102 protein-coding genes, 1 tRNA gene and 2 riboswitches (1 of these 105 running past the window's edge) are annotated in these 115,343 nt (G+C 47.3%); of the genes, 79 read left to right on the top strand and 24 right to left on the bottom strand.

What is annotated here, in order from left to right; genetic code table 11:
• The 24 genes from lplA to WF803_RS02910 form a co-directional block, all read left to right on the top strand.
• Window positions 1-687 carry the 3' portion of a lipoate--protein ligase gene (gene lplA / locus WF803_RS03025; RefSeq protein WP_489611644.1) on the top strand. 330 nt of this gene lie to the left of the window's left edge, so only the last 687 of its 1,017 coding nucleotides appear in the window; its start codon lies beyond the left edge, outside the window; the stop codon is at window positions 685-687.
• A gap of 10 nt (window positions 688-697) precedes the next feature.
• Window positions 698-1,912 (top strand): NADH-dependent flavin oxidoreductase, encoded by a 1,215-nt coding sequence (locus tag WF803_RS03020; RefSeq protein ID WP_489611643.1) that lies wholly within the window; start codon window positions 698-700, stop codon window positions 1,910-1,912.
• Complete coding sequence (locus WF803_RS03015) at window positions 1,905-2,927, top strand: LLM class flavin-dependent oxidoreductase (protein WP_489611642.1); 1,023 nt, start codon at window positions 1,905-1,907, stop codon at window positions 2,925-2,927. Before WF803_RS03020 ends, WF803_RS03015 begins: the two co-directional genes overlap by 8 nt.
• Window positions 2,928-3,431: 504 nt before the next feature.
• Complete coding sequence (locus WF803_RS03010; RefSeq protein ID WP_489611641.1) at window positions 3,432-4,505, top strand: uroporphyrinogen decarboxylase family protein; 1,074 nt, start codon at window positions 3,432-3,434, stop codon at window positions 4,503-4,505.
• The gene (locus WF803_RS03005) at window positions 4,480-5,379 is read left to right on the top strand and encodes an ROK family protein (RefSeq protein WP_489611640.1); all 900 of its coding nucleotides are present in this window, start codon (window positions 4,480-4,482) and stop codon (window positions 5,377-5,379) included. The genes WF803_RS03010 and WF803_RS03005 overlap by 26 nt, the downstream gene beginning before the upstream one ends.
• Window positions 5,376-6,038 (top strand): HAD family hydrolase, encoded by a 663-nt coding sequence (locus tag WF803_RS03000; protein WP_489611639.1) that lies wholly within the window; start codon window positions 5,376-5,378, stop codon window positions 6,036-6,038. The genes WF803_RS03005 and WF803_RS03000 overlap by 4 nt, the downstream gene beginning before the upstream one ends.
• 4 nt (window positions 6,039-6,042) lie before the next feature.
• The gene (locus WF803_RS02995) at window positions 6,043-7,731 is read left to right on the top strand and encodes a DUF4091 domain-containing protein (RefSeq protein ID WP_489611638.1); all 1,689 of its coding nucleotides are present in this window, start codon (window positions 6,043-6,045) and stop codon (window positions 7,729-7,731) included.
• A 98-nt stretch (window positions 7,732-7,829) separates the two neighbouring features.
• The gene (locus tag WF803_RS02990; protein ID WP_489611637.1) at window positions 7,830-9,113 is read left to right on the top strand and encodes a sugar ABC transporter substrate-binding protein; all 1,284 of its coding nucleotides are present in this window, start codon (window positions 7,830-7,832) and stop codon (window positions 9,111-9,113) included.
• A gap of 58 nt (window positions 9,114-9,171) precedes the next feature.
• Window positions 9,172-10,032: a carbohydrate ABC transporter permease gene (locus WF803_RS02985; protein WP_489611636.1), complete on the top strand. Its 861-nt coding sequence runs from the start codon at window positions 9,172-9,174 to the stop codon at window positions 10,030-10,032.
• A 9-nt stretch (window positions 10,033-10,041) separates the two neighbouring features.
• The gene (locus WF803_RS02980; RefSeq protein WP_489611635.1) at window positions 10,042-10,884 is read left to right on the top strand and encodes a carbohydrate ABC transporter permease; all 843 of its coding nucleotides are present in this window, start codon (window positions 10,042-10,044) and stop codon (window positions 10,882-10,884) included.
• A gap of 80 nt (window positions 10,885-10,964) precedes the next feature.
• Window positions 10,965-11,795 carry an acyltransferase domain-containing protein gene (locus WF803_RS02975; protein ID WP_489611634.1) on the top strand — a complete coding sequence of 277 codons (831 nt, stop codon included), beginning with the start codon at window positions 10,965-10,967 and terminating at the stop codon, window positions 11,793-11,795.
• The gene (locus tag WF803_RS02970) at window positions 11,783-12,868 is read left to right on the top strand and encodes an ABC transporter ATP-binding protein (protein ID WP_489611633.1); all 1,086 of its coding nucleotides are present in this window, start codon (window positions 11,783-11,785) and stop codon (window positions 12,866-12,868) included. Before WF803_RS02975 ends, WF803_RS02970 begins: the two co-directional genes overlap by 13 nt.
• A 118-nt stretch (window positions 12,869-12,986) precedes the next feature.
• Window positions 12,987-14,249, top strand: coding sequence for an ABC transporter substrate-binding protein (locus tag WF803_RS02965; protein WP_489611632.1), 1,263 nt, complete (start codon window positions 12,987-12,989; stop codon window positions 14,247-14,249).
• Complete coding sequence (locus WF803_RS02960; protein ID WP_489611631.1) at window positions 14,249-15,121, top strand: carbohydrate ABC transporter permease; 873 nt, start codon at window positions 14,249-14,251, stop codon at window positions 15,119-15,121. The genes WF803_RS02965 and WF803_RS02960 overlap by 1 nt, the downstream gene beginning before the upstream one ends.
• Window positions 15,108-15,929 carry a carbohydrate ABC transporter permease gene (locus tag WF803_RS02955; RefSeq protein ID WP_489611630.1) on the top strand — a complete coding sequence of 274 codons (822 nt, stop codon included), beginning with the start codon at window positions 15,108-15,110 and terminating at the stop codon, window positions 15,927-15,929. Before WF803_RS02960 ends, WF803_RS02955 begins: the two co-directional genes overlap by 14 nt.
• A 12-nt stretch (window positions 15,930-15,941) precedes the next feature.
• The gene (locus WF803_RS02950) at window positions 15,942-16,997 is read left to right on the top strand and encodes an ABC transporter ATP-binding protein (RefSeq protein ID WP_489611629.1); all 1,056 of its coding nucleotides are present in this window, start codon (window positions 15,942-15,944) and stop codon (window positions 16,995-16,997) included.
• 130 nt (window positions 16,998-17,127) lie between these two features.
• Window positions 17,128-18,702 carry an ABC transporter substrate-binding protein gene (locus tag WF803_RS02945; RefSeq protein ID WP_489611628.1) on the top strand — a complete coding sequence of 525 codons (1,575 nt, stop codon included), beginning with the start codon at window positions 17,128-17,130 and terminating at the stop codon, window positions 18,700-18,702.
• Between the two features lie 24 nt (window positions 18,703-18,726).
• Complete coding sequence (locus tag WF803_RS02940; RefSeq protein ID WP_489611627.1) at window positions 18,727-19,680, top strand: ABC transporter permease; 954 nt, start codon at window positions 18,727-18,729, stop codon at window positions 19,678-19,680.
• 1 nt (window position 19,681) lies between these two features.
• Window positions 19,682-20,509, top strand: a complete 828-nt coding sequence (locus tag WF803_RS02935) for an ABC transporter permease (RefSeq protein ID WP_489611626.1) — start codon at window positions 19,682-19,684, stop codon at window positions 20,507-20,509.
• Complete coding sequence (locus tag WF803_RS02930; RefSeq protein ID WP_489611625.1) at window positions 20,510-21,385, top strand: ABC transporter ATP-binding protein; 876 nt, start codon at window positions 20,510-20,512, stop codon at window positions 21,383-21,385. It begins immediately after the preceding gene.
• 1 nt (window position 21,386) lies between these two features.
• Window positions 21,387-22,166 (top strand): ATP-binding cassette domain-containing protein, encoded by a 780-nt coding sequence (locus WF803_RS02925; protein WP_489611624.1) that lies wholly within the window; start codon window positions 21,387-21,389, stop codon window positions 22,164-22,166.
• A gap of 277 nt (window positions 22,167-22,443) precedes the next feature.
• Window positions 22,444-23,046, top strand: a complete 603-nt coding sequence (locus tag WF803_RS02920) for a UPF0236 family transposase-like protein (RefSeq protein ID WP_489611883.1) — start codon at window positions 22,444-22,446, stop codon at window positions 23,044-23,046.
• Window positions 22,973-23,758, top strand: coding sequence for a UPF0236 family transposase-like protein (locus tag WF803_RS02915; protein WP_489611623.1), 786 nt, complete (start codon window positions 22,973-22,975; stop codon window positions 23,756-23,758). Before WF803_RS02920 ends, WF803_RS02915 begins: the two co-directional genes overlap by 74 nt.
• A 329-nt stretch (window positions 23,759-24,087) precedes the next feature.
• A riboswitch (Fluoride riboswitch) is annotated at window positions 24,088-24,146 on the top strand.
• 50 nt (window positions 24,147-24,196) lie between these two features.
• Window positions 24,197-25,393, top strand: a complete 1,197-nt coding sequence (locus tag WF803_RS02910) for a cation:proton antiporter (protein WP_489611622.1) — start codon at window positions 24,197-24,199, stop codon at window positions 25,391-25,393.
• Between the two features lie 31 nt (window positions 25,394-25,424).
• Here WF803_RS02910 and WF803_RS02905 read toward each other — a convergent pair whose 3' ends face one another.
• A complete protein-coding gene (locus WF803_RS02905) occupies window positions 25,425-26,300 on the bottom strand; it encodes a D-alanyl-D-alanine carboxypeptidase family protein (protein WP_489611621.1) in 876 nt (291 codons plus the stop codon).
• Window positions 26,301-26,505: 205 nt separating this feature from the next.
• The gene (locus tag WF803_RS02900) at window positions 26,506-27,105 is read right to left on the bottom strand and encodes an SOS response-associated peptidase (RefSeq protein ID WP_489611620.1); all 600 of its coding nucleotides are present in this window, start codon (window positions 27,103-27,105) and stop codon (window positions 26,506-26,508) included.
• 170 nt (window positions 27,106-27,275) lie between these two features.
• On the opposite strand from WF803_RS02900, the gene WF803_RS02895 reads away from it, so the two are divergent.
• The 4 genes from WF803_RS02895 (at window position 27,276) to WF803_RS02880 (ending at window position 33,449) form a co-directional block, all read left to right on the top strand.
• Complete coding sequence (locus tag WF803_RS02895) at window positions 27,276-28,706, top strand: YkvI family membrane protein (protein WP_489611619.1); 1,431 nt, start codon at window positions 27,276-27,278, stop codon at window positions 28,704-28,706.
• Window positions 28,707-29,092: 386 nt separating this feature from the next.
• Window positions 29,093-29,938: a MetQ/NlpA family ABC transporter substrate-binding protein gene (locus WF803_RS02890; protein ID WP_489611618.1), complete on the top strand. Its 846-nt coding sequence runs from the start codon at window positions 29,093-29,095 to the stop codon at window positions 29,936-29,938.
• 28 nt (window positions 29,939-29,966) lie between these two features.
• A complete protein-coding gene (locus tag WF803_RS02885) occupies window positions 29,967-31,175 on the top strand; it encodes an amidohydrolase (protein WP_489611617.1) in 1,209 nt (402 codons plus the stop codon).
• Window positions 31,176-32,747: 1,572 nt separating this feature from the next.
• Window positions 32,748-33,449 (top strand): ABC transporter ATP-binding protein, encoded by a 702-nt coding sequence (locus WF803_RS02880; protein WP_489611616.1) that lies wholly within the window; start codon window positions 32,748-32,750, stop codon window positions 33,447-33,449.
• Window positions 33,450-33,517: 68 nt separating this feature from the next.
• On the opposite strand, the gene WF803_RS02875 is transcribed toward WF803_RS02880, so the two are convergent.
• Window positions 33,518-34,030 carry a hypothetical protein gene (locus WF803_RS02875; RefSeq protein WP_489611615.1) on the bottom strand — a complete coding sequence of 171 codons (513 nt, stop codon included), beginning with the start codon at window positions 34,028-34,030 and terminating at the stop codon, window positions 33,518-33,520.
• Between the two features lie 396 nt (window positions 34,031-34,426).
• Between WF803_RS02875 and WF803_RS02870 the strand changes: the two genes are divergently transcribed.
• A complete protein-coding gene (locus tag WF803_RS02870) occupies window positions 34,427-36,160 on the top strand; it encodes an IS1634 family transposase (protein WP_489610327.1) in 1,734 nt (577 codons plus the stop codon).
• Window positions 36,161-36,299: 139 nt separating this feature from the next.
• Here WF803_RS02870 and thiT read toward each other — a convergent pair whose 3' ends face one another.
• On the bottom strand, window positions 36,300-36,869 hold the full coding sequence (gene thiT / locus WF803_RS02865) for an energy-coupled thiamine transporter ThiT (RefSeq protein WP_489611614.1): 570 nt from the start codon (window positions 36,867-36,869) through the stop codon (window positions 36,300-36,302).
• A 50-nt stretch (window positions 36,870-36,919) separates the two neighbouring features.
• Window positions 36,920-37,010: riboswitch (TPP riboswitch) on the bottom strand.
• Between the two features lie 179 nt (window positions 37,011-37,189).
• Here thiT and WF803_RS02860 point away from each other — a divergent pair.
• Together WF803_RS02860 and gdhA are read left to right on the top strand one after the other, a co-directional pair.
• On the top strand, window positions 37,190-37,804 hold the full coding sequence (locus WF803_RS02860) for a nitroreductase family protein (protein WP_489611613.1): 615 nt from the start codon (window positions 37,190-37,192) through the stop codon (window positions 37,802-37,804).
• Between the two features lie 197 nt (window positions 37,805-38,001).
• The gene (gdhA, locus tag WF803_RS02855; protein WP_489611612.1) at window positions 38,002-39,354 is read left to right on the top strand and encodes an NADP-specific glutamate dehydrogenase; all 1,353 of its coding nucleotides are present in this window, start codon (window positions 38,002-38,004) and stop codon (window positions 39,352-39,354) included.
• Between the two features lie 44 nt (window positions 39,355-39,398).
• On the opposite strand, the gene WF803_RS02850 is transcribed toward gdhA, so the two are convergent.
• Entirely contained in the window at window positions 39,399-40,121 is a 723-nt protein-coding gene (locus tag WF803_RS02850; RefSeq protein WP_489611611.1) for an RluA family pseudouridine synthase, read from the bottom strand.
• Window positions 40,122-40,588: 467 nt separating this feature from the next.
• On the opposite strand from WF803_RS02850, the gene metG reads away from it, so the two are divergent.
• The 8 genes from metG (at window position 40,589) to purR (ending at window position 48,093) form a co-directional block, all read left to right on the top strand.
• Window positions 40,589-42,583: a methionine--tRNA ligase gene (gene metG, locus WF803_RS02845; RefSeq protein ID WP_489611610.1), complete on the top strand. Its 1,995-nt coding sequence runs from the start codon at window positions 40,589-40,591 to the stop codon at window positions 42,581-42,583.
• A 17-nt stretch (window positions 42,584-42,600) separates the two neighbouring features.
• A complete protein-coding gene (locus WF803_RS02840; protein ID WP_489611609.1) occupies window positions 42,601-43,407 on the top strand; it encodes a TatD family hydrolase in 807 nt (268 codons plus the stop codon).
• Complete coding sequence (gene rnmV, locus WF803_RS02835; RefSeq protein WP_489611608.1) at window positions 43,400-44,020, top strand: ribonuclease M5; 621 nt, start codon at window positions 43,400-43,402, stop codon at window positions 44,018-44,020. Before WF803_RS02840 ends, rnmV begins: the two co-directional genes overlap by 8 nt.
• The gene (gene rsmA, locus WF803_RS02830; protein WP_489611607.1) at window positions 43,977-44,867 is read left to right on the top strand and encodes a 16S rRNA (adenine(1518)-N(6)/adenine(1519)-N(6))-dimethyltransferase RsmA; all 891 of its coding nucleotides are present in this window, start codon (window positions 43,977-43,979) and stop codon (window positions 44,865-44,867) included. The genes rnmV and rsmA overlap by 44 nt, the downstream gene beginning before the upstream one ends.
• 126 nt (window positions 44,868-44,993) lie before the next feature.
• Window positions 44,994-45,227: a Veg family protein gene (locus WF803_RS02825; protein WP_489611606.1), complete on the top strand. Its 234-nt coding sequence runs from the start codon at window positions 44,994-44,996 to the stop codon at window positions 45,225-45,227.
• 445 nt (window positions 45,228-45,672) lie between these two features.
• Window positions 45,673-46,377 carry a metal ABC transporter ATP-binding protein gene (locus WF803_RS02820; RefSeq protein WP_489611605.1) on the top strand — a complete coding sequence of 235 codons (705 nt, stop codon included), beginning with the start codon at window positions 45,673-45,675 and terminating at the stop codon, window positions 46,375-46,377.
• On the top strand, window positions 46,326-47,129 hold the full coding sequence (locus WF803_RS02815; protein WP_489611604.1) for a metal ABC transporter permease: 804 nt from the start codon (window positions 46,326-46,328) through the stop codon (window positions 47,127-47,129). Before WF803_RS02820 ends, WF803_RS02815 begins: the two co-directional genes overlap by 52 nt.
• Window positions 47,130-47,259: 130 nt before the next feature.
• Window positions 47,260-48,093, top strand: a complete 834-nt coding sequence (gene purR / locus WF803_RS02810) for a pur operon repressor (RefSeq protein ID WP_489611603.1) — start codon at window positions 47,260-47,262, stop codon at window positions 48,091-48,093.
• Window positions 48,094-48,114: 21 nt separating this feature from the next.
• Here purR and WF803_RS02805 read toward each other — a convergent pair whose 3' ends face one another.
• A complete protein-coding gene (locus WF803_RS02805) occupies window positions 48,115-49,248 on the bottom strand; it encodes a glycosyltransferase family 4 protein (RefSeq protein ID WP_489611602.1) in 1,134 nt (377 codons plus the stop codon).
• 122 nt (window positions 49,249-49,370) lie between these two features.
• On the opposite strand from WF803_RS02805, the gene WF803_RS02800 reads away from it, so the two are divergent.
• The 10 genes from WF803_RS02800 to WF803_RS02755 all read left to right on the top strand — a co-directional run bounded on the left by WF803_RS02800 (window position 49,371) and on the right by WF803_RS02755 (window position 61,175).
• Window positions 49,371-50,801: a hypothetical protein gene (locus WF803_RS02800; RefSeq protein WP_489611601.1), complete on the top strand. Its 1,431-nt coding sequence runs from the start codon at window positions 49,371-49,373 to the stop codon at window positions 50,799-50,801.
• Window positions 50,802-50,895: 94 nt separating this feature from the next.
• Window positions 50,896-52,062 carry a nucleotide sugar dehydrogenase gene (locus WF803_RS02795; protein WP_489611600.1) on the top strand — a complete coding sequence of 389 codons (1,167 nt, stop codon included), beginning with the start codon at window positions 50,896-50,898 and terminating at the stop codon, window positions 52,060-52,062.
• 163 nt (window positions 52,063-52,225) lie between these two features.
• The gene (locus tag WF803_RS02790; RefSeq protein WP_489611599.1) at window positions 52,226-53,383 is read left to right on the top strand and encodes a glycosyltransferase; all 1,158 of its coding nucleotides are present in this window, start codon (window positions 52,226-52,228) and stop codon (window positions 53,381-53,383) included.
• A gap of 16 nt (window positions 53,384-53,399) precedes the next feature.
• Window positions 53,400-54,728 carry an O-antigen ligase family protein gene (locus WF803_RS02785; protein ID WP_489611598.1) on the top strand — a complete coding sequence of 443 codons (1,329 nt, stop codon included), beginning with the start codon at window positions 53,400-53,402 and terminating at the stop codon, window positions 54,726-54,728.
• Window positions 54,703-55,770, top strand: a complete 1,068-nt coding sequence (locus WF803_RS02780) for a hypothetical protein (RefSeq protein WP_489611597.1) — start codon at window positions 54,703-54,705, stop codon at window positions 55,768-55,770. Before WF803_RS02785 ends, WF803_RS02780 begins: the two co-directional genes overlap by 26 nt.
• An 11-nt stretch (window positions 55,771-55,781) precedes the next feature.
• Window positions 55,782-56,546 (top strand): glycosyltransferase family 2 protein, encoded by a 765-nt coding sequence (locus WF803_RS02775; RefSeq protein ID WP_489611596.1) that lies wholly within the window; start codon window positions 55,782-55,784, stop codon window positions 56,544-56,546.
• 9 nt (window positions 56,547-56,555) lie between these two features.
• A tRNA-Arg gene (locus WF803_RS02770) sits at window positions 56,556-56,628 on the top strand.
• A 61-nt stretch (window positions 56,629-56,689) separates the two neighbouring features.
• Complete coding sequence (locus WF803_RS02765) at window positions 56,690-58,294, top strand: hypothetical protein (protein WP_489611595.1); 1,605 nt, start codon at window positions 56,690-56,692, stop codon at window positions 58,292-58,294.
• A 31-nt stretch (window positions 58,295-58,325) separates the two neighbouring features.
• Window positions 58,326-59,684: a lipopolysaccharide biosynthesis protein gene (locus tag WF803_RS02760; RefSeq protein WP_489611594.1), complete on the top strand. Its 1,359-nt coding sequence runs from the start codon at window positions 58,326-58,328 to the stop codon at window positions 59,682-59,684.
• Between the two features lie 447 nt (window positions 59,685-60,131).
• Window positions 60,132-61,175 (top strand): 2,3-butanediol dehydrogenase, encoded by a 1,044-nt coding sequence (locus tag WF803_RS02755; RefSeq protein WP_489611593.1) that lies wholly within the window; start codon window positions 60,132-60,134, stop codon window positions 61,173-61,175.
• A gap of 102 nt (window positions 61,176-61,277) precedes the next feature.
• On the opposite strand, the gene WF803_RS02750 is transcribed toward WF803_RS02755, so the two are convergent.
• The 4 genes from WF803_RS02750 to WF803_RS02735 all read right to left on the bottom strand — a co-directional run bounded on the left by WF803_RS02750 (window position 61,278) and on the right by WF803_RS02735 (window position 64,820).
• On the bottom strand, window positions 61,278-61,613 hold the full coding sequence (locus tag WF803_RS02750) for a hypothetical protein (protein ID WP_489611592.1): 336 nt from the start codon (window positions 61,611-61,613) through the stop codon (window positions 61,278-61,280).
• Window positions 61,614-61,635: 22 nt separating this feature from the next.
• Window positions 61,636-62,886, bottom strand: a complete 1,251-nt coding sequence (locus tag WF803_RS02745) for an aminopeptidase (protein WP_489611591.1) — start codon at window positions 62,884-62,886, stop codon at window positions 61,636-61,638.
• 27 nt (window positions 62,887-62,913) lie between these two features.
• On the bottom strand, window positions 62,914-63,366 hold the full coding sequence (locus WF803_RS02740; RefSeq protein WP_489611590.1) for a flavodoxin: 453 nt from the start codon (window positions 63,364-63,366) through the stop codon (window positions 62,914-62,916).
• 749 nt (window positions 63,367-64,115) lie between these two features.
• Window positions 64,116-64,820: a GntR family transcriptional regulator gene (locus tag WF803_RS02735; RefSeq protein WP_489611589.1), complete on the bottom strand. Its 705-nt coding sequence runs from the start codon at window positions 64,818-64,820 to the stop codon at window positions 64,116-64,118.
• Between the two features lie 208 nt (window positions 64,821-65,028).
• Here WF803_RS02735 and map point away from each other — a divergent pair, with 208 nt between their 5' ends.
• The 6 genes from map to WF803_RS02705 are packed head-to-tail and all read left to right on the top strand — an operon-like array spanning window position 65,029 to window position 69,910.
• Window positions 65,029-65,847: a type I methionyl aminopeptidase gene (gene map / locus WF803_RS02730; RefSeq protein ID WP_489611882.1), complete on the top strand. Its 819-nt coding sequence runs from the start codon at window positions 65,029-65,031 to the stop codon at window positions 65,845-65,847.
• 58 nt (window positions 65,848-65,905) lie between these two features.
• Window positions 65,906-67,261 (top strand): LCP family protein, encoded by a 1,356-nt coding sequence (locus WF803_RS02725; RefSeq protein WP_489611588.1) that lies wholly within the window; start codon window positions 65,906-65,908, stop codon window positions 67,259-67,261.
• 21 nt (window positions 67,262-67,282) lie between these two features.
• Complete coding sequence (coaD, locus tag WF803_RS02720; RefSeq protein ID WP_489611587.1) at window positions 67,283-67,765, top strand: pantetheine-phosphate adenylyltransferase; 483 nt, start codon at window positions 67,283-67,285, stop codon at window positions 67,763-67,765.
• Between the two features lie 39 nt (window positions 67,766-67,804).
• Entirely contained in the window at window positions 67,805-68,407 is a 603-nt protein-coding gene (locus tag WF803_RS02715; RefSeq protein WP_489611586.1) for an NfeD family protein, read from the top strand.
• Window positions 68,400-69,383 carry a flotillin-like protein FloA gene (gene floA / locus WF803_RS02710; RefSeq protein WP_489611585.1) on the top strand — a complete coding sequence of 328 codons (984 nt, stop codon included), beginning with the start codon at window positions 68,400-68,402 and terminating at the stop codon, window positions 69,381-69,383. The genes WF803_RS02715 and floA overlap by 8 nt, the downstream gene beginning before the upstream one ends.
• Window positions 69,383-69,910, top strand: a complete 528-nt coding sequence (locus tag WF803_RS02705; RefSeq protein WP_489611584.1) for a hypothetical protein — start codon at window positions 69,383-69,385, stop codon at window positions 69,908-69,910. The genes floA and WF803_RS02705 overlap by 1 nt, the downstream gene beginning before the upstream one ends.
• Before the next feature lie 88 nt (window positions 69,911-69,998).
• Here the strand turns inward: WF803_RS02705 and ppk1 are convergent, their stop codons facing one another.
• Window positions 69,999-72,170, bottom strand: coding sequence for a polyphosphate kinase 1 (gene ppk1 / locus WF803_RS02700; protein ID WP_489611583.1), 2,172 nt, complete (start codon window positions 72,168-72,170; stop codon window positions 69,999-70,001).
• A complete protein-coding gene (locus tag WF803_RS02695; RefSeq protein ID WP_489611582.1) occupies window positions 72,160-73,065 on the bottom strand; it encodes a Ppx/GppA phosphatase family protein in 906 nt (301 codons plus the stop codon). Before WF803_RS02695 ends, ppk1 begins: the two co-directional genes overlap by 11 nt.
• A gap of 465 nt (window positions 73,066-73,530) precedes the next feature.
• Here WF803_RS02695 and WF803_RS02690 point away from each other — a divergent pair, with 465 nt between their 5' ends.
• The 10 genes from WF803_RS02690 to WF803_RS02645 all read left to right on the top strand — a co-directional run bounded on the left by WF803_RS02690 (window position 73,531) and on the right by WF803_RS02645 (window position 82,598).
• Entirely contained in the window at window positions 73,531-74,499 is a 969-nt protein-coding gene (locus tag WF803_RS02690; protein ID WP_489611881.1) for a GMP reductase, read from the top strand.
• A 171-nt stretch (window positions 74,500-74,670) separates the two neighbouring features.
• Window positions 74,671-75,567 (top strand): DegV family protein, encoded by an 897-nt coding sequence (locus tag WF803_RS02685; protein WP_489611581.1) that lies wholly within the window; start codon window positions 74,671-74,673, stop codon window positions 75,565-75,567.
• A complete protein-coding gene (locus tag WF803_RS02680) occupies window positions 75,554-76,036 on the top strand; it encodes an NUDIX hydrolase (RefSeq protein WP_489611580.1) in 483 nt (160 codons plus the stop codon). Before WF803_RS02685 ends, WF803_RS02680 begins: the two co-directional genes overlap by 14 nt.
• 12 nt (window positions 76,037-76,048) lie before the next feature.
• Window positions 76,049-76,825: a CpsB/CapC family capsule biosynthesis tyrosine phosphatase gene (locus WF803_RS02675; protein ID WP_489611579.1), complete on the top strand. Its 777-nt coding sequence runs from the start codon at window positions 76,049-76,051 to the stop codon at window positions 76,823-76,825.
• 12 nt (window positions 76,826-76,837) lie between these two features.
• The gene (locus WF803_RS02670; protein WP_489611578.1) at window positions 76,838-77,572 is read left to right on the top strand and encodes a YveK family protein; all 735 of its coding nucleotides are present in this window, start codon (window positions 76,838-76,840) and stop codon (window positions 77,570-77,572) included.
• Between the two features lie 11 nt (window positions 77,573-77,583).
• On the top strand, window positions 77,584-78,330 hold the full coding sequence (locus tag WF803_RS02665) for a CpsD/CapB family tyrosine-protein kinase (protein ID WP_489611577.1): 747 nt from the start codon (window positions 77,584-77,586) through the stop codon (window positions 78,328-78,330).
• 102 nt (window positions 78,331-78,432) lie between these two features.
• Complete coding sequence (locus tag WF803_RS02660; protein ID WP_489611576.1) at window positions 78,433-79,908, top strand: aldehyde dehydrogenase family protein; 1,476 nt, start codon at window positions 78,433-78,435, stop codon at window positions 79,906-79,908.
• 186 nt (window positions 79,909-80,094) lie between these two features.
• The gene (locus WF803_RS02655; RefSeq protein WP_489611575.1) at window positions 80,095-80,562 is read left to right on the top strand and encodes a hypothetical protein; all 468 of its coding nucleotides are present in this window, start codon (window positions 80,095-80,097) and stop codon (window positions 80,560-80,562) included.
• A gap of 104 nt (window positions 80,563-80,666) precedes the next feature.
• Complete coding sequence (locus tag WF803_RS02650; RefSeq protein WP_489611574.1) at window positions 80,667-81,479, top strand: M15 family metallopeptidase; 813 nt, start codon at window positions 80,667-80,669, stop codon at window positions 81,477-81,479.
• Between the two features lie 66 nt (window positions 81,480-81,545).
• Complete coding sequence (locus tag WF803_RS02645; protein ID WP_489611573.1) at window positions 81,546-82,598, top strand: hypothetical protein; 1,053 nt, start codon at window positions 81,546-81,548, stop codon at window positions 82,596-82,598.
• A 22-nt stretch (window positions 82,599-82,620) separates the two neighbouring features.
• Here WF803_RS02645 and WF803_RS02640 read toward each other — a convergent pair whose 3' ends face one another.
• The 5 genes from WF803_RS02640 to WF803_RS02620 all read right to left on the bottom strand — a co-directional run bounded on the left by WF803_RS02640 (window position 82,621) and on the right by WF803_RS02620 (window position 88,860).
• Entirely contained in the window at window positions 82,621-83,478 is an 858-nt protein-coding gene (locus tag WF803_RS02640) for a helix-turn-helix domain-containing protein (RefSeq protein ID WP_489611572.1), read from the bottom strand.
• The gene (gene alr, locus WF803_RS02635) at window positions 83,468-84,640 is read right to left on the bottom strand and encodes an alanine racemase (protein WP_489611571.1); all 1,173 of its coding nucleotides are present in this window, start codon (window positions 84,638-84,640) and stop codon (window positions 83,468-83,470) included. Before alr ends, WF803_RS02640 begins: the two co-directional genes overlap by 11 nt.
• Before the next feature lie 70 nt (window positions 84,641-84,710).
• Complete coding sequence (gene metK / locus WF803_RS02630; protein WP_489611570.1) at window positions 84,711-85,937, bottom strand: methionine adenosyltransferase; 1,227 nt, start codon at window positions 85,935-85,937, stop codon at window positions 84,711-84,713.
• Window positions 85,938-85,955: 18 nt separating this feature from the next.
• The gene (locus tag WF803_RS02625; RefSeq protein WP_489611569.1) at window positions 85,956-87,068 is read right to left on the bottom strand and encodes a M24 family metallopeptidase; all 1,113 of its coding nucleotides are present in this window, start codon (window positions 87,066-87,068) and stop codon (window positions 85,956-85,958) included.
• A gap of 361 nt (window positions 87,069-87,429) precedes the next feature.
• Window positions 87,430-88,860, bottom strand: a complete 1,431-nt coding sequence (locus WF803_RS02620) for an ISLre2 family transposase (protein WP_489610582.1) — start codon at window positions 88,858-88,860, stop codon at window positions 87,430-87,432.
• A 205-nt stretch (window positions 88,861-89,065) separates the two neighbouring features.
• On the opposite strand from WF803_RS02620, the gene WF803_RS02615 reads away from it, so the two are divergent.
• From WF803_RS02615 to rpiA, 4 genes are all read left to right on the top strand, one after another.
• On the top strand, window positions 89,066-89,827 hold the full coding sequence (locus WF803_RS02615; protein ID WP_489611568.1) for a TraX family protein: 762 nt from the start codon (window positions 89,066-89,068) through the stop codon (window positions 89,825-89,827).
• A 219-nt stretch (window positions 89,828-90,046) separates the two neighbouring features.
• The gene (locus tag WF803_RS02610; RefSeq protein WP_489611880.1) at window positions 90,047-90,457 is read left to right on the top strand and encodes a UPF0236 family transposase-like protein; all 411 of its coding nucleotides are present in this window, start codon (window positions 90,047-90,049) and stop codon (window positions 90,455-90,457) included.
• A 32-nt stretch (window positions 90,458-90,489) separates the two neighbouring features.
• Window positions 90,490-90,651, top strand: coding sequence for a hypothetical protein (locus tag WF803_RS02605; RefSeq protein WP_489611567.1), 162 nt, complete (start codon window positions 90,490-90,492; stop codon window positions 90,649-90,651).
• 359 nt (window positions 90,652-91,010) lie between these two features.
• Entirely contained in the window at window positions 91,011-91,685 is a 675-nt protein-coding gene (gene rpiA / locus WF803_RS02600; protein WP_489611566.1) for a ribose-5-phosphate isomerase RpiA, read from the top strand.
• Between the two features lie 38 nt (window positions 91,686-91,723).
• On the opposite strand, the gene WF803_RS02595 is transcribed toward rpiA, so the two are convergent.
• The gene (locus tag WF803_RS02595) at window positions 91,724-92,455 is read right to left on the bottom strand and encodes a hypothetical protein (protein ID WP_489611565.1); all 732 of its coding nucleotides are present in this window, start codon (window positions 92,453-92,455) and stop codon (window positions 91,724-91,726) included.
• Between the two features lie 104 nt (window positions 92,456-92,559).
• Between WF803_RS02595 and WF803_RS02590 the strand changes: the two genes are divergently transcribed.
• From WF803_RS02590 to gltX, 5 genes are all read left to right on the top strand, one after another.
• A complete protein-coding gene (locus WF803_RS02590; RefSeq protein WP_489611564.1) occupies window positions 92,560-93,096 on the top strand; it encodes a dCTP deaminase/dUTPase family protein in 537 nt (178 codons plus the stop codon).
• Between the two features lie 9 nt (window positions 93,097-93,105).
• Window positions 93,106-94,491, top strand: a complete 1,386-nt coding sequence (radA, locus tag WF803_RS02585; protein WP_489611563.1) for a DNA repair protein RadA — start codon at window positions 93,106-93,108, stop codon at window positions 94,489-94,491.
• Between the two features lie 88 nt (window positions 94,492-94,579).
• Window positions 94,580-95,692 (top strand): PIN/TRAM domain-containing protein, encoded by a 1,113-nt coding sequence (locus WF803_RS02580; RefSeq protein WP_489611562.1) that lies wholly within the window; start codon window positions 94,580-94,582, stop codon window positions 95,690-95,692.
• Between the two features lie 125 nt (window positions 95,693-95,817).
• Window positions 95,818-96,852, top strand: a complete 1,035-nt coding sequence (gene galE / locus WF803_RS02575) for a UDP-glucose 4-epimerase GalE (protein WP_489611561.1) — start codon at window positions 95,818-95,820, stop codon at window positions 96,850-96,852.
• Window positions 96,853-96,907: 55 nt separating this feature from the next.
• On the top strand, window positions 96,908-98,380 hold the full coding sequence (gene gltX / locus WF803_RS02570) for a glutamate--tRNA ligase (RefSeq protein WP_489611560.1): 1,473 nt from the start codon (window positions 96,908-96,910) through the stop codon (window positions 98,378-98,380).
• Window positions 98,381-98,438: 58 nt separating this feature from the next.
• Here the strand turns inward: gltX and WF803_RS02565 are convergent, their stop codons facing one another.
• From WF803_RS02565 to WF803_RS02545, 5 genes are all read right to left on the bottom strand, one after another.
• On the bottom strand, window positions 98,439-99,296 hold the full coding sequence (locus WF803_RS02565; RefSeq protein WP_489611559.1) for a prolyl oligopeptidase family serine peptidase: 858 nt from the start codon (window positions 99,294-99,296) through the stop codon (window positions 98,439-98,441).
• A 361-nt stretch (window positions 99,297-99,657) separates the two neighbouring features.
• On the bottom strand, window positions 99,658-101,088 hold the full coding sequence (locus tag WF803_RS02560) for an ISLre2 family transposase (protein WP_489610430.1): 1,431 nt from the start codon (window positions 101,086-101,088) through the stop codon (window positions 99,658-99,660).
• A gap of 129 nt (window positions 101,089-101,217) precedes the next feature.
• On the bottom strand, window positions 101,218-102,423 hold the full coding sequence (locus WF803_RS02555) for an NAD(P)H-dependent oxidoreductase (RefSeq protein ID WP_489611558.1): 1,206 nt from the start codon (window positions 102,421-102,423) through the stop codon (window positions 101,218-101,220).
• A 13-nt stretch (window positions 102,424-102,436) separates the two neighbouring features.
• Window positions 102,437-103,048 (bottom strand): NADPH-dependent FMN reductase, encoded by a 612-nt coding sequence (locus WF803_RS02550; protein WP_489611557.1) that lies wholly within the window; start codon window positions 103,046-103,048, stop codon window positions 102,437-102,439.
• A gap of 13 nt (window positions 103,049-103,061) precedes the next feature.
• On the bottom strand, window positions 103,062-103,988 hold the full coding sequence (locus tag WF803_RS02545) for an FAD:protein FMN transferase (RefSeq protein WP_489611556.1): 927 nt from the start codon (window positions 103,986-103,988) through the stop codon (window positions 103,062-103,064).
• 189 nt (window positions 103,989-104,177) lie between these two features.
• Here WF803_RS02545 and WF803_RS02540 point away from each other — a divergent pair, with 189 nt between their 5' ends.
• The 5 genes from WF803_RS02540 to WF803_RS02520 all read left to right on the top strand — a co-directional run bounded on the left by WF803_RS02540 (window position 104,178) and on the right by WF803_RS02520 (window position 110,488).
• Complete coding sequence (locus WF803_RS02540; protein WP_489611555.1) at window positions 104,178-104,963, top strand: inositol monophosphatase family protein; 786 nt, start codon at window positions 104,178-104,180, stop codon at window positions 104,961-104,963.
• Window positions 104,964-104,980: 17 nt separating this feature from the next.
• A complete protein-coding gene (locus WF803_RS02535; protein ID WP_489611554.1) occupies window positions 104,981-106,195 on the top strand; it encodes a glycosyltransferase family 4 protein in 1,215 nt (404 codons plus the stop codon).
• 195 nt (window positions 106,196-106,390) lie between these two features.
• Complete coding sequence (gene ppdK / locus WF803_RS02530; protein ID WP_489611553.1) at window positions 106,391-109,030, top strand: pyruvate, phosphate dikinase; 2,640 nt, start codon at window positions 106,391-106,393, stop codon at window positions 109,028-109,030.
• Between the two features lie 16 nt (window positions 109,031-109,046).
• A complete protein-coding gene (locus WF803_RS02525; protein WP_489611552.1) occupies window positions 109,047-109,676 on the top strand; it encodes a CBS domain-containing protein in 630 nt (209 codons plus the stop codon).
• Window positions 109,677-109,678: 2 nt separating this feature from the next.
• Window positions 109,679-110,488, top strand: a complete 810-nt coding sequence (locus tag WF803_RS02520; RefSeq protein ID WP_489611551.1) for a pyruvate, water dikinase regulatory protein — start codon at window positions 109,679-109,681, stop codon at window positions 110,486-110,488.
• Window positions 110,489-110,602: 114 nt separating this feature from the next.
• On the opposite strand, the gene WF803_RS02515 is transcribed toward WF803_RS02520, so the two are convergent.
• A complete protein-coding gene (locus WF803_RS02515) occupies window positions 110,603-114,718 on the bottom strand; it encodes a S8 family serine peptidase (RefSeq protein WP_489611550.1) in 4,116 nt (1,371 codons plus the stop codon).
• Window positions 114,719-115,343: the final 625 nt, after the last annotated feature.

The following is a 115,343-nucleotide window of genomic DNA, read 5'->3' as shown; positions in this document are numbered from 1 at the left end:
GACGTTTTGCATGATCTCGGGGTGAAAGGGGCCAAAATGTCCGGCCGCAATGACATTGAAGTTGATGGCCATAAAATTTCCGGCGCCGCTATGCGCAAGGTGGGGGATCGGGTGCACGCCGGTTACTCCCTCTTAATTGATGTGGACGCTGAAACCATGGGCCGGGTGCTTACCCCGCACGACAAGAAAATTACGTCTAAAGGGATCGACTCGATCCGGAGCCGGGTGCTTGGGGTCCGGCCTTACTTAGCGCCAGAATACCAAGACTTGACCAGCCAAGATATTACGAATTTAGTGGCCGAACGGATTATGGGCGTGGACCACTTATCCGAAGCCAAACGCTACGCCATGACTGAGGAAGAATGGGCCGCCATTGACAAGTCCTGCGAGGAGAAATACTTGAATTGGGACTGGAACTACGGCGCTGACCCGGACTTTGGGGAAGAACGTAGTGAGAAATTCCCCGGTGGCTTTGTGTCGGTAACAATGGAAGTGCACAAGGGCCGCATTGAAAAAATTAAAATCCAAGGGGACTTCTTCGGTGACCGGGCCATTAGCGATGTTGAAGAAAAACTAGTGGGCTGCCGGGTACGCCGGGAGGATTTAGAAGAAGCCTTGGCTGACATGGACTTGCGTCCTTACCTCGGCATGGTGAGCCAAGACGAACTGATTAGCTTATTAATCTAGGAGGAATACAATGGGAAAATATGATGCTTTATTCGAACCACTGACTTTGCCATGTGGAAAGACATTAAAAAACCGTTTTGTCCTCTCCCCGATGGTCATTAATGCCTCGACCCGGGAAGGCTATGTCACAGAAGAAGAACTCGCCTATGCCAGACGGCGGGCAGGCTCGGCAGGCATGCAAGTGACGGGAGCCTGCTATGTGGAACGCTACGGCCAGCTTTTTGAATACGGGATTGCGGCTTATGATGACCGGCAAATTCCAGGGCTGACCCGCCTAGCAGCTGCCATGAAGGCCGATGGGAATGTGGCAATTTTGCAGTTGACCCATGCGGGGATGTATGCGGATACAGCTCGCCGCGACTACGATGTCGTTTATGGGCCCACAAAAATGGAATTAAATACGCCTTTCCCCCACACCGTTTATGCCATGAGTCAGCGGAAAATTAAGCAAGTTGTCGAAGCTTATGCCGATGCCACGCGTCGGGCGATCCATGCTGGCTTTGATGGGGTGGAAGTTTCTGTCGCCCAACGCCTCTTGATTCAGCAGTTCTTCAGCCCCTTCAGTAACCAACGTGAGGATAAATACGGCACGCAAAACTTTGAAAATCGGAGCCGTATTGGGGTAGAAATTTTCAAGGCGGTGCGTCAAGTTATTGAAGAAGAACGGGCACCGAAAGACTTTATCCTCGGCTTCCGCGGCACTCCCGAAGAAGCACGCGGCAGTGAGATTGGCTACACGGTTGATGAATTCAATCAATTTGTCGATCTGCTTAATGATGAAGTGGATTTGGATTACTTTGCGACCGCTAGCTGGGGTAAGAATATCTATATACAAAAATTGCGCTCCAAAGACCACGAGGGTGAATTGATGAATGAGGTGGTCTACAAGCACTTCAAGGGTCGCTTGCCTATTATGGCGACCGGTGGGATTAATACGCCGGGCAAGGCCTTAAATAGTCTCGACTTCTCCGACTTCATCGGCATGTCTGCACCCTTTGTGACCGAGCCCGATTTCGTGAAGAAAATTGCCGCTGGCCGAGAAGAAGATATTGACCTCGGCTTGACGGAGGAAGAGCGGGAAGACTTGGCGATACCTGAGGCGGCCTTTAAGGATATTGTTTACATGATGGACTTAGGCGCTTCCCTGTCCGATAAGACCCGTGATAAGATGCGCGACCTCTCGGGCAATTACCACGATGGTGAGGATGAGGATGCCAATGCTTAAATTTAGTATTCTGGACTATGCGCCCTTAGACGAAGGCACAACGGGGCCAGAAGCCATTCAAAATACGGTACACTTAGCCAAGCGGGCGGAGGCTTTAGGCTTCCACCGCTTCTGGGTGGCCGAGCACCACGATGTACCAGCCTTTGCGAGCAGCAGCCCGGAAATGCTGATGATGCATTTGGCGGATCAAACCGATCATATTCGGATTGGTTCCGGTGGCGTTATGATTCCCCACTACAGTCCTTTAAAAATTGCCGAAAACATGCAAATGCTCAATGCCTGCCATCCGGGCCGCATTGATTTGGGCATGGGGAATACGACCGGCACGGAAGTGGTCAATGAGGCTTTAAACGAGCACAAAAAGCAAAAACCTAGCTATCAAAAGCATATTGAAGACATTAAGCACTACCTCTTGCCTGAGGAAGCGGAGGGTGAAGACTATCGTTTTGGGCAGTTGCGGGCTAATCCGCAGGCTGACACCGCTCCTGACTTCTGGCTCTTAAGTACGAGTGTCAGCAATGCCAAATTAGCAGCGAAGGAAGGCTTGGGTTATTGCTTTGGCCTCTTCCCTTGGGGGCGTGATGATAAATATGTCACGGGCCCAGAAGCCATTAAGACTTACCAGGAAAAATTCCAACCTCACACTGGCCAGCAAAAAGCAGGCACCATGGTCGCTGTGTTCGCGGTGGTGGCTGAGACGCCTGAGGAAGCTTCTGACCTTGGCCAAGCTGTTCATCTCTGGCTGCTCGGGCAAGACCAATTTAGCTATTTCAAGCACTTGCCCACGGTCGCTGAAGCCAAAGCTTACGACTATACCGACAAGGAAAAAGCACACATGAAAGCCAATGAAGATCGGGTCATTATCGCCCACCGCGGGAATGTGAAGGAGAAAATGCAAGCCCTCGCCGAACATTTTGGGACTGATGAAATCTTGCTTTGCCTGCTCTCCCCCGGCATTGATAAGCGCCAAGCCGGCCTAGAAATTCTCGCTGAGGAATTTGACCTGCAAGGCTAAAATCTAACCAGCAACCGTCAGGAATTTCCTGGCGGTTTTTGTTTTGGAGATTTTTGGTGGATTTGTATCCTGTCGTTGAACTCACCACCAGTTCCTACGCTTGCGTTAGTCAATGAGGAAGAACCTGGCTAAAGCCAGAACCATCTTCATCGACTCAACTCAGCGGGAACTTTGGTGGTTCGTATCCTGTCGTTGAACTCACCACCAGTTCCTACGCTTGCGTTAGTCAATGAGGAAGAACCTGGCTAAAGCCAGAACCATCTTCATCGACTTAACTCAGCGGGAACTTTGGTGGTTCGTATCCTGTCGTCTGGCTCAGGTGGGCGGTCTAGACATCCACTTCACTAAATAGAGAACCTGGTCACGAACCAGAACCTCTATTTAGTTACAGTGATTTTGATCGCTATTCCGTCTTCGCCTCCTCTTTCTTCTTCCTACTAAACTATGGTAAGATAGGGACAGATGAATATGAAAACTCTTTATTGTTGAAAGTGAGGTTTCGTGGTGCTTACTCCAATTGAACGGGATCGGGCCTTAGCTTTGGGGGAAGAGGTTGACCGGCTGCCTGTGGTTTTATTTGATAATTTGTTGGCGACGCGTTTGACCTCGATGACTTACCGCGAGTCCGAGGCTGATGCGACGCATTTAGCGGAAAAATTATTGGCTTCCTACCGGCGTTTTGGCCATGATGCGGTGACGATGATTTATAGTGCAAAGAATTTTGCACGCTTGCTGGGTTCTAGGGTCACCGAGCCTGAAGATGGGCCCGCGCGGATTGAGGAATATGCTCTAGGCCGCAAGGATCCGGTCGATACGTTAGACTTTCATCGGGTGAATCGGGATACGGATGCGGCCCAATCAAAAATTACGGGAGCGGTTCGTCTTTTTCAAGCGGAAACAGAGGGGCAGGCCTACTGCCGCATTCATTTGCCGGCGCCTTTTTCGGGGGCGGGGAATTTAATGGCTCCAGAAGATATGCTGCGAAATATGCGGAAGCGGCCGGAAGACTTACACTACTTACTGGAACAGGTGACGGGCATGCTGGCGGAAGTGGGGGCGACCTTTTCGAGTTTACCGAACACTTATTTTTCTATTGGCGATCCCTTGGCTTCGGGAAGCTTGCTGAGCCCTAAGGCCTACCAGGAATTTGCCTTGCCTTACACAAAAACTTTGGTGGAGGCCTTGCGGGCTTTGGCACCGAAAACCTTTATTGTTTTGCACATTTGTGGCAATACTGCGCCCTTGTTCCCCGCGATCAAAACGACAGGCGTTAATGCCTTTAGCCTCGACCAGGCGGTTTCCATTGCGGATGCGCGGGCAGCTTTAGGTGATTCCATGCACATTTGGGGGCATGTTGACCCCGTAAAAATTTTCCTCCAGGGCGACCGGCAGAGTATGGCGGCTGCGGTTCAGGAAGCTTACCTGGCTGGTGGCGGAGTGAGCGAGGGCTTTTGCTTGGCGCCCGGTTGTGATGTGCCCATGGATACACCTTTTGCACAGGTGGATGCTTATCTCGACAGTGCGACGAAATTTTACCAGGAGGCGATTCACCATGACCAAGTATCGTTTGGGTGCTGATTTAGGCGGGACGAAGCTAGCCTTGGCTCTTGTTAATGCGGCGGGGGAACTCGTTTGTGTTGAGCAAGTGCCGACGGAAAAGGAAAATGCGGAAGCCCTCTTCCAATTTTTAGTTCGCGAAATTCGCTCCTTTCTCAAAAAACACGAGGTGGAGCTGGCAGATTTAACCGGCTTAGGCCTCGGCCTCCCTGGTAAAGTGGATCGGGAGGCCGGCATTGCTGTTTTTCAAATGATGATTCCTTGGCCTAATTTTCCTATCGTCCGGCGGCTTCAGGCGGAATTTCCGGGCTTGCCCTTAGCGATTGACAACGATGTGGCGGTAGCTGTGCGGGCGGAATTTGCAGATTCAGGTTTGAAGCCGGAGGACATTTTTTCTTACTTAACCCTCTCCACGGGCATGTCCGTTCAGACCATGTGGCAAGGTAAAATTCTTCGTGGCGAAGGCTTTGCGGGCGAGGCCGCCCTTGTGCCGGCTTACTTTGATTCCGAGCGACCGCTCATTCAAGACCTCACTTCGGGGAATGGCATCGCGGAGCGGGGGCAAAAGGTTTTTCAAGATGAGAGCTTAACGACGGCCGATATTTTTGAAAAAGCCACTGCAGGCAACGAGCAGGCCCAAGAGCTTATTGAGGAAGGGGCCTTGGCCTTAGCTTTTAGTGTTTATCAGATTTTTGCCTTCTATGATCCGACTCTTTTGGTGTTAGGGGGCAGTCTAGCCCAGAAGCAACCCGCCTATATTGAAAAGATGAAGGGGCACCTGAAAAAACTCCTCTACCCGGGGCAGGAAACAGCGCTGGAGCGCATTAAAATTTCTGCCTTAGGGAGTGAAAATGGCGTTTTAGGAGCCGCATTGTTGCATGAGGTGAAAAATTGAAGTTTAACGAGAAGACGTTACTGTGTTTTGACATGGACGGACTCTTAGTGGACACGGAGTCCCTCTATTATAAGAGCCGGCAGGCGACTTTGCACCGGCACGGCTTTGCCCATGATATCAAAAGCCAGGCCGACTATGCGGGCAAGGGCTGGCGGAATACGCTGGCCAATCTGATTGCCTTGGCTCAGGATGAGCGCTTGGGTCGGCAGCTTTTTGATGAAGCTTTGGCGGCTTATGATGAAATGATTCTGGCTGGAGCTTTAGAGGTTAAACCAGGGGTAGAGGCTGTTTTAGACTACTGCCGAGCTAACAATTTGACTTGCGTGGTGACGTCCAGTGGCACGCCGCAAAATATTAGCCGCTACTTACAGCAGACGGGGCTCGGCCAGTATTTTGCCTTCACCATTTCCAGTGCTGATGTCAAGCAAACCAAGCCGGCACCAGATATCTATACCCTGGCTGCTGAACGTGGCGGTATCGAGGTAAGCGAGGCTTTGGCCTTTGAGGATTCAGAGGCAGGCCTTGCTTCAGCTAACGCAGCCGGCATGGCTACTGTTTTGGTGCCGGATATTGGGGAGCCCAGTGTGAAGATGCGAGAACAGGCCAGCCTGGTGTTAGATCGGATTGATCAAGTGATCCCATATTTAGCAAAGGAGTGAGAGGATGAACCTCAAAATTATTGACCCCACTTACCGGCAAGTCGGCCTGAGTACGCCTGCTGGGGCGGCTTTGACCGACTTATTTCTTCTCGAAGGTGAAATCGGGGGTGCCCAATTAGCCCTTACCGTACCAGAGACAGCTTGGGTGAATTTAAATGACGATAGCCACCTGCCTTGGGACGGCTTAAAGGGCAAGCTGTACCGCCTGCGTGCTTTTGGGGCGGGCTTGGCGGCGAGCTTAAGCTTTGAAGGTTTCGTGCAAGATGATGATGGGCTTTTGAAGCGAGACCGCTTGTTGCATAGCCAAAATCAAGAACTAAGAGTGGGAACGCACGTGCTGTGGCTGGATATTAAGGGCTTAGAAGCGGGCTCACACACGCTCACAGTGGCCTTATATGAAACGACGGGCTATGAGGAAGAGCGGAAAATAGCAGAAACCGAATTGGCTGTGGAGGTGGCAGACTATACTTTGCCCGAAAAAACCCCTTTTTTCCTTGATCTTTGGCAGCATGGGAGTGCCTTGAGCCGGTATTATGATGTGCCACTCTGGTCAAAGGAGCATTTTGCCTTGCTGGAAAACTTCCTAAAACCGCTGGCAGCCGCCGGGCAGAAGGTTTGTGACTTGATTTTAACGGACTATGCTTGGGCGGGGCAGGCTTGCTACCGCGTGCCTAAAAACCCCAGCGCCCTCTATGAATATAATATTGTGGGCGTCAAAAGACAGCAGGGGCAACTGGTTTTAGATTTTTCTGCCCTTGATTATTATGTGTCCCTCTGTGAAAAGCTTGGCATGGCCCAGGAAATTAACCTCTTTGGTCTTTTGGGCAACTGGGACTACCAATTATTTGGAACGCCCCTGAAAGATTACCGCGATCCCCTGCGTGTCCGCGTATATGATGTGGACACAGGAACTTATGGCTTTATCGAGGAAAAAGAAGAGTTAGCGGCCTACTTGACCCAGGTCTTTGCCCATCTGAAAGCCCAAGACTATTGGGAGCGCGTGAAGGTAATTTGTGATGAGCCGGATGAGCCAGAAATTTTTGCAGGCTATGAGGACTTCTTAAATTCCTGCGCCAAGGAAAGCCTAAGCTTTAAGCATGCCTGCCATCACAGTTACTTCCTCGAGGCTTATGAGGGAAATTTCGACAGTAATTCCGTCAATACGCAAATTATTTTGGATAAGCGAGGACAAGAGAAATCAAAAATTTGGCAGCGGCGTGCGGAAATGACCTGGTATTCTTGCTGGTTTCCACGGCATTTGAATCTGTTTGTCTATAGTCCCTTGATGGAGTCGCGGTTAATTGGGCCTTTGACTTACTTATTTAAGATGAAGGGCTTCTTACGCTGGAATTATTGCCTTTGGACAGCGGATCCTAATACGGATGTCCGCTATAAAACCGAGCGCTGGCCAGCGGGCGACATGTATTTGGTCTACCCAGGTGCATCAGGTCATCCCGAATTGAGTTTGCGTTTCAAGCACTTGGCCATGGGGATTCAAGACTATGAGCTCTTACGTTTGGCGGCAGAAAAAATTGGCACGGATATGGTAGATGCAGAGGTAGAAAAATTAACTGGAAAACTAAGTGATATGGCTGATGATCCCAAAACAGGAGACGTCATCATTCCCTACCACGATGATTTCGCACGTCTCCAAGCCCTAAGACGTTTCTGTGTTCAGGCCTTAATGGAGTAGAGTGAATAAATAGGTTTCTCTTGCTATTTAAGGCTAGCTATGTTACTTTTTATAAGTATAAAAAACCTTGGTGAGATTTAAGGGAAAGAGGAGACAAGATGAAGAATAAATGGAAGAAATTGCTTGCGGCCGTACTTGCCGGTGGGCTCTTGGCGGCTTGTGGCCAAGGAGGTGGGGAGGCAAAGCCGACAGCGGACAAGGGAAATGACGCCGCCGAAAAAGCGGACGGCGAAATCTCCGTCATGCTACCGGAATGGGGCTTGCCTTCTGATGAGATGCTCGACCAATTTGAGAAGGAGTCAGGCGTCAAAGTGAACCTGATGCCGACCGACTGGGACGATATCCGCGATAAAATCTCCACGGCCGCTGTTGGGAAAAAAGCTGCTGCTGACGTTTATGAAGTCGACTGGTCTTGGGTTGGTGAATTCAAGAGTGCAGGCTGGCTAGAGCCTTTGGACTTGGACGAAGAAACGGTGAAGGATATTCCGTCCTTAGACACCTTTAAGGTGGAAGACAAGTACTATGCCGTCCCTTATTCAAACGAATACCGCATGGGTTTCTACAACAAGAAGCAATTTGATGAAGCTGGTGTCAACGACGCCCCCAAAACTTGGGAGGACATGATCCAAGCGGGTCAGAGCTTAAAAGATAAGGGCGTGTCGGACTACCCAGTGGCCATGCCTATGGCAGCAGACGAAAACACGACGACCTTCTTTTTGGCCACCACCTATGCGATGACCGGTCAAGTCTTCAACGATGACAATACGCTGAACAAGGAAAACGCCTTGAAAACCTTGCAAGTAATGGACAAAATTAACCAAGATGGCCTAGTGGATCCCGCTTACCGGACGACTAATGAAGGAAAATTTGACCTCCTAACCAAAGGCGAAGCGGCGATGGCGGTAGCACCTTCCTTCTATGCCATTCGAACCGATGGCAAGGATTCGGCTGTGAATGGCGAAGTCAATGTGATGAACTTGCCGGGTGAAGATGGACCTTCCGATAAGACGGTTGCCTTCGTGGAAGCTGTGGGGATTTCCCCTTACTCCGAAAATCCAGCGGGGGCACGGGCCTTTGTGGACTGGTACACGTCTGAAGCCACGCAAAAGCAACTCTTCGATGTGGTTGAAATTTTGCCCACGCGAAACTCTGCCCTCCATAACGTTGTGGAAAATGGGGACATTCGCGAAGCTGAACCCATGCTTCAACTAGCCGAACAAGTCGGCTCGCCTTTCCCAAATGGCGTACCTAATTACTACACGGAAATGAGTACCGCCATGTTTAATACCATCAGTGAAATGGCGAACGGTAAATTAAGCCCGGAAGAAGCAGCCGAACAAATGGCCCAAAAAGTTGATGAATTAGCGAAGAATGCCGACTAAGCATTCAAGAGGAAGCGTGCTCTAGGGGGCACGTTTCTTTTCAATTGGAGGAGATGGAATGAAAAACAAGCTCAGGCCTTGGCTGTTGCTCAGCCCCATGCTTTTGATCATGGTGATTTTTGTTTTGTATCCGATTATTCGGACACTTTGGTATAGTTTCTACCGGCTGAAATTAACAGAACCGGGGCGGACGCATTTTGTTGGTCTTAGAAACTATCTTGAAATTATCCAGTCGAGTGCCTTCTATCAGGCGTTTTTAAATAGTGCCTTGGTATTAGTTTTTGTCATTATTTTAGGCTTAATTATTAGCCTAGTGACGGCTTTAATGCTCAACCGCCAAAGTAAGCTGAGTTCCTTTCTCACGGCGGTGGCGATTGTGCCTTGGGCCTTGCCGCCGATTGTGAATGGGATGCTTTGGCAATTTATTTTCTACCCGGGCTATGGTTTATTGAATAAATTATTGTTGCGCTGGCATGTCTTAGAGGCTCCTTTTGCGTGGACTTCTAACCGCTGGAGCTTGATGGTGGTGGCGGCTTTAGTTGTAACCTGGCGGGTGGTGCCTTTCTGTGCCATTTTACTTCTAGCCAATCTGCAAACTATTCCCCACGAGCTCTATGAGGCAGCGCGAGTGGATGGGAGCACCCCTTGGCAGGATTTCCGGTTGATCACTTTGCCGATGCTCCTCCCAAGTCTGGCCATTGTGATGATCCAGCTCACCATGGGGGGCTTAAATGTCTTCGATGAGATTGTGGCCCTGGCCGGCTTTCGTTATGAGAGCCAGACCTTATTGGTGTACAACTACATGAATACTTTTAGCTTTTTAAACTTTGGCTTTGGTTCAGCCATTACCTATATCATTACAATTCTCTCTGGGATCATTGGCTTTGCTTATATTAAGTCCATGGCCCAAGATATTTAGGAGGTTACTATGACGAGACGAACAAATCGCTGGCTTTATGGCCTAGTCGTCGTGATTTTCCTCATTTGGGTTTTGGGACCCTTGCTTTGGACGGTGTTGTTGAGCTTGACTCCAGAAACGGAGATGCTTGGCCGAACCACCGACCTCTTGCCCCACGCCTTATCCTTAGATAATTATAAGAATATTCTCTTGCCGGGCAGTCGGGCCCATGCGACGGTTTTTAATGGCCTCATGAATTCCCTCAAGATGGCCGGTATTACGGTGGCTATTGGTCTCCCCATTGCGACGATGACGGGCTATGCCTTTGCCCGTTTTCGTTTTCAGGGGCGGCGGCTGGTTTTATATTTCCTGCTTTTGACGATCGTGATTCCTGTGTTTACGACGATTATTCCGATTTATGCCATGTTTGCTGAGCGCGGCTGGTTGGATTCGCAGTTTTGGATGAGTATTATCTATATTTCAGCCTTCCTGCCCATGACCACTTGGATGGCGATGACTTATTTCCAAGCCATTCCCCAGGAACTTTGGGAGGCTGCCCGCACCGATGGCTGTAGCGAATGGCAAGCCTTTACCAAGGTCATTTTGCCTAATTCCTATCCGATTCTGGTGTCTTGCTTGTTGATGTTGTTTTTGATGAGCTGGAGCCAGTACCAGATTCCTATGATTTTAAGTGTCACGCAAGATACCAAAGTCGTCACCCTCGTCATGTCCGAATTTATGACACGGACCAGTGTTAATTACGGGGCGATTGCGACGACCGGCCTCCTAGCCATCCTGCCGCCAGCCTTACTGGCCTTGCTGTTTAAACGCTACTTATTGTCGGGGCTGATGAGTGGGGCGGTGAAGGGCTAATGGAGGATAAGTTTTTAAGGCAACTCTGGCGATGCTTTGAACCTGGGGCAAGGAATTTGTCCTCGCGCGTCCTTGAATGCTTGCCGAAGGCTTGGCAAGGAGAGGAGGACTTACGAGAGTTGCTTGCCCGTTTTCCCGCTGGCCTTGGGGCCTTGAATCGAGAAGTCTTGCTGAGTGGCTGGCCCGAGCCGCCGCAGGCTCACGAAACGTTGATCATGACTTTGTCTGCCCAGCTGCGCCTGCAGATTTGCCTAAGTTTACTCCCAGCTGTGGCGGAGGCCTATCGGCATTTTGGCTGGCCAGAGGATGTCTTGGCTCAGAGTTTAGAAGATTTATGGCTACGGATGCGGCTTTACCGCGACCAGAATGCACAGTGGGGCTTGACGGCTGAGGACGGGCAGTGGTTGTTGAGAATTTTTGCGGGCAAAATTTTTAAGTGTGGCGTCCTGCAGTTTGAACGTACGCACTGGCATTTTACTGAGCCCGAGTACCACCTGCATTTTACGGGCCCCACCTTACCTGAGGGCAGTCCCATCCTCGCTGTTCATGTGATGGCGGGGGAGAACCTGGCTCAAAAAAATGTGTTAGCGGCCTTTCAAGCTAGCCAGAATTTTTTCAAAGGAGCTTTTCCCAAGGAGCGCTACTTGGCCTATACCTGCTATTCTTGGCTTCTTTATCCACCGCTGTTGCGAGCCTTGCCAGCAGACAGTCGGATCCGGCACTTTGGGGAGAATTTTACGGTGGTGGCTGTAAGTTCTAAACAAGGGATGGCTCGCGAGCGCATTTTGACTGCCGCCCCAGCGGGTAAGCAGGGGTCAAGCTTGCAGCATTTGGTTCAAGACCAGCCGGAGTTAATGGGTGTGGGCCTGGGTTATCGGCCGATAAAGGAGGAAGAAGATTGGCAGAATTAATCTTAAAAAATTTAGAGAAAATCTATCCTAATGGGGTGGAGGCGGTGGAGGCCTTTGACTTAGCCATTAAGGACGGTGAATTTATTGTCTTAGTCGGGCCGTCAGGGTGTGGGAAATCAACCTTGCTTCGCATGCTTGCCGGCCTGGAAGATATTACGAGTGGGGACTTATTTATTGACGGTAAGCGGGTGAATGAGGTAGACCCTAAGGACCGTAATCTCGCCATGGTTTTCCAAAATTATGCTCTCTATCCTCATTTGGACGTTTACCATAATATGGCTTTTAGTTTAACACTTAGGAAGGAAAAAAAGGCGGTCATCGAAGAGCGAGTGCAGGCAGCCGCTAAAACGCTGGGGCTCACTGAGCTCTTAGACCGAAAGCCAAGCGAGTTATCGGGTGGCCAGCGGCAGCGGGTGGCTTTAGGTCGAGCGATCGTCAGGAAGCCCCAGGCTTTCCTGATGGACGAGCCTTTATCAAACTTGGATGCGAAGCTTCGGGTCAGTATGCGCTATGAAATTTCCCGCCTGCATCATGACCTGGGCACAACGATGGTTTATGTGACCCATGACCAAACGGAAGCCATGACGATGGGGGATCGGCTCGTGGTGATGAATGAAGGGCGGGTGCAGCAAATTGGCACGCCTGATGAAATTTACCATACGCCGGCCAATCGCTTTGTTGCTGAATTTTTAGGTTCCCCACGCATTAATCTGCTGCCAGGACATTTAAAGTCAGGCTGCCTCTATGTCTTTGGGGACCAACACCCGGGCTTTACAAGAGACTATGAAGGTGAAGTGCAGGTGGGAGTGCGGCCAGAGAATTTGGCGCTTGCTGCTGGTGCGGACTATCGGGTTATGGTGGTAGAAAATTTGGGCAGCGAGAAATTCCTCTACCTGGTTCAAGAGGACGAAGAATTGCGGATCAAAGTGCCCCATACGCAGTTTGCGGCTGTGGGCGATCAGGTGAGTGTTAAAATTCGTAATCCTAAAGTTCTCAACCTCTTCCGAAAGGATAATGATGAAGCTTTGCCCTGGCTAGGAGAAATTGAAGGCTCCAAGCGGCCTGACGCCTGATATTGGCTAATAAGCGAGCCACTTTGTATTTTAACTTACTATATTAGTGCTTTTGCTAGCTCTTTTTAAGAGCCTATGATAAGATGGCGATACAAAATAGGAACAAAGGAGTGGAAGTATGAAGAAAGTATTTCGTTACTTAGGCGTCTTCGCTTTAGCCCTACTCGTTTTAGTGGGCTGTGGCCAAGGTGGCCAGAAAAGTGAGAACGGTTCGGCTGAAAAAACAGCTCAGACGGATTCAGATAAAAAGGACAGTGGGGATAAAACGACCATTGAAATGCTGGTGCCGGGCTATGACTCGGGCTATTTAAAGGATGAGTTAGACGGGGCGGTCGCTAAATTTGAGAAGGAAAATCCCGACTTAACTGTTAAAATTATTCCGGCTGGCTGGGATGAATTGAACAGTAAAATTGTGCAACTCTACCAAGCAGGACAGTCGCCTGATATTTTGATGATGGGCTCGCGCTCGATTCGTCAATTCCAGGAGCAAGGGGTGTTAGAAGACCTCGACCCTTACTTAACAGACGACTTCCTTAAAGATCGGATTGAAAACGTCATGGATACGGCCAAAGTGGACGGCAAGCAATATGCGATTCCTTTGGCTTTAAGTTCACGGGCCCTCTACTACCGTTCAGACTTGCTTGACAAGGCGCCCGAAACCTGGGATGAATTACTAGCAACGGCCCAAAAGGTGCATGATGAGCATGACATTTATGGCTTTGCCATTCCTACTGATATTGGGCATGGAACTGATGAAATGCTTAACTTTATCTACCAAAATGGTGGGAAGATCATCGATGACAATGGCGAATTTGTTATTAATAGTCCAGAAAATATCGAAACTGCCGAATATCTGACAAAGTTCAAGGATGTTATTCCTAATCCTGTCGATACGGCCCGTGATGACCAACGCGAAATGTTTGCCAATGGTGACTTAGCGATGTTTATTGATGGCGGCTGGTCGAAGGAGCAAGTGGATGAAGGGGCTGACAAGTACCCTTATGAAGTTGCCGAATTACCGGCTGGAACAGAACGGGCGGTTACCTTAGTGACCGATTCCTATGCCTTATCTTCCATCTCGGAACATAAGGACGAAGCCTTTAAATTTATTGAATTCCTCGGCCAAGAAGATCAGCAACGGCCAATTAGTGAAGCTTATAACTGGTTGCCGGTGTTGAAGTCTGAGGAAGATGACGAACGTTTCCAAGATGACTTTATGAAACCTTTCCTCTCAATTTTAGATGCAGGTATTCCTGAGCCACAAGTGCCTAACTGGGATACCTTCAATAAAGCCTTCATGATTGCCTTCCAAGAAATTCTTTCTGGAAAGAAAACACCGGAAGAAGCTCTCAATGAAGCCCAACAGGAGGTTAGTAAATAATGGCAGGAAGGCGACTCACGCCTTACTTGTTGATTTTACCCAGTGTGGTACTTTTAGTATTGCTATACGGTTATCCGATTGCGTTAACCGTATGGCAATCTTTTCATGATATCAACATTTTCCAAGGCGCCATGACTTTTGTAGGTTTGGATAAATTTAAGTCCGTTTTGGGCGATGCTTTATTTAAGCAAACCCTAATGATTACATTGAAGTATACTTTTTTGACGGTAACGCTGAAGATGTTATTTGGTTTGGGTATTGGGTACTTATTGCATAGTAAAATCTACTTAAAGAAGGTGTTTGGCTTTCTCGTTTTGATCCCCTGGGCGATCCCCCAAGTCGCTGCAGGTACCGTTTGGCAGTGGCTGCTGAATGGCCAATACGGCTATCTGAATTACTATTTGACCAATTGGGGCCTCTTAGCCAAGCCGATTGCTTTTCTGGCGGAACCGCGGGCAGCCTTCATTAGTGCCAGCGTGGTTGACACCTGGATGGGGATTCCTATGTTGGCCATGATTTTCCTGGCGGGTTTTGACGCCATTCCTAAAAATCTCTATGAAGCTTGTGCCATGGATGGGGGCGGACTTTGGCAGGAGTTTCGGGACGTCACCTGGCCTGGGATAAAGCGCTTAACATTGACAACTTTAATTTTGGTGACCATTTGGACCTTTAATTCTTTCAATGTCATCTATGTCTTAACCCAAGGCGGTCCCATGCGGGCGACGGAAACCTTGATCATTCGCATCTACCAGGAAGCTTTCAGTCGCTTTGATTTGGGGGCGAGCTCGGCCCTAACTGTCGTGGCAGTTTTGCTTTTAACCGTGCTTAGCGCCTTGTACTTACTAGGAGGTCGGGAACGTGAAAAAAGGTAAACTCTTCCGCACGCTATTGCTGGCCCTCTTTGTAGCGGCCTCCCTATTTCCAGTACTCGTTCTAGTGAATTCGTCCTTGCAAACCTATGAGCAGATTATCAGCTGGCCCCCCGCCTGGTTTAAGAATTTACAATTTGTGAATTACTTCCGCGTTTTAGGTGGAGACCAGTCGATTTTGCCTGCTTTTAAGAACACATTGGTCATTTCGGTGGTTAGTGCACTATGCTGCCTAGGGATTGGTGTCTTGGCGGCTTATGCTCTGACGCGCTATCCCTTTAAAGGCCGCGGCGCTTTCTTAGCGGTTGTTGGGCTCACGCAAATGTTTTCCTCGGTAATTTTAGTCAATGCCATGTATGTCATTTTTAAGCAATTGGGCTTATTGGATACTCGCCTAGCTTTGATTATTGCGAATACGGCGAGTGGTTTGCCCTTGACGATTTTCCTGCTTTTTTCCTACTTCCAGCAGGTGCCAATCACTTACGAAGAGGCCGCCTGGATGGATGGTAGCAGTCGCTGGCAGGCGATCTGGCATATTGTCTTGCCCCTTTGCTTGCCGGGGATTATTACGGCCGGTCTTTTTGCCTTTATTTCGGCGTGGGGAGATTTGGTCTATGCCCAAACTTTTATTTTAAGTCCGGAATTACGCACCCTGCCCCAAGCCCTGACGGATTTTAGGGATCTTTACAAGACGACTTGGGAAACGCAGATGGCGGCCTCAGTAGTGACCACTTTTCCGCCTTTTATCGTTTTTTTACTGATTCAAAAGCATCTGATTCGCGGTATGAACCAGCAGGGCTTGAAGGCTTAGAATGGAGATTTTATGTCTGAAATTGAATTGAAGCATTTATCGAAGCAATATCCCGATCAGAAGGATAGTTTTGCGGTCAAAGATGTTAACTTAAGGATTCAAGATGGAGAATTTATCATTTTTGTGGGGCCTTCGGGTTGTGGAAAATCAACGACCCTGCGGATGATTGCGGGCTTAGAGGCTATTACCGAGGGGGAATTGTACATTAATGGCGAGCGGGCCAATGCCAGAAAACCTAAGGACCGGGGCTTGGCCATGGTGTTTCAGGATTATGCCCTCTACCCCCATATGGATGTGCATGATAATTTAGCCTATCCCCTAAAATTGGCGAAAGTTCCTAAAGACGAGCAGGAGAAAATGATTCAAGAAGTGAGTGAACTCCTTGGCTTAAAGCCTTTCTTGGCTCGCAAGCCTAAAAACTTATCAGGCGGACAGAAGCAACGAGTGGCTCTAGGCCGGGCCATTGTCCGTGAGCCCAATGCCTTTTTAATGGATGAGCCTTTGTCGAACTTGGATGCCAAGCTCCGTGTACAAATGCGTTATGAAATTTCCCGTCTGCACCGGCGCTTGGGGACGACCATCATTTATGTGACCCACGACCAGACGGAAGCCATGACGATGGGTGACCGCTTAGTCGTCATGAATGCAGGTGAAATCCAGCAAATCGGCAGTCCCCAGGAGGTCTACCAAAATCCGGCGAATCTTTTTGTGGCCGAATTTTTGGGCACTCCCAAAATTAACCTGCTGGCTCCCCAAGCTTTCGGGGAAGAGGGTCAGGCTTTTCAAGAGCAACATGCCCCAAAAGCGGACCGACTCCGCTTGGGTGTACGACCGGAAAATCTTACCATTTCCTCCGGCGATGACTATGAAATCAGCTTGCTGGAACATTTAGGGGGCGAGCAGTATTTGTACTTGGACGCTCCCAAAAATCGCTCAGCCGATGAAAAAATTATCGTGCGGGCCGAAGCCGAGGCAGACTTCCAAGAGGGCGAACATGTTCATATTGCCGTTCGGGACTGGTCAGCGGTGGTGGCCTTTGATCCGGACAGTGGCGAGCGTTTAATCTAAGCATAACCAGTAGCCTTGGCTGCTGGTTTTTTATTATTTCAGCTGGCAATGGCTTTTTCTTGAAGCATAAATGAAAATATTGTAATATGTAACAACATTACCCAAAGAAAGTAAAGAAATGAGGGAGATCATGAAGAAGAAAATATTCCTATTGCTGCTGTTGACCCTGGGGTTGACCGCTTGTGGGGGCGCCCAGCCCACCAGCACAGCCGGCGTGGACGTAGCGAAAACCAATCGCGCTGAGAGTTTTATTTACGCCATTGACGCGGATCCCATCTCCATCAATCCCATTACAGCGTCGGATCGCTATGGCCTAACGACGGTGAACATGGTCTTCCAGCCGCTGGCCCGTATCGGGGTGGATGGGGAAGTGGTTAATGAACTGGCGGACAATATTGAGTGGTCTGCTGATAGCCTCACCCTGACGGTGACCCTAAAGGATGATTTAAAATGGTCGGATGGGGAACCTTTAACCGCTGATGACGTGGTTTTTACCTATGAACACCGGGCGGACAAGGCCAATGGGAATAGCGATAACTTGTGGATTGAGGGCCAGCCGGTTAAGTTTGAGAAGGTGGACGAGAAAACCATTAATTTCCGCCTGCCTGCCGTGTCAACGTCTGCCCTAGAAGCTGTCTTGACAGAAAAGTATATTATGCCCAAGCACATTTACCAGGACTTAAAGGATTTCTCCGACCAGCGCTTGGAAGGACGGGAAGTGATTGGCAGTGGCCCTTATAAGCTGGTGGCATATAAGCCGGGCCAGTACTTGCACTTTACGCAAAATGAGAATTATAATGGAGAGCTCGCTAAAATTAAGGAAATGGTCTTCCAAATTATCGCAAATGCTGATACCAAAAAGGTCGCCCTGCAAAATGGGGACGTGGATGCGGCCGTAGTGAGACCGCAAGATCGGCAGGAATTTGACAAAGAGACTTTTAATATTCAGCCTTACAGTGAAAACCGAGTGGGCTATATCGGTTTTAATATGAAACGCCCTAGTCTTAAAAACCAGAAATTTCGCCAGGCTTTGATGTATGCTTTAAATCGGGAAGATTTAAACAAGGTGGCCTACCAAGACGAGAAGCTCTACACCAATGCCCCAACTTTCCTACATCCTAAGACCCCTTACTTCAGCCCAGAAGCTTTTCATTATGAGCATGATGAAAAGAAAGCTCGGGCCCTGCTTAAGGAAGCAAACCAGGGGGATTCGACGTTGGCCCTAGGTTTTGATGCGGATGACCCGGTGCAAAGGAATGTGACGGCCCTTATTCAACAGCAATTGCAGGATGTGGGCGTCAAGGTGAAATTGCAGCCGGCTGATCCGAGTGCCTTGAGTGCGGCGACCCAAGATCCGGACAAGTCACCTTACGACCTCTTCTTGAACGGCTATATCATGGGGATTCATCCCAATTTGTATCGGACACTCTTCACTAGTGATGGCTTCTCCAATTACTTCGGTTTTGAGGATCAGGAAATTGATAACCTCTTCGATGAAGGGGCTAAGGAGCCAGACGAAGCGAAGGGGAAGGCCATTTACAAGGAATTACAAGGCAAGCTCAATGAAAAAGCCGGTATTTACCCGATGGTAGACAATAAGAAAATTTTTGTTTCCCACAAGCGGGTGAGCGGCTTTAAGGAAGCAAAATTTGTGCCGATTTATACCCTAGAGCATTTTGACAAACTTGAGCTGCAAAAGCCCTAACGCGGTGACTATTAGGAGGTGCCTATGCTGCGCTATATTGGACGGCGGCTGTTAGCGATGCTGCCCTTACTCTTACTCATATCCTTTATTGTATTTACATTACTGTACCTGGCTCCCTATGATGCGGTGGATGCGATTAAAACGCCAGCCATGAGTGAAGCGACGGTGGAGGCCCTCCGCCACAAGCATGGCTTGGACCAGCCTTTTCTCCTGCAATTTACTTACTGGCTGAAAAATGTGGTGATGGGAGATTTCGGCCGTTCCATTATGACCAATCAGTTGATTAGTCAGGAGTTAATTTTACGCTTTAAAAACACGCTTTGGCTGATGGTGCCGGCCTATGTTTTGGCTTATGGCTTGGCCATTGTCTTAGGCTTAATTGCGGGGAATAACCGTGGGACTTGGTTGGATAAAGTTTTGGATACTTTGTTTTCCATGGGCCTGTCGACGCCGCCATTTTGGCTGGCCATGCTGGTGATTTATATTTTTGCCTTACGTTTGGGCTGGCTGCCCACTTTGGGGATGTATGATATTGGCCAGGCTAATTTCTTAAATCTCTTGAAGCATTTAATTTTACCGGTCTTTGTTTTAGTGGTGGCCATTTTCCCTGATGTGGCCCGCTATGTACGCGCGAGTGTGATCGGGCAATTGGACCAGCAGTATGTTTTGGTCCAGCGTTCCTTAGGGGCTAGCCGCTGGGAAATTTTAAGTCACCATATTGCGCGTAATGTCCTCTTGCCCGTGGTGACGCAAATTGGGACGAGTTTACCTGCCTTAGTGACAGGAGCGACGATTACGGAGACGATTTTCCAATGGCCAGGGGTGGGGTCCTACTTTCTAACCGCCACCCGCCAGCTGGACTATCCGGTCATTATGGCCGTCATGCTCTGCTCAGCTGTCCTGGTTGTTTTAGGGAATCTTCTCGCTGATATCCTTTATGCCGTGGTTGACCCACGAATTCGTCTGGGAGGTGAATAGGATGGCTCGGGAAAAATTTAAAATTTTACTCAAGGAAAAACCGACATACTTGGTGGCCCTCTGCCTCCTCATTTTACTGGTCGGCTTGGCTTTCATCGCGCCCCTTTTGCCCATGGATCCCACGCGTATTGATGTCTCCCAATTGCAAGAAGCCCCCTCTCTATCCCATTGGTTTGGGACGGACGAAGTCGGGCGGGATTATTTGATCCGCGTCTTGTATGGAGGCCGAGTGTCTTTGTTTGTGGGCTTTCTGGCTATGTTGGTATCGCTTGGTGTCGGCACGGTGATTGGCCTTTTATCCGGCTACTTCGGAGGCTGGGTCGATACGTTCTTCATGCGTCTAGTTGATGTCATCTCTGCCATTCCTTGGCTCGTTTTGGCGATTGTCTTTACGGTCTTCTTTAAGCCGGGCATGACCACGATCATTATGATCATTGGCTTTTTCTCTTGGATGCCCATTGCCCGTCTCGTGCGGGCCGAAACTTTGGCCGTTAGGGAGCGGCATTACGTGAAGTATGCCCAGTTTATTGGCGTCGGCCCCTTGCGGCTGATTGGCCGGCATATTCTAACGAGCATTGTGCCAACTATTATGGTGGCCTCCACGTCCAGTATTGCCGGTGCCATTATGACGGAATCAACCTTAAGTTTTTTGGGCTTGGGCATTCAACCGCCCCAAGCTTCCTGGGGAAATTTGCTGCAAACGGCGCAAAGTAATCTCCAAGCGGCCCCCCATATGGCTTTGATTCCAGGAGCTTTGATTATGTTAACCATTTTTGCCTTCAATGAAGTGGGCAATCTCATTCGCGATTTAACGCAAAGGGAGGTTTAAATGAGCGCCAATATTTTACAAGTCAAAGATCTCAACGTGACTGCCCATTCCGCTTTGACGGGCGAACGGACCATTATTCATCATCTCTCTACCGCCTTTCGGGCCCAGAAAATCACGGGACTCGTGGGTGAATCTGGCAGCGGGAAAAGTATGACCATGAAAGCCTTGATGGGGCTATTGCCTGCCCAGATCACAGCTGATATGGCGGCGCTCAATTTTGCCGGCCAAAACATTGAAAAACCGAGCCCGCAATTACCCATGAGTATGATTTTCCAAGATCCACTCTCGTCTTTAAATCCTTTGCGGACGGTCGCCTACCATTTGCGCGAAGTCATTGCCCGCTGGCATCAGCTGGACGCGGAGCAGACGGAGGACTTAATGCAAAATATTTTAAGGGACGTAGGCTTAAAGCCCGAGCAAGTGGAAAAGCAATTCCCTCACGAGCTATCGGGAGGCATGCAGCAGCGCATTATGATTGCCTTAGCCCTCTTGAAGTCGCCTAAATTACTGATCGCTGATGAGCCGACGACGGCCTTGGATGTCACGATTCAAAAGCAAATTCTAGACCTCATTCAACGCCAGCAGCAGGAGCGGGCCATGAGTGTCATTTTAGTGACACACGATTTCGCCGTGATTTCAGAAATTTGTGATGAGGTGAAGGTCATGTACCAAGGGGTGCTTTTGGAAGAAGGCCGGGTGGAGGAAATTTTTGAAAACCCCCAACACACCTACACCAAAAACTTGCTTAAGGCCATCCCCACCGGGAAGAACCGGGAGCGTCTCTTCCAAATGCCGAAATTAACGATTGCACCGCCCAAAGAAGACCGAGCGCTTAAAGCAATCAGTGCAACCCATTTTGTGCGGGAGGAGGATTAAGATGGCCGAAGCTTTTGTGACTTTAGAGCACGTCAGTAAAACATACACGAAGAAAAATCTACTCAAGCGCCAAAGCCAGGTGGTTGAGGCGGTAAAAAATGTCGATTTGACCATTGAAAAAGGTGAGACACTGGGTTTAGTAGGCGAATCGGGGAGTGGGAAAACCACCTTGGGGCGTTTATTATTGGGCTTGGAGCCGGTGGATAAGGGAGAAATTCATATCCCTGCTTTAGAGCGTTGTGAGCATTGCCGCAGTGATTTGCTGCAAATTGTCTACCAGGATTCCCTGTCGGCTTTTAATCCTAATTTGTCAGCCATTGATGCGGTGAGCGAGCCCTTATTGGACAAGCTTGGCCGGGAAAAAGCCCGCCAAGCCGCTGCTAAGATGTTAGAGCGGGTAGCGATTGAGGAAAAGCTTTATGAGCGGAGCGCTAGCCAGCTGAGTGGGGGCCAGCGCCAACGCTTGGGCATTGCTCGCGCCTTGGTGAACGAGCCGGACTTTGTCATGCTAGACGAGCCGGTTTCTGCCCTCGATGTCTCGGTGCAAGCTCAGATTTTAAATCTGCTCATGGATCTTCAGGATGCAGACGGTTTAACTTATCTCTTCATCACCCATGATTTGGCTGTCGTTAGAAGTATTGCCACTCGCATTGCCGTCATGTATTTGGGAGAAATTGTGGAGATTCAAAAAACCGAAGACCTCTTTGCCCACCCCAAGCATCCGTATACGAAAAAACTATTGGCGGCTATTCCGAAATTTAGGGAAAGAGTAAAAGCCTAAATTTCAATGTTCTGGGCACAAAAACGAAGTGCTTTTTAGAAAAATAGGACCAGGTAGGTTTTGATGATTGCCTGCGCAAAGCTTTGTGGTCCCTTGTTTTCTTCTTAGTGTAAAATTATGCTCGGTAAGACTTGAAAAATAAAAAAAGGACATCTATCTTTAAGTTGAACAATAAAAAGAAAGAAGATGTCCTCATGAATGATATTATCACAGATATTCTAAAAAAGACGGAAAATTGCTCATCTTTAGGTGACTTTGAAGGTCTTGCTTATCCGATATAAAGAATTTTTGCTGTGAATGTCTTGCAGCGGTTTTCACTCAACTTGATCAGCAATTAATTCAAAGATACCAAGCCGAAGGCTGGAAAATTGCTCGCTATGAACCACGAACACTATGTTTTATGTTTGGTGCCGTCACTTTTAGACGCTGTCGGATGAAAAAAGAAGGTCACTCTAGCTTTCTTCCCCTAGATTTGTGTTTAGGACTAGAAGCAAGAAGTCATCTTTCTTCTCAAGTCAAAGAAAAAATTGCCCAGCTTTGTACGAAGCAAACTTTTCGTGCGACTGCAGAAGCCTTCAATGCATTAATGCCTTTTAGTATTTCGCATCAGACCGCACATCATGTTGTCCAAGAAATTGGAAAGAAAATTTTAGACTTTGAGAATAAAAAAGCAGAAGAGGAGAAGTTGGGTTACTCCCAAAAGCGGTCCATTCCTTTTCTATACATTGAAGGGGATGGGGTGTTAATCACCAAAAAGAAAAAAGGGAACAGGACAAAACATCTTCAACTACACCGTGTGACTCTCTATGAAGGCGTCGATCGATCCACTTCGCGGCATCAACTTATTCAAGCTCATTATTTTTTCTTCTGTTCAATCTAGTGCAGCCCTTCGAGAAAAAGTTAGCCGATTTCTTAACTCCTACTATGATTTACATCAAACGATTGTGATTTCTAATTCGGATGGTGGCAGTGGTTATACGGAGGAAGATTTTAACGAGATGATTGGGGTATGCCTTCGGCATGAACATTTCTGCGATAAATTTCATGTCATTCAAAAAATCAGAACGCGCCTATTTTTTGATCATAAAATACGTCAATTGGTCATTAAAAAAGTGAAGGCTTATGATTTCGAAGGAGTTCAAGTTACTTTGGAGACCTGTGAAAGTCGCTGGCACCATCATCAGGAGTTTTTGGCTGAAATTGAAGCTCTAAGAGCTTATCTTCAAAGGAATTGGTTACTCATTAAACCAGCAGAGCAGCGAGGCTTACCAAACCATTTTTCCGGTGGCGTTTGTGAAGCAGGCCATCGGCTTTATACTTATCGCATGAAAAAGCAAGGACGAAATTGGACCCGTCAAGGCGCAGCAGCAATGGCTGCCATTATCACCGCTCAATCTAATCATTGTTTTGAAGAAGCTGTTCGATCAGATATTGAAGCTAATACAAGCCCATTTATACCCGAATATCCAGGGCTTGTTAGGGCAATACTATGTCACAGGCCGCAACAAAGTTCTTGTGGTGCCCATCAGGGCACGATTCCAAGTGAAGTGTCAAGCAGTATGGTCGGGAAATTATACCATACATTTTGTTAGCTACTTCGCCAAAAGACACGGAGTGCGTGCTAAAGACCTGCGTTAGCAGTGTTAGCAGGCCGTCCGTATATCTGGCTCTCGGAGTGCCGATAGGGTGAGCGTAGCGAGGCCTATCCAACGACATAGAGCCAGAATAGGACGGTCAGGCGTAAGCTTCTATGAAGCGTAAGCCGGTGCCACTGCTTTTCAACGCAGCGTCCTTTAGCACAAAAACGAAGTGACTTTTGAATAATTAGATACGAGATAGAGTTCTTTATGATTGACCGAGCATTGCTTGACACTAACTGTTTTCTTTTTTGCCTTGTTAAAAAAATCGTCCCATGCTAGACTAGAGAAAACGGGATGGTGCTCCCGGTGAATTGCGAGAGCTAATGGCGCCTGCTTGATTTTTGGCCTGCCCAGAATCGAGCAGGCGTTTTCTTATGCAAAGGAGGACTTATGTTATTTAGTATTGCTTTAATTGTTTTGCTGGGACTCTTGGTGCGCTGGCTGTGTGAGAAATTAACCATCCCCAGTCTCTTAGGCTACTTGGTTTTAGGTATTCTATTAGGGCCGGCCGTTTTTAATTTGCTGGACCAGGGGCTCTTAGCGGCTTCGGGGGATATTCGCCAGGTCATTTTAATTATTATCCTCACGCGGGCGGGCCTATCTCTTAACCTCAAGGAATTAAAACGTGTGGGTCGGCCAGCCTTTCTGTTGAGTTTTTTACCAGCGACTTTTGAAATTCTGGGCACGATGCTCCTAGCCCCCCTATTTTTTGACTTGACTTTACCCGAAGCGGCCTTATTGGGTGCGGTCTTAGGGGCGGTGTCGCCAGCAGTCGTGGTGCCAAGAATGATTCAACTGATTCGGGGTGGCTACGGGACGGAAGCTGGTATTCCGCAGATGCTTTTGGCAGGGTCGTCTTTAGATGATATTTATGCGCTCGTCTTATTCGCTTCCTTCCTATCCATTGTAGAACATGGGGGCAGCTTCCACTTAACCCAGCTTTTTGCTGTTCCCGCAGCCATTCTGGGTGGCTTGCTTGTAGGGGGCTTAGTGGGCATGGGCTTGAGTATTTTCTTCACCCGCTTTTTAAAGGACAGCCTCTGGCAAGTTTTGGTGATGCTGGCGATTTCCATGCTCTTTATGACCTTGGAGCAGGCGCTTGGGGACCTGCCTTTCTCAGGGATTTTAGCGGTCATGGCCATGGCCTTAGCCCTCTACCGCTATGTGCCCGAGGTGAGTGAGCCGATTAATCGGATCTATAATAAACTCTGGCTGCCGGGGGAAATTTTTCTCTTCGTTTTGGTCGGGGCTTCAGTGAATATTTCCTACGCGACCAAGGCAGGTTGGACGCCGATTTTCCTCATTCTTGGTGTCTTAGCCGTTCGCATGGTTGGCGTTTGGCTATCCGTTACCGGCACGCCCTTGACTTTGCGAGAACGGGCCTTTTGCCTCTTTGGCTACATGCCTAAAGCCACGGTCCAAGCCGCTATCGGTGGGGTGCCGCTTGCCATGGGGCTGCCAGTCGGGGATTTGATCTTGACCATTTCCGTCATTGCGATTTTAGTCACAGCTCCCCTCGGTGCTTTTGGCATTGATTTGACTTACCAGCATTGGCTAGAAAAAGACCCAGAAAAAAAGGCGTCCTAAGACGCCCTTGCCCCTTTCAATAGGGGCTTTTTTAGAGTTCTTGTAAAATTTTCAAAGTGTCTTGAATCTGTTCGTCACCTGGGGCGGTGATATCTTCCAGCGGGGCTCCCATGACAACGACAATATATTCCTCGCCATTTTTTTGGGCCAAAGTCGCCCAGCAGAGGCCAGCCTTATCGGTCGTGCCACTTTTCCCACCGAGAATTTGAAAGCCCGGCTGCATATCGGGCCGCAATTCCCGTAAGACGGTACTGCTCATCACTAAGCCTTGGGGATGGGCATTCGTCGCGGTACTCTGGTACAGAGGACTGGTAAAAATAGCACGGAAGTTGCCATCTTTTAGGCTAGTTGCTAGGAGGAGGGCGATATCCCGTGCAGTTGACGTTTGCCCAAATTCATCGAGGCCACTGGGGTTTTTGAAATGGGTGCGCTTTAATTTCAAAGCCTGGGCTTCCTGATTCATTTCTTCAGTGAAAGCCTCTAAACTACCCGCCAAATTGATCGCCAGTGAGTCCGCACATTCCCCACCTGAAGGGAGCATGGTGCCGTAGAGCAAGTCGCGGTAAGTGGTTTGCTCTCCCGGTTGAAAGCCAGCAAGGGAGGCATTTTCCTCGACTAGTTGACTGTAAGTTTCCGCATCCACTGGCGCTAGAGCATTCAAATTCTGAATTTTCTTCAAAGCTAAATGCACGGTCATCATTTTAACCAGGGAAGCGGGTGCCACTCGTTCGTTTTCGTTGTAGGCTAGCACTTCTTTTGCTTGGGTGAGGTTATAGACATAGATGTTGCGACTAGCGTAGCCCGGCAGAGTTCTGGATTCATGGCCTTTATGGATGAGGATTTTGCCGGCAAAAACTAGGACGAGGAGGGCCAGCACCAGGAGTAGCCCCTTGGTTAATTTGGACATAGAAAGCCTTCTCTCTAATTTTTGTATTAATACTACCATACAGTTGGCAGGGAAGCAAGAGGAGCTTGCTTATTTTGCTCCTTAAGAAGGGTTGGGGTGGTTTCTCGCGGGGAAACAAGGGGGGATTTTTGATTAAGCGCAGTCTGAGAAGGAAACTGGGAGTTCTTCTTCTGGCCAAGTGGGTGCTATTTTTATTCAACCCTCTCTAAACCAGCGGGCCAATGGTTAACGACTGGGTCTTCTTTGGGCCACCATCTTGTTCGGCGAAGAGTTCTAAGGTCGGGGAGGTGTAGGCTTGGGCAAAGTTCGGGTCCTTAAGCCATTGGCGTATGTTTTGGGCGGCTACAAAATAGGGCATGCGGTGGTGGATGGGTGCCACTACGGGTCCAGCCGCCTGTGTCATCAGCACAGCCTGGGCTTGGCCCTCTTTCATTTGATAGCAGCCGCCCACATAGAGCACGTCCTGGCCATTGAACAGATACCGAGTTTTATCCGTACTCCATTCGTAGAAGCGAGCCATGGGAAAAAGGCAGCGTCGGTGGAGGAAGGCGGTGCGAAAAGTAGGCTTTTCCGTAATCGATTCGGCCCGAGCATTAATTAAGAGTTGCCCCTTCTCAAAGCCGGGAAAGCCCCATTGCAAGGCCCGCGCCCGGACTTTGCCGTCGGAGTCTTGGCCGAGGACTAGCACCGGTTTTCCGGGGTAGACAATATCAGTTTGCACGATTTCTTGATCTTCGGGTGGCAGTTGCTCATAGAAGTGCCCGAGTAAAGCTTCATTTAAGGGATAGGTGTAACGTCCGCACATGCTGAGCCTCCTTTTTTATTTTATTATAGCAAAAGCCAAGCTTGGGACGAAGGAAAGCGGAAACGTCAAAATTGGTTAAACTTATTCGACACTGACAGCCGTAATTACTGGCAATTTCTTGATAAACCAGTATAATGATAAACCTAGGTGACAGATAGAAAGGAAGACTTATGACGAATAAAATACAAAATATGATTCGAATTGGCCTCGCTTATTTAGGGGTCTTAATTGGAGCCGGCTTTGCGAGTGGTAAGGAAATGCTTCAATATTACGTTAGCTTTGGCCGGCAGGGGATTTGGGGCCTGGTCGTGGCTTCCATCCTCTTCATTGCAGGAGGAATTGCCCTCCTAGAATTTGGGAGCTATTATAAGGCCCAAGAGCACAGTGAGGTGTTCAATAATATTTCCTCACCTTTTGTGTCGAAGATTATTGATTTCTGTATTAATCTCACCCTTTTCTCCATGGGCTTCATTATGATTGCCGGCGCCGGGACGAATCTGGCCCAGCAATTTGGCCTGCCGGTTTGGGTGGGTGCTGCGCTCATGTCTTTGTTGGTCATGGCTTGTGCCTTCTTAGATGTGGATAAAATTACTAATGTGATTGGGATGATTACTCCCTTTGTGATTGTCTTTATCGTTGGTGGGGGAATTTATTCCTTCTTCAACCAAGCCATCCCCTTTGACCAGGCCATGGTGATTGCGACGGAAAGTGTGCCGACAACCTTGCCTCACTGGTTGGTGAGCACGGTGAACTACGCCTGCCTATCCCTGATGATGGCTGTTTCTATGGCGGTGGTCATTGGGGGTGACCAATATAATCCGCGTGAAGCTGGTTATGGCGGGACGTTTGGTGGGGTCCTCGTTGCGATCCTTCTCTTCATGTCCTTCTTCACGATTTCCTTAAATATTGATATCACCAAAGACAGTGCCATGCCGCTCTTGGCCGTGTTTGATAGCCTACACCCGATTTTAGGGACGATTATGGCCTTTGTCGTGTTTGGTATGATTTTTAACACAGCAATTGGGATGTTCTACGCCCTCGGGAAGCGGGTGTCACGCAGTAAGCCTGAAAACTTCCGCCGCGATATGATTATCCTGACGCTGGTTGGTTTTGCGCTCTCCTTTGTCGGCTTTGAATCCCTGGTGGCTTATGTATTCCCAGTGATTGGCTACATTGGCTTTGGGGTTATTATGCTGATTATTATTCAATGGCTGATCAACTTCCGCCGCATTCACCATGAAATGAAGGTTCGGGACCGTATCCTGGATTATTCCGTGCGTAACGCGGATGAAGAACAAGAATTTGGCCGAAAAGAAGCGCGAGAAATGCGTGATCTGTTCGATCAATCTCAAGTTGATAGTAAGGAATTGATGGACCGGGCCAGCGAACTCAGTGAAGAAATTGTTGAAGACGATGATTACAGCTGGGAAGATTACTACCAAGAAAAAGCCCCGCTCAAGCCCCTCCAAGAAGCGGGTAAATTATCGGAAGAAGAGCGGGAGGCCTTGAAGGAAGAATTGAAGGCTGAAATCTTGGAAGAATTAAAGGCTGAGCAAGCGGAAAAATTAAAGAAGAACAAGTCGACGGATGATAAAAAATAATTTTTGCCTCTTTTTCCTTGCATTGGCTGAAGACGCATGCTAGAATACTTTTAACATTCAAACAAACGATTTTTCCTAGGAAAAGGAAAGTAAAATGACGGACAATGCCAAGAGAGCCCCTATGTTGGTGTGAAGGGGACATTGAAAGGCATTTGAAAATGGCCTTTGAGGAAAGCTGGTCGATAGGTAGGCCAACTCGGTGAGTTCAACCGCTAGCATGAACACCAATCTCAGCGTTATTGGCGCTGACGTTGGACTAAGAGGTTTATCCGAATTAAAGGTGGTACCGCGACTAACGCCCTTTACTGTATAGCAGTAGAGGGCTTTTTCTTTTGGACTAAGCTCTTCCGCCGCTGGAAAAATCAAAATTTAAGGAGGAATGGACAATGAAAAAAGCTTTAACTTGGACGGGTTTACTCGTCACACTATTCGCACTACTAAGCGCTTGCGGCAGAGGAACAGCCAGCATTGCGGAAGGTGGTGGTGAAGAGCAAATCGTAAAAATTGGCGTGGTGGGGGATGACTTGAGAGATTGGGAGCCGGCCATCGCCCGTCTGAAGAAGGAAAATATCACCTTGGATTTTGTGAAATTTAGTGATTACAATCAGCCTAATGAGGCTTTAGCGAATGGGGATGTGGACTTGAATAGCTTCCAGCACCAGGCCTACTTGGATAAATTTAACGAGCAGTTTAATAAAAATTTAGTCAGTATCGGCAACACGGTGATTGCTCCCTTGGCAATTTATTCTAAGCAAATTAAGAGTCTTGACGATATCAAAAAAGGTGATGAAGTCCTCATTCCTAATGATGTCACCAATGGCGGGCGCGCCCTTATTCTCCTGCAAGAAGCTGGCTTGCTCAAAGTGGATAAAAAAGCTGGGATCACCCCCACGGTGAAGGATATTTTAGCCAATCCGCTGGCCTTAAAAATCACGGAAGTAGATGCCTCACAAACAGCGCGGGGCTTAAATGATGCGACTTTTGCCGTCATTAATAGTGGTTTTGCGGTGGATGCGGGTTTGGATCCGGCTGAGGAGGCGATTTTCAGTGAACCTGTCAATGAGCGGTCGAAGCCTTATGTGAATATTATCGTTGCCCGTCCTGATGATGAGAGGACCGAGATCCTCCAAAAGGTCGTCGCTGCCTACCAGCAAGACGACACTGAGCAAGCCCTTCAAGAAAAATCAAAAGGCGCTAACGTCGCGGCCTGGAAAACATTTGGTCAGAAGTAGAAAATATTATCGAAAGGATCTGAGGGTCATGAGTCGAGAAAAATTAATCGCAAGCATTAAAGCAGTGGTGGAGGAGAAATTGCCGGTCTTTCAGGAACAGGCCTTGGACATTCATGCCCACCCCGAGACCAGTAATGAGGAATATTATTCGTCAAAGGTTTTAGCTGATCGTTTGGAGGAGGAAGGCTTTACCGTTGAGCGAGATGTGCTGGGCCATCCGACGGGCTTTATCGCCTCTTACCAGAGTCAAAAGCCTGGCCCCACCTTGGTATACCTGGCCGAGTTTGATGCCTTGGCCGGTTTAGGGCATGGTTGTGGGCACAATCTTTACGGGAATTATAGTTCGCTTGCCGCGGTGGCCTTGCGCTCTATTTTGGATGAGGTCGGCGGAGAGCTGCGCGTTTACGGTACGCCTGGCGAAGAAGGAGGCTGGAATGGCTCTGCTAAGGAGAGCTTTGTCCGAGAGGGCTGCTTTAAGGATGTCGATGCCGCGCTTTGTGCCCATCCTGGCGCCACTCACCGCTATGGCGGTCCTCTTTTAGCGGTTGACCCCATTGATATTGAGTTTTTTGGCACCTCAGCCCATGCCGCCGCCGCCCCTGAGAAAGGAAACAGTGCCCTTATCCCACTCATTCAAACCTTTGTTGCTATTGATGCCCTGCGCTACCACTTGCCCAAGGATGTCAATATCCATGGTGTCATTTTAGACGGGGGAGAGGCGCCTAATGTGATTCCAGACTATGCCCGCGCGCGCTACTACCTACGTGCTAAAAATCGGCGTACTTTAGATAAAGTGCGCAAGCGAGTCGAAAATATCGTCAAAGGCCAAGCCCTGGCCACGAGCACGGAGTATAAATTTGCCCTCTTCCAAAACAAGGTCGATGATATGATTTTAACGCCCAGCTTTGAGGACGTGTATTTTAGTCATTTTCCTGAAGTTGGCCTTAGTGAAAAGGATATTGACCGCCGGCCCAACCAAATTGGTGGCTCTAGCGATGTAGGGAACGTCAGCCAAGTCGTCCCCACCATTCAACCCTATGTTTCTATCTCAGACCAAGATATTGCCGGCCACACCCCAGAGTTTGTCGTCGCCGCAAAAAGTGAAAAAGGCCTCGACAGTATCCGCGTAGCCGCCATTTGCCTCGCCCTCACCGGCTTAGACCTTATCACCCAACCCAAATTACTCCAGAAAATTAAAGACGAACACCAAAAACAAAAGGAAGCGAAGGCGGAGTAGTGGTCAGAGTCACTGGAACTAAATAGAGGTTCTAGTCTATGACCAGGTTCTCTATTTAGTGAAGTGGATGTCTAGACTGCCCGCCTGAACTGGATTAAAAAGGAAGTGAAGCTCGACTAGCAGGCAGGACCACTGGAAAAAATAGGAGATGAATCCACCAAACCTCCGATCGAGTTGACTCTTTAGGGTGGTTCTGGCCTTCGCCAGGTTCACCCTAAAGAGTAAGGCAGGCGCAGGGGGAGGTGGTGAGTTCAACTCTAGGAAACGAAAGCCGAAAAGCTTCATCACTATTTTCTTAAATAAAAAAGCTAGCTCATCTGAACTAGCCCAAGAAAAAAACGGCGGTTGGAGGAGCGCCGTTTTTATTATTTATATATCGGTTGTTGTATATATAGGTTGTTTAATAGGTTGTATTTAGTCACTTAGCCTTGGAGGAGGCTGATGATTAATTTTTGCTGTTGGTGTTTTTCTTGATGCTGGTAAGAGTATCGGTGTATTGAGCGTCCCGAACGTTGAGCAAGTCGTTATACATGGTCATCATCCTTTCTGTATTATAATAATTTATTAACTGTATTAATTTACTTGGAAACTGTTACGCATCCTTGTGTTGAGTTTCTTTAGCGATTGCGGAAAGGGTTTGGGTGTATTCAGCGTCACGAACATTTAATAATTGGTTGTACATGTCATAACTTCCTTTCTTTTAAACTTGTAAGAGTACAATCTACTAATGATCTGGAACAATTTTTTGCTTTCGTCCCTCGAACATTGACCATATTAACACCTGTAAAAGGCTTTGTAAAGGACTTTTTTAAAGTTTTTTCTGTGAAAATGATTTCTTTTTCCAGAAAGTCTTTTTCTTGTGCAAGCCTGCTAGAAAATGAGAATTGTTCCATCATTTCCGACAAGCCCAACAAGGCTTGAAAAGTCTTTTACAGGGCATATGGGGGTTAAAAATTTTAGCTAGCGATTTATTAACTTTGAAAAACAGTTTTTATGAAAATGATTTCGTTGTTTTTCAATCGGGTTCAAAGAGAAACGGTTGCTGGGCAACCGTTGAATTTTAAACCTAAGCTTCTTTCGGATTGCTATCTTTAGCGATTGCCGAAAGGGTGGAGGTATATTGTGCATCTCTAACATTTAATAGTTCGTTATACATAAGAGAATACTTCCTTTCTTTATTAAACTTGATATAAACAATTCACTAAGCGGATAGTGGGGAGTTGACCGTTTGTCTCTCTCCCTCATCCATCCTTATCATAGCACCCTGAAAGCTTGCTATCAAGCCTTTTGTCATGGTTTTTTGCTGAAAGTGATTTCTTCTGCAATTAAAACGATATCAAGGTAAAAGAAGGTCAATAATGTACTCTTAATTGTATTTGCAATAACGACAATTCTCATAATCAGGATCAGGAATAAGCTTTGATTCACGTTTTCATTGATTTTAGGTATATATAATAAATGATAAAAACAAACAAAAACGACAAATGTAATCCAAAGAAACTTTTGCTTTCAGTGACTAGGAGTCGCTAGGAACTGATATTTCTTCTATAATAGAAGAAAGGAGGTCGTGGCATGGCATATATTGAGATGAAGCATGTCTATAAACGGTTCAAGATGGGGGAGAATGTCATCACGGCGAATGATGATATTAGTTTTCAGGTGAATGAGGGCGAGCTGGCTATTATTTTAGGCTCATCCGGAGCGGGGAAAACGACCGTCTTGAACCTCTTAGGGGGTATGGATATGTGTGATGAGGGCGATATTATGATTGCTGGACATAATGTTGCCACTTATAATAAGAAGGAACTGACCGCTTACCGGCGGGATGCGGTAGGTTTTGTTTTCCAGTTCTATAATTTAATTCCCAACCTCACGACGAAGGAGAATGTGGAATTAGCTTCGGAGATTGCCCATAACGCCCTTGATCCTACGCAGGTTTTGGATCAAGTGGGCTTAGGGGAACGTCTGGATAATTTTCCGGCGCAATTATCGGGTGGCGAGCAGCAGCGGGTAGCGATTGCGCGTGCCTTGGCGAAAAATCCCCGCCTCTTGCTGTGTGATGAGCCAACGGGGGCTTTAGACTATGAGACGGGTAAGCAAGTCTTAGGTATTATTCAGGAGCGGTCGCAAGAGGACAATATGACGGTCATTATTGTGACCCATAACGCTGCCTTAGCTCCGATCGCTGACCGTGTGATTCGCTTGCGTGATGGCCAAGTGGCTAGCATTGAAGAGAATAGTGAGCCCGCCCCGATTGAAAGTATTGAATGGTAGATATTTATTTTGGGGCAAAGAAAAATCCGAGGTGGCATGCCTCGGATTTTTTATTTTAAATGGTTAGCTTAGAAGTCAAGCTGTTCCCGTTTAACACGGCCTTTTTCATTGTAGAAGAATTTTGTTACTTTATCAGTGAATGGGGTAGCGCCGGCGCCGACACCATCTTTGCGCAAAGCAATTTCATGGAAGACTTTATCGGTTGGCCCACCATTCTTCTTGTTTTGACGTAAAATCTTTTGTAAGGAGATCGGTTGCTCTGGGTCTTTTACGGTGACAAAAGCGGCATCTGGTTTTTCAACAGCCTTAAGAACGAGTTCTCCCAGGTCAACTTTAGGATTCCCAGGGATAAGGTAGTATTTACCATCCTTCTCAAATGAGTCTTCACCGCGAACTTGAACAGCACTGCCAGATTCTAATTTAGCTGCTCCCGAGAGTGCTGCGAAGAGTGGGCGTATACCGGTGGAACGGTGGCCAGCTACGATGATGGATTCACCATTTTTGATGGCTTCTTCAATGTATTCCCCCACTTTTTCGGGTAAGAGGCCACTGTCAACGTTCTTTTGAATAAATTTATTCATGTAAGATATCCTCCTTGAATTCTTCTGATTCTCCCGGCAAAACGCCGAAGCCAGGTCGAATCAAAGTAACCATATCGTTAAGTTAGTTGGTCAGCTTAACCCACTAAGCTTACGTGACTCATTATAGCATAACTTTAAGGGAAGGTTAACTCTGAACTTTCTAAAAAGTTTTGCTTAAGAATTAAAGACGGGGCTTGAAGAGTTTGGGATAGAGACCAACGAGAATAGCGATGGCAATACAGCAAGTTAGGGTTTCTCGGGTCTTTGACAGTTACTAACTATAAAAAGCGCTAAAAATCCTATAATGGCTTTATTTCTTTTGTCAATTTTTATATTTTTATATTGCGTACAATATCGTACAATGATATAATAGAAACAAGAAATGAGGTGTCTAGGGTGCGAGTCAAAATAGCAAGATCCAAAAATTCAACCTCCTATTCAATTATCAAAGATGTTTACAATGAGAACGGCAAGCGGACCACCAAAGTGGTCGAAGCATTGGGTAATGAAGAAGAAATTTTAGAGAAACACCCTGGTGTTGAGCCCTACGCTTGGGCAAAACAGTATGCGAAAGAATTAGCTCAACAAGAAAAAAAGAAGAACGCTAAAATTATTGTTAAGTTAGATAAAAGTAAACAACTTCCCAAAGGGAAGCAACAAAGTTATCACCTAGGTTATCTTTTCCTAGAAGATATTTTTTATGATCTCAAGTTAGACCAAATCTGCCAAAAAATTCAAAAATCGAGTAAAGCGACCTTTGATTTAACGCAACTTTTTTCGCATATGATCTATTCTCGAATTCTATTCCCAGGTTCACAACGTCATACTTACAAACAGGCAAAAAAATATATAGAATCGCCCAAATATCATCTTTATGATGAGTATCGGGCACTCGATCTTTTAGCTAAGCATTCGGAATCTATTCAGAAATCTCTGTATGAGAATCGAAAAAATTTTATTTCTCCAGCTAGTTCGATTTTCTATTATGACTGCACCAATTATTATTTTGAAATTGAGGAGGCCGAAGGCTTAAAACAGTATGGATACTCGAAAGAACATCGTCCGAATCCTATTGTCCAAATGGGACTCTTCGTTGATCAATATGGATTCCCGCTAGGCTTCTCATTAACTCCAGGGAATCAAAATGAACAAACTACGTTAAAACCTCTCGAAAAAAGAATCCTCAATGATTTTAAATTATCGCAATTAGTAGTCTGTACCGATGCCGGTCTTTCTTCTACGGCAAATCGAAAATTTAACAGCCGATCGAATAAAGCTTTTATCACCACTCAATCCATCAAGAAATTAAAAAAACACCTTAAAAAATGGGCTCTTTCACCTATAGGCTGGCAATTAAAGGATAACGATGTCACTTATGATCTTAATGAGCTAGATCCAGAAGAATATTATAACCATGTCTTCTATAAAGATCGCTGGATTAACGAAAATGGTCTTGAACAACATTTAATTGTTACTTTCTCTTTTAAATATCAACATTATCAGCGACAAATTCGTCATCGACAAGTTGAAAGAGCAACAAAGAAACTCGAACAGCTTAGTAAGATTAAAAAGAAAAATTTCTCGGATCCTAGTCGTTTCATTACAGAAACTCACTTTACCCCTAATGGTGAAATTAGCCAGGATGTCAACTATACGTTGAATTTTGAACAGATTGAATCAGAAGAAATATATGATGGCTTCTATGGGGTTTGTACTGACTTAGAAGATGATGTACAAGCCATCGTGCAAATTAATCATTGCCGTTGGCAAATTGAAGATTGCTTTCGTGCAATGAAAACTAATTTCAAAGCTCGACCAGTCTTTCTACAACGCGAAAATCGCATTGAAGCTCATTTTCTGACCTGCTTCACGGCTTTATTGGTTTTTAAATTACTTGATTACCGCTTAGGTGGCCACTTTACACGAGAAGAAATTCTTCAAACCCTTCGTGAGATGAATGGAATAAGAATGCAGCATGAGGGGTATATCCCTACCTTTACTCGAACTGATTTGACAGATTTGCTTCATGAAGAATTTTCTTTCCGATTAGACACAGAAATTATTGAATCCAAACGACTAAAAAATATTTTAAAACAGGTAAAAAAACATAAGCGTTGTACGAAAAACTAAGCAAAAAGGAAAGCAGCCAAAACACTGATTTTTCAATGTTTTGGCTGCTTTTTCTACTTTCTAACTGTCAAAGATGAGATTATAGCATAACTTTAAGGGAAGGTTAACTCTGAACTTTCTAAAAAGTTTTGCTTAAGAATTAAAGACGGGGCTTGAAGAGTTTGGGATAGAGACCAACGAGAATAGCGATGGCAATACAGCAAGTTAGGGTTTCTGACAGGAAGGCCCCGCCGTTGACAATGAGGGAATAAAGGTAGGGGCTTTGGCCGGCAGGCGCATACTCTCCCCAGAACCAAACGCCGGCAATGTAATGCATGGCGTAGCGCATAAAGCTGCCTAAAATACAAGCGCCAATGGCGAGTAAGACTGCTTGGCTTTTCCCCTGGCGACTATTTTTCAGGGCTTTTTGAAAACCAGGGCGTAAGAGCCCGGCAAAACCGAGGAAGGCAAAGGCTAAGCCATATTCAATGATAAATTGAATGGCCGTTAAGATTTGGGCATCGCCAGCGAGTACTTGGAGCACGCCCCAGAGGAAGCCACCGGCCAGACCGGCCTTCACCCCGCGGCGCAAGGCAAGGATAAAGATGGGGAGCATTTTGACCGTGATTTTAAGGCCAGGGGACAGGGACGGGATAAATAAATCAATGAGCAACGCAATAGCTGCACAAAGCGCGACCTCCACGAGGGTTTGAATGTGGTGTTTGGACATGAAAAAACCTCCTTAAAAATTTGAACAAGGAGGTCCTAAAAATCACTCTTAAAATAGTGAAGAACAAATCTTGACGCAAGCATGACCTTGATCCAATTTTTGGGGTCTAATCTCAGCCTAGCGGCACCCCCTTGTTCCTGTTAAGTCTAGTATAGCGAAAGGGCCGGCAAAAGGAAAGCCCTTTAGCTTGTGGAATGGAGAGAAAAGTTGAAAATTCCATAAAGATGGCCCTAACTGAGCACAAAAGTTGAAATTGAAGGTACTTTTGCTATACTAATCATGTAGAATTTCAAAACTGAAATAAATAAGGAGGATATATTTTGAGTCAAGAATTTATTGAAGCTTTAAAGAAAAGAAGAACCTATTACCATTTAGGAAAGCACGTGGAGCAAAAAGATGCAGACTTAGTGCATTTAATTCGTGAAGCGATTAAGCACACCCCTTCCCCTTTCCACAATCAAAGTACCCGGGCGGTGGTTTTGTTTAATGAAGACCACGATAAATTATGGGAAATCGTTTGGAACCATGTTAAGGATGCGAATCCAAAAGCAACCGCAGAAGACGTTCAAAATACTCGGGATAAGGTGGACCGCTTTAAAGCTGCTTATGGGACCGTTCTTTTCTTCGAAGATCAAGCGAGCGTGCGCAAATTGGAGGAAGAATACCCTCTCTATGCGGAAAACTTCAAGCTTTGGTCAGAGCAGGTGAATGGCGGCTCGACAATGAATGTTTGGACAGCCCTCTGTAATGCAGGCCTCGGTGCTAACCTGCAACACTACAATCCCTTGATCGATGACGATGTGCGTAAAGCGTGGAACATTCCTGAAGATTGGGTCTTGCGAAGCGAAATGCCTTTTGGCTCGATCGAAGCCGAAACTTACGAGAAGGATTTCATCCCGATGGAAGAGCGTGTCCTTGTTTTTGGTGAAAAATAGATGTTTTCTAGGGGCTCGGTTCAGCCGGGCCTTTTTTATTTCAAAAAATAGGGGCAAAATAGTAAATATCGTCAAAAAAGCAAAATTTTTTTAAGCGTTATCAGCCCTTTATGCAAACGCTTATGTTATAATAAAATTGTTGAGTGTTAGGGCTGGGAGGGCAACCTCTCACCAGTTTTACCTATTGGAGGGATAATATGTCGGAGTATCTCGAGCGCGTTAAAAAATGGGTGGAAGACCGCAATGCCACCGAACCAGAATTTGTTCAGGCTGTGGATGAACTCTTGTCCAGTTTGGAGCCAGTGATTGACAAGCATCCCGAATATGAAAAACATGGTATTTTAGAGCGGATGGTGGAGCCGGACCGCTTGCTGGAATTCCGTGTGGCTTGGGTGGATGATGAAGGCAATACCCAGGTGAACCGGGGTTACCGGGTGCAATTTAACGGCGCATTAGGGCCTTATAAGGGGGGCTTGCGCTTGCATCCAAGCGTGACAGCTAGTGTGGTTAAATTCCTGGGCTTTGAGCAAACGTATAAAAATGCCTTGACCGGTTTAGCCATGGGCGGTGGTAAAGGGGGATCTGACTTTGATCCGCGGGGCCGCTCAGATAATGAAATTATGCGTTTCTGCCAAGCTTTCATGACGGAATTATACCGCTATATCGGTCCTTCCACCGACGTTCCGGCTGGGGACATTGGGGTTGGCGACCGGGAAATTGGCTATCTCTTTGGCCAATATAAACGCATTGTCGGTGCCTATGAAAATGGGGTTTTGACCGGTAAAAACCGTCTTTTCGGTGGGAGTGTTATTCGCCCAGAAGCAACAGGCTTTGGGGCCGGCTACTTTGTGCGTGAAATTTTCAACCATTTAGATGAAGAATTTGCCAACAAAACCTTTGCCGTCTCTGGTTTTGGGAACGTTGCTTGGGGAACCTGCCAAAAGATTACGGAACTTGGCGGTAAAGTTGTCACGCTCTCAGGTCCTGATGGCTATATTTATGACGAAGAAGGCGTGAATACCCGCGAGAAATTTGATTATATGCTGGAAATGCGTAACTCCGGTCGCGACAAAGTTAAGGATTATGCGGACAAATTTGACGTGCCTTTCTATGAAGGGAAGAAACCTTGGGAAGTGAAGGTCGATGTCTGCATGCCTTGTGCTACGCAAAATGAAGTGGACGTTGATGGCGTCAAGCAAATGCTCGATAATGGTGTAAAATACTATATTGAAGTCTCCAACATGCCGACAACAGCAGAAGCCATGGCCTACTTGCATGAACATGCGGGCGATTTGGTCATGGCACCTTCTAAGGCAGTTAACGCTGGTGGGGTGGCGGTATCGGGCTTAGAGATGGCCCAAAATAGCTCCAAGATTTCTTGGGAGCCCGAACGTGTGGATGCTGAATTAGATCGGATCATGGTCAATATCCACGCTGCAGCCCAAGAAGCGGCGGAAAAATATGATTTGGGCTATGACCTCATGGCCGGCGCGAACATTGCTGGTTTCAATAAAGTTGCCGAAGCGATGATTCGTGAAGGTGTCATGTAAGCTTAAGCAGATCAAAGAAAAGTGCTGGTTCGCCAGCGCTTTTTTTATGCTTTTGGATCGAGTTTGTGCCAGGGGATATGTTCTAAGGCTTGACTGGGAATTTTGGTCCACGGTTCTTTTTTAGGTAAGGGGGCCTGGCTTAATAAAGGTGTTTTTTTGGTGGGGTGCAAAATTTCTAATTCATAGGACCATAAAGCCAGCTGGCGCGTGCTTTTTTCAAGGGGGTTGAAGCCATATTTTTGATCGCCGACAATAGGACAGCCACTCGCCTGCAATTGGACACGAATTTGATGGGGGCGGCCGGTGTGCAAGCTCAGGGCCAGCAAGCTATGGGAACCATTTTGGTAGAGGTTAGCATATCGCAGGTAGGCTCGTTTTCCCTTGGGGTGCTTGGCATCGACCACAAAGGTTTGGTTTTGACGTCGATCTTTGTAGAGGTAATGCTCTAAATCACCACTGGCTGGTAAACGGGTGCCTTGAACCCAGGCTAAATAGTGGCGTTTGGGGCTTTGCCGGCGGAACTGCTCGCTCAAGCGGCTGGCTGCCTTAGAAGTTTTAGCAAAGGCGAGGGCGCCGCCAACCGGTCGGTCCAAGCGATGAACTAAACCTAAATAGGCATCACCAGGCTTGTTGTCGCGGTGAACCAGGAAGGCTTTGAAGTAATTTAAGAGATCCATATCGCCACTGGCATCGCCTTGAACAGGCATGTTGGGTGGCTTTTCTACGATGAGCAGGTGGTTGTCTTCATAGAGAATTGGAATGGTCATCGACTATCTCCTCCTAAATATTGTCTGGGCAAGTTAGTATTATATAGTAGTAACAGGTATGAGTGATCAAAAATATTATAGCATAAGTGCCTTTGGGCTGATTATTTTGGTGGAACTTGAGATGAGGGAAGTAGCTATTTTTGTGCCTGTATGATTTGGGGCTCTTAACTCTTGGTCGTTTGCCAGCTCCCACTGCTTGTGTTTGCTAAAGTTTTTTTATGTTTGGGTAGTGGCTGCCTTTAAATCTAGGTCAGGCGTAAACTTCTATGAAGCGTAAGCCGGTGCCACTGCTTTTGAACGCAGCGTCCTTTAGCACAGAAACGCAGTGACTTTCAGAAGGTTAGAGACTAGATAGAGTTCTTGACGTTTGACCGAGCATCGCTTGACACTAACCAGTGGTCCTGCTGTCTTTTCCACCTTTGCAGCCTATGATATAATTATGATAATACGTTGAAGGAGGAGTCTTTGTGGGAGAGCAGAAGAGCTACTATGTTACTACACCGATCTATTATCCGAGTGGTCGTTTGCATATTGGGAATACATACACGACGGTGGTGGCGGATACGTTAGCGCGTTATAAGCGTCACCAGGGTTTTGCGGTACGTTTTCTGACGGGTACGGACGAGCACGGTTTGAAGATTCAACAAAAAGCAGAGGAGTTAAACATTTCGCCGCAGGCTTATGTGGATCAGATGGCGAAGGATATTCAGCTCTTATGGAAGAGTTTGGATATTTCCAATGACCAATTTATTCGGACGACGGATCCGGACCATGTGGCAGCGGTGCAGAAAATTTTTGAGCAGCTGCTTGCCCAAGGGGACATCTACCTCGGCGAGTATGAAGGCTGGTATTCCGTTTCTGATGAGGAATATTTCACTGAGAGCCAGTTAGCGGAAGTTTACCGAGATGCTAATGGTAAAGTGATCGGCGGGAAGGCTCCTTCGGGTCACGAGGTCGAGCGGGTCAAGGAAGAATCCTATTTTTTCCGGATGAGTAAATACGCAGATCGCTTACTAAAGTATTACGAAGAGCACCCTGATTTTATCCAACCAGAAGCGCGGAAAAATGAAATGATTAATAACTTTATTAAGCCAGGTTTAGAAGACTTAGCGGTGACGCGGACGTCTTTCGACTGGGGAATTCCGGTGCCTTCTAATCCGAAGCATGTCATTTACGTGTGGATTGACGCCTTGGCGAATTACATTACGGCTTTAGGCTATAAAGGTGAGGACACGGCAGCTTTTGAGCAATTCTGGCCGGCTGATTTACATATTGTCGGGAAGGAAATTGTTCGTTTCCATACGATTTACTGGCCTATTATGTTGATGGCCTTGGACTTGCCTTTGCCCAAGCAAATTTTTGGCCACGGCTGGTTATTAATGCAGGACGGTAAAATGTCCAAGTCGAAAGGGAATGTCGTTTACCCCGAAATGCTGGTAGAACGCTATGGCTTGGATGCCTTGCGCTATTACTTGATGCGGGAAGTCCACTTTGGCTCGGACGGGGTCTTTACGCCGGAAAACTTTGTGAACCGGGTGAATTATGACCTGGCTAATGACTTGGGGAATTTGCTCAATCGGTCCATTTCCATGATTAATAAGTACCAAGATGGCCAAGTAGGCGCTTATCCAGGACAGGTGACGGCTTTTGATGAGGCCTTAGAAAAAACCGTCGAAGAAGCAATAACGGCCTACAAAGAACAGATGGATCACCTGCAATTTAGTGTGGCCTTGGAAACAGTTTGGAAAATCATTTCCCGAGCGAATAAGTATATTGATGAAACCACGCCTTGGCAATTAGCCAAAGACGACAGCAAGGCCCAAGAACTCGGGAGCGTGCTCTATCACTTGGCGGACACCCTGCGCATCGTGGCGATTTTACTGCAACCTGTCTTCACGGAAACGCCAGCGAAGATGTACACGCAATTAGGTTTAGAGGCCGAGGATCATCCTTTCACGGATTTAGAGATTGGCCGCTACCCTCAGGAAGCCCAAGTGGTGGCTAAGGGTGAGCCGATTTTCCCACGTTTGGACCAGGAAGAAGAAATTGCCTATATTCAAGCGGAAATGGCTGCCAATGCGCCTGCGGGAGAATGGGATCCGAAAGAGACAGAATTGAATTTAACCACGGGAAAAACCGTCAACTTCAAGCAGTTTGAAAAATTAGAATTGAAAGTTGCCGAAGTGATGGGCTGTGATTTTGTGGCGGGGGCAGATAAGTTGCTTAAATTCCGCCTCGCCTGCGGGGATGACCAAGACCGGCAAATTTTATCCGGCATTCGCGAGTTCTACCCTGACCCGTCTTACTTTATTGGGAAGAAAGTCGCCATTGTAGCGAACTTAAAACCGCGCGAAATGCGGGGCGAAATTTCCCAAGGGATGATTTTGTCGGCCGAACATGATGGGAAATTAACCGTCATTACCCTACCCGAAAACTTACCGAACGGCAGCTTACTAGCTTAAAACAGAAAGAGGGACGTATGTTATTCGATACCCACAATCATTTGAATAGTTCAGATTTTGATGGGGAACGGGACAGCTATGTGCAAATGGCTGTCCGCCAAGGGGTGGCTGGCTTGTGCATTATTGGCTCGGATGAAGGCACTCTGGAGCGTGGCTTTGCGATGCTTAATGACTACCCGCAGGTGGTTATGATCTGTGGGGCGCATCCCGTTGAAGCCAAGGACTTAACGCCGGAACGCTGGGAGGCTTTTGAAAAAGCTTGGCAGCACCCGAAAGTCGTGGGCGTGGGGGAGATTGGCTTAGATTACCATTGGCCAGATTCACCTCCCAAGGTCCAGAAGGAAGTCTTTGTCAAGCAATTGGCGGTGGCCCGTCGCTTGGGCTTGCCCTTTGCCATTCACACTCGGGATAGCCTTGAGGATACCTATGCTATTTTAAAGGAAGAGCAGGCCGGTGACATCGGTGGGGTCATCCATAGCTTTGGCTATGACCTGGACTGGGCGAAGAAATTCCTGGATCTGGGCCTGTACCTCTCCTTTAGCGGGGTAGCGACCTTTAAGAAGAGTAAGGCAGTGCGAGAAGCGGCGGCTTATGCGCCCTTGGACCGTATTTTGATCGAAACCGACTCTCCCTACCTGACTCCGGAGCCTTTCCGCGGCAAGGTCAATCATCCCGCCCTGGTGCGCTTTGTCAATGATCGCTTGGCTTATGAACGCGGTCTGAGCTATGAGGAGTTTGCTAAGGCGACTTATGAGAATGCCTGCCGCTTCTACGGCTTGCAGGAAGTAGCTGGTGGCTTCCAGCGGGCTAGTGCCCATGACTAAGCCTAGTTTACCTTACGTTTTAGTGGTGGAAGGCCGAGCAGATACCCAGCGTTTGCAGGAAGTTTTTGACGTTTGGACCATTGAAACCGGTGGCTCGGCAGTTTCCCAAGAGACGCTGGACATGTTAAAAAGCCTTGTGACGAAGCGTCCGGTCGTCGTATTTACCGATCCTGACTGGCAGGGCCGCCGGATTCGCCAACTCATTATGGCTGCTGTCCCGGAAGTGGGCCATGCCTTCATTACGCCTGCAGAAGGCCGGCCTAAGCAAGGGAGTTTAGGTGTCGAACACGCGAGTGATGAAGCCTTACAGCGTGCTTTAGCCGCTTGCCAATTTCCTAAAGCGAGCTCCCAAGCGGCAGGCGAAGTGCCAAGCATTCCCCAAGCCGTCCTCTACCGGTGGGGACTGGTGGCGGGACCTCAAGCCAAGGCAAAACGTGAATACCTAGCGAAAGCCCTCCATATTGGCTATACGAACGGTAAGCAATTGGGCAAGCGCCTAGCTCTTTTTCAAATTACTGAGGACCAATTAGCTGAAACGATGGCTGCTTTTACCGGGGGAGGTGACGGTGATGACGAAGCAAAAACCGATTGCGACACCCAGTCGCACCAATGAAATTTTAGATCAGTATGGCTTGAGTGCGAAAAAGTCGCTGGGGCAAAATTTCATTATGGAGCCCCAGATTCTCTCCGACATGCTTGATGTAGCCAACGTCACGGCTAAAAGTAGTGTGCTGGAAATCGGCCCCGGCATTGGTGCCTTGACGGAGGCTTTATTGTCTCGGGCCCGCGATGTTTTGGCCATTGAATTGGATCAGCGGATGCTGCCCGTTTTAGAGGGGGAATTGGGCCAAGAGCCGCATTTTCACTTGGTACATGGCGATGTTTTAAAATTGCCCCTGAAGGCTTTGGTTGAGGAACATTTGCCCCGAGCCGAAGAACTGCTCGTGGTGGCGAATCTCCCTTATTACATCACCACGCCCATCCTTTTTGCCTTGTTGGAGAGTGATTTGCCCATTGATCGGCTGGCCCTCCTCATGCAAAAAGAAGTCGCCGAACGCTTAACCGCCGCCCCTAAGACCAAGGCGTATGGCTCTTTAACCTTAGCTTTAGCTTACTACTGCCACTGTGAATTAGCTTTAAAAGTGCCAAAGACTGTTTTTAAACCGCGGCCCAATGTGGATTCCGCCGTGGTCTTATTAACGAAACGCCAGGAAGCCCCAGTTCGTGTCCGCGATGAGGAGCTCTTCAAGGCGGTCATCAAGGCCAGTTTCCAACAACGCCGCAAGACCCTTTGGAATAATTTGCGGGCGTACTTTGGCCGGGGTGAGGCGGTTCTGGATCGCTTAGAAGCCGCGCTAAAAGCAGCCAAGCTTAAAAAACAAGTACGGGCCGAAGCCTTGACCCTCCAAGAATTTGCCGCCTTAGCTAATGCCTTAAGCCAGGAGGATTTTACGGTTTAATAAGCGACTTTAGGGCCTTGGAAAATTTGAAAAAATGCGATTTAAACTGTTGACATTAGATCTAATTAATGGTATTGCTTTTGTTCTTTATGTTTGCTATAATATAATGTACAGAGGGGTGATTTAATGCCAACCGATATTCAATCGATCAAAAAGGCCCTAGAGAAGAAACTTGGAAGTAAGATACAAGTCACACAGCAGACCGGACGCAAACGCATTACGACCCGGCAAGGAATTTTAAGCAATACCTTTCCCGCCGTTTTTGTGATTGAATTGGACCAAGACGAAAATAAATTTGAACGCTGCTGCTTCAGCTACACGGACGTCTTAACCGACTCCGTCGAAATTGAATTCCAGTAGCATATTAAGTAAAAGAGGAGGCAACTCCTTTTTTATTTTAGGCTGCGAACCTAGCTAACAAAAACGCCGTACACTGGAAGAACAAGATGTGAGTCCATCATAAGCCACAACTGAGTTGACTCTTTTAAGGCGGTTCTGGCTATGGCCAGGTTCGTCCTATTGAGTAACGCAGATGCCAGGGCAGGTGGAGTGTTCAACTTGAGAAAGCTAATGCAAACGCAGGAACTGATGGCGAGTTCGACTTGCTGACGTAGCTTCTCCTTCTTGACTGACCTTCACACCTTAGTTTGGGCAGGCTGTCTTCAGCCTGTTTTTCTTTTTTAGAAAATTTATGCTTTCCTAGGAAAAATATCTGTCTAAAGTCTTGCAGGTGGCGGGTAAGTATGCTAAATTAAACACACTGTTTAAATCGGAATGTTTCTTACTTACTTGAAGGGAGGTCCTCATGGCCTATATCAATGTGAATAAGCTGGGCTTTGCCTATGATGAAGAGCCGGTTCTGACGGATATCAGTTTTACGGTTGAACCGGGTGAATTTGTGGTGTTAACTGGCGAAAATGGTGCTGCTAAAACCACGCTGCTAAAGCTGATTTTAGGTTTATTGTCCCCTACGGAGGGTGAGGCGCACTTGGCCAAGCGCAATCGCCAGGGCCAGAAGCTCCAAGTTGGCTATGTGCCCCAAACCATTGCCTCCTTCAATGTGGGTTTTCCTAGCACGGTAGAGCAATTTGTTGCTTCCGGTCGCTTCCAGCAAGATCGCTGGTTTAAACCGCTTGATGCAGAAGATCATGAGCACATCGAACGGGCTTTGCGCTCGGTGGGCATGTGGGAGGCACGGCAAAAACGGATTGGGGATTTGTCCGGAGGTCAGAAGCAACGGATTGGTTTAGCGCGTGTGTTTGCGACGGATCCTGATTGCTTTGTTTTTGATGAGCCTACCACGGGGATGGATAAAACGTCCCGCCGTTCCTTCTATGAATTGCTCCAGCACAATACGGAAGTTCACGGGAAGGCTATTCTACTGGTGACCCACGACGATATCGATCTATCCGAATTCTATGACAAGCATATTCATTTGACGAGAAAGGAGGGCACCCCATGGCGTTGTTTCAGTATGACTTCATGCAGCGAGCCATCTTCGCCTGCTTAGCGATCGCAATATTTGCTCCAATTTTAGGGCTTTTCCTCATTTTACGGGGCCAAGCCTTAATGGCCGATACGCTCTCGCACGTCTCCTTAGCCGGAGTAGCACTGGGCTATTTACTGGGCTTAAATCCTACTTGGACAACGATGGCTTTTGTGGTCTTGGCAGCCTTGCTTTTGGAATATCTCCGGCATGTGTATGAAAATTACTCTGATATTTCCATTGCTATGTTGATGTCGGGGGGCATGGCGGTAGCGTTACTGTTGCTGTCGCGAGTGGAAAGTGCGGCCAGTATCGAGTCCTTTCTTTTTGGCTCGATTGTGGCTGTCTCCTTGCTCCAAGTCCTTTTGCTTTGGGTCTTAGCCGTTTTGGTTTTAGTCCTTTACTGGCGTTTCCGCCGCATGCTTTACGTCTTGGCCTTCGATGAAGATACAGCTTTTACAGCTGGGCTTCCCACACGAGCGCTTTCCATTGGCTTTTCCTTATTGACTGGACTCGCCATCAGTGTAGTCATGCCCATTGCCGGGGCCCTGCTTGTTTCTGCCATTCTCATCATGCCGGCTGCTATTGCCATGCGATCCATGAAAACTTTCAATGGTGTTTTGCTTTTTGCCGGTGCTCTGGGCCTGATCGGCATGCTTTCGGGCTTGGCCTTGTCTTTTTACTGGGGAACGCCTCCCGGAGCGACAATTGCCATGCTATTTGTCTTAGCTTTCGTGGTCCAAGCCGTGCTCTTAAAAATCCGTGGCCGCCACTAAAAACTGGACAATTTTCTCTAAAAAGAGCCGAACGTTTGCTTTTTTAGGAATGTTCGGCTTTTTATATTGGCTTTTTGTTTGTTTAGGGCTATAATAGAAAAGATAACCGAACATAGAGGGGAGGATACCAATGAAATTTAAAAGAAATCGCCGGCTCATATTGATGAGCCAATACCTCTTCCAAAATCCGCATCGCTTGCTGTCCTTTAGTACATTTACAGAGCGTTTTCAAGTGGCGAAGTCAACTGTTTCCGAAGACGTTGCTATTTTAAAGGAGCAATTCCAAGAAGACAGCTTAGGGGAATTAGACACGCTGCCGGGAGCGGCCGGGGGCTTAATCTACAAGCCTTGTTTGCCCCTAGCGGATGCGCGTGAATGGATAGAAGGTTTATGCGAGGAATTAAGTGACCAGAAGCGTTTCTTGCCGGGAGGTTACTTTTACTTGACCGATATTCTAGGGAGCCCGGAAAAATTACGGCAAATTGGCCGTATTGTGGCCAGTCACTACCGGGACCTTGAGGCAACGCATTTAATGACGATTGCATCTAAGGGTATTCCTTTTGCCCAATGTGTGGCTTATGAACTGAATATTCCTTTCCTGATTGTGCGCCGTGATTCTAAGGTGACTGAAGGACCGACGATCAGTATTAATTATGCGACGAAGAGTCAGCAGCGCGTCGAGAATATGGAATTGACAAAACACAGCCTCAAAGCTGCTGACCGTGTGCTTTTGGTGGATGACTTCCTTAACGGCGGCGGCACACTGACGGGTATGACCCATTTAGTTAAGGAATTTAACAGTGAATGCCTAGGCGCTTGCGTTTTAGGAGAAAGTCTCGAGCCTAAACGTGAGGTGCCGGTTGCCTACCGGTCCTTGATTCAAATTGAAAAAACACCCGATGGCCAAGCCCTAGAAGCAGTCAAACCCGGTACGCTCTTGGCTGCTAATTCAAGTAAGGAGTAAAGTAAAAGCACCGCACTATTTTTAGTCGCGGTGCTTAACTATTAGGCTTAGCACTTTTTCATAGAGTTTTTGGTAAGTTTTGGCGATGTCATCCCAATTAAATTGCTCGCTGGCGCGTAGAGCGGCTTTTGAACGTTCAGGATAGGCCTTAATAATCCTGTCTAAGTTTTCAATAAATTCGTCTTCATTCCGATAATCTGTACTTTCACCCACCGTATGATTGGGCATGAAGCTGTCAAAACCCTCACCCCGGGTGTAGATAATGGGTAGGGACTGGCTCATGGCTTCCGCATAGACGAGTCCAAAAGTTTCTCGCGATGAGATGAGAGCAAAAATGTCCATGTCCTGGTAAATCTCCACCATACCCGGTTTATTTTGCGGGCCGTGGTAGATGACGTGGTCACTCTTTTTGATCAGTTTCAGGATGCGGTCATCGTAATTGGGGCCAATAATGTGCAGTTCTGCAGGCTGCACTTTTTTATTATAGGCTTGAATATATTGAATCAGGCGGGGGATTTCTTTTTGTTTCTGTAATTTGCAGGTGCAAACGATACGGACGGGGCAATGCAGGCGAGTGCGGGGTTTTTGGGCCGCCGCTTGATGCCAGTAGTCGTGGATACCGTTAGGAATAACTTGGGCTTTTTCTTGGAAAGCTTTTTTAAAAATCGCGGGGATATAATTTTCGAGCACTTCCTGATATGTATTTCTTGAAATAAAAATGATTTGCTGGGCAGCCTTCATGATGTTAAGGCCGAGGGATCGGAGCCAGAATAATTTCTGGAAGAAGGTTCGCACATCAGCACTGCGCACGGCAACGACATAGGGAATAGCATATTTTTTATGGGCCTGGTAGGCCAGCCAGCCATTGGAAAATAAGGAATGGGCATGGATGAGATCGACCGCCTCAAAGTTGACACTGGCTTTGAGGTCATGCCAAATTTTGTAATGCTTTAAATGGAAAATATAGCGATCCATTTGCCAAAAGCAAGGATGGATGAGCGCTTCTTGGCCATAGCAGGCTAAGTCTTCTAAACAACATTCCTTGGCTACCGGCACATAAACCGTAAGATTCAAGCCAGCTGCTCTTTGACGATCGTAGAGGTTTGAGTAGAGGGCAGTGGTCGCAAAATATGAATTGATATGGAGAAGATGCATAAGTGTCCTTCCTAACGAGCTATAAATTGATAGTTGGGGCAGAAAGCCACTATTTTTCTCTCTGCATGATACAATGAAATCATAGCATACCAACAGCATGATGAAAACGGGGGGAGAAAAGCTTGCGCTATATTTATTGTTTATCAAAAGAAGCATTGGACTTAGATCGTGAGACATGCCGGCTTGGGCCTTACTATGTCTACTATGAGGTGGGGCCTGGGCGCAAGGCCCAAGCTTCGGGGCATTTTGCCGTGCTGGTTTTTGGTGATGTCTGGGATATTCAAGAAAAAACGGACGACTTAAAGCAACTGGCTCAAAAGTTAAGTCGGGAAGAACATTTGGAAGGCGTCCTCGCACGTCTGGCCACTTGGTCGGGACGTTATTTGGTATTTTTGTATCGGCAAGGGGAGCTTTGGACCTTACCCGATCCAATTAATTCCATCCCTTGCTATTATATTCCTGGCGAAGCTAAGCACTTAACCAGTAGCCAGCGTGATTCGGCCGTTCTAGCTTATGAACCGGAAAATACTGAGGCCTTAGCCATTAAAAAAGCTGCCGAAAGCCAGCAGCCCCTCCCTTATAATTTGACCTTCTACCGGCATTTAAAATTTTTACTTGGCAATGAAATGCTGAAGTGGCCGGAAGGGGAAGCTCGCCGCATCTATCCCCGTCAGCCTCTCGTGGCTTTGAGTGGCGAAGAAGTGATTGAAAAAACTATGGCAGCTCTCCTCCCGCGCTTGCAGGCAGCGGCTAAGGTTAGGGACCTAGCCTTACCCCTAACTGCTGGCGTGGACAGTCGCCTCGTCTTAGCCTTGATGAAAAAAGCTGGCCTTAAGCCGCCTGCCTATACCTTTAAGCATCAAATGAATTTGCATGCAGACGTGCGGGTGGCGCGTGAACTGAGTGTACGGTTTGCTTTCCCATATCAAATACTAGAGCGGCAAGGTCTGCCGCAAAACACCATGCGTGCCCTGCGTGAATCGATGGGGCCTTTATACAATGAACGGATTGCTGAGAACTCCTATACCTTTAGCCAATCGGATTTATCCGCCAGGCGGCCGGTACCAGGAGATATTGTGCCTTTGTTGAAGAGTAATTTCGGTCGTGACTTTCCTGAGGAGCGGGCGACAGTTTCCTATTTAAAAACAAAATTGCATAATTACCATCCCAAGGTTGATCAATACCTGGCAGCTTGGTTACGAGATATTAAACCTTACACCGAGCAAACGGGTTATTCCATTTTTGATTTGTATTTTTGGGAGCAGCGGCTGGGGCGTTGGCTTAGTAATAATATTAACCACTATGATTGGTTTGAGGATCGCTTAATGATTTTTAACTGCCGGTATTTGATGGATTTGTGGATTCGCATTCCCCGTCCCCAACGCATAAAGACGGATTGGGAAGTGGCTATGATTGATGCACTGGCTCCCGAACTCTTAAGTATACCGATTAATCCCCATGAGAAATGGCAGGACCGGCTCTTTGCCAATTCGACCCTGTATTACTGGGGCACTTATTTGAAGTACTACCTCCAGAGTCTCCGCTACCGCTAGTTTTATAAAAATTTTAAGCCGCCATAAGCGGTGTTTCCCTGCACTTTGTGATACACTTAACAATACTGAACCTTGTCAAGAAAAGAGGATTATTATGAAGATTACTGTTGTTGGGGCGGGCTATGTGGGCTTGGCTAATGCTATTCTCCTCGCCCAACATCACACGGTCACCGCCTTGGATATTAATCCCCGAGTGGTGGATATTATTAACTCCGGTCGCCCTCATATTAAGGATGAGGAAATGACGCACATGATGGCCCAAGAGGACTTGGCCTTGCGGGCGACGACCGATCCTAAGGAAGCCTATGCTGAGCCGGACTGGATCATTATTGCTGCTCCGACGAATTATGATGATGAGACCAATTCTTTTGACACGAGCGCCGTGGAAGCTGTCTTAGCGGATATTTTCGCACGGGACTTAACCTGCCCTATTGTATTAAAATCCACGGTTCCGGTTGGCTACACAGCCAAATTGCGCAAACAGTGGCAAACAGACCGCGTTTTGTTTTCGCCCGAATTCTTGCGTGAAGGGCGGGCCCTTTACGACAATCTCTACCCTTCCCGTATTATTGTCGGCGATACGACAGCCACGGCCCAAGCCTTTGCCGATTTACTCGCGGAAGGGGCGAAGAAGGAAGATGTCGATATCTTACTGATGGAAGCTACAGAGGCGGAAGCGGTGAAATTATTTGCCAATACCTACCTCGCCTTGCGGGTAGCCTTCATGAATGAATTAGACACCTATGCCGAAGTGCGGGGTTTGAACGCCAAGGCGATTATTGAAGGGATTGGCCTCGATCCCCGGATTGGCACGCATTACAATAACCCATCCTTTGGCTATGGGGGCTATTGCCTGCCCAAGGATACCAAGCAATTGCTCGCTAATTTCCGGGATGTGCCCAATAATATTATTCGGGCGATTGTTGACGCCAACCGGACGCGGAAGGAATTTATTGCCAGCTCTATTTTGAAAAAACGGCCTAAGATTGTTGGGGTTTATCGCCTCACGATGAAGCAAGATTCAGATAATTTCCGGCAGTCCGCCATTCAAGATGTCATGAAAATTCTTCGCGGCGAAGGCTTAGAAGTGATTGTCTACGAGCCTACTTGGCAAAGTCCGGAGTTTATGGGCTACCGGGTGAATAATGATCTCGCCCAATTTAAGGCGGAGAGTGATCTTATCATCACCAATCGCCATGCTAAGGATCTCGCAGATGTCAAGGATAAAGTTTATACGCGGGATATTTTCCACGAAAATTAAACACCAGCCACCGCAGAACAGCTTTGCTCTTTTGCGGTGTTTTTTCTTGCTAGCTTTTAAGCGCTTTTTACGCTTTTCCGCTTGACAATTAACATATTTTTAAGGTCTTTTTCAATTGGGCATGGTACAATAGGCTAGAAAATTACTATGGGGAGGGGAGACCATGCCATTTAAGAAGCGTCGAATTTTACAAGTCATGAGTGGCTACGGAGGAGGCATTAGCGCCTTCTTAGAAAACAAGGCCCGCGCCTTAAAAACCAGTGACCTCGTATTTGACGTGGTGACATTTGATACTTGTCCGGCAAGTTTTACCTCCGCGATTGAAGGTATGGGCGGGCAAGTTTACCAACTCCCCAATCCCAAGCAGGCGGGCTGGCGTCGCTTTTTTTCCGCCTATCATGATGTTTACGCGGCCCACTCTTATGATGTGGTCCACTGCCACATTGCAGGTTATCGCATGCTGGTGCATTGGCTGATGGCCAAGCGGCAAGGGGTGCCCGCTTTCTATGTTCATGCGCACACCGCTTACGTGAACCTGTCGGCCTATCGTTTGCGTCATTTAGGTTTGTGGCTGGATCAGTGGCTGAACCGCTCTTTGAGCCAGCGGCCGGTGGGTTGTAGTACGGAAGCTCTGGCCACTATTTTTGGTGCGAGCTTTAAGCGCGACGAGAGTGTCTTAATTCCTAATAGTATTGCGGTTAGGGATTTTTCTCTCACACCTAGCGCCCAGGCGGAAGCCGCCAAACTTGCCCGCCAGCAATTCCAACTGCCAGTGGGGAAAAAATTAATTGCCCACATTGGCCGCTTGAAAACCGTAAAAAATCACCGTTTAACCTTCCAAGTGGCTAAGGCAGCTAAACAAGCGAACCTGCCCTGGCATTTTCTTGTGGTAGGGGAGGGTCCTTTAGCCGAAACGTTAAGCCAGCAGCTAAAGGACGAAGGGCTCAGTGCTTATGTGACCCTCTTGGGGCGGGTGGAGCCGATCGCTTCTTTATACCCGGCTCTTGATACAATCATCATGCCGTCCTTGGCAGAGGGCTTGCCGACGGTAGCGGTTGAAGCCCAGGCGAGTGGTGTGCCCGTCGTCTTATCGGATGTGATCACTAGGGAAGTGGATCTCGGCTTAGGGCTTTTAACCTACCAGTCCCTTGACGCTTCGCCTGCCGCTTGGTTACAGGCCCTGGAAGCAAGCTTAACACAGGCTACTGTGCCAGCGGCCGACCGCTTAGAAGCCCTCGATGCGAAGAAATTTAGTAATGAAGCGTCGGCTGAACTCTACCGTCGCTTTCTTAAAGGTGAACTGAGGAGTTACCAATGGTAGAAGTGGGGGTGAGACTTTGCTGATTTACTTAATTTTACTGGTGATGAGTGTATTTTTAGGGACAGAATTTTTAGCGGTACAGACCCCCATCGCCCAATTAACCCTCTACCGGGTTTTAGCGCTTCTACTGCCGGTGGTATTAGTCATTGAATTGGCCTTCAGGCGCCGGGAATTGACCTGGCGCTTTGATCAATATGCCGGCTATGCAGCGGGGGCTGATGCCTTCTGGTGGCTTTGGGCCCTGCTTTCGGGACTTTGGGCTTTGGATATGAAGCATTGGCTGCAAGCTATATTTTTATTGACGCTTGGGGTTTTTAGTGTTTGGGCCCTCTATTTACTGGTCAACCGCTGGCAGGTTTGGCGCCAGCTGGCCACTGCCATGTGGCTTTCCATGAGTGGCCTCTTGGCACTGGGTTATGTGGAAATTTTAACCAATCACTATTTTTTTGCTGATATGAGCAAGTTGGATAAGCTCGGCACCTTTGCTAGCCAGCCCTTGACCCGTATTCCCATCACTATTTTTGCCAATCAAAATGATTATGGCATTATGCTGGTGGCTTATCTGGCCTTAAGTGTGTGTATGTTTTACTTATTTCGGACGCCTTGGGGGAAAATTGCCAGCCTCGGAGCGCTACCAGCGACGTTTTTCCTGGTCTTAAGGACGGGCAGCCGTATGGCCGTTTTGGCTAGCTTGATTTTTGCGGTAATCTACCTCCTGACGGCTTTCCGCTGGGATTTGACCCATCAGCAATGGTGGCTGGTCGTTATTTTAGGGAGCTTAGCCATCGTGGCGGCGGTGGTTTTAGTGCCGCCGATTGCCCGTAAGCTGCTGAGCTTGTTTGACCAGGCCTTCCGCGGCCGTTTGAGTGGGGACACCGTCCGCTTGAATTTGATGCGGGAAGGCCTCGTCTTCCTCGCTGAGACCTTTGGCTTAGGGGTCGGGGCGGGGAATATTGAAGTGTGGATGGAGCGCTACCGTGAGTTACGCACCAATGGGATTGTGAATATCCATCACTGGTGGCTGGAGATTTTGGTGGGCTATGGCATTCCGGTTTTTCTAGCCTATACGTCCGCCTACCTCTTCCTCCTCTACCGCCTGTTAGTGCGCCGGCTGACTTTAGCGGGTCCCAAGCGAGCCATCGCTTGCAGTTTGGCAGCCTTTATGGTGGCCTTCATTCCCGCCAGTACCACCAGTGCCAATAATTTGCTGATTGAATGGCATTGGGTATTTTTTGGCCTGTTGATTGCCTTTGTGAAATTATTAGAGCAGGACGAGCGGCAGCACAAGAGACAAAAGGGCCGCTTAGAAAGGGAGCAAGATGAGTTTATCCATATTATTGAGTGAGCTTTGGCGCTTTGTGCGCGAGCATGTGCTGGCCTTATTGGCTGGGACCTTAATCATTGCTATTTTAGTGACGGGGGCAGGCTATTTGCACAAGCAGAAAACGGCTGACCAGTTGTTGAATGACACAAGTCAAGCGAGCCCCGAAGAAATTAAGGCGGCGGCCGACTATTTAGAAAAAGCCTATGAGACGGAGCCAGTTTCCTTCCGTTTTGTTGCCATGCAAAAAGACGGCAATCAATTTATGAATTCCTTCGTGTTTGATGAATACTTCCGCAGCAAGGAGGAACGAGCCAAGCTAGCCCAAAAGACGGGTGTGGACTTGGAAAAATGGTACCAGTCAGAATGCCAACTGGGCATTGATCAGACGAGTGAATTCCGCGGTGGCTTGGCCGGTATTCGCGATATGTCTTCTGGCGTGGTGACCATGCGTGTCCAAGTCGGCCAATCGGAAGAGGAAAACATGAAGGTTGCCGAGGCCATGTTTGAGGAGATTAAAAACCAAACTCCAGCCTTTGCTAAGGACTTTGACATGACCTTGTTAGAAGCTCCGACGATGGAAAACTTCCTTACCGAGGATGACCAGCGTTTAGTGTCTGGTCCAAAAACTCTGAGTGAGTACGTGGGCTTAAACCAGCGTCCCCTTTTAGTCTACGCCTTCTTGGGTGCTTTTCTAGGTGTCTTTGCGACGGCCTTTGTTTTATTCCTGTGGCAATGGCAGCAAGGGAAAGTACGCTATGCCTTTGATTATAGTTGGGCCTTGCCGATGCTTCATTTCCTCATTAACCAAAAACGGGAGACAGCTGAGGCAGAGCTCCGGCAGGCGGCCACTTTACCGGCGCAAAAACGGCTCATATTACGGCAAGCAGGGGAGCCAATTTTCTCGGAGCAAGAAACGCACGCACAATGTGAGGCCTTGCCTGAGGACTTAAAGGAACTGGTCATTTGGATCGATGCTGGCCAAACGGATAAGGCCTGGTTGCAGCAGCAATTCCAAGTAGCCAAGCTCTGGGGTGGCCCACTGAAGGTCATTCATGTCTACTAAGAAGGGATAAGATGAAGAAAAGAATTCCAGGTTTAGTGTCCATTGTGACCCCTGTTTACCAGGCCGAGAAATTTTTACCCGCCACTTTAGCGGCTGTAAAGGCGCAGACCTACACCGATTGGGAGTGGCTCTTAGTGGATGATGCCAGCCCTGATCAGTCAAAAGCCTTGCTTAATAAGGCGGCCGCAGCCGATGAGCGGTTAAAAGTCTTGACCCATGAAAAAAATCAAGGGGCGGCGGTGGCGAGAAATACTGGCCTAGCAGCAGCTCGGGGCCAGTATGTGGCCTTTGTGGATAGTGATGATTTGTGGGACTCGGAAAAATTGGCCCGGCAACTGGCCTTTATGCAGGAGCAAAATTTGGCCTTTACCTATACCAATTTTTCCTTAATCAGTGAGGCGGGCGAAATGCTGAAAGAGCGTGTCAGCTTGCCCAAGCAATTGACTTACAGCGGCTTGCTGAAAAATACGGCGATCGCTTGTTCCACGGTGGTGATTGATGTGAGCTTGCTGGGGGACTTTCGGATGCCTTTGGTTCGGAAGGGCCAAGATACGGCGACCTGGCTGATGCTGATGCGGGAGCGGGGCGTGACAGCTTACTTGCTGGATGAGGTATTGAATCATTACCGGCAAGTGCAAGGCTCTGTTTCCAGCAATAAGTTTAAGGCGCTTAAGCGTACCTGGCACACTTACCGGCAATTAGAAGGCTTGTCTTGGCCGGTTGCAGCCTATAATTTTCTCTGTTATGCTTTTAATGCTTTGAAGCGTCGGCTATAATAGACGTATGGCCCCGTAGCTCAGTGGATAGAGCAATCGTTTCCTAAACGATGTGTCGGAAGTTCGACTCTTCTCGGGGCTGTTTTTCTTTCTAAATTTAAACTGGACGACCCTCTGGCGAGCCAGTTCGAGGAGTGATGATGATGTGGGAACGTCAGCACCTGAAGGGCAGTAGCCTGTTAATGGGCTTGGCCCTCTTAGTTTTGGCCTTTGCTTTTTCTTTATTACTGAGGAGTAATCCCTGGTCGCAGGTTTTGCCAGGCCATGATAGCAGTATGTTTATTTACATGGGCCGCGAATGGGTGCAAGGCGGGGTCCCATATTTGTCCTTTACCGACCACAAAGGTCCCAGTATTATGCTGGTAAATGCCTTGGGCTGGCTTTTGCCCCATGTGCAACGCTTTGGGGGCATTTGGTGGGTGGAAGTTGCCTCCCTCTTTTTTTATGCGCTGTGGGGCTTTAAAACCCTTCGCCTATTTTTAGATCGCAGTAAAAGCTTCCTTGTCGTGGTCCTAAGCTTTCTTTTGTTGGCCTGGCTACTGTCAGGAGGGAATATTACGGAAATTTATGCCCTGCCGATGATCATGGGGGCTCTGTGCCTTTACTTTAGCTATTTTAAGCGGGGGTATTTGCGTTTTAGCGAGTATTTTTTCCTGGGCTTGGGTGGGGCTTTTACCTTCAATTTGCGCGCCAATATGATAGTGAGCTGGCTACCTTTGCTGGGCTTTTTCTTCGTTGCTTGGCTATATTATAAAGACTGGTCAGCTTTAAAGCAGGGCTTATTCGGCATCTTTATGGGTATTTTCGCTTATGTCTTGCCCTGGGTGGCCTACTTAGCTTATGAGGGAGCCTTAGGGGAGATGCTTTACTTCTCTATCACTTTCAATTGGCTCTATGTCAGTGCAGGGCATGTGAACCGCTGGGCCGTTTTTTTGGACTGGTTAGCTACGCCTTTTGGCAAACGCAGTGTCATGTGCTTGCTATTAGGCCTGACTGGGGGCGTCTTTTCGTTTTTAACCCAGCCAGAAAAGCCTAGGCATTTCTATATTAGCTTGGGCTTTTTCCTGTCATTGGCTTTGACCTTTTTTTCAACTTTTTTATCGGGGCGTTTGTATGCCCATTACTTCATTCCGCTCGTGCCTTATCTTTTGGTGCTTTTGGGTGACTTCCTCCGGCCTTTTGAGGGGCGGCCTTGGGCTTGGCTCATCAATTGTGGCCTCTGGGCAGGGGCGCTTTACTTTTGCTGGCCGCAAGGTCAAGTCTTATATAATGAACTCTACCTGATTAATGCGGATACGCCTGTGCCTCAGTTAGTGGCAGGCGCTCGAAACAGCCAGCCTAAGCAGGACAACTATCCTTCTAGGCAATTGGAAAAGCGTGCACTAAAGCTACGTTTACAAGTTGCTAATAATGAGAAAATTGGGCGTCTGATGAATCAGAAGAATCGGCCAGAGGATACCATTTATGTTCATCGTCGCGGTGGGGCGCTTTATTTGATGCGTAACTATCATGCTCCTGGGCGTTATTTTAATTTACCGGCCATGGATTTGCGCCAAGATCGCTCGCTGAATGAGGAATTTATCAAAAGTTTTCAGGCGCACCCGCCTAAGTTACTCATTTTTGAAGATAAATTCTTAAAGGATGCCAGCAAAGATGGCCCGTTGGAACAATTCCTGCGCCAGGAAAGCAAAACCCACTATAAAAAATTACAGAAAATTGGACCGGAAGTTGTTTTTGAGCATTTGTAAGTTGTCACCCTAAATTAATGGAGAGAGTGCTTTGAATCTACTAAAAAATATTATTCGCGTGGCCATTACCAATATTGTTGGTTTTGGCACGAGCTTTATTATTAATTTTTTACTGCCGATGATTTTAACGGTGGCGGATTACGGTCGCTATAAGCAATATGTTCTCTACATTAGCTTAACTTATCTCTTTAATTGCGGCTTTAATGATGGAATCTATATCAAATATGGCGGCCAGCGGGAGGAGGATATTGATACCAAAACACTCCAAGAAGAGCATCAATTTGTTTTGGCCTTTCAATTCTTGGTTTTAGTCTTGATGCTGGGCTACGCTTACCTTGTCAGTAATTTGATCATTGCCCTTTTTGCCGTGACAGCTTTCTTCGATGCCATTAATGTTTTCCACCAAAATTACCTGCAGGCGACTGGGCAATTTGCCTTGTATACGCGGGGGAGCATTAGTCGGAGTGTTTTCTATGTGCTCATTTTACTGGTGGCCGTTTTTATTCGCCATACGGACTACTACGTGACTTATATTTTGCTAAATATTTGTAGTTACTTGTTTTTGACCCTTTATTTTGAATGGCATTTTCTCAGGAATTTCGGCTTAACGCCTTCTCTCCATCCTAAAGACCACTGGCCCTTGTTTCGGGTGGGGATCTTCATTCTTTTAGCGAATATGTCTCTCACCTTTGTGGGAAACGTGGGCAACTGGGTGGTGAAATGGTGCTATGGACTTGAAAACTTTGCCTTTTATAATTTTCAGAACTCGATCTTGAATGTGATTCTTCTGATTGTGAATGCCGTGGGGATGGTGTTTTACAATGTCATTTCCAAGCGGCATGACCGACAAATTTTAAATGTCATCAAGCGTGCCTGCCTGCTATTGGGGGTGGGTAGTGGCTTAGCTTTCTTTGTTTTTCGGCTGATCATTCAAGAATTTCTGCCGAAATTCGAGGCGTCCATTGAACTTTTAGCGATTACTTTTATCAGCATTCCCTACATTATGCTCTCTAGGATTTTAATTGCGAATCTCTATAAATCCACCGTGTCCGAACGCCGATACTTCCGAGATAGTGTCATCTACGTCCTCTCGGCCTTTACCTTTGTGTTTTTGGCCAACGGACTGCTGAAGAGCATGCTGTCGGTGGCGGTTGCGACAACCATGGCTTATGTAGCCTGGTTCCTCTATGCCTCGCAGCTTAAATTCCCTAACTTAAAAGGCTCCGGTAAGGAAGCCTTTCTCCTGATTAGTCATGCGGTTTGCTTTATTTTATGTGCAAACTTTTTACCTAATCTCATGGGGGCCGGCCTCTACCTCGGCTATTTAGCTGTGATCGCTTATGTCTACCGTGACTGGCTACTGGGCATGCAGGCCCTCTTAGCTGATTAAAATTTTTGGGGCTTTTGAATTAAGTCAATTTCAATAGTAAAAGGCATAAAAAAAGCTTTGATTTATCAGAATTTTGATCGCTTCGGCTATGATCAGCATTCGAGCTAAGGAGGTCTTTTAAAGCACGTTAAACCGTAGCAATGGCTTAAAAAATTGCTGCGGTTTTATATTCAGAAACGATGTTTTTCCCAGGCCTTTTTATTTTTAGGCTTTTGTAAAATTAAGGAAGGCGCTTACTATAGCGTTTCTGCGTTTATTTATTTTATTTACGCAAATATTGAGTCTCTGAAAGCTTGTGAATACACGGTTTCTTAGCGGTTAGTTATTGTTACCCTTATCAAAAACATGCTTACTTATTGAAAGCGATTAATGCATTGGCAGAACAAGAATTTGACAGGGTGATTTTTCTCCGCTAAGCTTTAGATAACGCTTAAATTAGAAAGGAAAATGACCATGAAAGCTGCCCAATTTTTTGACCGCAAGGACATTCGTGTGGTGGACATCGATGAGCCGCAAATTTCAGAAAAACAGCAGGTTAAGATTGCTGTGAAGTATGCTGGGATTTGCGGGAGTGATTTGCATGAGTACTTAGGCGGACCTATTTTTGTGCCTGCTGATGAGCCGCACCCTTATTCCGGTGTGAAGGCTCCGCTCACCATGGGCCATGAATTTTCGGGTGAAGTGGTGGAAGTCGGTGAAGGGGTCACCAGCGTTAAAGTCGGTGATCCGGTCACGGTTGAGCCGATTTTAGCAAAAGACGGCCTACAAGGGGACTATAACTTGGATCCTCATTTAGGTTTCGTTGGCTTGGCGTCTAACGGGGCTTTTACGGAATATGTGGTGGTTGATGAAGACCAAGTGCATATTCTTCCTGAGGGGATTGATTTTGAGCAGGGTGCTTTGACTGAACCTGCGGCGGTTGCCTTGTATGCTGTCAGAAACAGTGCCCTTAAAGCAGGGGACACAGCGGCAGTCTTTGGCTGTGGGCCGATTGGCTTATTGACGATCGATGCCTTGAAAGCTGCGGGAGCGACCGATATTTATGCGGTAGAACTCTCCAAAGAACGCCAGGAAAAAGCTGAAGAATTGGGTGCCATTATTGTGGATCCTAATGAAGGTGATCCGGTAGAAAAAATCCACGACTTAGCAGGCGGACCGGTGGACTTCTCCTTTGAAGTGACGGGGGTGCCCGTGGTGCTCCAACAAGCGCTCGATGCCATTAAAAATGGGGGCGAGTGTGTGGTGATCAGTATCTGGGAGACTGGTGCTGAAATTAAGCCCAATGAATTAGTCATCAAGGAGAAAACGATGAAGGGAATTATTGCTTACCGGCATATTTTCCCCGAAGTGTTGAAATTGATGCAGGCGGGCTACTTCCAAAAAGAAGACTTCGTCACTGCCCATATCAAAGTGGAAGATATTGTGGAAAAAGGCTTTGAAGCCTTAGCCCATGAGAAAAAGCAAGTTAAAATTATGGTAGAACCGAAGTAAATTTAAGCGAAGCGTTTGGGATGCGCGCTAAGGTTAAGCACTCAGAAATATTCTGGGTGCTTTTTGCATATAAAAAACCCCCAGCCAAAGCCGGGGGAAAAGTTAGGAGCGCTCTTCCAATTCATCGAGGCGTTCCTCTAATTCTTCTGTTTTTTCTTCAAGTTTTTCAATCGTTTTATTTTGTTCTTTGATTTGCTCAGTGACCTCCTCAAAATTGGAAGTTTGGGGGAGGTCATTTCGGGGGGCAAATTCGATAATGGCATAGGCAAAACCGAAAATAGCTAGCAAGGCCAAGATGACATAAAACCAATTGAGCTTGGGGGAACCTTGGTCGAGCTGTTCAAGGGCTTCGTCGACATCGAAATCTTTGAGGTTAATGTCGTCGCGTTCAAGCAAGCGACGGATAATTTGTCGCTGGCGTTCTTCTTTTTTTGTCATCTCTACCTCCTTGGCTCAAAAACTAGTCTTGGGGTGTTGCCCATTCTCCTTGGCGGAAGATCGGTACTTCTTGGCCATCTGCCGTGATCCCGTCAATATCCATTTCGGCTGAACCAATCATGAAGTCGACGTGAACGTTGCTGACGTTTAAGCCAATTTCCCTAAGCTCTTCATCGGAGAGGTCTTTAGCCCCTTCCACCGTGAAAGGATAAGCCGCCCCAATCGCAATATGGCAGGAGGCATTCTCGTCGAAGAGGGTGCTGTAGAACGTGATATTGCTTTGGGAAATGGGGGAGCTGTGGGGCACGAGGGCAACTTCACCGAGGCCTGTCCCACCTTCATTATCAAAGACTAATTTCTTCATGATGTCGCCACCTTTTTCGGCGTCAATATCGGTAATTTTGCCATCCTTGAAGTGGATTTCGATGCCTTCAATCAAATTACCAGCGTAAGCCAGTGGCTTGGTTGAGCGGACGACACCGTCAAGCTGGCGCGTGTCGGGGGCGGTGAAGACTTCTTCGGTCGGCATGTTCGCAATGAAGGCATCGCCATTGGTGGCAATACTTTCTGCGGAAGTCCAGATATGGCCCTTAGGCAAGCCAATCGTCATATCCGTGCCAGGGGCTTTATAGTGCAAGGCTTTGAATTGTTTTTTATTCAAGTACTCGGCATGCGTGGCGAGGTTATCGCGGTGCTCATTCCAAGCTTCCACTGGGTCATCAGCATAAACGCGGCAGGTTTTAAAGATTTCTTCCCATAATTTGTCAACGCAGGCTTCCTTGTCATCAGCCAGATCTGGGAAGATGTGGCGGGCCCAATTATAGCTAGCTGCTGCTGCCAAGGTCCATTTCACGTCATTTTTCATGGTGGCTTCCCGGCGAATCTTCAAGGCTTCACTGATGGCTTTGGTGACGGTTTGAATTTTTTCAGTAGGAATGCCGTCTAAGGTGTTAGGATCTTGCGACACAATTGACAAGCGGGAAACTTTCTCTTCACCGATTAAGAGTTTTTCCTTCTCGATCGCCCAGTCGGGGACATGGGCGAGGTCTTCGGTAGCCATGTATTCATAATTGAGGCGGCCAAAGCGTTCGTTGGTCCAAGTGAAGTAAACTTTTTTAGCGCCGGCCTTGTAAGCTTCTTCGGCAAGCAATTCACCGAAAGTGTCTTGAGCCGTTTCGATGTAGATCATGACATTGTCGCCGTCTTTGACATTGATACCCTTCTTAATGAGTAGTTCCGCATATTTTTGCAGTAATTCATCAAAATTTTCCATGAAACAATCTCCTCCAACTTTCATGTTTTATTGATTATGGTAAGCGTCCAAGCATTCCTTGGCTAATTTTTCGATCGCTACGATATCGTCTTCTTCCGCGTCAAGGTCGACTTTGACTGCTTCACCAGCTTGGCGAGCGTGAGTTTTTTTAAATTGCTCGGTAAAGTCATCGACAGATTGGCAGAATTTTTCATAAAATAAGTCTCCTGAACCGAGTGTGGCAAAAATTTTACCGGTCAAATCTTCCTCGCCTAATTCCTCATAGAAATCAACAATTTCATCAGGTAAGTCGGCGTCTGTCCCGTACGTGTAGGTCGCAACGACGCAAATATCGGCATCTTGGAAGTCTTCTGCATAAGCCTCCGTACATTCCTTGACATCAACTTCCACACCTTGATCTTCCAAGGCACTTGCCATAATATCAGCGATTTCTTCCGTATTACCTGTCAGGCTAGCATAAACGACTAGCGCTTTGGGCATAGGGCATCCCTCCAGTCTCTTAATTTATTTTTAGTATAGCACGAAAGCGATTTTCTCGCATACAAAGGGTGTGAAGGCCGGCCAAAAGGAGGACGTTATGTCATAAAGGCAGGTTCGCACTTTTAGTGCGGTTCTGACTTTAGTGCATAACGCACGCCTCCTTTTAGGCCTGAGCCCAACTACAAAGGGTGTGAAGCTTGAGACCATGCTACGCCGTCTCATCGTCATTATCCTCCAGTGGTCCCGCCTGCTTATCGAGCTTCGCCTTCTTTAGTCCGGCTCAGCTCGGCAGGCTGGGCTCCACTTCGAACAATGACTTGAGACCATGCTACGCCGTCTCATCGTCATTGTCCTCCAGTGATCCTGCCTGCTTATCGAGCTTCGCCTTCTTTAGTCCGGCTCAGCTCGGCAGGCTGGGCTCCACTTCGAACAATGACTTGAGACCATGCTACGCCGTCTCATCGTCATTGTCCTCCAGTGATCCTGCCTGCTTATCGAGCTTCGCCTTCTTTAGTCCGGCTCAGCTCAGCAGGCTGGGCTCCACTTCGAACAATGACTTGAGACCATGCTACGCCGTCTCAGCGTCATTGTCCTCCAGTGGTCCTGCCTGCTTATCGAGCTTCGCCTTCTTTAGTCCGGCTCAGCTCGGCAGGCTGGGCTCCACTTCGAACAATGACTTGAGACCATGCTACGCCGTCTCAGCGTCATTGTCCTCCAGTGGTCCTGCCTGCTTATCGAGCTTCGCCTTCTTACCTTAACTCATAAGTGTTAAATTTATAAAACTCATCATGAACTTGGGGAGGTAGCCATTCGATGGCGTTTCGGATGAGCATTTCGCTTAAGACGCGGGAGTCATTGAAACGGTTATGGCTGATGAGGTGGGTGATATTTTCAACATACATGTAAATCCAAATTTGCGAGGCCTTGAAGGCGTTGGGGCCTTCTTTTAGGGCCTGTTTAATGGCTTCAATAAGGGTTTGGGTGGCTTTGAGACATTCGTCTTCTAAAAAAGGCTGCTGGGCGAGGCGCAACATGAGGGCCAAGATCTCCAGTAGCTGATGATAGAAGTATTCTTCTTCGCCATCTTCAAAAGCTTGCTTGAGCTTTTTCGTGTGGCTTTCTAGAGGATTTTTAATAATGCGTCCATCGGCCTCGTGTTTTACCATGCGGTCGAGGAGGCGGTACCAAAGGATGAGAGCATAACGAATGCGTAAGGGGAGCAAATGCTTCTCATCGGGAATTGTTTTGACAAAATAACCGCGATAGGGGCGGGCAATGATGAGACCTTCCTTCTCCAGAACGTCTAGGGCACTCCGAATGGGACTGCGGCTCATCATGAGCTTATCCGAAATATCACTCTCAACAATATGATGCTTGACGGCCCACTGTTGATTAATAATTTGATCCTTAATATACAGGTAGGCCACCTGCTCAAATTTTTGCGTCTTTGCCATTAAACTTGCGTTCTCCTCTCTTCAAGTAATGGGATTAGTCATTGAGTTTATTTTCTATTAAAATATGAAAATTGTCAATTTTTCGCTAAGCTTGCCAAACTTCCTTGTTAAGCGTATCTTATGCGCTTAAAGTACGTTATAATAATATTGATACGCATGCAAAATTTGCATAAAATTAACAAATAAAATAATAATGGAGGGATTACTTGTGATTACCATTAAATCACCACGAGAAATAGCGGGCATGGAGCGGGCCGGCCGCTTGTTGGCCGACATTTTGGAATCTTTACGCCCGCACATGAAACCTGGCATTACGACTGGTGAGATTGATCGGATGGTTGAAAAGAAGATCCGTGCTGCGGGGGCTATTCCGGAAGAGGTTGATTTTGAAGGCTATCCCTTTGCGACTTGTACTTCCGTTAACGATGAAATTTGCCACGGCTTCCCTTCGGATGATCGCGTGCTAAAAAATGGTGATATCTGTGCGGTCGATACGGTGCTATCGATTGATGGCTACTTTTCCGACTCTTGCACGACTTTTGCTATTGGTGAAGTGGATCCTAAGATTGCGAAATTGATGGCTGTTACGAAGAAAGCCTTATATTTAGGTATTGAGCAATGCGTGCCCGGTAATCGTATTGGGGACATTGGCCATGCCATTCAAACCTATGTTGAAGGGGAAGGCTTCTCCGTCGTGCGGGAATTTGTGGGCCACGGGATCCAACCGACTATGCATGAAGATCCTGCGGTGCCCCATTATGGGAAAGCCGGCCGGGGCCAACGCTTGCGGGAAGGCATGACGATTACGATTGAGCCGATGGTGAATACGGGCGCTTGGCAGTCTAAGATGGATAGCAATGGCTGGACAGCTCGTACCATTGATGGCGGCTTTAGTGCCCAATATGAGCATACAATTGTGATCACCGCTAAGGAACCTAAAATCCTTACCATGCAACAGCCTTTCCCTGGAGATGAAAAACTAAATCTTCTTGATTTAGCGATTGATTTTAATCGACCCAAAGCCTAGTTAAGACGATTCATCGGCTTGTATAACCCCCCGAGTTTAAGATAGAGAAGGAAGCCACATGACTGAAAAGAAAGCAAAAGCAGGAAAAGAAAAACGACAGCTCTTCAAGGAAAAGCAGGTGACAGAGAAAAAAGGTTGCCGACGCTTTTTCAAAGTGTTTTTAGTTGGGCTGGGTTTGCTGGTCGTGCTTTTGCTGGGGCTAGGCGTTTGGGCCTACCACTATTTCGGTCAGAGTGTGTATGAAGAAGTGCAATATGAGCGGAAACGCCATCCAGACGAAGCTTTGGAAAATCGGCAGTCCGTGTCTATTTTATTAACCGGCCTGGATAAAGGGGCCCTGTTTTATAAAGACGTGAAGGATGGGCGGACCGACGTGATGATGCTGATGACGATTGATCCCAAAAAGGAACGCACCGTCCTCACCAGTATTCCTCGCGACGCTTTGGGGCCCATGGATACCACCAATGATTTCGATAAATTAAACCACGCCTACATGAAGTATGGTATTAGCGGTACCTTAAACTCCTTGCAACGTTATTTGGATTTACCAATTGATTACTATGTGAATGTGGACATGCAAGGCTTTATCGATATTATTGACGGCATGGGCGGCATCGAAATTACGCCCACGCAGACTTTTACCCAAAATGGCGTTCATTTTGACAAGGGCAAGCGTCGGAAATTATCGGGCGTCGAAGCGATTCACTATGTCCGCATGCGCAAGAAGGATCCAGAAGGGGACATCGGCCGGCAGAAACGCCAGCAGCAAATGGTGGAAGCGGTCGCCGACAAGGTGCTCAGTTTAGATACCATCACGAATTTAGATGAAATTACGAAAAAACTTGGGGCTAGCGTGAAAACGAATCTGTCCATTGGTGATATGTATGTCCTCCAGAGCAACTATCTGGCTGCTTTAAAAAATATTCAAAAATTGGTGGTCTCAGATATTCAAGATCTTAATCTGAGCTTTGGGTATTATATGCTGGTCAAAGAAAAAGGCCGGCGTGAATTAGCCAATGCCTTGCGGCAAAATTTAGGGCTCGGGCCTACCCAATCAACGATTCTCTATCCGATTGAATATGGGGTCGATAATTTATACCTCAACGTCAAAGATCAAAATGGCGACGGCTTAATCAATTCGAGTGATATGCTGGTGCCAGCGGGCGTGTATACCGCTAAGGATTTGAAGGCGAAATTAAAAGCCAAGGAAGCCGATTTTAACGGCGAATTGGTGCCGGAAGAAGGGCAGAAGGTGCTGGCTGACTTATTGAAACACCAGGATAAAAACCCCGGTAAAGGCGCGGGTGCTAAGCAACCCATTGTTAATGATAACGCTAAGGACGCTCCCAAAAGGAACAAAAAGAAAGCTAGCAAGCAGGAAAAGACGGAAAATGAGGAAAAACTGGTAAAATAGAAGGTAAGGAGATTCAGTAGCATGGCAGGACTTTGTGGCCTATATGCAGGCAGCTTTGACCCCATTACCCTGGGACACTATGATGTGATTTTACGGACGAGCCGGCTTTTTGACCAGGTTGTGGTCGCGGTGGCCCAAAATACCAGCAAAGCCTACCTCCTGAGTCCCGAAGAACGCTTAGCCTTAACCCAGGAGGTTGTTGCTCCCCTGCCCAATGTCCAAGTGCAAGCCCTGCCGGCAGGGCTCACGGTGACTTTAGCCCAGGAAGTGGGGGCCCAGGTTTTAATTCGTGGTATTCGCAATGAAGCGGACTTCACTTATGAAGCGAGTATGGCTTGGCTCAATCGAACCCAAGCCCCTGAATTGGAAACAGTTTTCTTTTGCCCGCAGGAGAAGTACCAATACCTCTCGTCCAGTTTGGTGCGTGAAATTGCCCGCCATGGCGGGGACTTAGCGGGCCTAGTTCCGAAAGCGGTGCTGAAGGCTTTAGAAGCGAAATTTTGATTGTAGTCGGCTGGCTTAAAATTTTAGGGAGGTGATGGCATGTTGACACTACTTTTAGCCTTGAGCTTACTCCTGCTCTTTTTAGCGATTCGTGGCCGGCATTCCGGTGTTTTTGCGGGCTTAGGCTTGGGCTGTCTTGTCCTTTATATGACTTTGATGCCTGAGGCTGGCGCCTTGGCTCGTTTTGTTTTTGCGGCTGGTTGCTTACTCTTAGGCTTAGAATTACTCCTACCAACGCTCGGCCTACTAGGGCTTTTAGGGCTCGGCGTGCTCTACTACGGCCTAGTGCTTGTTGGCTTTTCCTGGCCGGTGGCGGCGGTGGGCTTACTGTTTGGCTTGCTACTGAGTGGGAACTTACTGCTTTTACTTTTCAGCTTAAATCGCCGTTATCGTTGGTTTCGCCCTTGGATTTTAAATAACGAGTTGACTCGGGACCGCGGCTTCCAGTCGAATAATGAGGAGCCTTCCCTATTAGGTCGGGTGGGCACGACACTCACCCCTTTGCGGCCGGTGGGTAAGGTGCAACTCCAAAACGGGGAAGTTGTGCAAGTCATGAGTGACCATGAAGTGATCGATAGTGGGGAAAGAGTCGAGATTTTTACCAGTAAAAATGGCCAATGGAGGGTAAGACGTTATGAATAATATCAGTTGGACGATTGTGCTCGTTGTTATTTTAGTTGCTATCAGTATTTTCTTCACTTTTGTTCCAGTGGGCCTTTGGGTAACGGCCTATTTCTCCGGCGTAAAAGTAGGGGTCGGCGACTTGATTGGCATGCGTTTGCGGCGGGTCAATCCGACATCGATTATTCGCCCCCTCATTAAAGCCACGAAAGCTGGCCTGCAGATTAATATTAATGACCTCGAAGCTCACTACCTAGCCGGTGGTGATATTAATCAGGTGATCGATGCCTTAATTGCCGCTCAGCGGGCAGACATTGATTTGGAATTTGAACAAGCGGCTGCCATCGACTTGGCGGGCCGGGAAGTGTTTGAAGCAGTGCAAGTGTCCGTCAACCCGAAAGTCATTGAAACACCGATTATTGCGGCGGTTGCCCGGAATGGGATCGAAGTCCAAACCAAGGCCAAAGTTACCGTGCGAGCTAATATTGAACGCCTCGTCGGCGGGGCGGGGGAAAAGACCATTATTGCTCGCGTTGGCGAAGGGATTGTGACGACCGTCGGGAGCTCGGAATCCCACAAGGACGTGCTGGAGAATCCTGATGCCATTTCTGAAACGATTTTGAAGAAGGGCCTAGATACTGGGACGGCCTATGAAATCCTCTCGATTGATATTGCGGATGTTGATGTCGGTCGAAATATCGGGGCTAAATTACAAGCGGAACAGGCAGAAGCAGATAAACGCATCGCCCAAGCCAAGGCCGAGGAACGCCGGGCAATGGCGGTGGCTAATGAGCAAGAAAACATTGCCAAGACCCAAGAAATGCGGGCCGCCGTGGTGAAGGCAGAGTCAGAAGTCCCTCTCGCCCTAGCGGAAGCCTTGCGCGCCGGTCATCTGGGCGTGATGGATTACTACCGGATGAAAAATATTGACGCCGATACCAGCATGCGGCAAGCCCTCGGTGGGGAAGATGAGGTTGGCCAAGGAGCTGAGGATTAATGGCAGGCTTTGATTGGCTGGAGACCCTCCTGGAGATCATTTTAGCCTTTAGTGACGAAGTCCAGCAGGCCGACGAAACAGGTGAGTTTGATTTTTCCACGCTGAGAAAAATTGTCGATAAATACCGGCCTGGCCAGCCCAAACGCCGTCTTGCGATGCCCAAAGCAGCGGCCGATGCCAAGAAGGCTGCCGAGGCCAAGAAGGCTAAGGAAAGAAAGCAAGCGGAAGAAAAAACGGTAGCCAGTAGCGAAGAAGAACAAACAGAAGTTGACCAGCCTAATAAAAAAACACCCGCTCCTAAAAAAGAGCGTGGCATTGGAGATCGAGCGGATGATTTTGCGGAAGCTGTGGCCGCCTTCGAACAGGAGTTGGATGCTTTGAGCCTGCCCCCTGAAAAAGCAGTACCTCCCCAAGAACTTAAGGCCAAAAGTCTTCAAAAACACCGGCACAAAAAAACCCAGCTCAAACGAAAAAACCTGCGGCAAGGTGTCTTAATGCAGGCAATATTAAAACGGCCTTGGTCATAATTTTAAGAGCAGTCCCCGTCTGTTGGCGGGGACTTTTTATGAGGAAAAGGGCAGAAAAAACGGCTAGGAAGCTAGCCGTTTGCCCTTGTTATTGGAGTTCTCGTTGGAAGAAAAGCTTCAGGCGGTGGAGGAAATTTTTATCCTCTGCCTGTGCCTTCCGGAAGGCTTGTTCTTTTTGACGGGCTTCTTCAACAAAGTAATCTTGTACGATAAAATGCTGGTTGTCCTCCAGATGGTGATAGTGCCCCGCACTGTCCATAACCCGGCCTTTGAGATCATCGGCCCATTCCTTCTCCAGGTAAGTTCTTAAATCAGCCTTTAAAGTAGGATCAAGAATGGGCGTGGCCACTTCCACCCGGCGTTCCATATTGCGCGTCATTAAGTCTGCCGAGGTGATGTAGATCTTCTCCTCTTCGCCGCGGCCAAAGAGGTAAATGCGTGGATGTTCGAGGAATTTCCCAACGATACTGTGAATTTCAATATTTTCGGTTTCACCAGGAATACCTGGAAGCAGGCAAGTGATGCCACGAATAAGCATTTTTATTGTCACGCCGGCACAGGAAGCGTCGCGGAGCTTTTTAATGATATCCTTGTCGGTTAGTGAATTCATTTTTAGGAAGAGGTAGCCCTCTTCTTTTTTAGCCATCTCCCGCTCAATTAAAGCGATAATTTTGGGCTTAATCCCAGTTGGGGACTGGAGGAGATGCTGGTATTGGCCGTCAATATTTTCCGTACTCAAGTTATTGAAAAACGCGATGGCGTCTTGGCCAATAGCAGGATTGGTGGTCAAGAGGCAGAGATCCGTATAAAGCTTGGCTGTTTTTTCGTTATAATTTCCGGTGCCAATTTGCGTGATGGTTTTAATTTGCCCGCCTTTTTTATAGGTGATCAGGCAAATTTTGGAATGGACTTTATACGTTTCATAGCCGTAAATGATTTGACAGCCGGAATGGTAAAGTAATTTCGCGGCTTCAATATTATGGGCCTCATCGAAGCGAGCCTTAAGTTCCATCAGTACCACCACTTCCTTGCCGTTTTCCGCAGCGGTGATCAAATGTTTCACCAGTTCGGAATTGTGGGCCAGGCGGTAGATGGTAATTTTAATGGCGTAGACTTTCTTGGAATGCGCGGCGGCTTCAATGAGTTTCAAAAAAGCTGAAATATCCTGGTAGGGATAGGAGAGGAGGACATCTTTTTGCTCGAGTTGCTTGACCATGGGCGTTTGACTTAATTCAAAGGGATGATGGGCCGGGACATGTTGGCCGTAGAATAAATTTCCGTAACAGGTGTGCTCTAATTCGTCCTCTATGGCGAAAATATGGGCTAATTTCAAAGGACTCGCCATGGCAAAGCATTGCTCAGGGGCTAATTTCAATTTCTCCTGTAGAAATTTCTGCATGGCCTCACTCATGGGGTGTAAGGATTCCAGGCGAACTGGGTCCAAGCGCTTGCGTTTTTTGAGAATCTTTGCCATATATTCCGGGTAATCCTCTTCCTCATTGACTGCTTCATCACCGGCAACGAGGTCTTGATTGCGGGTAATATTAATAATGGAGCAGCTCAATACCTGGTAATTGTCGAAAATATCAGCGATAAAATGCTGAACAATATCTTCCATGAGGACAAATTTGAAGCCTTGGTCAGCTGTTAGCTCGGCTTGAGGCAGGATTTTACTGGCTCCCTGTGGCGGCACAAGTTTCACATAGGCGGGCAGGCGAGCGGGGATCGGTACCATGCCGAAACACTTGTTGCCATTTTTTTCTAATTCAACACAGATATAGAGTTGATCATTTTCTAAAAATGGGAAGGGCAGGTAGAAATCAATCAGCTGCGGTGAGAGGATAGGTTGGATATTGTCGCGGAAATAATGGCGGAGAAATTCTTCCTCAGCAGGGTCCAGCTGGTTCATGTCGGCATGAGTGATATTTTTGCTGGCCAATTCTTCCTTTAAATGAAAGTAGATGGCATCCTTTTTCTGGTAGAGGCGCTTCGTTTCCTTAAAAATAAGTTGAAGCTGCTCGCTGGGGCTGAGGTGGGTTTTGGTACAAATCATCTCATCACCAATGAGCAGGTAGTCGGTCAAACGGCCCACGCGGACCATGAAAAATTCGGTTAAATTAGAGACAAAAATAGAAATAAATTTCACGCGCTCTAAAGGAGGAACGAGGTCATCAGCCGCTTCCTCCAAGACGCGTTCGTTAAAGCGGAGCCAGGAAAGCTCGCGATTCTGCATATACACATAAGGTTTTTTATTTGGCACGGTTTTCCTCCAATTTCCAATTAAGGTAGCCCTCGCGGATGCCTGAATCAGCAATGTGAATTTTTTCAGCTGAAAATTGCTTCATGATGGTGGTTAAAATGCCTAAAGCGGGTCCCACGGTGTGCACCCGAGAAGCCTTGGCTTTGAGAAGTTTTTTAACTGTTGTTGGGTCATTTTTCGTGAGTTTTTTCTTCAACTCCTCTAACGCCTGTAAGGATAAAGGGTCTTCTTCCTTATAATTAGGAAAGTATTCACTTGCGAGCGCGCGAATGGCACGAATACTGCCGCCAATACCGGTGATTTCTGGATAACTTGTTGGCGATTTTGGCAGGGCATCTAAGGCTTTCTGGAAGGTGGCTTCGATGGCTTTCATTTCTTTTTTCGTGGGAATAATAGCGGCGACATATTGACTGAAAAGAGACAGGGAGCCGTGGTTCAGGCTGTGGGCCGCTTTAATTTCTTGGTTTTCATAAAATAAAAGCTCCGTACTGGCCCCGCCGATGTCAATATTAATCCCACGTTCTAAGGCAAAGCCACTGACGAGGCCTTTGTAGCCGAGGTTGGCTTCCTTCTCGCCCGAGATAATATCAATATCGATATTCGTCGCCGCCTTCACCTGGTCTAGGATTTCCGCTTGGTTTTTAGCTTTCCTTAGAGCGGCCGTCGCAAAGGCGTAGATCTTAATATCAGGGAAGTTCAGGATAATTTCATTAAAATCATTGAGAATCCTGATTAATTTTTTCATCCCTTTTTTCGTTAATTTTTTATCCTCAATATCATTGTTTAAACCTGCTGTATTTTTTTCACTGAGCATGGTTTTAATTTTCTGGTTCTCGACTTTGTAAATCACTAGCCGAACTGAGTTCGACCCAATATCTATCACAGCATATTTCATAGCAACACCTCACGATTTATTATATCGATGCATTGTAAGATTTATGTAAAGGCAATTTGAAGAAATTGAAAAAAGGGTGCGAAGCTTGATAGCAGGCGGAATCACTGGAACTTCCTTGGGGTTCTGACTTTAGTACATAACGTATCCCTGCTTCTAGGGCAGAGCTTAAACTAGACTTGAGACCATGCTGCGCTGTCTCTTCGCCTTCGGAATTGAGTTCGCCATCGCCACAAACTTGCGTTACTTTTTAAGACGAACCTGGCCATAGTTAGAACCGCCTTAAAAGAGTCAACTCAGTTGTGGTTTATGATGGACTCACATCTTGTTTTTCCAGTGTACGGCGTTTTTGCTAGCTGGGTTCGCAGCCTGACTTGCTTTATTTGTTTTATGATAGTACAATAGTTCGGGTCGTTAGTGGCCTGTGCTGATACACTTGAATACATCAACAAAGGATGAGTTATGAAGATGCAAACTTTTGATTATGAACAGGTGCAATTGATTCCGGCGAAATGTGTGGTGCGGAGTCGGCGGGAGTGCGACACGACGGTGCAATTTGGGCCGCGGCGTTTCAATATTCCAGCGGTGCCGGCTAACATGCAGACGGTGATTAATGAAGAGCTGGCGATGAAGTTAGCGAAGGAAGGTTTCTTCTATATTATGCACCGGTTTGAGCCGGAGAAGCGCTTGGCTTTTGTGCGTAAGATGAATGAAGCAGGTCTTTTTGCGTCGATTAGTGTGGGCGTGAAGGACGAGGAATATGGCTTCATCGACGAATTGAAAGCGAGTGGTGAGGCGGTAGGCTACATTACCATCGACATTGCCCACGGTCATGCGCAAAGTGTGATCGATATGATCAAATACATTAAAAAGCAATTACCTGACACATTTGTGATTGCTGGGAACATTGCGACGCCTGAAGCAGTGCGGGACTTGGAAAATGCGGGTGCCGACGCGACGAAGGTTGGCGTGGGACCTGGCCGGGTTTGCATTACGAAAATTAAAACAGGTTTCGGGACAGCGGGCTGGCAATTATCAGCGATTCGCCTCTGTTCGAAAGCCGCCCGCAAGCCGATTATTGCGGATGGGGGTATTCGGACGCATGGTGATATTGCGAAGAGCATTCGCTTTGGGGCTAGCATGGTGATGATTGGGTCTCTCTTGGCCGCCCACGACGAATCGCCCGGCGCCGAGATTGTAGAAGACGGTAAAAAATACAAGGAATACTTCGGTTCCGCCAGCCAATTCCAGAAAGGTGAATACAAAAATGTTGAAGGGAAGCGCGTTTTAATTGAAGCGCGGGGTAGTCTCTTCGACACTTTACAAGAAATGAAGGAAGATTTGCAAAGCAGTATTTCCTATGCGGGTGGCCGGGACTTAGCAGCTATTCGTACGGTCGATTACACCGTCGTTTCAACCATTTATAATGGAGATTAATTTTAATAAGCATCAGTTTCGGCTGGTGCTTTTTTATTTACTTTTGCATAAGATTTTGGAATTTAGGCAATCTTGAAGGCGCTCATTCACTTTTTGGGATGGAGTTTGTTATAATAAAAATACACTAGGAATGCTTAAAGAAATTTGTGTGAGATGAAAGGAAAGACCAAGATGAAGAGGGCCTTTATCGTTGATAGCACGGCGAACATTCGCCCCGAGCTATTGGACGAACCAGGTATTTATGAATTACCGATTGGGATTCATTTCCATAACGGCGATGAATTGACCGAAATGCGCCAATCCGAAGTCGTTAAGGCATTCTATCGTCGCCTTGTCGATGAAGACCCCCTCCCGAAAACAACGCAGCCACCCCTCCAAGCCTACTATCGGGTGTTTGATGACTGCCTGGAAGCGGGGGTGGATGAGGTATTTGTCCTGCTGCTGGCAGCAAATATTAGTGGCTCCTACCAGTCGGCAAATGTCGTGGCGGAGGAATATGCTGATCGTTTAACGATTCATGTGATTGAAACGGGGACGACGGCAGCTTGGATCGGCTACCTATTAGATATTTGCCGAGCTCTTGACCAAAAAGGAGCCAGCAGCGAAGCTATTGAGCAGGCCTTAACTGATTTACTGCCTGAGACATACTTCACTTTGTTTGTTAAGGACTTAACTAATTTGGTCAAAGGCGGCCGCGCTGGGGCCACGCAAGCTATGTTTGGGAAAATATTTAATATTACACCCGTTATTCATATGGAAGCAGATGGTTGCTTTTATCCCAAAGATCGGGTGCGCTCTAAAAAACGCCTCTACAAGCGCCTGCTCCAAGATGTGGCCGACCACGTGGCGACTTATGAGCATGGCTTAGCGAAGCTCGTTGTTTTGCATGCCGATAATGAGGCGGAGGCTTTGGATTTGTACCATCGCCTTGAGGACATTTATCCTGGCGTTCCCATTGAGTTGGGAGACATTACACCAGCGATTGGTGTCCATATTGGGCGCGGCACCGTCGCTCTTTCCAGTATGCCGAAAGTTAATTTGGAGGCCTACTTACATGGAACTGACTAGTTTAATTTACCTCGAATGTCAAGGCAAAATCCTGATGCTTTACCGCAATAAGAAAAAGCAAGACATCAATGCCCAAAAATGGATTGGTGTGGGAGGAAAGTTTGAAGCGGGCGAGAGCCCAATCGCCTGCGCCCGCAGAGAGGTTTGGGAAGAGACTGGCCAGAAGCTCTTAGAGCCTGTTTTTCGCGGGGTGATTACTTTTAGCTATGTGAATGCTTCGCCACGCTATCTTTTCTTATATACTGGGCGTTTGGCTGACTTTGAGGTGGCCGAAACTGATGAGGGGGAGTTGGCTTGGGTGGCGCCGGAGGATATTTTTGACTTAGCCTTGTGGCCTGGCGACCGCTTATTTTTAAAACCCTTGCTGAAAGAAGACGGCCTGATTGACATGACCCTAACGTATGATGAAGCGGATCAGCTGGTGGTGGCTTATGATAACCTCCGGCAAACATCCTTACTGCCATCTTAGAGAGGAATATTTATGCTCATTGATCCCCATGCCCATCTTCTGCCGGCCTTAGGCTCGCTGGCTTTATCTTTTGAGGAAGCTTTAGCTTTGGCGAATACAGCGAGCCGCCAGGGGGTGACGCATGTGGTTAGCGCCGTTCCCTACCACGGCGAGCAAGCGGTTAATCGCTCTCAAGCGGAACTTCGGGTGAAGCAATTCCAGGAGGAGTTAGCCCGCCGTGGTTTAACCTTGGAAATTTTCCCCGCCCATGAGGTGTGGGTTGACCAGCAGGCGAGTCAAGTTTTCACGCCTGATAATTTTTTATTTACTGACCTAAACCAAACCTATGCTTTGGTGAATGTTAGTCAAGCGAAAAGTGCGAATGACTTGGGAGCCTTTTTCTTTACTTGCTTTAAACGAGATATTCGCCCCATTCTAATTCAAGCCGAGGACCAAAAGGAATTGCAGGCGGATCCGACTCCCCTGATGGAATGGCTGGATGCCGGAGCCTATGTGCTTTTGGGGGCCGAAAGGGTGTTGGCTTGGAAAAGTGAGGCTGGCCAGTTAGCCCATAATCTTCTTTGCCAAGGCCAGGTGCATTTGCTGGGGTCGGCTGGGACATCTTCTTTGGACCAAGCCCCAACCTACCACTTGCAGGAGGCTTACCACCTAGTGGAAGAGCGATACGGGGATAGTTATGCCTTTGATCTTCGGCAGAATGCCAAGGCACTAGTGAATGGTGAGCCTTTTGTGACGCATTTTACTATTAAAAAGGCTTCGTTTTGGTCGCAATTTTTGAAGCACATCTGAGGGAGTGATGTTATGACCGTCCGTCACCCAAAAAAATTTCATATCTTAGGACGCACTTATCAAGAACACCTAGCAGGCTTAGTGGTGCTCACCATGCTGGGCATGGCCCTAGCTAGTATTGTTTCTTTCTTGCTGTTAGAACCGCGCTATGAGGCCAGCAGCCGTTTTGTGGTGCAGCCCAAAACGGAGGAAATGAACGGTAAAGTTGACGAAGAAAGCCGGGAAGGCTTATTGGAAACTTATAAGGAGCTTTTGGAGACGCCAGCTGTTTTAGATGGCGTTGCCCAACAGGAAAAAATAATTAATAATCCTGAGGACTTGAAGAAACACATGACGATTAAGCAGACGGGCTCTTCTTATGTTTTAAATTTAAAAGTTTGGGCCCGCCTTCCTGGCCAGGCTGAAACTTGGAACGAGGAGCTATTGGCTAGCTTTTCATCTGTAGTTGGTAACGTCTTCCCCAATACCCAAGTCAATATTTTAGCAAAACCCACGGGCTCGGCGACGCTGATTCGTCCTCGGCCCGTTTGGGATGTGCTCTTAGGGGCCGGCGTGGGCTTACTTTGCGGACTCCTTTACTATGGTGTGCGCGCTTGGCGGGATCAAACCGTGAGAAGTGAGGAATTTGTTACTGCCTTGGGTTGGGACTTGCTGGGGGTTTTACCCGAAATGTCCGCCAAAGAAGTCAAGCAGAGTCGCTTCAAGCAGCGCAATATCGAAGAGCGCCGGCAGAGAAAACGTGTTTAGGAGGTGGATTAATGTTTAAACATTGGCGGCAAAAGGAAATCATTCGTAAAAATCGTGAGCAACGCCAAGGGGTAGGCTTAATCACATTGACCCAGCCTGAAGCAATTGCCTCGGAACAATTTCGTACTATTCGCACGAATATCCAGTTTGCCATGGAGGAAGGCCATTGCCGCTCGCTCATGTTCACGTCCTCAGGGGCCTGGGAAGGAAAATCGACGGTCTTAGCGAACGTGGCCTGTGTGATGGCGGATTTAGGCTTAAGGGTTTTGGTGATGGACTGTGATTTAAGGAAGCCTACCGTGCATAAGACTTTTGATTTGACCCCGCGTGATGGTTTAACGAGCTTACTGACCAATCGTGATTTAGGACCCATGGATTACATTCACTATGTTCCTGATGCCAATCTCTATGTCTTACCAGCTGGTCCCAAGCCCCCCAATCCTGCTGAATTATTGAGTTCAGAGCGAATGTTTCAAATTCTAGACGAATTAGAAAACACTTTTGACTTGATTTTAATTGATACGCCACCAATCTTACTGGTTACGGATGCCCAAATTATTGGGGCGCGGGCAGGGGGCGTCGTCTTTGTGTTACGGGAGAATGTCTCCCAAATGGCACACGTGAAGAAAGCGAAAGAATTGCTTGAGGCAGTGCATGCGAATGTTTTAGGAGCTGTTTATAATGGTGCCCACAGCGAAGCCATGGCCTCCTACTACGGCTATGGCTACCGAGAGGAAGAGGCCGATTTAGACCGGTAAATGAGGTGCTTATTCCTTTTAAAGAGGACTTTTGAGCAGGAAAATCTCCTTTTTTAAAAGTTTATGGTAGAGTAGCAGTAGAATGATCAAGGAGGAAAACTGATGGATAATTTGAAGTTGGATAAGAAATATCAGTTATTAATTAATGGTGAATGGACACCGGGTCAAGGCTCAGATATCTTAGAAGATTTTAGCCCAGCTAATGGAGAAAAATTGGCTGAAATTGTTGATGCGACCAATGCCGATGTCGATGCGGCAGTGGAAGTGGCTAACCAAGCCTTCCCTGCTTGGAGCCGTACTGATGTTAAGGAACGGGCAGCTATTCTTCATGAGATTGCCGATATTATTGATGAGCATGCTGATCATTTAGCCCTGGTAGAAACGATGGATAACGGGAAACCCATTCGGGAAACATTAGGAGCTGATATTCCATTGGCAGCCGACCATTTCCGTTATTTTGCCAGTGCGATTCGGAGTGAAGAAGACACCGTCAAAATGCTTAATGACCAAACGATGTCTATCGTCTTACGCGAACCAATTGGCGTCGTGGGGCAAATTATTCCATGGAACTTCCCCCTCCTCATGGCCGCTTGGAAATTAGCACCAGCTCTGGCTGCGGGTTGTACCATTGTTTTAAAGCCTTCTTCCAACACCAGTTTGAGTATTTTGGAATTGGCGAAATTGATCAATGAACTTCTCCCTGCTGGGGTATTAAATATTATTACCGGACGGGGGTCAAAATCAGGCGAATACCTCCAACACCATGAAGGCTTGGATAAATTAGCCTTTACTGGCTCAACTTCTGTTGGCCGGGAAATTGGGATTTCGGCTGCAAAAAACTTAATTCCAGCGACTTTGGAATTGGGTGGGAAGTCTGCTAATATCTTCTTTGAGGATATGGACATGGATCAAGCGATTGAAGGCGCCCAATTAGGGATTCTTTTCAATCAAGGCGAGGTGTGCTCGGCCGGGTCACGGATTTTGATTCAGGAAAGTATCTATGATGAATTTATCGAGAAATTAATTGCTGCCTTCAAAGATATTAAAATTGGCCAACCTTGGAAGAAAGATACGCAATTGGGTGCCCAAGCCAGCAAAGCCCAACATGATAAAGTGGCCGAGTATGTGAAAATTGGCCAAGACGAAGGTGCTGAATTACTAGTTGGTGGTGAAGCGGCTACCGAAGGTCAATTGGCAGACGGCTACTACTTCAAGCCAACCTTGCTCAAGGCGGACAATAGTGCTCGCATTGCCCAAGAAGAAATCTTTGGCCCCGTAGCGGTTGTTACCACCTTTAAGGATGCAGATGAAGCCATTAAAATCGCTAATGACAGTGACTATGGTTTAGCGGGTGGGGTCTTCACCCGTGACATCAATAAGGCCATGAAGGTGGCGCGTGGAGTCCGTACGGGTCGTATGTGGGTAAATACTTACAATGCTTTTGAAGTAGGCGCACCTTTTGGCGGCTATAAGGCCTCAGGTATTGGGCGGGAAACGCACAAAACAATTCTTAATGCCTACACCCAACAAAAGAATATCTACATTAATCTAGCGGAAGGCCGTCAAGGCATGTATTAAGAGAAAAAGCTGTAAAGGCTGGCTTAATGCCAGCCTTTTTTGAGGTGATGGAATGAAGTGGCTACTCTGTTTATTAGTCGGTCTCTACGTTTTCTTCCGGCGACCTAAAAAAGTTAAAGGGGAAAGGTAAGCTTGTTTAGGTCGACGGATGTTTGCTATACTAGAGGAAAAAGTTAGGATGATTGGATGGCTGAACGAGTGCGGGCAGCATTAACCCATGCCCAAGATAAGCAATTAAAAAATTTGAATGTGCCCCATGCTGAGCGTGAAATTAAGCAGATTATGACCACCGTTCAGCAATTTGTGGATGAATACCAGGAACATTTTGAAGAGGGTTCCCTAAATATTTTTGCTTTAGAGGCTTACCCCAACCGTCGGACCGGTACAGCCCAAACGGCCTTTGTTTTGGTTAACATGACTGGCCGCACAGTGACGGATTTAGAAGCCGATTTGGCTTTGAGTGTAGCGGATTTTGGGGTGGAATTTGAACCTGTGCACTGGGAAATTGGCCGTGACTTTCTCGGCAATTGGGGAAATCAACTGGCTATTATGGTGGTTGATGAGGTGCCAATGAAAGGAACGGCGACGCAAACTTCCTACCATTTAAGAGATTTAGATTTGCATGTCGAAAATGTTAGCTTAAATTTCCACTAAGGAAGCTCCCAGCTTGCTGGGCTTCTTTAGTGGGTATAATTGTTAGCGTTTTGAAGCATTACTAGACTAGGAAACTGGTATAATAATGGTTAGGAGGGCGGATCATGAAACAGAAAAAAATAATCGGCTTATTTGCCTATATCACCTTCGTGTTTGTTTTTTTTCTAACTTTGCACCGCTTAAGCATTAATTTACAGTCTAGAATTGAAGGCCCCCACCGCCTAGTTCAGACCATGCAGCTGGAAGAAGAGGGCATAACCACCAAGGCAGAGTGGAAAACTTCCCAAGCTGCACCCGCTGACTTTCCTAAAAAAGCCCAATTAAGCGACCCTGAGCTTATTTTGGTGAACCGTGAGCATTTCCTCCCAGAAACCCCCACCTTCCCGGAAGCTTACACCCGGGAGGGGCTGGTGTACAATGCCCTTTGCCAGGAAGCTTACGAGGCTTTGGACCGGGCTGCCCAAAAGGCAGGGCATCACTTGGTTTGTGTTTCTGCTTTTCGCTCTGAGCAGGATCAGATTAATAATATTAATAGCCAAAAAGCGGCATTTATGAAGGAAGGGAATACCGAAGCAGAAGCTATGCAGCGAATTGAAGAATTTACAGCGCCCCCTTTAGGTAGTGAGCATTTAACGGGCTTAGCTTTTGATTTTGTGGATCAGCAATGGCATGAGGATCAAAAGCCGCTCGATCCTGCTTTTGAACAGGAAGCCTCTGCCCAATGGTTGAAGGCCCATGCGAGTGAATATGGTTTTATCTTACGTTATCTCAAGGGCCAAGAAGCGATTACTGGCTATAAGTTTGAGCCCTGGCACTACCGCTACGTTGGTAAGGAGAATGCCCAATATATCATGAAGCATAACTTGACTCTAGAAGAATTTCTACAGCAGGTAAAAAAATACAATCAGCCAGCCTAGTCTGCCCTTGGCGATAGCGGCGATATGTTATAATAAGAGGAACAATAAATTCTAAGGGGGGATTGCATGAATAAAGAACACGATCGCTTGCTGGCACAGATTGCCGCCTTGTGCACGGGTGATTTTGAAGCGGATATCGTAAATATTGGGAAAGCTCTCATCGTTAATTTTGATTTAGTCCATGATGATGATTTCCTGCTCGCCTTGGAGGAAGAATTGCACGAGCTCTATCCGGAGCAGCAAACAAAATTTCGGGAGATATTTCATCGCTTGGATGAAGAGACGGATGACGCCTTCCAAGCCCGGATGTTGGAGCTACTAGCTGACGGTGAGGCCCACCAAGCCCGCTTTGAGATGGAGGCTTTTATTCGCGTGATGGAGGAGGATTTTGACTCCTACCACCCCAAGCCTTATGTCAAATATTTGAGTATTTTTGACCCACTGGCTTATTTTTCTTTCAAAATTAATGAGCGGCCGGGCACGCATTTGGTGCGTACACGCCGGGATTATCCTAGCATTTACTTGACCTATGCGAAAATTTTACTCGCCCTAAACGAACGCAAAGAAGCAGCAGAAGCCTATCAGCAAGCCATCCTCTGGAATCCTTATGCGGTAGAAACCATTTATGAATTAACGAAACTTTACCAAGATATGGAACAATTTGGGATGAGCTACGCCACGCTTTTGAACGGTTTGGAGTATTCCTTGCTGCGGAAAAATTTGGCGAAAGGCTACTACTACCTCGCTCGTTTCTATGATTACAAAGGGAAACCAGAAGTGAGCTACCAATTCTATTCCATCAGTCTGGATTGGCAAGAACGAAAAGTTGTCCAGCGGGAGCAGGACCGCTTAGCAGAGCGCGAGCCGGAAAGTGCGAAAACGTATAATCGGGAGGATCGCGAAGCTTTTATGGCGTCCTACAAGGTGGCGGGCTATCCGTCAGCTGAGTTGCAAGGGCAGTTACTTAAATTCGCCCAGGCCAGCATGCTTTTAGGGGACCTGGAAGCTGCCCAATGCTATTTTGAAACCTATGCGGACCTCTATCCCCAAGATAAGGAAGCTTATGAACATGATCTGGGGCAAGTTCGGAAAATTCAACAGATGCTAGCCTTTGAATAACAATAAAGATGACCATAACCTTTTAATGCGGGTTATGGTCTTTCTTTTTGGCTTCATGGGGCAGGTAGCCATAGACTTGGATGAAGGAGCGATAGAAATTGCTGTAATCACGAAAGCCGGCGGCCTGCCAACTTTCGGTAATATTGTGTCCCTGGGCGATGAGGTGGTGAGCATGTTTGAGGCGCTGTTGGATAAGATAATTGTAGAGGGTGTCATGGTAAAATTCTTTGAAGCGGCGGTTCACCGTGGAGGTGCTGATAGAAAATTCCCGGGCCACACTTGCCAAAGTCAAAGGCTCTAGGTAGTGATGGTCAACGTAATCCCTTAATTGCCAGGCCATCCGCCGCCGTTCTCTTAGGGCACTCTCTTCTGGCGGGGTGGCCTCATAAATGGCTTGAAAGGCCGTGAGGTAGAGAATGCTGGCAAAATGGAAGCGTAATTTTTTATTCGCCAGCGTTTTTTGGGCCTTCTGCTGGTGGCTAAATTCAAATAGAATGCTACTGACCATGAGCCATTGGGGATTTGGAATACTGCTCAAGGCTAAGTCATCGAAGAAATCCTCGTGGCCAGATAGGGGAAGAAAGTTTTCCTCAATCAAACTTTGATAGCCTTCTCCGAGAGATAAGATATAGGCAAAGCATTGATGCGAGCGCAATTGCCCAGCATGAGGGGCGAGTTGGAGTTGGTAGTCAATGTGGCTAGGAATGACAGCCAAATGCTGGGGAGCTAAGATCTTAGTGTGGGAACCTGTTAAAAGCTGCAGGGGCTTACCAGTAAATAAAATTTCATCGCGGTGGTAGGCCGAGCGGTTGACTTGCTTGAGGGATTCTAAATTCAATTCCATCAGTTTCACCCGTTCGGCAAGAAGTTTATCTGGCACGGGAATCAGACTCTTTTCCTGCGCCCGTATGGTAGATGCGTTGTACACGTGGGCTGAGGTTGGTGAGGACCTCATAATTAATGGTCCCCAAGTGCGTGGCCAAATCTTCCGCTGTTTGCTCTTTATCCTCACTCTGGCCGATGAGCTTGGCCATTGTCCCGAGGGGGTAGGCTTGCGGCAGGCGCACCATGCATTGATCCATGCAGACGCGACCGACAATCGGACAGGCTTGCCCAGCGATTAAAACATTGTAGCCCGTCGCATGTCGGGGGAGGCCGTCCGCATAGCCCACTGGCAGGGTGCCAATCCACTCTGCTGCTTCCGTTCTATAGGTGGCCCCATAGCTAATCGTCGTTCCTGCTTGACATTGCTTCACATGCGTTAAGCCACTCTGCCAGCTGAGAGCCGGCTGGATTTCACCAGGGAGGCTCTTACGCTTATTATTGGGGCTTAAGCCATAAAGAACGATTCCCAAGCGCAGCATTTCTCCTGGAGCAATTAAATCCGGGTGCCAGAGGGCCAAAGCACTGTTGGCCTCATGCCAAAGAAGTTTTGGGTAAGTTGCTTGGCAATCGGTTTTAAAAGCCGCAAAACGCTTGGCTTGCTCGGCTACTTGGCCGAGGCTGGCTTGGTCTTTTTGGTCAGCCGTCGCATAATGAGTGAAGACACCCGCTAAATGAAAGCAGGCCTCTTCTTGAACCCAGGCGAGGGTGGCTTTTAAAGTGGGGAAATCCTGCCAGCCAATACGCCCCATGCCGGTGTCTAGGGCCAAATGAATGGCTAGCGGCGGGCAGGAGCGGGCATCCTCGAGGCAGGCCTTAACGGCTTGAAGCCAGGCGAGAGAAGGGGCAGCCACAGCAATATCCTTTTTGGCTAAGAGGGGGGCATTGCTAGGGAAAATAGGACCAAGAATTAAAATAGGTTCTAGGAGACCAGCCGCTCTTAGTTCTAAGGCCTCGTCTTCACAAGCCACACAAAAGCCATCAACTTGAACTTCTGCTAAAGCCCTAGCGACTGGGACTGCTCCATGGCCATAGGCGTCAGCTTTGATGGTGGCATAGAGGGGTGAATTAGGGTATTGCTGTTTAAAATAGCAAAAATTATTTTGGATCGCTGCCAAGTTAATATGAGCTTGCGTTTGACGGCAGGTAGCGATAACCATTAGAAACACTTCCTTTTCTGGAAAAAAAGCGAAAGCGGGCTAAAGAGCGCCGCTTTCGAAAGATTTTCTCTTATTGTTCTAATTCGGCAACATAAGTTTTCAAGGCTTCGACTTGATCTGTTCTTTCCCAAGGGAAGAAACCATTGGTGGTGAGACGGCCAAAGTGCCCGTAAGTGGCAGTACGCCCATAAATTGGCCGCCGGAGGTCAAGCATATCAATAATACCACTCGGCGAGAGGGCGAAAATATGGCGGATGGCCTTGAGCAGGAGGGCGGCACTGATCTTGCCAGTATCGAAGGTGTTCACGTTAATGGAGACTGGTTCCGCTACACCGATTGCATAGGCGAGTTGAACTTCGATGCGGTCAGCGAGGCCGCTGGCAACCACATTTTTGGCAATGTAGCGGGCCATGTAACTGGCGCTACGGTCAACTTTTGTGGCATCTTTACCGGAGAAGGCTCCCCCACCATGGCGGGCCATGCCGCCATAAGTATCGACAATAATTTTCCGGCCGGTTAAACCCGCATCACCTTTGGGACCACCAATGACAAAGCGTCCCGTCGGATTAATAAAATATTTGGTTTTATCATCCAAAAGCTCGCTGGGAATGACCGGCTCAATGATATATTCCATGACATCTTTTTCTACTTGTTCGAGGGAAATTTCCGCAGCGTGCTGGGTAGAGACAACAATGGTGTCTACTCGAGTAGGTTGGCCGTTTTCGTCGTACTCGACCGTGACTTGTGATTTGCCGTCAGGCCGCAAGTAGGGGACAGTTTCTGTGTGCCGCATTTTAGCCAAGCGCTCGGTCAGCCGGTGGGCGAGGGTAATAGGTAGTGGCATATACTGTTCGGTTTCATTGCAGGCATAGCCAAACATGAGACCCTGGTCACCAGCCCCCAGTTCAAAGGTGCGCTCGCTTTGCTCTTCGATTTTTTCATTTTCCTTACGGGAGCGGTAGTCGGTGTCAACCCCTTGGGCAATATCGGGGGACTGCTTATCGATGGTGGTAATGACGCAGAGATTTTCCGCATCGAAGCCAAACTTTCCGCGTGTGTAGCCAATTTCAGCAACTTTCTGACGGACAATTTCCTGGAAATCCAGCTGGGCTTTGGTCGTCATCTCTCCAAAGAGGAGGACCAGGCCGGTATTGACAATTGTCTCCAAGGCGACGCGACTGTTGGGATCTTGTTTGATGGCTTCGTCGAGAATGGCATCACTAATTTGGTCAGCAATTTTATCCGGATGGCCTTCCGTGACACTTTCACTCGTAAATAGCATTTTTTCTCTCGTCATGGGTATCTCCTTTTAAATTTATTCCTTAGGGGTAATGGTGAGTAGCTCCTTCGGGTAGTGATTAATCACTTCCACACCCGTGTCTGTTACCATGAGTAAATCTTCGATGCGGACCGCTGTTTTCTTGGGTAGGTAGATGCCGGGTTCAATGGAGAAGCAGTGGCCCACTTCCAAGCGGTTTTTATTGGCGGCACTGACATCTCCTTTTTCATGGGCTTCCTGGCCAATGAAGTGGCCCGTCCGATGAATGAATTGTGGGCCAAAGCCGGCTTTTTCGATGTAGCGCCGGCAAGCCCGGTCGATTTGGGCGAAAGTGACTCGGGGTTTTTTCGCCATTTCAATGCCCTTAGCTTGAGCTTCTTGGCAAATGCGGTAGATTTTTTCGTTTGCGGCACTAATATCACCGAAGTAAACCGTCCGTGTCATGTCCGAGCAAAAGCCTTGGTGGCGGCAGCCGATATCAATAATAATGGCATCACCAATTTGGGGGCGGGTATCGTCAGAGAGGTGGTGGGGGTCTGCCCCATTGGCTCCGTAAGCGACGATGGGCTCAAAACTGAAGCCGCCGTCGACCCCAAGATCAATATAAATTTCCTTGAGGGCCTGGCAGGCTTCCTTTTCCGTGGGGCCATAGGGAAGGATATCATCAATCAGCCGCGCCATAGCCTGGTCATTGAGGGCAGAGGCTTGACGCATTTTCTCCATATCCGCAGGTGTTTTCAGGGCCCGTTGGCGGTCGATCAAGCCCCCTGCCATTAAGAAAGGCAGCCGTTCAAAATGTTGCATTAGGGGCAGTAATTTGCCTGCAGGGAAAATATCATCGACCCCAATCACTTGCCCATAAGGCGGAAATAGGTCATAATTTTCAAAAAGCGAGAGGAAATCATCATTATCAGTCACCGTAATGGTTTGGATGGGGACTTCCGTTTCAAATTGCAGTAATTCGTTGGCGATCAAAAGGTGATCACCATCTCGTTTGACGAGAAGGAGCCACAGGCGTTCCATCGGCTCGAGTTCGGCCCCGAGATAGTAGGCGATACTTTGGGGATTTGAAATCAATAAACAATCAATATCCGCCATGTCAATCGCATTTTGTAGGTTTTTAAGGCGTGTGCCGGCATTTTCTGTCATCTTGAACGCTCCTTTTACATGTCTCGACTTCATTATATAATAAAAAGCGAGACATAACAGCCCCGAATGGTATTTAGTTAGTGTCAAGCAATGCTCGGTCAATCATAAAGAACTCTATCTCGTATCTAATTATTCAAAAGTCACTTCGTTTTTGTGCTAAAGGACGCTGCGTTGAAAAGCAGTGGCACCGGCTTACGCTTCATAGAAGCTTACGCCTGACCGTCCTATTCTGGCTCTATGTCGTTGGATAGGCCTCGCTACGCTCACCCTATCGGCACTCCGAGAGCCAGATATACGGACGGCCTGCTAACACTGCTAACGCAGGTCTTTAGCACGCACTCCGTGTCTTTTGGCGAAGCAGCTAACAAAATGTATGGTATAATTTCCCGACCATACTGCTTGACACTTCACTTGGAATCGTGCCCTGATGGGCACCACAAGAACTTTGTTGCGGCCTGTGACATAGTATTGCCCTAACAATCCCTGGATATTCGGGTATAAATGGGCTTGTATTAGCTTCAATATCTGATCGAACAGCTTCTTCAAAACAATGATTAGATTGAGCGGTGATAATGGCAGCCATTGCTGCTGCGCCTTGACGGGTCCAATTTCGTCCTTGCTTTTTCATGCGATAAGTATAAAGCCGATGGCCTGCTTCACAAACGCCACCGGAAAAATGGTTTGGTAAGCCTCGCTGCTCTGCTGGTTTAATGAGTAACCAATTCCTTTGAAGATAAGCTCTTAGAGCTTCAATTTCAGCCAAAAACTCCTGATGATGGTGCCAGCGACTTTCACAGGTCTCCAAAGTAACTTGAACTCCTTCGAAATCATAAGCCTTCACTTTTTTAATGACCAATTGACGTATTTTATGATCAAAAAATAGGCGCGTTCTGATTTTTTGAATGACATGAAATTTATCGCAGAAATGTTCATGCCGAAGGCATACCCCAATCATCTCGTTAAAATCTTCCTCCGTATAACCACTGCCACCATCCGAATTAGAAATCACAATCGTTTGATGTAAATCATAGTAGGAGTTAAGAAATCGGCTAACTTTTTCTCGAAGGGCTGCACTAGATTGAACAGAAGAAAAATAATGAGCTTGAATAAGTTGATGCCGCGAAGTGGATCGATCGACGCCTTCATAGAGAGTCACACGGTGTAGTTGAAGATGTTTTGTCCTTTTCCCTTTTTTCTTCTTCTTAGTGATTAAAACCCCATCCCCTTCAATGTACAGAAAAGGAACGGATCGTTTTTGAGAGTAAGCCAGTTCCTTCTCTTCTGCTTTTTTATTCTCAAAGCTTAAAATTTTTTGCCCAATTTCTTGAACAATATGATGTGCGGTCTGATGCGAAATACTAAAAGGCATTAAAGCATTGAAGGCTTCTGCAGTCGCACGAAAAGTTTGCTTCGTACAAAGCTGGGCAATTTTTTCTTTGACCTGAGAAGAAAGATGACTTCTTGCTTCTAGTCCTAAACACAAATCTAGGGGAAGAAAGCTAGAGTGACCTTCTTTTTTCATCCGACAGCGTCTAAAAGTGACGGCACCAAACATAAAACATAGTGTGCGTGGTTCATAGCGAGCAATTTTCCAGCCTTCGGCTTGGTATCTTTGAATTAATTGCTGATCAAGTTGAGTGAAAACCGCTGCAAGACATTCACAGCAAAAATTGCTTAATATCGGATAAACAAGATCTTCAAAGTCACCTAAAGATGAGCAATTTTCCGTCTTTTTTAGAATATCTGTGATAATATCATTCATGAGGACATCTTCTTTCTTTTTTTTGATCAACTTAAAGATAGATGTCCTTTTTTTATTTTTCAAGTCTTACCGAGCATAATTTTACACTAAGTGGTATTTACAGAGAAAGTCAGTGGGGTTCAATCTTTTAAGTTTCCTGCCATTAAAAAAGGCGGGAGAATTGTCATTTTTAAACGGCTTCCATTGAAGGTATTTCATCTAGCGCTTACCCTAAGGATAAAGAAAGTTGATGGTTATGGTCAATAAAAAGCAATCAGTCCCTGCTTTTGGCGCTCGCTTGCGCCAGAAAAGTTTTCTCACAGGTACCTGGCTAAAATGGCTGGCGATGGTGAGTATGTTTATCGACCATTTGGGGGCGACCTTGTGGTATCCGCTCTATGCCTACTTTGGCCTCTCTGCTTTTTTTGGTAGTGACTGGGGGGCGGCGGATACCACCTACACCGTCCTTCGCTCCTTGGGGCGGATAGCTTTTCCCATTTTTTGCTTTCTGCTGGTGGAAGGCTTGCATTATACGCATAGTGTGCCGGCCTACTTGAAACGCTTGGGTCTTTTAGCTGTCATCTCGGAAATTCCTTTTGATTTGGCTTTTTTTGCTCAGCCTTTCTACTGGGGCCATCAGAATGTTTTCTTCACCTTGGTCTTGGGAGCATTAGGTATCTGGAGCTTAAAGGTCGATCAAGGCCGGCATGATCGACCTTGGCGTGGTTTTCTTGTGTGCTTGCTTTTAGCTTTCTTGGCGGAAATAAGCGGGGCGGATTACGGGGCTTTTGGTGTCGGCTTGATCCTGCTTTTAGCCAGCACCTACGAAGAACGCGAACTTATGGTGGTGGCTGGGACCCTCGTCACCTTATGGGAAGGGCCAGTGGTCTTACTAAGCTATGCCTTAATTTATGCTTACAATGGCCAGCGAGGCCGCTTTAATGGCCGCTGGTTTTACGCTCTCTATCCCCTCCACCTTCTCCTCTATTATCTCTTACGCCAAGGGCTCTGGCATTAGTTGCCTCGATTTGAGGCTTAAGGGCGGCCCCTCTTCAATTGAAAAAGCCCTTAGTGTAAAATTACTCTCGGTAAGACTTGAAAAATAAAAAAGGACATCTATCTTTAAGTTGAACAATAAAAAGAAAGAAGATGTCCTCATGAATGATATTATCACAGATATTCTAAAAACGGAAAATTGCTCATCTTTAGGTGGCTTTGAAGATCTTGTTTATCCGATATAAAGAATTTTTGCTGTGAATGTCTTGCAGCGGTTTTCACTCAACTTAATCATCAGTTCATTCAAAAGTACCAAGCCGAAGGCTGGAAAATTGCTCGCTATGAACCACGAACACTATTTTTTATTTTTGGTGCCGTCACTTTTAGACGTTGTCGGATGAAAAAAGAATGTCACTCTAGCTTTCTTCCCCTAGATTTGTGTTTAGGCCTAGAAGCAAGAAGTCATCTTTCTTCTCAGGTCAAAGAAAAAATTGCCCAGCTTTGTACGAAGCAAACTTTTCGTGCGAGTGCAGAAGCCTTCAATGCTTTAATGCCTTTTAGTATTTCGCATCAGACCGCACATCATATTGTCCAAGAAATTGGACCGTCAAGGCGCAGCAGCGATGGCTGCCATTATCACCGCTCAATCTAATCATTGTTTTGAAGAAGCTGTTCGATCAGATATTGAAGCTAATACAAGCCCGTTTATACCCGAATATCCAGGGCTTGTTAGGGCAATACTTAAGTCACAGGCCGCAACAAAGTTCTTGTGGTGCCCATCAGGGCACGATTCCAAGCGAGGTGTCAAGCAGTATGGTCGGGAAATTATGCCATACATTTTGTTAGCTGCTTCGCCAAAAGACACGGAGTGCGTGCTAAAGACCTGCGTTAGCAGTGTTAGCAGGCCGTCCGTATATCTGGCTCTCGGAGTGCCGATAGGGTGAGCGCAGCGAGGCCTAGCCAACGACATAGAGCCAGAATAGGACGGTCAGGCGTAAGCTTCTATGAAGCGTAAGCCGGTGCCACTGCTTTTCAACGCAGCGTTCTTTAGCACAAAAACGAAGTGACTTTTGGATAATTAGATACGAGATAGAGTTCTTTATGATTGACCGAGCATTGCTTGACACTAACGAAAAAGCCTTTTCCCATTGGCAGGGGGTAAAGTTTTGTTATAATGGGCTTAGTTTAATGGAAAGAGGGATGGTATGAACGGTAAGGAAAAAGTCGGCCAAGCCGCTGCTCAATTGGTGGAAGACGGTATGACAGTCGGTTTAGGGACGGGTTCAACGGCCTATTACTTTATTGAGGAACTCGGCCGGCGGGTTCAAGAAGAGGGCTTGAAATTAAAGGGTGCTGTGCCTACTTCACTCGCCAGTCAAAAACAAGCAGAAGGCTTAGGAATTCAAACATCCAGCATTGATGAGGTAGGCAGGCTTGATTTAACCATCGATGGGGTGGATGAATTTACTGGGCCAGAAGCTGGTATTAAAGGCGGGGGCGGTGCCTTGTTAGTGGAAAAAATCATCGCCCAAAACTCCAAGCGTATTATTTGGATTGCAGAAACGAGAAAGCATGTCAAACATTTAGGAGCCTTCCCCCTGCCCGTCGAAGTGATTACTGAAGGCCATGAGCAGTTACTCCGGTACTTTGAGCAAAAAGGCTATGCCCCTAACCTCCGGAAGGCTGACGACGGCAAGCCCTTTGTCACTCAACATGGCCACTACATTATTGATTTGGCCCTAGAAAAAATTGCAGACCCTGAAGCCTTAGCGAAGGAGCTTATTCAAATCGTGGGGGTTGTGGAAACCGGTTTGTTCCTAAACCGCACGGAGAAAGTTTTAGCCAGCGATGAACATGGCGATATTGTCACTTACGAGTAGGAAAAAACACGTGCCTGTCAGGGCACGTGTTCTTTAAACTAATTCGCTTTTTTCAGGTTCAATTTCTCTTCTTCCGCAAAGTGTTGGGGGAATTCTTGGCGATTAAAATTGGTGAATTTAATATTGATTTTGGTCTCTAAAGGCTTCCCCGTGACGCGGTCCTTGCCATGCACTTGCCATTCCATGTGTACAATTCGTTTTTCATCATCAGCGAGCCAGAAAGTAAGTTGGTGCTTGGGCTTATCCTTGTAATTGGCTCGGAGTCTCTGGTTCACGGCTTGGGTGAGGGTGTAGTCTTCTCCTTGGAAGCTCACTTGGCTATCTTGCCAGGTTTTCTTCCCTTCTAACTTATTTTCGACATCCTGCCACAGGCCTAGGATATCTTCGTAAGAGAGGGGTAAGACATGGTCAAGGGCGCCTTCTTGGCTTGCCGCCTTTTGCCAGTTGCCGGTTTGGTCATAGTATTTTTGCTGGTAGAAAACTCCTTTTTTATTCATGAGAACTTGGAAAATATAATTCTTTCTAGGGTCTTTGGCTTTGCTAATTTTCTTTCCTTCCACACCGTGTTTAGCTGTCCAGATGACTCGGCTCACTTCCCGTTGGATCAATTTTTCATCGAGAGTGACATTAATTTCTGTCGCCGCATCATAGGCCTCGAGACTTTCTCCTGTTTTTTGCAAGGGGGTGTAGAGGGTTTTGGGCGATAGTTTACTGCACGCTGCTAGCAGGCCGAGTGTGATTAAGAAGAGAATAAATTTGACTTTTGACATGGTATACTCCTTTAGAGAAAACTGCGTTCTTATTCCTATCATATATAAGACCCCAGCAAATGGCTAGGGGCGATTGTGATTTATTTATTATTTAGGAGGATTTTATGCGACAAAGAGGTTTTGAATGGGTTAGTACTTACAAGGATCAAGGCTTAAGCCTGCCCCGTCGAGCCACTTACCAGGCAGCCGGCTATGATTTACGCGCTGCTGAAAAAGTGATCATCCCCAGTTTCTGGCAGTATGCGGTGGGGCATGCACTCAGAGAGGCTGGTCAAGAAGCAGCAGCTTTTGATGGTTTAGCTCCTGACGTCGTGACGCCAACCTTGGTGCCCACAGGCTTAAAAGCTTACATGCTTGAAGATGAGTACCTGCAAATTACCTGCCGGTCTAGTAATCCTTTGAAGCGTCATTTGGTCTTGCCCAATGGCGTTGGGGTAGTGGATCATGATTATTACAATAATTCAGGTAATGAGGGGCATATTTTTGTACAATTATTAAACTTTGGCCCGAAAGACGTCATGATTGAAGCAGGCGAACGGGTTGCCCAGGGCATTTTCATGAAGTATTACACGGTGGATGACGAAGACCAAACTGCGGCTAAAAATCGCCAAGGTGGCTTTGGCAGTTCCGGTTGGGCTTAGGAGGTTTTTATGGCGAAGAAGAAAACAACTCTCTATACCTGCCAGGCTTGCGGCTATGAATCGGCTCAGTGGTATGGCCGCTGCCCGCAATGTGGGGCTTGGAATCAGATGGAGGAGGAAGTTATCCGTGGCGAGCGTATCCAAACCCCAGAGCAGCATGCTCGCTTAGGTCGAAAAAAGAATCGCCCCCAAGTCCTCAAAGAAATTCAAGGGGAGGAAGAAGCGCGTGTTCTTACGGATCAGATGGAATTAAATCGGGTCCTCGGGGGCGGTGTCGTTTTGGGCTCCTTAGTTTTACTTGGCGGAGATCCTGGAATCGGGAAATCGACCTTGCTCCTGCAAATTGCCATGCAATTAGAGCAGCAAAATAAAACGGTGCTCTATGTGGCGGGTGAGGAGAGTCTGGAGCAAATTAAAATGCGAGCAGAACGTCTGGGTTTTACAGCGGCTAATTTTTATGTTTATGCTGAAACTGACATGGAAGAGATCGAAGAGACAATTCTGGACTTAAAACCTGATTTTGTCATGATCGACTCCATTCAAACCATGGTACACCAAAATTCCAATGGCCTAGCCGGCAGTGTTTCCCAAGTGCGGGAAGCCACGCAAACTTTAATGGGTATTGCCAAGGGCTTAGGCATTGCTGTTTTTATCGTCGGTCACGTGACTAAGCAAGGGAATATCGCCGGTCCCCGCATGTTGGAACATATGGTGGATACAGTCCTTTACCTAGAAGGCGATAAGTATAATAGTTTTCGTATTTTGCGGGCGGTGAAGAATCGCTTCGGGTCAACGAACGAAATTGGGGTTTTTGATATGCAAGAAGATGGCCTGCATGACGTCTTAAATCCTAGTCAATTATTCCTCGAAGAGCGGCTGATGGGGGCTAATGGGTCTGCGGTCGTGGCTTCCTTAGAGGGAACGAGAACAATTCTCACTGAAATTCAAGCCTTGCTGACGCCCACGGCTTTTGGAAATGCCAAACGCACCTCTAAAGGTTTGGACTCAGCGCGCGTGAGTCTACTCATTGCTGTTCTGGAAAAGCGCGCTAATTTACTGATGCAAAATCAGGATGCCTACTTGAAGTCCACTGGTGGGGTTAAATTGGATGAGCCGGCGATTGACTTAGCGATTGCAATGGCCTTAGCTTCCAGCTATTTTGAACAGGAAACCCTTCCCACGGACTGCTTTGTGGGCGAATTAGGCTTAACTGGAGAAATTCGCCGTGTGAGTCGGATTAATGAACGTATTTTAGAGGCAGAAAAATTAGGCTTCGAGCGTATTTTTGTTCCTGAAGGCAATCTTAGCCAAGATTTAACCACTGAAACGATTGAAGTCATTGGCGCTCGCACCCTCCTACAGGTCATTAAAGAAATATTTCCCAAAAATGACTAGCAATTTTTCAGGGTTAATGGTAAAATAAGGCTATGTGTAAGCGGAAACAGTTTTTACACAAATTTTTTACCGGGAAGGAGGTGGCGAAATGGCGAAGAAATATTGGGATCAGTTGTTTCTTTTAGTATTTTGTTGTTTGGGCGCAGGCGTGGGCTATTATGTACTTCCTAGTGTATGGGAACTATTGCATGCGCACCTTAGCTGGCTCAATTATGGGCTGGTGAATATGTGCATTGGTGCCCTTATCTTTTTTATTTTGCTCATTATCTTAAAACCTTTATATGATCGAGCCTATGATCGTCTCTTTAGCCAGAAGGAGAATCTGTCGATTGGACGCTTCCTCCTCTACGCTTTAGGAATTTGGCTAGGGCTCATTTTTTCTTGGCTCATTAGCATTCCTCTCGTGGCTTTGCATTGGCCGGTGATTAGTAACATTCTGCCTGTTCTTTTGACTATTGTTTTTGGAGCCTTGGGTTTTTTTGTCATGCATGCGAAGATGGATGACTTGATCCATTTTTTCCGGGAAATAGTCCAAGTACGCAGGCAGCGTCCTAAGGAAAATACACAGGTAGAAAGTACGCAACTTCCACCTGTAGCAGCTGAAAAGGGAGCGCCGGATAAAATTCTAGATACCAGTGTGATTATTGATGGTCGAATTTTGGACATTCTGAAAACAGGTTTTTTAGAAGGGCGTCTTATTGTCCCTGATTTTGTTTTGCGTGAGTTGCAGTATATTGCTGATTCTTCGGCCAGCCACAAGCGTGTGCGCGGCCGGCGCGGCTTAGATATGCTTAACGAGATGAAGGAATTGCCGGATGTGGAAGTAGAATTCTACCGCGGTGATTTTCCTGAGGAAGAGGATGTTGATCTAAAATTATTGCTTTTGGCTCGTAAATTAGGTGGCGTCGTGGTGACCAATGACTATAATCTCAATAAAGTCAGCCACTTCCACAAAATTAAAGTATTAAATATTAATGAATTGGCCAATGCCGTCAAAGCCATTGTAGTTCCGGGCGATCAACTAGCAGTTAAGCTGATTAAACCAGGAACAGAACGCATGCAGGGGGTCGGCTACCTTAACGACGGCACCATGATTGTGGTTGAGGATGGCTACCTGCATCTTGATGAAATTGTGGATATCGAAGTCACCAGTGCTATTCAAACCAATGCCGGTAAAATGATTTTCGGCGTCTTGCTCTAAGTTTAAACCCAGTAGCCTTAGCTATTGGGTTTTTGTGTGGCCTTTATTGCGACCAAGCCCGACTTCCCTTATAATAAAGCGGTAGAGGTTCTTGACGTGGAAGCAAATGAGACGGGAGTGGCAATATGACAAAAAGAAGAAAAGTGCTCGTCACTGGCGGCTTAGGTTACATTGGCTCGCATACGGTGGTTGAGTTACTCAAAACAACAAAAAACCCTTATGAAGTAGTGATTGTCGATAATTGCTCGAATGCTAAGCCAATTATTGCCGATAAAATTAAGGAAATTCAAGACGGCCCCCTGCGTTTTATTGAAGCCGACGCTAGGGATAAGGGCGCCATGCGGCAAATTATGCAGGAAGAAGGGATTGAAGCCATTATTCACTTTGCCGGCTACAAGGCCGTGGGTGAGTCCGTGGCCCAGCCCTTATCTTACTACCGAAATAATTTAGATTCGACCTTAACCTTATTGGAAGTTGCCCAGGAATTGGGAGTGGATAAGTTTGTTTTCAGTTCGAGTGCGACGGTTTATGGCCACTCAAAAAATGTGCCCTATGAAGAGACCGAAGCGCGCTCAAGCTTAAATCCTTATGGCCGCACCAAGGTGATGATTGAAGATATTTTAGCTGACCTGGCCTCAGCCTGGTCGGACTTTGGTGTGATTGCCTTACGCTATTTCAATCCTTTAGGCGCTCATGAGAGCGGGGACATTGGCGAAAATCCAACGGGCATTCCTAATAATTTAGCTCCCTATATAACGCAAGTAGCGGTAGGGAAACTCGATGAACTGCACATTTTTGGCGATGATTATCCCACTCCAGATGGCACCTGCATTCGGGACTACGTGCACGTGATGGACTTGGCAGAAGGCCATGTTTTAGCCTTAGACCGCTTATACGAAAAGGAAGGCCTTGGCTTCGAGGCGATTAACTTAGGCAGTGGCCAGGGTTATAGCGTGTTTGAAATTTTGCATGCCTTTGAGGAAGCCGTGGGGCGTCCGATTCCGCATCGGGTTACAGCACGTCGGCCGGGGGATGGCCCCATTTCTGTCGCTTCCAATACCAAAGCGAGAGACTTGCTAGGCTGGGAACCGAAGCGATCCCTTAAAATGATGTGCCAGGATCAATGGCGTTGGCAGGAGAAGCATCCGGAAGGTTATTAAGAATTTTCCTGGCTTATGATAGAATGTAAGGAGATTAAGAGGAGGAGACGATAGTATGGCAGACAAAGTTCGTGTGCGCTATGCACCGAGCCCAACTGGGTATTTACATATTGGGAATGCCCGTACCGCACTATTTAATTATCTATTTGCCCGTCATTTGGACGGGGACTTCATAATTCGCATTGAAGACACGGATTTAAAACGAAATATCGCTGATGGTGAGAAAAGCCAGCTGGAAAATTTAACCTGGCTGGGTATGGACTGGGATGAAGGTCCTGATAAGCCTGGTGAGTATGGCCCTTACCGGCAGAGTGAGCGGGGCGAGCTTTACGACAAGTACTTAAAGCAATTGCTTGACGCTGGTTATGCTTACTTTGCTTACGATACTCCTGAAGAATTAACCGCTCGTCGTGAAGAGCAGATGAAAAATGGTGAAACACCGCGCTATGATGGTGTTTGGGCTGAGGCCAGTGAGGAAGAACGCAAAAAGGCTAAGGCAGAGGGCCGGCCCGAAGCGATTCGCTTTCGCGTGCCGAAAGGCCAAAGCTATACCTTTAATGACCTGGTTAAAGGTGAAGTGACCATGACTTCTGAAGATATTTCGGGTGACTTTGTTATTCGGAAAAGCGATGGGACGCCAACCTACAATTTTGCGGTCGTGGTGGATGACCATCTGATGGCCATTACCCATGTCCTTCGTGGCGATGACCACGTGGCTAATACGCCTAAGCAACTGATGCTCTATGCTGCCCTAGGCTTTGAAGCCCCTGAGTTTGGGCACATGAGCCTCATTACTAATGCGGAAACAGGGCGGAAATTATCTAAGCGCGACGGTAGTATCCTGCAGTTCATCGAACAGTATCGCGACCTCGGCTACTTGCCTGAAGCGATGTTTAACTTCATCGCACTCTTAGGTTGGTCGCCAAAAGGAGAAGAAGAAATTTTTTCTCAAGAGGAATTGATCAAAATTTTCACAGCAGATCGCCTCAGTAAATCACCCGCAGCCTTTGATAATAAGAAGTTACAATGGTTGAACAACCGTTACATGAAGGCTGCCGATTTGGATACCGTCATTAACTTGGCTTTGCCCCACTTACAGGAAGCAGGCCGTCTTAGCGACGAGCCCAGCGCTGAAGAATTGGACTGGACGAAAAAATTGATCAGTCTCTACAAGGATGAAATGAGCTACGGGGCACAAATTGTTGATTTGTCCACCATGTTCTTTGCGGAAGAATTGAACATTGCTCCTGAAGCAAAATCAGTCTTAGAAACAGAAACGGCGCCAGTGGTGATTAAGGCCTTCTATGAAAAATGCCAAAACCTAGATAGCTTTGATGAAGCTTCTCTTATGGCTGCCATTAAGGAAGTCCAAAAGGAAACTGGCATCAAAGGGAAAAATCTCTACATGGCCATTCGGGTAGCCGCTTCAGGTGAAGAACATGGGCCTGCCATTGGTTTGACGCTGGAATTACTTGGCCGAGGAAAAGTACTTAAGCATTTAAAGGCGGCTCTTGATGAAATGGCTTAGCGTTTTAATAAGCAAGCAAAAAGCTCAAAAGGAAATTTTCCTCTTGAGCTTTTTTGTTCTAATCGATGGTGTAATTAGCCTTGGCTAAGCGCTCAGCACTGAAACGCTCTTCCATGATTTCCCTCGTTTTGGGCCAAATATCACTCTTTTTCTCTGTATAGCAATTGCTCAAAAAAGCCGCCAAACGAATGTGAGCCATGTAAGGAACTTTGTGGCCAGCCCGTTCCTTGGTGACAAGGTGGAGGTAGGGATTGAGGTGCTCTTCTTTAATTTCGTCGCAAAATTCCTTCGTCAATTGCCAAGGAACCACCGGATCTTCCTTGCCATGCCAGAAATGAATGGGGCGTTCCTGCAGGGTTTCTTTGTGTTGGCTCAGATCATAGGGCTTGAGGTATTGGTAAATCCAGCTCATCTGCTCATGCATGGCTTGGTTCAGTTCCCCGTGCTCTTCTTCAAAAGCATGGAAGAGTTGCTTAGTATATTGCTGTAATTTGGGCGTCCCCATTAACACTCCGAAGGCCTTAATCCAAGGAAATTGAGTGACCAGCATGCAGGTGGTAATACCACCCATGGAGAGGCCACAAGCCGCTACAAAATCATCCTTAATCAGGTTTTTATTTTGATAGTAGGAGAGGATTTTAGGGAATTCTTCTATATTTTTGATAATAACTTTGAAAAAATCATCGGGGACGGGCTCTTGGTCGCGATCTAAACGCCGGCCGTGGAAGTAGCAGTCGGGGGCAATGACCCGAAAGCCATAAGCCATAAGTTCATGGGCTAGATAGGCGACTTGCTGCTTATTATTGGTCCAGCCATGGTAGAAAATAGCCAAGGGGGCTGGTTGCTGATTTAAGTGCTGGGGGACGTATTCTAAGAGGGGGATATTTTTGATAATGAGTTCCTTTACCAAGTACAAAAGCCTCACTCCTTGTTCTTGCGTTGACTTAAGTGTAATTGAAGCTGGCTTTTGGTGCAAGCGGAAACGATATCTGGTTAGTGTCAAGCAATGCTCGGTCAAGCGTCAAGAACTCTATCTCGTATCTAATTATTCAAAAGTCACTTCGTTTTTGTGCTAAAGGACGCTGCGTTGAAAAGCAGTGGCACCGGCTTACGCTTCATAGAAGCTTACGCCTGACCGTCCTATTCTGGCTCTATGTCGTTGGATAGGCCTCGCTACGCTCACCCTATCAGCACTCCGAGAGCCAGATATACGGACGGCCTGCTAACACTGCTAACGCAGGTCTTTAGCACGCACTCCGTGTCTTTTGGCGAAGTAGCTAACAAAATGTATGGTATAATTTCCCGACCATACTGCTTGACACTTCACTTGGAATCGTGCCCTGATGGGCACCACAAGAACTTTGTTGCGGCCTGTGACATAGTATTGCCCTAACAAGCCCTGGATATTCGGGTATAAATGGGCTTGTATTAGCTTCAATATCTGATCGAACAGCTTCTTCAAAACAATGATTAGATTGAGCGGTGATCATAGCAGCCATCGCTGCTGCGCCTTGACGGGTCCAATTTCGTCCTTGCTTTTTCATGCGATAAGTATAAAGCCGATGGCCTGCTTCACAAACGCCACCGGAAAAATGGTTCGGTAAGCCTCGCTGCTCTGCTGGTTTAATGAGTAACCAATTCCGTTGAAGATAAGCTCTTAGAGCTTCAATTTCAGCCAAAAATTCCTGTTGATGTTGCCAGCGACTTTCACATGTCTCCAAAGCAACTTGAATCCCTTCAAAATCATAAGCTTTCACTTTTTTAATGACGAATTGACGTATTTTATGATCAAAAAATAGGCGCGTTCTGATTTTTTGAATGACATGAAATTTATCGCAGAAATGTTCATGCCGAAGGCATACCCCAATCATCTCGTTAAAATCTTCCTCCGTATAACCACTGCCACCATCCGAATTAGAAATCACAATCGTTTGATGTAAATCATAGTAGGAGTTAAGAAATCGGCTAACTTTTTCTCGAAGGGCTGCACTAGATTGAACAGAAGAAAAATAATGAGCTTGAATAAGTTGATGCCGCGAAGTGGATCGATCGACGCCTTCATAGAGAGTCACACGGTGTAGTTGAAGATGTTTTGTCCTTTTCCCTTTTTTCTTCTTCTTAGTGATTAAAACCCCATCCCCTTCAATGTACAGAAAAGGAACGGATCGTTTTTGAGAGTAAGCCAGTTCCTTCTCTTCTGCTTTTTTATTCTCAAAGCTTAAAATTTTTTGCCCAATTTCTTGAACAATATGATGTGCGGTCTGATGCGAAATACTAAAAGGCATTAAAGCATTGAAGGCTTCTGCAGTCGCACGAAAAGTTTGCTTCGTACAAAGCTGGGCAATTTTTTCTTTGACCTGAGAAGAAAGATGACTTCTTGCTTCTAGGCCTAAACACAAATCTAGGGGAAGAAAGCTAGAGTGACCTTCTTTTTTCATCCGACAGCGTCTAAAAGTGACGGCACCAAACATAAAACATAGTGTGCGTGGTTCATAGCGAGCAATTTTCCAGCCTTCGGCTTGGTATCTTTGAATTAATTGCTGATCAAGTTGAGTGAAAACCGCTGCAAGACATTCACAGCAAAAATTGCTTAATATCGGATAAACAAGATCTTCAAAGTCACCTAAAGATGAGCAATTTTCCGTCTTTTTTAGAATATCTGTGATAATATCATTCATGAGGACATCTTCTTTCTTTTTTTTGATCAACTTAAAGATAGATGTCCTTTTTTTATTTTTCAAGTCTTACCGAGCATAATTTTACACTAAGCGATATCTGCTGTAAAAATAAAAGCCAAGCTCAAAATGAGCTTGGTATGGTGGAAGGTAACTTGCTAACTAGCTTTCGGAGGCGCCGGTAGTGGCATCCGCACTCTCAGAAGCACCGCTAGTTGAGTCGGTGGCGGAAGCCCCAGTGGTGGCATCAGCATCCGGATCAGGCATCAGCATTTGACCGGTTGCCTCTGTGTACCAGTCCACGATAGGCTTGAAGTCGAGAATAAACTCGTTAATGCCGGCGTAGTTGCCATTCAGGTCATGCATGGCGGCATAATTGTGGACGACGTATTTATCTGGCCCGTGGAAAGGAATAGGAATGCGGACCACATCTTCCTTGCCGGCTCGTAATTGCTGTACCACCCATTGGACACCAGGAATGGCTTTTTCAGGATGGCAGGCAGCTAGCGGATTCCCCACTTGTTCGGGGTAGCGGGAGGCTAGCATTTCATCGCCTGGTTTAACTTTATTGTAGTAGAGGAATTGGTTGTTGTCGTCGGCATAGGTGATTTCCATGGGCATGGAACGGAGTAGGTTGTTAATTTGGTCAACGGTTAAAACCCCGCGATCCAAACGGACATAAGTGTCCCCAGAAACAGCGTTGACAGCTTCACTAGCTTGCTCGACCCAGTCATCAGCTTCCATATCCACGTTATTGATGGTGATTTTAATTTGGCCAGTCGCATGGAGGTCTTCTTCAGGCAGGCTTTCCTTCGGTTGGGCAATGTCACTCACTACATTGACATAGCGTAGGAAATTCTGGATGACGGTTTCTAGGAAATTTACCGTTTGACTATTTTTTAAATGGCCTTCCTTGTCAAAGGCACTCTTGGCGTGGCCGAGAAGGAATTCATTGCCGGGGAAAACGAGGGCACTCACCCCAGGAGCTTCTAAAATTTGCCGCAAGTGGAGCTGGGCCCTAGACGAGCCTTGTTCGAAATAAGACGCACCAATTACCATTACCGGCTTGGCTTGCAGGGGATGGGCTTTATAGGACAGCCATTCTAAAACACTTTTCAAAGCGGGGGTAATCGTGTGGTTGTGTTCAGGAGTGCTAATAATAACCCCATCTGCTCCTTCAATTTTTTTAATAAGTTTTTGGAGTGGGGGAGTGTTCGTTTGATCGTCATCTTGATTAAAGAGAGGAATGTCTTTGATTTCAAGCAATTCAAAGGCAAAGTCTTTCTCAAAATGCTTGCCAATAAACTGCAGCAGGCGGCGGTTGTATGAGATTTCGGCGTTTGAGCCGAGTAGTCCAACAATTTTCATAAGTACTTCCTTTCTATTCCTCAGGTTCCCAGGAGAATTTCTCGGCGAGACGAACGTTCGATAAGTGAGCTGTGTTGACTTGTTTCATAATATCAATGAAAGCTAAAAAGTCCGTAACAATCGCCTCAAGTTGGGAGATGAGTTCGGGATCAATGAGCTTCCCTTCGCTGTCAAAGGCCTGGAGGGAATTCCCCAAGAGAAAATCAGCGCCTGGAATGGTACGTGCCTTCAGCTCAGGGGCGTTAAGCATTTGCCGCAAGTGACTTTGAGCTCTTGAAGAACCGAGTGTGCCATAGGAGGCCCCGGTAATCATGACGGGCTTATCAATGAAGGGGTAAATCCCATAAGATAGCCAGGCGAGGGCGTTCGACAGCACGGCCGGGATGGAGTGGTCATATTCCGGCGTGCTAATGATCACCCCGTCACTCGCTTCAATTTGATCGGCCAGTTGGAGCACACTAGCCGGTAATTGTTGATCGGCCGGCTTATCAAATAGGGGCAAGTCTTTAATTTCGCACAAGTCAATATGGGCTTGATCGGCGAAATGTTTTTTCATGTATTGCAGTAATTGGCGGTTGGTGGATTTTTCACTATTCGTCCCCACCAGGGCAAGTAAATTTTTCATGTTAACATCCTTTCTATTGGCTGATGATCCAAGGATCACGTAGGCCTTGGGAGGCCAAAACGATATTATCCTTTGTGACCGCTAGGCCTTCTAAACCCGGTTCAGCTTCAATTTTATCAATAGCTGTTTGACTATCATAGCCAAAGAGGCGGCTGGTCCAAATTTCTCCTATGACAGAAGCTTCGGAGACGACTGTCAAACTAGCTAAGTCGGTTTTGTCAAGAGGGTAGCCGGTTTTCGGATTGAGAATATGATGGTAAATTTTCCCCTCATGGCGCAAGGTCCGCTCGTAAATACCGGAAGTAACCACAGAACAAGGGGGCAAGGTGAGGGTGAGCAGGTGTTCATGACGCTGCAATTTCGGGTTCTGCAGACCAATGTGCCAGCGCTCGTCAAGCCGATGCTTGGCTGGGCCAACAGTGACAATATTTCCCCCCAAATTAATTAAAGCCTCAGGGATGGCGCTCTCTTCAATACGCTCCTTTAAGCGGTCAGCAATATAACCTTTTGCCACCGCCCCCAAATCTAAAGCCATCCCGGCTTTGGCCAGGCGGACCTGGTTAGGCGCCTTTAATTCAATGTTTTTCGGATCCGTTAAAGCTAAGGCGTCTTTAATTTCTTTGGCTTCCGGCTTCCTCGCATCCGCAAAGCCGATGTGCCAGAGCTTGGTCAGGGGACCAATGGCAATATTTAAGAAGCTATCCGGTGCTAGGCTATGCTTTTTCCCCAATTCAATTAACTGATACAAATCGGGATGAACCTGCTGAAAAGCTTGGCCACTGGCTTCGTTCAGGTGTACCAACTCGGCATCGGCATCCTGGGCACTAAAACGTTGGCGGTAGGTGTGGAGGCTTTTTTTAAGATCGAGTAAAAGCTCATGGGCAATGGCTTGCAGGCTACTGTCATGCCAGAGTGTTATCGTAATAATGGTCCCCATCATTTTCTCATGTAATTGACTCGTTTTAATGGTTAAACCTCCTCTCTTACTTACTAAAAGTTTGCCTAATAGCTATTTTATTATAACAAGCCTAGTGGGTGATTACCAAAATAATCTATTATTATACTGTGTTAGCTTCCTTTTGGGCTTTTTCTGGGCACTCCGCTATAATAAGAAGGTAAGGGGTGAAACATGGGAGTGAAAGCTAAAAAATTACAAGCAGCACGTTCTTGGCTCTTCGAGGCGGGGGCTTTATGCCGGCAATTGGCGCAGAAAACCTACACCATCGCTACTAAAAGTAACCGTAAGGACTTAGTGACCACAGTAGACCGGGAAGTGGAGGCCTTTTTACGGCAGCAAATTACCGCTGCCTATCCCAATGATACGATTGTTGGGGAAGAAGCGGGCGGCTTGGCGGACTTCTCCTTAGCAGAAAAGGCTTGGTTTTTGGATCCGATTGATGGGACCAAGAATTTTGTGCTGCAAGGGGAAGATTTTGCGATGATGCTGGCTTATGTGGAGGCCGGCCAGGTTCAATTTGCTCTGATCTATGATGTCTTGCAGGAAAAATTATATGAGGCTAGTCAAGGGGCGGGAGTCACTTGCCAGGGCGAGGCCTTAGCGCCGGTCAGTAATGTGCCCTTAGCAGAAAGCCTGGTCTCCATTACCCCGGCGCTGCTCTTTCAGGAAAAAGCAACCCTAAAGCCTTTGCTGGAGGAGGCGATGGGCTACCGGCATTATGGGGCCTGCGCACTGGCCATCCTCAAATGTGTGCGAGGGCAACTCGGGGGCTACTTGGGTTCCCTGCTGGCGCCTTGGGATTTTGCGCCCGCCTTAATCTTTGCCCAGGAAGCGAGACTTAGCTGCCGGCAGGTGGACGGGCGGCCAGTGGATTTAACCACCTCGCAGCGCATTATTTTGGGCACGCCGGCGGTTTTAGAACGCTGGCTTGCGGTGACGGAAGCACTCGTGCTTTAAAGGAGAAAGGAGCTGACATGCGAGTTTTACATATTCAAGCCCAATTACCCAGCCATACTGGCAGTGGCATTTATTTTTCCAATGTGGTGAAAGGCTTAAAGGGGAAGGTCGAGCAGGCGGTCGTTTATGGGGCTTGGCCAGGCTATACCTGGGATATACTGCCCCAAGCAAAGCAGTATCCTTGCCTTTTCCCCAATGAAGAGGCCGCTTTCCCCATGCCGGGGATGAGTGATGTGATGCCTTATGAAACAAGCATTTATGGGGACATGACGCCGGCGATGCTCCAAGCTTGGAAAAATTCCTTTGCCAGTGTGATCAAGGAAGCGGTGGCTCAATTTCAACCTGATGTTATCCTCTGCCACCATCTGTGGCTGTTGACGGCCCAGGTGGCGGCCACCTATCCTTGGCACACTGTTTGGGCCATTAGCCACGGGACGGATATTCGGCAGGCCCAGCAGCACCCTGACTTAGTGAATGAGTATTTGGATGGCCTCAAGCAGTTGGACCGGGTCTTCTTGCTCAGTGCTGAGCAAATCAGGGACGTGGAAGCTATTTTTAAGCTACCAACTGGGCGATTAAGTGTTTTGGGCAGTGGCTTTGATGCGGAAATTTTTTATTTGCCCAAGGAAAAGCCCGCCACCCCTCTCCGAGTTATTTATGCGGGTAAAATTGCTGAGGCAAAGGGGGTTTATGCTAGTATCGCGGCTTTTAAGCAGTTAGAAGATTTGGCTGTAGAGTACCATCTCTATGGGAATGGCGATGTGGCCTCTTTAAAGCGCTTAAGGGAAGCGATTGGCAAGGATACGCGCATCTACTACCAAGGGGCGGTCCCCCAAACAAAGCTGGCTGAAGCCATGCGGGCCAGTCATATTTTCCTACTGCCGTCCTACTATGAGGGCTTGCCCTTGGTGATTGCGGAGGCCATGGCTTGTGGTTGCTATGCGATTGTGGGGCCTTTCCCAGCGCTAAAAGCCTCCTTGGCCGAGCCTTTAATGGACGCTGGCCTCGTAGAGTACGTGACCTTGCCACCGCTTAAAAATGCAGATGAACCTTTGCCAGAAGCGGTGCCTGCCTATGAACGGCGTCTCATGAAGGCTCTTGAAACGCAGGTCAAACGCGTCCAAGCCAAGCCCAAGCTCGCCTGGGAAATGGAGCCGCTCATTACGTCGCATTCTTGGGCAGCCTTAATTGATACGTTAGAAATAGAACTCAAAAAAGTATCGTGCCCCTAAATTTATCCTTCTAAGAATTAGCTCATAAAGGAAAATTTGTCGCCTAGGAAAGCTTATGCGCCTAGGCTTTTCTTTTATTTTTAGTCACAGTAAAATGATAAAACACTAAGGATTACAGGAAAAGCTTGCGCTTCAATGAGTTGCGTTATATAATCAGGTTAATCGTTATCAATGCGACTCAAAGGAGGAAATAACGTGCAACAATACGTTTATCGTTTCGACGAAGGTAACCGTGATATGAAGGCGATCCTAGGCGGGAAAGGGGCCAACTTAGCGGAAATGACGCGACTAGGCTTCCCGGTTCCCAAAGGTTTCACCATCTCAACCAAGGCTTGCTTAGCTTATTTGGAAACTGAAAAGGACGACTTAAGTGAAGAATTAGTTGCCGACATTGATGCTCACGTTGAACAGCTGGAAGAGCAAACCGGCAAAAAATTTGGCGATGAGAAGGACCTTCTGCTCGTTTCGGTGCGGAGTGGGGCGAAATTCTCCATGCCTGGGATGATGGACACTATCCTCAACTTAGGCTTAAATGACGAGAACGTCCAAACCCTCGCAAAAATTACCCAAGACGAACGTTTCGCTTACGACTGCTACCGTCGTCTGCTGCAAATGTTTGGTGACGTGGTTTATCAAATCGATAGCCGCAAATTTGAAGACAAGATTGCTGAGAAAAAGCAAGAAGTCAATGTGAAGTTAGACTATGAACTCTCAGCCGACGACCTCAAGGAGCTCATTGAAGACTACAAGAAAATTTACCAAGAAGAATTAGGCTTCCCCTTCCCGCAAGAAGTGAAGAAGCAAATTACGGAAGCCGTTCGGGCCGTTTTCAAATCTTGGAATAACAACCGCGCTCGTGTTTACCGCCGCTTGAACCATATTCCTGATGACCTCGGGACCGCGGTGAACATTCAAGAAATGGTCTTTGGTAACCGTGGTGAAAATTCCGGGACAGGGGTCTTATTCACCCGTAACCCCGCCACCGGTGAAAATGAATTCTTCGGTGAATACTTACGGAATGCCCAAGGTGAAGACGTGGTGGCCGGGATTCGGACCCCAGAAGTCATCGCCCACTTAGAAGACGAATTCCCTGATATTTACAAGGAACTCTATGAATTGACGGAAAAATTAGAGCAATACTACCATGATATGCAAGATATTGAGTTTACTTTAGAAGAAGGCAAACTCTATATCCTCCAAACCCGTAACGGGAAACGAACAGCTAAAGCTGCGGTTAAAATTGCGGTAGACATGGTGAAGGAAGGCATTATTTCTGAAAAAGAAGCCGTCATGCTGGTTGATCCAGAAAGCATTAACCAATTGTTGCACCCCACCTTTGACGAAAAAGCCCTTAAAGAAGCTGAACTCATTTCGGATGTGGGCCTTGCTGCTAGTCCAGGGGCGGCGACCGGGCAAATTGTCTTCGACGCTGAAGATGCGATGGCTTGGAGCCAAGAAGGCAAGGACGTTATCCTGGTGCGCCACGAAACTTCCCCCGAAGATATTGAAGGGATGAGCACAGCCCAAGCCATTGTGACTTCCCATGGGGGCATGACCTCCCACGCGGCCGTTGTGGCTCGTGGCATGGGTAAATGCTGCGTGGCTGGCTGTGGTGACTTGCAAATTAATGAAGACAAGAAAATTATCCATAGCCCAGTCGGTGAATTGAAGGAAGGCGACGTCATTTCCTGTGACGGTTCTACCGGTAATATTTACCTCGGGGACATTGCCAAAAACCAAAGCCTCACGGACGAAGATTACCAGCAAATGATGGCCTGGGCGACCAAATATGCTCGCCTCCAGGTGCGGATGAACGCTGAAACAGCCAAGGATATTGAAGCCGGCTATGAATTTGAAGCCAATGGTATCGGCCTCGTTCGGACAGAGCACATGTTCTTCCAACCCGAACGTTTGAAGGAAATTCGCCACTTCATCTTGTCGGCGAGCGACCAAGAAAGACAACAAGCCTTAGATAATATTCTGGGCTATCAAACTGACGACTTCTATACGATCTTCAAGCTTAGCGGTGAGCACTCGACAACCATTCGCTTGCTCGATCCACCTTTGCATGAATTCCTGCCGCACTTGCCGGAAGAGATCAAGGCCGTGGCCGACCAGCAAAATGTATCGGAAGCCGCCTTGAAAGACCGGATCAGAAGCCTCACCGAAGTGAACCCCATGCTTGGCCACCGCGGCTGCCGCTTGGCGATGACTTACCCAGAACTTTACGAAATGCAAGTCGAAGCCATTATCCGTGGCGCCATGAAGGCGAAGAAGGAAGAAGGCTTCGATGTCAAGCCAGAAATTATGATTCCTTTGGTCAGTGTGGAAGAAGAGTTGGCACGCTTGCGTGAACGCTTAGAAGCCAAGATCAAAGACCTCATGGCACAAGAAGACATGGCCATTGACTACACCATTGGGACGATGATTGAAATCCCACGGGCTTGCTTCATTGCCGATGACCTAGCTCACTATGCTGACTTCTACAGCTTCGGAACTAATGACTTGACCCAATTGAACTACGGCTACTCCCGTGACGACGCTGGGAAATTCATTAACCAATACTTAGGGGACGGCACACTACCAACGGACCCCTTCCAAGTCTTGGATGAAGCGGGTGTCGGTGAATTGATGAAGATTGCTGTGGAACGCGCCCACCGCGTTAAACCTGACATTAAATTAGGGGTGTGCGGTGAATTGGGTGGGAACCCACAATCGATTCGTTTCTTCGACCAATTAGGCTTAGACTACGTGTCCTGCTCACCCTTCCGGATTCCTGTCGCTCGCTTAGCAGCGGCCCAGAGCGCTTTGACTTTGGCCAAAGACCAGCAGTAAACCTAGATGATAGGGGATGAGTATGAAATTAAGTGCCCGGCAAGAGGAGATTTTAGATCTCGTGGAAGCTAATGCGCCGATGACAGGCCGGGAATTGGCTGACGCCCTAGGTCTGTCCAAATCAACCCTAAGGACAGACCTGGCGGTGCTCACCATGCTAGGCTTACTGGCTGCCAGGCCGCGGGTGGGGTATTTTCGCACCCAATTGAGCGGTGGCACGCTGGTTGCCCAGCAATTAGCGAAGTATTCCATTCATGCCATAATGAGTCCACCCATTACGGTTGGCTTGGAAACCTCAGTTCATGATGCCATTAATGATATGTTTGTCTATGATACGAGCTCATTATATGTGCTGGATGATCAACAAAAAAACCTGGAAGGTGTCGTGTCGCGTAAGGATTTGCTGCGTGGCTTAGCCGCGGGCATGTCGACGGAAACGGCCATCGCGGTATTGATGACGCGTGTTCCCAATGTCCAGACCATTCCTGAGGACGGGACCGCCTTTGAGGCAGTTCGCTTAATTACTCATTACCGAGTCGACTCCTTGCCCGTGGTGAAGGCCAATACCCAGCAGCACGTGGTCGGGAAAGTCTCTAAGACTAATTTAGTGGATTTAATGATGATCATCGCTGAGCAGGAGGAATGAGCATGGTAAAAAAAGCTATCTATATTGTTTCGGACTCCATTGGTGAAACGGCAAATATGGTAACATCAGCAGCTTTGGCCCAATTTCCCTCGTGGACAGATTATGAGGTTAAACGTTTCCCCCTCGTCAAAACCAAGGACCATCTCCAAGCTGTGATTAAGGAAGCCAAAACTAAAGAAGCTTTAGTTTGTGCAACGTTTGTGGATCCGAAGATGGAAGTCTTAGCAGCCCAATATACAGAGGAAACTGATCTGACTTACGTCAATTACATGGATCGTATTTTAGCAGCCTTAAGTGAATATACGGGTAAAAAACCGGTTGGCAAGAGCGGGGCCGTGCACCAGATGGACCGCGAGTACTTCGATCGGATCACGGCGATGGAATTTGCGGTCAAGTATGATGACGGGAAGAATTTCCAAAAAGCTATGCAGGAAGCGGAGCTAATTATATTGGGGATTTCCCGGACCTCCAAGACGCCGTTGAGCATGTTCTTAGCCAATAAGGGCCACAAGGTTGCCAACCTACCGCTGGTACCGGAGGTGGAAGTGCCTGAAGAATTGTTTGAAATGAAGCATGCTTGCATTATTGGTTTAACCGCTTCGCCACGCTACATTATGAATGTGCGCCACCAGCGTTTGAAATACCTCGGCCTCTCGGGCATGGCCAATTACAGTAATATGGAACGCATTCATGAAGAATTGCTCTATGCCGATCGCTTGTACAAGCAACTCGAGGCCCAAGTGATTAATGTTGAAAACAAGTCCATTGAGGAAAGTGCCGCAGAAATTGAGTATTTACTGGCTGAACATTAGAATAAGCCAGGCAAGAAAAGGCGAGCTCCCAGTTGGGGGCTCGCCTTTTTAGGTGGAATTTTTGAGTCGATTAGTTTTGACTAGTGCCAAGCACAGTCTTCCGGAGTTATTGGTTTAAATGCTTTCTGTTGTTTCAGGGTCAACGATAGGGGTCCCCTCTGGCTTTTCTCCATGTGTAATGACAAACTCTTGTTTCGTTTCATTGCCCGCATCATCGTAGGCGGTGAAGACAATTTTGTTTTCACCAGGATGCAAAGGCATAGCGAAGTCGACGGAACCTTCGACCACTAGAGGCTTCAAAGAGTCCCAGGTGAGGTCTTTTCTCAAGACTAATTCCTTATTCGCTTGAATTTCGAGGTAGTTCATGTCTTCTTTGTAAGCAATTCTGAAGTAAGCCTTATTGGGATCTTCTCCAGAAATCTGCTTAACGGTCATTTCTGGAGCGACGCGGTCAATGCGAATCGGCCGTAAGATTTGCCGTTTCACCAGATGTCCCGCTTCTGATTTCCCATAAGCATAAAGGATTAAATCATATTTGCCCGAGGCTTTGATCTGGGCAATGTTTAAAGCCTTTTCGAAGCTAAATTTATCTTTCTCAATGTGGAAGGGTAAAGCTTCCAGGTAATCCATGGGACGTCCTTCGCCATCGAGGAGCACCGCTTCGACACGGTGGAGTTCCTGCAATTGGCTGATCGTTCCTTTAAGCTTAATTTGCTCTTCTTTTTGGTCAAAAATCCAGTAGTATTTAGGTTCGGCCAGCGTCACGACAGGCAATTCTGCCCCCAGCACGTTGGCACCATCCGAATAAGCGAGTGAATCGACAAGGATATTTTCACCTGGAAGACCTGGCGCCTCCTCTTCTGTTGCGTCACTGTGCTTTTGCTCTTCTTCTTCAGAGTTTTCCCCATCTTGGGTAGGATCTTCGCTCTCTTCAGGAACTGCCAAGTCAAGAACGAGCTCTTCCGGAACGGTCAGTTCAAGACGCCCGGTATTGCCGGCATAGTCGTAAACAAAGACTTCAATTGTCCCTTTACGGCGCATTTCCTCGCCCAAGTGGAAGACATAGCTATTAACTTCAGAACCTTCATAGTCGTTTTCCCAGATTTGCCATTGCCAGTTATCCATTTCTTTGTGATGGATTTCAAAACCACGAATGCCGGAGACGAGATCTTGGCCTTGGACGATTAATTGATCGCCTTCAAAATGCGCATCAACGAGTGGAGCGGTATTGTCTAGGACAATGTCATACTCGAAACGCTGTTTTTTAGCATTCGGGCTATCAATTTGGCCTTCAATCACATAGCGGTAGTGGCCTTCGGGAACTACATTGCCGTAAGCATCCGTGAAGTCCCAAGCCGCATTGCCCATTAATTGTAGGAAGTTAAACTTGTTGCTGTAAAGGAGGCCCACTTTGTAGAAGCGTGGCTCAGCAAAGAGACGGCGAAGCACATTGCCCTTGTCATCTTCAATCTTGAAGACGACATTTCGGCCATTCCTGAGGAAGGAAACCACAGGGGTGACTTCTGTCTTGAACTTATCGCCCTTGTCGTGGCTGTTCACTAAGATCGTGGGTTTCCCATCTTTCAAATGGACGTTCCAGTACTTCCAGCCTCCGTTTTCACGGCGGTAAACAAAGCCCGTCTTGTCCACGCCAGTCGGATTACCTTGCTCGTCGAAGTAGCGAATCGGACGGAAGTTGACCTTGCCATCCTCGCCCACAAAATCAACCATATCGTCGATTAATTTAGGTTCGTCCCAATGGCCTTTAAAGCCGAGGTAAGGAACGCTTAAATTGATGGGCTTTTCGCTTTGATCAAGCAAGAGGAAGTAGCCTTCAGCGTATTGGTTGTTCGCAATGCCCCAGGTACTGATGTGGCGAGTAAAGTCAACCGTTTCCTTGGCCGGGACGGTGATGGTCGCCAGGTGCGTCTTTTGCGCTTCCTTGGTCTTTTCCGTATAACGGCCTTCGCCATCGACGAGAGAGGCCAGGGAAACATGGATGATTTTATAGGTCTTCGCCTCATCACCATAGTTTTTCAAGTGCAAGTTGACGGTAAATTCATCGCCAACTTCCTTGATTTCTAATTTCCCATCGGCTTTCGTATCGTTCGTGCCAGTTGCGGTAACGGTTACCATATTATTTACCGCGTTCACTATGTTCACCAGGCCGGCACCTTGTTCTCTTGGTGTGTAATACCATTCATAGCCATCCAAGGAATTAACGCTTGGGATAGCGGTATTCATCAAGAAGAGTTGGGCTAAATCGGGCTGAGTTTGATCTTTCTTTTCGATAGAGCCTTGCAGAATCCCATCATGATATAGGCGTTGGATGACGAGGGCAGCCAGACCCGCAATATGGGGGGTGGCCATCGAAGTCCCATTCATGGTCATGTACTTGTCGTCACCAATGGTACTGTAGATTAAGCCGCCGGGTGCGGCGATTTCTGGCTTCAAGCTCAGGTCTGATGTTGGTCCCCAGCTGGAGAACTCACTCACATTGCCGGCTGTTTTGACATCAAAAGACTTCAAACCTTTCGGCATAGCGACTTTGAAATCGGGGTAAGCGTTGTTGAGTTCCAACATTTTTTCCCCCGCCACCTTACGGATGAAAGCCACCGGATGGCCTTCTTGGTAAGTGATACCGGTCATTTCCATGGTGAAGTCATTGGGGACGTTGTCATAGATGAGCACGCCGGCAGCCCCATGTTGAATGGCTAAGTCATATTTTTCAGCAAAGCTGGATTGCCCACGTTGGATGAGGGCAATTTTACCGGTCAGGTTCAAAGCTTCTTGCTCGTAGTCGCTCGGTAAGCCCAAACCAACGTCCACAATAGGGCTTGGGGCGAGCGTTCCTTCCGATATCGAATCGGAGCGGTTAAAAATCAATTTGCCCTGGCCTTGGTTGTAAGTGGCCTCGACATAAGGACGATCTTGTTTTGCGTTGTCTACCGAGGCGACCCCAAAGGAACTAGGAGCGGTAGCGGGTGAGCCCGCAAGCCCATTATCAGGGTTACTGGCCAAGTTATGGTCGCCGCTGCCCCAAGTGGCGTTATGGTCATTGCCAACCGCCACTACGGGGAGGATCCCAGCGGCGCGCGCACGTTGAAAGGCACGTTCAGAAGGGGTTTGCCCATTCATAACAAAGCCGGCAGAGCCTCCTAAAGACATGTTGATGACGTCTGCTCCCAGCTTGATGGAATCGTCAAGGGCTTTAAGCCAGACGTCTTCAAAAACGGTGGAACGGAGATGGTCACTGGAGAAGACTTTCATGGCTAAAATTTGCACATGAGGAGCCACTCCCTGAATGCCGCCCGCTTCCGGCTTGCCGTTCGCAGCAATGGTCCCAGTCACGTGGTTCCCGTGTTGCTCCATAGTATCTTTAATGCCGGTGGTTAAGTCGGCATAGTTGTAACCATAAGGAATTTTATTGGAGAACCATTTACCGGGTAAGCCTTCCCGGCGAATGACGGCATCCATCGTTTTCTTGTCGTAGCGTTTTTCAATGTCATCGCCGAGGACGAAATCCTTGTGATCCGGGTCAAAGCCGGTATCTAAAACACTGACGACTACATTTTCCCCTTTGAAAGGGAAGTCTTTGCGGATGTTATCCACCCAGCCGATTAATTCACCCGAGTGATTCATCGCTGGTTTAACGTCAGGTCGCTCGCTGATATTTTGCTCTGTCACCTGACGAACGCCCTCTAATTGACTTAAGCGTCGGGCCACAGCTGGGGTAACTTCAGTTGAGAAGCCGGTAAAGCCAGCGGAGAAGAATTTCCCTGCTTCCAGCTCGAGGCCCTCGGCTTTGAGGGTTGCTTGGATCTTTTCGTAATGATTTTTCACTGCCGTTTCAGAAGTTTGCACCGCTTTTTGGAAGGCAGGTTTATCTTTGCGGTCAGCAAGATCCAAAGCTGACTCAGTATCGGTTTCCACGATGACATGAATTTTTTGCTTCGCGTCAACGTGCGTGTGGTTTTCTTTAAGTTGGACTTTCTTCTGCGGCTCTTTTATTTCTGTAAAAGAAGGTTTTGGCGTCGGTTGGACGACTGATTCCTCCTTGGGGTCTAAGCGCCTAAGTTCTTGGTAGAAGCGTGCCTCACTCACCGCCCCATCAGTGGTCGATGTGTCCAGGGTATTGGCTTCTACCGAGGAAGGAAAGCCTAGACTACCGAGCAAAAAGGCCAGAAATAAAGTCAGCAACGAAAAATATTTCCGAGATTTCGGTTTCATCTCACTCCTCCTAATCATGTAGAATGGAAGATGTCACCTGAATCGACTCCTTAAACTCCTTTCCTCCAGGTAAACCTAGCAGCTGAAACCGCTTCAGGAATACCCTTAAAACTAATTATACCCAAAATAAGAAAAAATGAAAGGGGAATCACCCAAAATTTACCTAAATCTGCGTAAATCACACTGAGAAGAGGAGTTTTGAGTTGCATTGGTCTTTTAGAAACAAATTTTTATAGTAAATGGGTTTCTATTGGAAGTTTTTCAGCTTCCTACCAAGTCAGGGGTTGCGTTACTCAGCTTTGATGATATGTCCCGGAAACGGGCGTTTTTTTAGTCTAGCTCACGCCTGAGGGAGGGTAGTCCAGTTCACATCGCATGGGGGTCTGCGTTATGACAAATAGAAGAACCTACCTTTCAGGTAGAACCTTCTATTTGACCATCAACTCAACCACCCATTTTTGCGATGTTCACTTTCTTATGCTTGCGTTACGTCAAAGTGAAGAACCTGCCCTAAGGCAGAACCTTCTCTTTGTCCGTCAACTCACCGCTCCCTCTTTGCGGCGCTCCCTTCCTTTAGTTCAGCTCAGCTCGGCAGGCAAGGCTTTACTTCGAACAATGACTTGAG

This window comes from Aerococcus sp. BD502, from assembly GCF_057919555.1.
The sequence above is the reverse complement of the archived record's forward strand: the minus strand, read 5'-3'. Positions and strand labels throughout refer to the sequence as shown.

What these genes read in the sequence shown, in the direction of transcription:
- WF803_RS02925 (WP_489611624.1), top strand. Translation starts at nt 21,387, where the DNA reads ATGGCCGAAGCTTTTGTGACTTTAGAGCACGTCAGTAAAACATACACG.
- WF803_RS02755 (WP_489611593.1), top strand. Translation starts at nt 60,132, where the DNA reads ATGACCATGAAAGCTGCCCAATTTTTTGACCGCAAGGACATTCGTGTG.
- WF803_RS02690 (WP_489611881.1), top strand. Translation starts at nt 73,531, where the DNA reads ATGCAAACTTTTGATTATGAACAGGTGCAATTGATTCCGGCGAAATGT.
- WF803_RS02885 (WP_489611617.1), top strand. Translation starts at nt 29,967, where the DNA reads ATGAGTCGAGAAAAATTAATCGCAAGCATTAAAGCAGTGGTGGAGGAG.
- WF803_RS02520 (WP_489611551.1), top strand. Translation starts at nt 109,679, where the DNA reads ATGGTAAAAAAAGCTATCTATATTGTTTCGGACTCCATTGGTGAAACG.
- metK (WP_489611570.1), bottom strand. Translation starts at nt 85,937, where the DNA reads ATGACGAGAGAAAAAATGCTATTTACGAGTGAAAGTGTCACGGAAGGC.
- WF803_RS02820 (WP_489611605.1), top strand. Translation starts at nt 45,673, where the DNA reads ATGGCCTATATCAATGTGAATAAGCTGGGCTTTGCCTATGATGAAGAG.
- WF803_RS02790 (WP_489611599.1), top strand. Translation starts at nt 52,226, where the DNA reads ATGCCATTTAAGAAGCGTCGAATTTTACAAGTCATGAGTGGCTACGGA.
- WF803_RS02965 (WP_489611632.1), top strand. Translation starts at nt 12,987, where the DNA reads ATGAAGAAAGTATTTCGTTACTTAGGCGTCTTCGCTTTAGCCCTACTC.
- WF803_RS02675 (WP_489611579.1), top strand. Translation starts at nt 76,049, where the DNA reads ATGCTCATTGATCCCCATGCCCATCTTCTGCCGGCCTTAGGCTCGCTG.
- WF803_RS02525 (WP_489611552.1), top strand. Translation starts at nt 109,047, where the DNA reads ATGAGTATGAAATTAAGTGCCCGGCAAGAGGAGATTTTAGATCTCGTG.
- WF803_RS02680 (WP_489611580.1), top strand. Translation starts at nt 75,554, where the DNA reads ATGGAACTGACTAGTTTAATTTACCTCGAATGTCAAGGCAAAATCCTG.
- WF803_RS02625 (WP_489611569.1), bottom strand. Translation starts at nt 87,068, where the DNA reads ATGACAGAAAATGCCGGCACACGCCTTAAAAACCTACAAAATGCGATT.
- WF803_RS02840 (WP_489611609.1), top strand. Translation starts at nt 42,601, where the DNA reads ATGTTATTCGATACCCACAATCATTTGAATAGTTCAGATTTTGATGGG.
- WF803_RS02795 (WP_489611600.1), top strand. Translation starts at nt 50,896, where the DNA reads ATGAAGATTACTGTTGTTGGGGCGGGCTATGTGGGCTTGGCTAATGCT.
- floA (WP_489611585.1), top strand. Translation starts at nt 68,400, where the DNA reads ATGAATAATATCAGTTGGACGATTGTGCTCGTTGTTATTTTAGTTGCT.
- WF803_RS02550 (WP_489611557.1), bottom strand. Translation starts at nt 103,048, where the DNA reads ATGAAAAATTTACTTGCCCTGGTGGGGACGAATAGTGAAAAATCCACC.
- WF803_RS02940 (WP_489611627.1), top strand. Translation starts at nt 18,727, where the DNA reads ATGCTGCGCTATATTGGACGGCGGCTGTTAGCGATGCTGCCCTTACTC.
- WF803_RS02615 (WP_489611568.1), top strand. Translation starts at nt 89,066, where the DNA reads ATGGTCAATAAAAAGCAATCAGTCCCTGCTTTTGGCGCTCGCTTGCGC.
- WF803_RS02850 (WP_489611611.1), bottom strand. Translation starts at nt 40,121, where the DNA reads ATGACCATTCCAATTCTCTATGAAGACAACCACCTGCTCATCGTAGAA.
- WF803_RS02660 (WP_489611576.1), top strand. Translation starts at nt 78,433, where the DNA reads ATGGATAATTTGAAGTTGGATAAGAAATATCAGTTATTAATTAATGGT.
- gdhA (WP_489611612.1), top strand. Translation starts at nt 38,002, where the DNA reads ATGTCGGAGTATCTCGAGCGCGTTAAAAAATGGGTGGAAGACCGCAAT.
- WF803_RS03020 (WP_489611643.1), top strand. Translation starts at nt 698, where the DNA reads ATGGGAAAATATGATGCTTTATTCGAACCACTGACTTTGCCATGTGGA.
- WF803_RS02670 (WP_489611578.1), top strand. Translation starts at nt 76,838, where the DNA reads ATGACCGTCCGTCACCCAAAAAAATTTCATATCTTAGGACGCACTTAT.
- gltX (WP_489611560.1), top strand. Translation starts at nt 96,908, where the DNA reads ATGGCAGACAAAGTTCGTGTGCGCTATGCACCGAGCCCAACTGGGTAT.
- rsmA (WP_489611607.1), top strand. Translation starts at nt 43,977, where the DNA reads ATGACGAAGCAAAAACCGATTGCGACACCCAGTCGCACCAATGAAATT.
- WF803_RS02890 (WP_489611618.1), top strand. Translation starts at nt 29,093, where the DNA reads ATGAAAAAAGCTTTAACTTGGACGGGTTTACTCGTCACACTATTCGCA.
- rnmV (WP_489611608.1), top strand. Translation starts at nt 43,400, where the DNA reads ATGACTAAGCCTAGTTTACCTTACGTTTTAGTGGTGGAAGGCCGAGCA.
- WF803_RS02935 (WP_489611626.1), top strand. Translation starts at nt 19,682, where the DNA reads ATGGCTCGGGAAAAATTTAAAATTTTACTCAAGGAAAAACCGACATAC.
- alr (WP_489611571.1), bottom strand. Translation starts at nt 84,640, where the DNA reads ATGGTTATCGCTACCTGCCGTCAAACGCAAGCTCATATTAACTTGGCA.
- WF803_RS02665 (WP_489611577.1), top strand. Translation starts at nt 77,584, where the DNA reads ATGTTTAAACATTGGCGGCAAAAGGAAATCATTCGTAAAAATCGTGAG.
- WF803_RS02945 (WP_489611628.1), top strand. Translation starts at nt 17,128, where the DNA reads ATGAAGAAGAAAATATTCCTATTGCTGCTGTTGACCCTGGGGTTGACC.
- WF803_RS02750 (WP_489611592.1), bottom strand. Translation starts at nt 61,613, where the DNA reads ATGACAAAAAAAGAAGAACGCCAGCGACAAATTATCCGTCGCTTGCTT.
- WF803_RS02950 (WP_489611629.1), top strand. Translation starts at nt 15,942, where the DNA reads ATGTCTGAAATTGAATTGAAGCATTTATCGAAGCAATATCCCGATCAG.
- WF803_RS02695 (WP_489611582.1), bottom strand. Translation starts at nt 73,065, where the DNA reads ATGAAATATGCTGTGATAGATATTGGGTCGAACTCAGTTCGGCTAGTG.
- WF803_RS02780 (WP_489611597.1), top strand. Translation starts at nt 54,703, where the DNA reads ATGAGTTTATCCATATTATTGAGTGAGCTTTGGCGCTTTGTGCGCGAG.
- WF803_RS02740 (WP_489611590.1), bottom strand. Translation starts at nt 63,366, where the DNA reads ATGCCCAAAGCGCTAGTCGTTTATGCTAGCCTGACAGGTAATACGGAA.
- WF803_RS02960 (WP_489611631.1), top strand. Translation starts at nt 14,249, where the DNA reads ATGGCAGGAAGGCGACTCACGCCTTACTTGTTGATTTTACCCAGTGTG.
- WF803_RS02805 (WP_489611602.1), bottom strand. Translation starts at nt 49,248, where the DNA reads ATGCATCTTCTCCATATCAATTCATATTTTGCGACCACTGCCCTCTAC.
- WF803_RS02580 (WP_489611562.1), top strand. Translation starts at nt 94,580, where the DNA reads ATGGCGAAGAAATATTGGGATCAGTTGTTTCTTTTAGTATTTTGTTGT.
- WF803_RS02980 (WP_489611635.1), top strand. Translation starts at nt 10,042, where the DNA reads ATGACGAGACGAACAAATCGCTGGCTTTATGGCCTAGTCGTCGTGATT.
- WF803_RS02715 (WP_489611586.1), top strand. Translation starts at nt 67,805, where the DNA reads ATGTTGACACTACTTTTAGCCTTGAGCTTACTCCTGCTCTTTTTAGCG.
- WF803_RS02650 (WP_489611574.1), top strand. Translation starts at nt 80,667, where the DNA reads ATGAAACAGAAAAAAATAATCGGCTTATTTGCCTATATCACCTTCGTG.
- radA (WP_489611563.1), top strand. Translation starts at nt 93,106, where the DNA reads ATGGCGAAGAAGAAAACAACTCTCTATACCTGCCAGGCTTGCGGCTAT.
- WF803_RS02880 (WP_489611616.1), top strand. Translation starts at nt 32,748, where the DNA reads ATGGCATATATTGAGATGAAGCATGTCTATAAACGGTTCAAGATGGGG.
- WF803_RS03015 (WP_489611642.1), top strand. Translation starts at nt 1,905, where the DNA reads ATGCTTAAATTTAGTATTCTGGACTATGCGCCCTTAGACGAAGGCACA.
- WF803_RS02815 (WP_489611604.1), top strand. Translation starts at nt 46,326, where the DNA reads ATGGCGTTGTTTCAGTATGACTTCATGCAGCGAGCCATCTTCGCCTGC.
- WF803_RS02895 (WP_489611619.1), top strand. Translation starts at nt 27,276, where the DNA reads ATGACGAATAAAATACAAAATATGATTCGAATTGGCCTCGCTTATTTA.
- WF803_RS02990 (WP_489611637.1), top strand. Translation starts at nt 7,830, where the DNA reads ATGAAGAATAAATGGAAGAAATTGCTTGCGGCCGTACTTGCCGGTGGG.
- WF803_RS02725 (WP_489611588.1), top strand. Translation starts at nt 65,906, where the DNA reads ATGACTGAAAAGAAAGCAAAAGCAGGAAAAGAAAAACGACAGCTCTTC.
- rpiA (WP_489611566.1), top strand. Translation starts at nt 91,011, where the DNA reads ATGAACGGTAAGGAAAAAGTCGGCCAAGCCGCTGCTCAATTGGTGGAA.
- WF803_RS02985 (WP_489611636.1), top strand. Translation starts at nt 9,172, where the DNA reads ATGAAAAACAAGCTCAGGCCTTGGCTGTTGCTCAGCCCCATGCTTTTG.
- WF803_RS02905 (WP_489611621.1), bottom strand. Translation starts at nt 26,300, where the DNA reads ATGTCCAAATTAACCAAGGGGCTACTCCTGGTGCTGGCCCTCCTCGTC.
- thiT (WP_489611614.1), bottom strand. Translation starts at nt 36,869, where the DNA reads ATGTCCAAACACCACATTCAAACCCTCGTGGAGGTCGCGCTTTGTGCA.
- WF803_RS02930 (WP_489611625.1), top strand. Translation starts at nt 20,510, where the DNA reads ATGAGCGCCAATATTTTACAAGTCAAAGATCTCAACGTGACTGCCCAT.
- WF803_RS02645 (WP_489611573.1), top strand. Translation starts at nt 81,546, where the DNA reads ATGAATAAAGAACACGATCGCTTGCTGGCACAGATTGCCGCCTTGTGC.
- WF803_RS02900 (WP_489611620.1), bottom strand. Translation starts at nt 27,105, where the DNA reads ATGTGCGGACGTTACACCTATCCCTTAAATGAAGCTTTACTCGGGCAC.
- WF803_RS02765 (WP_489611595.1), top strand. Translation starts at nt 56,690, where the DNA reads ATGTGGGAACGTCAGCACCTGAAGGGCAGTAGCCTGTTAATGGGCTTG.
- WF803_RS02745 (WP_489611591.1), bottom strand. Translation starts at nt 62,886, where the DNA reads ATGGAAAATTTTGATGAATTACTGCAAAAATATGCGGAACTACTCATT.
- galE (WP_489611561.1), top strand. Translation starts at nt 95,818, where the DNA reads ATGACAAAAAGAAGAAAAGTGCTCGTCACTGGCGGCTTAGGTTACATT.
- purR (WP_489611603.1), top strand. Translation starts at nt 47,260, where the DNA reads ATGAAATTTAAAAGAAATCGCCGGCTCATATTGATGAGCCAATACCTC.
- WF803_RS02655 (WP_489611575.1), top strand. Translation starts at nt 80,095, where the DNA reads ATGGCTGAACGAGTGCGGGCAGCATTAACCCATGCCCAAGATAAGCAA.
- WF803_RS02595 (WP_489611565.1), bottom strand. Translation starts at nt 92,455, where the DNA reads ATGTCAAAAGTCAAATTTATTCTCTTCTTAATCACACTCGGCCTGCTA.
- WF803_RS02735 (WP_489611589.1), bottom strand. Translation starts at nt 64,820, where the DNA reads ATGGCAAAGACGCAAAAATTTGAGCAGGTGGCCTACCTGTATATTAAG.
- WF803_RS02915 (WP_489611623.1), top strand. Translation starts at nt 22,973, where the DNA reads ATGAAGGCGTCGATCGATCCACTTCGCGGCATCAACTTATTCAAGCTC.
- WF803_RS02535 (WP_489611554.1), top strand. Translation starts at nt 104,981, where the DNA reads ATGCGAGTTTTACATATTCAAGCCCAATTACCCAGCCATACTGGCAGT.
- WF803_RS02555 (WP_489611558.1), bottom strand. Translation starts at nt 102,423, where the DNA reads ATGAAAATTGTTGGACTACTCGGCTCAAACGCCGAAATCTCATACAAC.
- coaD (WP_489611587.1), top strand. Translation starts at nt 67,283, where the DNA reads ATGGCAGGACTTTGTGGCCTATATGCAGGCAGCTTTGACCCCATTACC.
- WF803_RS02545 (WP_489611556.1), bottom strand. Translation starts at nt 103,988, where the DNA reads ATGATGGGGACCATTATTACGATAACACTCTGGCATGACAGTAGCCTG.
- WF803_RS02705 (WP_489611584.1), top strand. Translation starts at nt 69,383, where the DNA reads ATGGCAGGCTTTGATTGGCTGGAGACCCTCCTGGAGATCATTTTAGCC.
- WF803_RS03005 (WP_489611640.1), top strand. Translation starts at nt 4,480, where the DNA reads ATGACCAAGTATCGTTTGGGTGCTGATTTAGGCGGGACGAAGCTAGCC.
- WF803_RS02995 (WP_489611638.1), top strand. Translation starts at nt 6,043, where the DNA reads ATGAACCTCAAAATTATTGACCCCACTTACCGGCAAGTCGGCCTGAGT.
- WF803_RS02685 (WP_489611581.1), top strand. Translation starts at nt 74,671, where the DNA reads ATGAAGAGGGCCTTTATCGTTGATAGCACGGCGAACATTCGCCCCGAG.
- WF803_RS02875 (WP_489611615.1), bottom strand. Translation starts at nt 34,030, where the DNA reads ATGAATAAATTTATTCAAAAGAACGTTGACAGTGGCCTCTTACCCGAA.
- WF803_RS02775 (WP_489611596.1), top strand. Translation starts at nt 55,782, where the DNA reads ATGAAGAAAAGAATTCCAGGTTTAGTGTCCATTGTGACCCCTGTTTAC.
- WF803_RS02515 (WP_489611550.1), bottom strand. Translation starts at nt 114,718, where the DNA reads ATGAAACCGAAATCTCGGAAATATTTTTCGTTGCTGACTTTATTTCTG.
- WF803_RS02910 (WP_489611622.1), top strand. Translation starts at nt 24,197, where the DNA reads ATGTTATTTAGTATTGCTTTAATTGTTTTGCTGGGACTCTTGGTGCGC.
- WF803_RS02590 (WP_489611564.1), top strand. Translation starts at nt 92,560, where the DNA reads ATGCGACAAAGAGGTTTTGAATGGGTTAGTACTTACAAGGATCAAGGC.
- WF803_RS02540 (WP_489611555.1), top strand. Translation starts at nt 104,178, where the DNA reads ATGGGAGTGAAAGCTAAAAAATTACAAGCAGCACGTTCTTGGCTCTTC.
- WF803_RS02825 (WP_489611606.1), top strand. Translation starts at nt 44,994, where the DNA reads ATGCCAACCGATATTCAATCGATCAAAAAGGCCCTAGAGAAGAAACTT.